Genomic DNA, 114,269 nt, shown 5'->3' on the forward strand with positions numbered 1-114,269 from the left:
AGCATCAAACACCTGCTGACTGGCAAACTGGGCTTTGGCACCGCACCGCTGGGCAATATGTTCCGCAATATCCCGCAAGAAGAAGCGCTGGCAACGGTCGACGCGGCCTGGGACAGCGGCATCCGCTACTTCGACACGGCCCCCTTCTACGGCGCCGGCCTGGCCGAATTGCGCCTGGGCACGGCCCTGAAAAAACAGCGCCGCGACGACTACGTGCTGAGCACCAAGGTCGGCCGCCTGATCCTTGACGAAGTGGAAGACCCGGCCAGCCGCGAGCTGGGCGAAAAAGGCGGCCTGTTCGAATTCGGCCGCCCCAACAAGATGGTCGACGACTATTCGCTTGATGCCACCCTGCGCTCGATCGAAGACAGCCTGAAACGCTTGAACACCGACCGCCTCGACATCGTCTGGGTCCACGATATCGCCCAGGATTTTCATGGCGACAATTGGCTGGCGCAGTTTGAAATCGCCCGTACCGGTGCCTTCCGCGCGCTGACCCGCTTGCGCGAAGAAGGCGTGATCAAGGCCTGGGGCATCGGCGTGAACAAGGTCGAACCGCTGGAACTGACCCTGGGCTTGGCCGAAGCACAGCCGGACGGCTTCCTGCTGGCCGGCCGCTACACCCTGCTCGACCATGAGCGCGCGCTGCAGCGTTTGATGCCGGAGGCGGCGCGGCAGAATGTCGATATCGTCGTCGGCGGCCCCTACAGCTCGGGCATCCTGGCCGGCGGCAGCCATTTCGAATACCAGCAGGCCTCGCCCGAAATCATCGCCAAGGTCGAGCGCATCAAGGCGATTGCCGCGCGCCATGGCGTCAGCGTGAAGGTGGCCGCCCTGCAATTTTCGCTGGCCAACCCGGCCGTGGCCGCCGTGATTCCCGGCGCCAGCCGTCCGGAACGGCTGGCCGAAGACATGGCCGCCCTGAACAGCGTGATTCCCGCCGCCTTCTGGCAGGAAATGCGCGCCGAACAACTGGTGGCCGCCAACGCGCCACTGCCTGGCTGACACAAGTGAACGGTCTGCTTGCACTGCAGCAGACTTTATGACAACAAACTTGTCAAACAACTTAATACGGCGCCTGCCTGCTTCAGGCGCGGGCCGGATTGATACCCGCCAGCTGTGGTGTGCGGCGCAGCATTTTTACCGTGCCTCCTGCAGAGCCGGCCGGTATCCAATACAATAACGCTTGTGGCAACCCGCATCCGGGCGCGCTTCCCCACCCCGTCTCCACCCCTTACCGAACCTTAGAACATGCACGCTTCAGCAGACTCATTCATCCCGCGCGTTAATGCGCCTTTTGGCGCTGGCTATGCCGACCTGGCACTGGCCATCGGCGGCCTGGCGATCGGCACCGGCGAATTCGCCTCCATGAGCATCCTGCCCGTGGTGGCCAACGACCTGGGCACCACCCTGCCGGAAATGAGTCATATGATCAGCGCCTATGCGCTGGGCGTGGTAGTTGGCGCACCGCTGATCACGATCTTCCTGGCACGCATGCCGCGCCGGCTGATGCTGATCTGTCTGATGCTGATGTTCGCTGGTGGCAATCTGCTCAGCGCGATTGCCCCGAATTACGCCTTGCTGGTGATCGCCCGCTTCATCGCCGGCATCCCGCACGGCGCGTTTTTTGGTGTGGCGGCGCTGGTGGCGGCCGCGATGGCCGAACCGGACCGGCGCGGCCAGGCCGTGGCGCGGGTACTGATGGGCCTCACAGTGGCGAATATCTTCGGCGTGCCGCTGGCTACGTATATCGGCCAGACCATGGGCTGGCGCCCGGCCTTTTTGCTGGTCGCCGCGCTGGGCCTGTTGACCATGCTGATGATGCGCATTTTCGTGCCGAAAGTCGCGGCCGGCGATTCCAGCCCGCGCCGTGAACTGGGCGTCTTCCGCCGCCTGCAAGTGTGGCTGACCCTGCTGATGGTGGCGATCGGTTTCGGCGGCATGTTCGCCGTGTACACTTTCATTACCCCCACCCTGACGGAAATCACCAAGGTGTCGCCACTGGTGATCTCGATCCTGCTGGCCGTGATCGGCATCGGCATGACGGTCGGCAACATGGTCGGCGGCTGGCTGGCCGACCGCTCGCGCCTGTGGACCATCTTCGGCGTGCTGGTGTGGAACGTGGTGGCGCTGATCGCCTTCAGCTACACCACCACCAATGTCTGGCTGACGGCGATCAACCTGTTCGCCATCGGCGCCGGCATCGCGGTCGCGCCAGCCGTGCAAACCCGCTTGATGGACGTGGCGGGCGACGCGCAGACCGTGGCCGCCGCCCTGAACCACTCGGCCTTCAATATCGCCAACGCCTTGGGCGCTTATGCTGGCGGCATCGCGATCGCCATGGGCGCGGGCCTGCAGTCGACCGGCTGGGTCGGCGCCCTGCTGGCCTGCGGCGGTATTGTGGTGCTGGGCATTTCGGTGATGGTGGAAAACCGCAGCCGCAACCTGGCGGGCGTGCAGGCGGCTTGATCAATATCGGGACGTCGGATTACGCCTTCGGGGGATCCGGCGTCATGCCTGCCGGCGTCTCAGCTCTTCCGCAACCAGCAGCAACTCCCGATCGTCAAGTTGCCCCAGGTAAGGTTTCACTCTGAAATGATTGCGCGGCTGGCGCGCGATTTTCTCGGGCGAGTCGTCCAGTATCGTGATGTCCTCCACCGCATACCCCTGGCCCTGTACCTTCCGCAAGTCCTTGAGATACACATAGCCATTTGAGCGCACGTCGACGCGCTGCACGCAGTGCTCGACCGACCAGGCAAATTTCAACTCGAACTCACTGCCGAAGACCTGCGCCACCACCGCATCGACATAGGCGCGCGAAGAAGACGACCACACCGCCATATCATACAAGGGCTGCATGGTCATCAATAGTGCGTGCAGATATGGGCGCTGGTAGACAAAGTACGGGCCGCAAATGAAGTCCGCGGCCTGCGCAAGTCGCACCGGGCTGGCATGTACCAGCGTTTCGTCGAGATCAAAAATCAGCAGTTTGCGCGTCATTCAGGCATTGCCTGCAAAGCACCGTGCCAGGCCTATCCCCACCAGCAATCCCAGGCATGGGCCGCCAGCCCAGACCAGCGCCATCCATGGCGTCAGCGTGGCAGGAAGTTGCTCGAAGAAAGTAGTTGCCAGGCTCAGGCCAAGCAGTGCCAGGGCCAGTGCCAGGGGCCTGCCCTTGGCGATCCTGGCGGCGATCACCCCGGCAAGCAACGAGCCAAGAAAGATCGCGGCCTGCTGCGCGTACCAGACGGAAGGACCTCCATCGCCGACACCCACCGCCGCCAGCACGCCCAAGGGCAGTATTGTTTTCAGCACCAGTTGCACCAGCCAGCCGAGCGCCGCGGCCGGCCAGATGGAGGGTTTGAGGGCGGGCATATCTGCGGATTGTTGCGTCATGTGGCTCCTGATTGATCAACGGACACCGCTCATGGTGCGACAGCGTCCATCGCCTGCACCAATTGCCGGTTGAACTGCGCCGGCTCTTCCATCTGCGGCGCATGCCCCATGCCCGGGAACACGATCAGGCGGCTGCCCGGTATCAAGGCGGCGGCCTGCTTGCCCAATACCGCATACTTGCCCAGCCTGGCTTTCACCTCGGGCGGCGCGATATCGCTGCCGATCGCGGTGGTGTCGGCGTCGCCGATCATCAACACGGTAGGCACCGCCAGTTTTGGAAACTCGTAGATGACCGGCTGGGTAAAGATCATGTCGTAGATCAACGCCGAATTCCAGGCCACCAGCTGCTTGCCCGGCCCCGCGTTCAGGCCGGCCAGCATGTCGACCCAGCGCTCGTATTCCGGTTTCCAGCGCCCGCCGTAATAGGTCGCTTTTTCATAGCTGCGCACGCTGTCGGCCGTCAGTTTGAGTTCGCGCTCGTGCCACTGGTTAACCGTACGGTACGGCACGCCCAGCGCTTTCCAGTCTTCCAGCCCGATCGGGTTGACCATCACCAGCTGCGACACCGCTTGTGGATACATCAACGCGTAGCGCGTGGCCAGCATGCCGCCAGTCGAATGGGCCACCAGCACGGCACGCTTCACGCCCGCCTGCTGCAACAGGCCGGCGGTATTCGCGGCCAGTTGCTGGAAGGTGTATTGATAGTGCGCCGGTTTGCTTGAAGCGCAAAAGCCGATCTGGTCGGGCGCGATCACGCGATAGCCGGCGCCGCGCAGGGCCGTGATCTGGCTGTCCCAGGTCGCGCCGCAGAAGTTTTTCCCGTGCATCAGCACGGCTGTCTTGCCATTGGCTGCTGCCGTAGGCGCCACGTCCATATACGCCATCTGCAGCTGCTCGCCCTGCGAAGTGAAGTTGTAATGCCGTATCGGGTGCGGATAGCTGAAGCCTTGCAGCTCCGCCCCGTAAGTGGTGGCGGCCTGGACCGGCGAGAAGGTGGCGGCCAGCAACAGGCCGGCAAGCGTGGAAAGACGAGGCGTCATCGTTGAGTGCTCCCGGAAAATGGCGAACAGCCAGTCTAACCGATGCCAAACGCTGTGTCGCCGCGCAAGGCAAACGGCACAGCCCTGGCCCAGCGGTTGGACGACAGCGAAAACGCGAGCGACCGGACCTGGTGGTACCAGCCGGCCGGCACATACAGCATGTCACCCGCTTCGACCAGGACTACGATCATGGTGGCCTGGCGCGCCAGCGGAAAGCGCTCGTAGTCGGGCGCTTCGGGGTCAAACGGCGAGCCGAACAGAATCGCGTTCGCTTCGCGCGGATACAGGAATTCTTCGTGGTGCGGTGGCGACAGGATGATGCGCTTGCTGCCCCATAGTTGCGCGAACAGATTGTCGTCGTAGTCGCAGTGCAGCGGCGTGACCGTGCCGGCCGGCCCCAGCCAGTAGCGCGGCGGGCCGATCTTGTCGAAATACGCGGGCCAGTGGCACAGGCTGTTCAGTTCGCGCAGCTCCAGGTTGCCCAGATACGGCGGCAAGTCATGCAAGTCGTGCACCTTCTGCGCCACCAGGTCAAGGTATTCCAGCATCGACATATCCTGCATCGCCCGGTCGGGCGCGAACGCGGTATTGATATAGTCGCCCACACGCGCGCGCACCGGCAAATGGCTGTAGCGTTCGCGCAAGGTTTGCGGAGTCAGCTGGCACAAAGGCCAGCGTTTCGCCGCGCCCGCCATCAGGAACGGCAGGCCTTGCGCGGCAAGCGTGCGGAAACGGGCAGCGTCTAGCAACCCCACGCGCGGCACTTCAGTGATGGCTGGCAAGCTGCGCGCGGCGCGCTTGATGGCCTCGCGCATGGCGTCGATTGACGGCACGCCGCGTACCTGTGCGTCTTTCTGTGCGCGCGCCTGTTTTTTGGCGAGCGCCTCTTCTGGCGTCAGGGGAAGCGCAATGCGGGGAGGCAAGCGTTGTTGCAATATGGTTTTTTCTCTCGGCATAGGATAGCAAGGTGGTCGCGCTACGGTGCGGCGTCAGAGATGCAGGCTATCGAGAAAGGCGCGGATCGGCGCATGGCAGGCTTGCGGCGTGCTCATGTGCGGGCAATGGCCCAGGTTGTCGATGACCTGCAAGCTGCTGTGCGGCATCTGCGCGCACAGATAGTCGCCGACCGGCACCGGTGCGATAAAGTCGTCATCGCATTGCACGACCAGCACCGGCGTGGTGTTGCGCGGCAAATCGGCGCGATGGTCTGACAGGAAAGTGGTGCGCGCAAAATGCAGGGCGATGGTTGGGTCGGTGCGGCAAAAGCTGTGCACCAGCTCCTGGCCCAGCGCGGGCTGCCCCGGTGCACCCATGATGGCCGGAGCCATGGCACTGGCCCAGCCCACGTAATTGCTTTCCATGGCGCCCAGCAGCTCGTCGATATCGGCGCGCGAAAAGCCGCCATGGTAGCCATCCACAGGGTCGTCGATATAGCAGGCGGAAGGCGCCAGCATGATTTGTGCGGCAAAGCGCTGCGGTTCGGCAATCGAGGCCAGCAACGCTATCATCGAGCTGACCGAGTGGCCGATGCAGATGACGGGGCCATCACCCACAGCTTTGATCACTGCCAGCAAATCATCAGCGTGCGCATGCAGGCTGGTATAGCGCTCGAAGTCATAGGCGGACAAATCGGAACTGCCGCATCCTGTCAGGTCGAACAGCACGGTGCGATAGCGATCGCGGAACATCGGCTCCAGGTAGCGCCACATGCTCTGGTCGCAGCCAAAGCCATGCGCGAACACGATCGTTGCCACTGCCTCGGTGGCCGGCTCATTGATGCGGATATTATTGCGCTGTTCAATACGCATGCCGGTCTCGCCTTCCATTGACTGTCAAGAATGCCTGTTACTTGACGGGATCTTAACATGGGGCCGCCCGTGAATGGCAATGAGAATCGGCGCGCCGAGCTGCTTGCCAAACCGCATCATGCAGCGGATAATGAGAACGATTCCCATTATTGCAAATCCATCACATCTTACTTTCGCGCGCTGTCACGGACACGCCCGTGTTTCTGAAGACTGCTACCGCATGCGCGCTTTCTGGACCGTTGTACACCGCTGGGCCGGCCTTGCCATCGCCCTGTTCCTGATCATTGCCGGCCTGACCGGCGCCGTCACCTCGTGGGACCACGAGCTTGACGAATGGCTCAACGCCGACATCATGGAAACGCCCGGGCGCGGCGCGCTGCAGCAGCCCTTTGTGCTGGCCGAAAAAGTGGCGGCTGCCGATCCGCGCGTGGAAGTCAATTACATCACCCTGGGCCTCGAAGAAGGCCATGCGGCGCAGTTCATGGTGCGCCCCTTGAACGATACGGCTACCGGCAAGCCTTTCGTGCTCGACTACAACACCGTCTACGTCGACCCCGTCACCGCGCAGATCACCGGCACGCGCGACTCGACCGCCATTTCCCTGTCGCGCCGCAGCCTGATGCCGTTCCTGCGCCATTTGCACTACAGCCTGCACGTGCCGGCCTTCTGGGGCACGGACCGCTGGGGCTACTGGCTGATGGGCACCGTTGCGCTGGTCTGGCTGCTCGACAGCATGGTGGCGTTATACCTGACCACGCCGCGCCGGCTGCGCGCCCGCGCGCCCGATGACAGCGCGCCCCATCGCAGCCCCGCAACCTGGTGGCAGCGCTGGAAACCGTCCTGGCTGCTGCGCTGGGCGGCCGGCGGCTACAAGCTCAATTTCGACCTGCACCGTGCGGGCGGACTGTGGGTCTGGGCCATCATCATCGTGGTGGCGTTCACCTCGTTCTCGCTGAACCTGTACCGCGAAGTGTTTTACCCGGTCATGTCGCTGGTCTCGACAACCACGCCAGGGCCGTATGAAACCCAAACCCCGGCACCGTTCGGCACCTATCTCAAACCGGTGATCGGCTTCGAGCAGGCGGTCGCGATTGCAAAAAAGGCAGCGGTACAGCGCGGCATCACCGCACCGATCGGCGGCATCTATTATGGCGGCGACTATTCCTTCTATAACGTGTCCTTCTTCGACCCGGCCGACGAATTTGGCAGCGCCGGCATGGGCCTGTCGAACCTGTATGTCGACGGCATGAACGGCAGCATCATCGGCCAGCACAAGCCATGGGAAGGCACGGCCGCCGACGTCTTCGTGCAACTGCAATTCCCGCTGCACTCGGGCCGCATCCTCGGCCTGCCGGGACGTATCCTGATGTCGTTTATGGGCGTGATGGTGGCCATGCTGTCGGTGACCGGCATCGTCATCTGGGAGCGCAAGCGGCGCGCGCGCCGGCTGCAGGCGCACAAGCTGAAGGCGACGCGAGCCTAGCTACTACGGTGCAAGTCGGCCGTTGGATACCGCGCTTTGCCGCTGTCAGGCGCCAGCGTGCTCCCTGCTGACCAGCGCAAGCAAGCTCTCTATGCGGTTGCCATCGCAGCACACCGCCACGCCATCGCCAAACTCCGGCACCGTCAAACGCGTCAGCACGCTGCCAGGTGGCATTTCCAGCGCCAGCCGCGCACCGCGCTCCCAGGCCAGGCGTACCGTATCGGCCCAGTGCACGCGCCGCGCCATATTCAGGGCCAGGCTGTCGCAGATGCGAGCCGGGTCGAACAAGGTGCGCGCTGCGCTGCTGCTCAGATAAACCAGTTGCGGCCGGCGCAGCGTCACTTTGTCGAAATCGGCGCGCAGTTGCTGCGCGGCGGCGTCGAACAAAGGGCTGTGCGAGGGCACGCTGACGGCCAGCCGTTCGGCCTTGCTGGCGCCATGCGACAAGGCCAGCGCCATCACGGCCTGCAAACCGGCGTCGCTGCCGGCGATCGCGATCTGGCGCCGTGCGTTCAGATTGGCGACATATACCGGCGTGGCCGCCGTATGGACGCGGGCCACCAGCGCTTCGAGCTGCGCGGTGCCCAGGCCGATAATCGCCGCCATGCCATGGCCGCTCGGGTAGGCTTCCTCCATCAACTGCCCGCGGCGCGCCACCAACTGCACGGCGTCGGCAAAATCGAGGGCGCCAGCGACCACCGCCGCCGGATACTCGCCAATCGAAAATCCGGCCACCATGTCCGGCAGCGCGCCCTGCAACGCCAGCGAACGCGCCATTGCCACGCCGGCGATCAGCAGGCACAGTTGCACTGCCCGTGTCGAAGCCAGCGCCACTGCCGTGTCGAGCAGCAAGGGATCCTGTTTCAGCACCTCGGCCGCTTCCGCCACGGTGGCGGCCACCGCCGCATCGCCGGGCAGCGCACGCAGCATGCCGGCTCGCTGGGCGCCCTGCCCTGGAAAGGTAAACAACACGCTCATGACATCACGCTCATACAAGCTCCCAAGGCGTGGCCGTCAACACCGGCCCCTGGTCGGTTTTCAACAGGATCTTGCTGCGCCCCGCCGCCCATTCCGCATACGCAAGCCCGCCATGGCCGGTATCGATCTGCAGATCGAGCCGGCAGGCGGTCACGGCGGCGGCGATGACGGCCAGCGCTTGCGTTTGCGCCGCGTCGGGTGGCGCATCGATGCGCAGCACCAGGTCCAGGTCACTGTCGGCGCGCAGCACCGGCAGGCTGCTGGCCAGCGCAAAACCGACGCCACCGGTCGGCCCCCAGGCCCAGCCGGTGGCGTCGAGCAGCGGCGCCACGATGCGCAAAGCTGCCAGTGCGGCGCAGTCGTTGCCGTCAACCGGCAAGGCAGACAGCATTTCTGGCGTCACGCAACGCAACACGCTGGAGGCTTCGATCTCGCAGGCATGGCGCTCGCTGCGTACTGTGCCACGCAGTCCCACCGGTATGCGTCCTGGCGCGACCACGGCACGGCGCACTACCACTGGTGCCTGCCGCAGCCAGTCCTGGGTGGCCCACGATGGCGCAGAAGGCACGCTATCGAGCCAAAGCAAATCATGTGCCCGGTAGCCGTGCATCAGGCGACCACCGCCTTGACGGCAAAGAACAGCAGCGATGGTCCCAGCAAACAGCCCAGGCCCGTATGAAACGTCGCCACCAGCGCACCATACGGCACCAGCCGGCGGTCGGTGGCGGCCAGGCCGGCCGACACGCCGGAAACAGTGCCGGCCAGGCCGCCGAACACCATCGCCGAGCGTGGTGTTTTCAGGCGCAGGAACCGCGCCGCGGCGGGCGTGCCGACCATCACCAGGATGGCCTTGATCAGGCCTGCAGCGATGCTGAGCGCCATCACGTCGGAAGTCGCGCCGATGGCCGCACCCGTGACGGGGCCAACGATATAGGTGACGGCGCCGGCGCCGATGGTGGTCATGCTGACGGCGTCCGAGTAACCAAACGCATAGGCGATGCAGGCGCCGACCAGGAACGGCAGCACCACTCCCAGCATCAGCGCCACCACCCCGATCAGGCCCGCCTTGCGCGCCTCGGTGGCCTGCACTTCGAAGGCCGTGGCGACGATGGCGAAGTCGCGCAGCATGGCGCCGCCCATCAGGCCGATACCGCCAAACAGCGACAAATCGGCCAGGCCCTTGTGGCCGCCACTGTGAATGCCGCCCCAGTAGGCCAGCCCCAGGCCGATCACGATGGCGATCGCCGAGCCGTGCACGCGGCCCATGGTCAGGTATTTGGACAGCGCCACCGATAGCAGCATGATCAGGCCGACGAAAGCGAAGGCAGTCACCAGGCCGTTATGGATGGCGGCTTTTTCAAAGATCTCAAGCATGACGGTGCTCCTTTGCCAGCGTTGAGTCGGTTTTCAAACCATCAACTTCGGCGGCGGCAACTGCGGCCGGGCTTTCCATGCGGTTGATCAGCGAGATCACGCCGCCACAGACAATCACGGAACCGACAGCGGCCAGCAGGGCGACCGGCCCACCGCGCAGCGCCGCCACCACATCCTGCTGGGCCGCCATGGCGACCACCACCGGGATATACATGGCGCCCCAGTATTCGACGCCGCGCTCGGTCATTTGCGGCAGCCAGCCGCGCCGCTGCATGTAGAGCCGCGCGCAGATCAGCAGCAGCATGGCAATGCCGACCCCGCCGACATTGGTTTTCACGCCCATCAGCTGCCCGAGCAGGTCGCCCAGGAAGATGCCGAGCAAATGGCACAAGGCCAGTAGTGCGGTTCCGTAAATGATCATGGTATGTCTCCGTTATAGGATAGGAATGACTTGCTTGTCTTCTCTTTTGCTACCAATACGCTTACCACTGCTGCCGTAACACCTCCCTGACTCTGGCCGATGCCTGCCGGTGCGGCGCGCCCAGCCGGCTGGCCAGACCCCGTTCGGGGTCAAGACGGATATCGGCCAGCGCCGCCTGCAGGCTGGCTGCCACCTGCGCCACATCCTCCGGTGATGGCGCATCAGGCTGCGCCACCTTCAAGCTGCGCCACAGCAGGCCCAGGGTCGCGTAATTGCCGATGTCATACGCCATCGGCGGTATCGTCGCCGCCAGCGCTTCAAGCGCTTCCACCGTGCGCAAGGTAATGCGCGCGGCCGAGGCCTTGCCCATGGCATGCACCATCACCTGCGGGTCGTCGAGGGCGATCAGGCGGTTGGCCTGGTAGCCATGCGCCAGGAAAGCGCCCGACATGGCCTTGCCGACGATCAGGCCAATCACCGGATGGCCGGCCAGCCGCGCTTCGGCATACGCCCCGGCCGCGCCGGCCAGCGCCTGGTGGATGCCATAGGCTTCCTCGCGCCGGCCATAGGCCTGGCTGGCGACGTCGATCACGGCGACGATCGGCCGTTTGACCGGCAGCGCGCGGTCCGCCAGCACCACCTGTTGCACCGCACGCGCCAGTTGCCAGCCTTCGACCAGGCCGATTTCACCGGTGCGCGCGCGCGTAAAACGGTTCTCCGGATCGGGCAGCACGGCGATATGGCGCGCCATTTCGCCGCCCAGTGGCGCATCGACGACACGTACCGACGGCGGATAGTCGGGCAGCGCCTGGGCGTGATCCGTCAGGGCCGCCAGCCAGATGGCGCCGCGGCTGGTTTCTGTAGTACTGTTCATGAGGCATCTCCTTTGCTGTAAATGGTGCGTACGGCGTCGGGCGTGGCCTGCACGGTAGCGTCGACTGCAGACAGGCGAGCCAGGAACAGGTCGGCCTGCCCGCTGCGGTGCTGCTGCGGCAAGCCGCGGGCAAACAGCTCCGCTACCGTGGCGCGGATCTGCGCCGTGTCGTCCTCGACATAGGCGTCGGCCAGGCCGGTATCAAAACGCTGCTCGCCGCCCGTCAGGCTCCAGATGAATGGTTTGTTGCGCGAGTCGAATTCCTCCACGCCGGCCTCCTGCTCGATCACGGCCGGGCCATTCAGGCCCAGCCGCGCTTCGCGTGTCACCACCAGGTAGCTGCACAAGCCCGCAGCAACTGACATGCCGCCGTAGCAGCCCACGGTGCCGGCGGTAATGCCGATCACCGGCTGGTAGCGCCGCAGGTCAACGATCGCCGCCTGGATCTCGGCAATCGCGGCCAGGCCCAGGTTGGCCTCCTGCAGGCGCACACCGCCCGTCTCGAACAGAATCACGGCGCGCGTCGGCACGCCCTGGCGGTTGTCGTGCGCCGCCAGTTCCAGCGCGCCGGCGATCTTTGCGCCACCGACTTCGCCCATGCTGCCGCCCTGGTAGCCGCCTTCAATCGCCAGCACCACCGCCGGTTGGCCGTCGAACAGGCCCTTGGCCACCACCACGCCATCGTCCGCCTGGGCAGTAACACCCTGCTGTGGCAGCCACGGCGAAGCTAGGCCGCAGAACGGGTCGAGCAGTTCGCGCATGCTACCGGCGTCCAGCAGGGCCCTGGCCCGGCTGCGCGCGCCGCGTTCGATAAAGCTGTCGCGCTGCAAAAGTTGTTGGATGGTGCTCATGGCTGGCCCTCCGGCTTGATTTCTTCATAGGCCTGCTCGATGCGCATGCGCACCACGCCAGGCGTGGCGCCGCAGTCGTTGATGACGATACTGGCCGCCGGCAGCAGTTCACCGGTAAATACCCGTGCCAGCAGCGCATCCCACACGGTGCCCTTGCCGTCGACCGAGGTGTTGACCACGATGCGGGTCACGCCATCGCTGGCCGGCTGCAGCAGCACTTCCAGGTCGCCCGAGCCGACCACGCCAGCCAGGGCGCGCCCGGCAGCCGGCGGCCCGGCAGGAAAGGTATAGTCACGCTTTTCCATGCTGTTCTCCCATTTCAAGGCTATCGAGGAACAAGGCCGCCGCCAGCAGGTCCGCCGCGCCGCCCGGCGAGACATTCAGATCCAGCATCGCCGCTTCCAGCGCCAGCAGCGCCCGTGTACCCGGCCGTGTGCCAGCGCCACCGTTGGCCAGCACCGCTGCCGCGCCAGCTTGCACTGCCAGCAAGGCGGCCACGCCACCGCGCGACAGTACGCAGGTGTCGTCCAGACTGGCGACAATCGCCAGCAAGGCATTCAGGCGCGCCGTGGTGTCGTTGTCGCCGCGCGCACGCGCAGCACGCAAGGCCGGCAAACCCACATCCAGAACATGCGGAAAACCGGCCAGCGCCTGGCCGCGTGCGCCGCCCACCTGGTACTGGCGGCAGGCCAGCTGGCCCTTGTTGCCGGTATCAAGCGGTGCACTGCGATCCGTCAGCCGCGCCAGGGCGCCGGCCCGCGCCGCCACCGCCGTTGGTACCAAAGAGTCGCCGCGCTCTTGCAACTGTGCCGCCGCCGTCACCAGCAGGCCCAACGCCCAGATCGCGCCGCGGTGGGTATTGACGCCGCCGGTGGCCGCCATCATCACCGCCTCGCCTTGGCGGCCGATGGCGCCGATACGCTGGCGCAGCGCGTCGTCATCGTCGGCTGCTGCCCCGGCCCCGGCCTCGGCCATGGCCTGGAATACCGGCTGCAGCGCGCAGGCCGAATGACACATCAGGGCCCAGTTCAGGTCCTGGTGGGCGCCACGGCTGCGCAAATCGACCAGGCCCGGTTTCGGGGTCAAGGTCACTTCGTCGAGCAGCGCCTGCAGCACCTGGCGCGCCAGCGTCGCGGTTTTATTCCTTATCATCATGGTGTTCATTACCAGCTCCTGAATTTGGCGGGTGGTTGATACAGGCCGTCGGACCATTCGACCAAGTCGGCAATGCTTTTCGCCGCCAACAAGGAACGGCTTGCCTCGCCGCGCTGCACGCCAATATCCTCGGGCAGCGCGATCAGGCCGTCGCTGCGCAGTTTTGCCGTGGTCTTCGGATCGTGGCGCAGGCCGATCGGTGTCACGCCGGCTACCGCCGCCAGCATGGCCTTGCGTTCGTCGAGCGAGCGCGCCTTGTACAGATAGGCGATGCCCTCCTCGGTCAGCACGTGGGTCACGTCGTCGCCATAGATCATCACTGGCGCCAGCGGCATGCCGCTGGCCTTGCCGACCGCGACCGCATCGAGCGACTCGACTATCGTCGGGTGGCCGCCATCCTGGAAGGTTTCCACCATCTGCACCACCAGCTTCTTGCCGCGCGCCAGGGGGTCGTCGGTCTCGATCAGATCCAGCCAGGCGGGGGTCGGGTGGCGCCGGCCGTGCGGGTCGTGGCCCATGTTGGGCGCGCCGCCAAAGCCGGCCAGCCGGCCATTGGTGACGGTGGACGAATTACCCACGCCATCCATCTGCAGGGTGGCGCCGATAAACAGGTCGACCGCATACTGGCCGGCCAGCTGGCACAGCGCGCGGTTCGAGCGCATCGAGCCATCGCGGCCCGTAAAAAACACATCGGGCCGGGCCGCCGCATAGCCTTCCATGCCCAGTTCCGCGCCGAAGCAGTGCACGCTCTCGACCCAGCCCGTCTCGATGGCCGGAATCAGGGTCGGATGCGGGTTCAGCACCCAGTTGCGGCAGATCTTGCCCTTCAGCCCAAGCTTCTCGCCATAGGTCGGCAGTATCAGTTCGATGGCGGCGGTATTGAAGCCGATGCCATGATTGAGCGACTGCACCTGGTGTTTTTCATACACGCCACGGATCGCCATCATCGCCATCAGCACATGTACCGGCTTGATCACGCGCGGGTCGCGGGTAAACAAGGGCTCGATAAAAAACGGTTTGTCCGCTTCGACCACGAAGTCGATCCACGAGCCGGGCACGTCAACCCGCGGCAAATCGCTGACATCGTCAACGATCTGGTTGACCTGGGCGATCACGATGCCGTCGCGAAAAGCCGCCGATTCGACCAGGGTCGGCGTATCTTCCGTGCTCGGCCCCGTGTACAGATTGCCCTGGCGGTCGGCCATATAGCCGGCCACCATGACCACGTTGGGCGTCAGGTCGACGAACAAGCGCGCATACAGTTCGATATAGGTGTGGATGGCGCCCACTTCCAGCAAACCGTCCTGCAGGAACTGGGCGATGCGCAGGCTTTGCGTGCCGGCGAACGAGAAATCGAGCTTGCGGGCGATGCCGCGTTCAAACAGGTCCAGGTGCTCGGGCAGGCTGACGCTCGGCATAATCAGGTGCAAGTGATTGATCTTGTCCGGATTGACGCGGGTCAGCATGCGCGCCAGAAAATCCGCCTGCTTCTGGTTATTGCCTTCCAAAACCACGCGGTCGCCGGGCGCCAGCAGCGCTTCCAGCACGGCCACCATATCGCCCTGTTGCAGCACCGGTCCGTTTGCATACTGGCGTACGGCTTCCAGGCGACGCCGCTTCTCGGTGCGGCGCGTATCCCAGCTTTTGCGTTCCGCTTTGGGCTGCACTGGCGCCCGTGTGGCGGTTGACATATTGCCTCCGTTTTTAGCTATCGAACCTGCACGATAGTGAAAAGGCGGCTTCGCTACAATCAAGCTGCTACCATGTTCATTACTCTCACGTTAATGAACTAACGACAATCACGGTGATCCATGGCCATCAACGAAGAAATCACGCTGAAAAAGCTCGAAGTATTTTTGAGTTTTATGGAATTGAACAACCTGGCGCGGGTAGCCGACGCGCTGGGCCAGAGCGCCGTCAGCGTGCACCGCGCCCTGCATTCGCTTGAAGAGGGCCTGCGCTGCCCCCTGTTCAAGCGCGAGGGCCGCAGCCTGATCCCGCTGCATGCGGCCTACACCTTTGCCGAATCGGCACGCCGCGCGCTGGCCGAATGCGAGGAAGGCGTGCGCAAGGTGCGTGAAATATCGGGCATCAACCCGGTGCGCCTGAAAATCGGCTCGCTCTATTCATTGACCCTGCACTGCATTCCGCAGCTGGTCATCGCCCTGAAACTGCGCCGCCCCGGCCTCGATATCGACCTGACCCTGGGCTCGAACCGTGAACTGCTGCAAAACCTGGCTGATGGCCGGCTGGACGCCATTATTATCGGTGTACAGGAAGACGAACACCATGCCGGGCTGGTATCGGTGCCGCTGTTCCAGGATGACGTCTACCTGGCCGCGCCATTGAACTCACCATATACAGGCAGGGCCTCGATCGATTTGCAGGCACTGCGCGACGAAAAGTTCGTCACATTGAATGAAGGCTTTGTCACCTCGCAAAGCTTCAACCATGCGTTCGAGCTGGCTGGCTTCGCGCCGGACACCGCGATGCGCGTCGGCGATATCTTTTCGCTGATTAACCTCGTCAGCGGCGGTATCGGCTACAGCCTGCTGCCGGGACGCGTGCGCGCCTTCAGCTCACGCATCGAATTGATACCGCTCGACGCACCTTACGGCTCGCACCAGCAAATTACGCTGCTGATGCTGAGTAGCCGCGAGCGCGATGCTAATTTGCTGGCGTTGGCGGCGGAGTGCCGCCTATACGGCAAACGCGGCAGTTTTGCCAGCAATTAATGCAATCGAACATTACTACACGGTAATAATGAGTTCAAGTAGGAAATATTTATTCTGTGTATAATCGGCCCCTTTGGTCATATCTGATCGGCAAGCTAGTTGCCTACCTGTATAGCTGAACCAGCTCTTCTGCGCCCCAGCCTTGCGCCGCCTCACCCTATTCCCGATGCTGCCGCCCTGGTGCCTGCCCGCTTTTTCCGTGCGTCGCCCGCCCTGACTAACCGCATTACCTTTCTGCTCATTTTTGTCAATGACGCGCCAGCGCGAACGATCCCGATTGCCGCGCAGCCGTTGCACGCAAAAGAAAAATATTTGAAGAAGCTTAACGATGAACACGACCCTCAAGTTCCGCATCGCCGCCATTATCGGCGTCATATCCATCATCACGCTCATCATTGGCCTTATCGGCCTGTACGGCATGAGCGCCTCCAACCAGGGATTGAAAACGGTCTATGAAGACCGCACAGTCGCCTTGGAACAGCTATCGAGAGTCGATCGCCTGCTGCTCAGAAACCGCTACACCATCGCCGAATTGCTGGCAACGCCGCGCGACCAGGACATCAAGCCCGCTGCCGACCGCCTGAGCCATGACCTCGACGAGGTCGATCGTGTCTGGAAGCTGTATGCCGCCACCTATCTGACACCGACGGAAACGCAACTGGCCGCCACCTTCGTCGCTGACTTCCAGAAGTATAAAAACGACATTGACTTGCCGATAGCCGCCAGGCTGGCAGCGAACGATATCGAAGGCCTGCGGCCGCTGTTCGCCATGTCGCTGACGCGCAGCGCGCCGATCAGGGATACCATCACCAGCCTGCGCCAGCTGCAGGTCGACGTGGCGAAGCAGGAGTACGACAAGGCGACTGCGACCTATCGGCAAGTCAAGCTGCTCGCCCTCGCACTGATCGTCGGCGGCCTGCTGGCGTCCATCCTGATGGGCTACCGGCTGATACGCCAGGTGTACGCCCAGCTTGGCGGCGAACCGGCTTATACCGTGCAGATCGTGCAGCGCATCGCGGCCGGTGACCTTGGTGGTGATCTGGCACTGCGCGCCGGTGACACCAGCAGCGTGCTGGCAGCAATGAGCAGGATGCGCGGCAATCTGGTCAGTACGGTCGGCGATATCCGCCAGGCCTCCGAAACCATCGCCACCGCCTCGGGCCAGATCGCCGCCGGCAACGCCGACCTGTCTGCACGCACGGAAAGCCAGGCAGGCTCCCTGGAAGAAACGGCATCTTCAATGGAAGAGCTGACCGCCACCGTCAGGCACAACCGCGACAATTCCCTGCACGCCAATCAGCTGGCGCAATCGGCTTCCGCCGTGGCCCGCAAAGGCGGCCAGGAAGTCGCCCAGGTTGTCGATACCATGGCCGCGATCAATCAGTCGGCGAAAAAGATTGTCGACATCATCAGCGTCATCGATGGCATCGCTTTCCAGACCAATATCCTGGCCCTGAACGCGGCCGTCGAAGCGGCGCGCGCCGGGGAACAAGGACGTGGTTTCGCCGTGGTAGCGAGCGAGGTGAGGAATCTGGCGCAACGCTCGGCCAGCGCCGCCAAGGAGATCAAGGTATTGATCGGGGCCTCGGTAGCACAGGTCGAAGCCGGCAGCAAGATTGTCGACCAGGCCGGCGTGACGATCGCCGAAGTGGTCACCAGCATCGCGCGCATGACCGAACTGATGGGTGAAATCAATGTCGCCGCAGGCGAGCAGGACGCCGGCATCAGCCAGATCAATGAAGCCATTACCGATATGGATGGCGTTACACAGCAAAATGCCGCGCTGGTCGAGGAAGCAGCAGCAGCCGCCGGCTCGCTCGAACAGCAGACGGTGCAGCTGACGAAACTGGTCAGCGTGTTTACACTACCGGCCAGGTAACGCAACTGCGCGCGTTCGCAGTAGCCGCTCTCGCACTGGTCGGCGGCGCGGCGCGCTTCGGCGACGATTTTATCCCGCAGGGCCGCATCGGGCTTTTTAGGCTGCGTGGGAAGCAAGTTTCAGGATGGGAGGGAGAAGCCGCCATTTCAGCCTGTATAAAACCACTTCGGTTTGGCGGAGCGGGCAAACGTCATGCCGGCCAACGAAGCAGCCCTGTATTAACTCAAGTTGGAAATGTTCCGCGCAGATAGGTTTTCCAGAGATTATCGATGAAATCGCTCTCGATCTGATGGTCACACGCTTGGGCAATCAAGCCCATATCGTCCGACACGTATGCGGCGAGGTCGGCATTCTGCGCGGCTCGATACACCTTCTTGAACGTGAGCTCCCTGATCTGCTTCACCAGTGCACCCTCGGGTGGGCAGGATGCAGTTACTTTCCCGTAGCTGGCGCACCATGCGCCATCAAACTCTGGCAGGTGCCTGGCGTCCAGCTGAGCATCCCAGTCAGTATCGCTACTGAAAATAATCTCAAGAAAAAGGCCTTGATGTATGGCCTCCAAAATGTCGCTTGCGCTCATCATCTCGCTATCTTGCATTAAGTATTATGGACGCCGTCCGACATCATTGTCGGCCTGGCGCCAAATCCGGCGCAAGCAGGTCAACGCTATCCTTGCAAGGACAGGCATTGCCTGCTCAACGATCATGGTGCGCTGCGATCAAATCGCACTATCCCACGGCGCCGACAACCTGACGGCGCAATTGATCAGCCCCACCATCGAGTAAGTCTGCGGGAAATTGCCCCACATTTCGCCTGTCACCGGATGCGTGTCTTCGGACAGCAGGCCCAGGTGATTGCGCGCCTTCAGCATGGTTTCAAAGATCTGGCGTGCTTCGTCTTTCCTGCCGATGCGGGCCAGGGCGTCGATGCGCCAGAAGGTGCAGATATTGAAGGCCGTTTCAGGCTTGCCGAAGTCGTCCGGTGCTTCGTAGCGGCGCATGTAGGGACCGTCGCACAGCGATGCTTCCAGCGCGTCGACGGTAGCAATAAAGCGCGGGTCCATCGGGTCGATGAAGTTCACTTCCGCCATCAGCAGCACCGACGCGTCAAGGTCGCGCCCGCCCAGGCTTTCGGCGAAGGCCTGGCGCTCTTCGCTCCAGGCTTCGCGCAGCAGGCGTTCTCGGATCAGGGTGGCGCGGCTTTGCCAGTACGCTGCACGCTCGGGCAGTTCCAGCTTGTGGGCGACTTTCGACAGGCGGTCGCAGGCTGCCCAGCTCATCAGCATCGATGAGGTATGGACGCGGGCGCGCGTGCGCAACTCCCACATGCCGGCGTCAGGTTCTGCGTGCAATTTGAACGCTTGCTCGCCCACCGCTTCCAGGGCGGCGAACTCAGCCTTGCCGGCGCGCTGGAACAAACGGTGGTCAAGGAAAGCTTGCGCGGCGCCCAGCACGATATTGCCGTAGACGTCGTGCTGGAAGTGTTCCTGCGCCTGGTTGCCCACGCGCACGGGGCCATTGCCTCGGTAGCCGGGCAGGTGCTCGACCAAGGATTCCGGCAGCATTTCTTCCAGGCCGATGCCGTACAGGGGCTGGATATGGCCGCCCTTGGAGCGGGCGACGATATTGGTCAGCCAGCGCAGGTATTCTTCCATCGTGCCCACTTCGGACAGGCTGTTGAGTGCGCGCACGACAAAAAAGGCGTCGCGCAGCCAGCAATAGCGGTAGTCCCAGTTGCGGCTGCTGCCCGGTGCTTCGGGGATGCTGGTGGTCATGGCGGCGATAATTGCGCCGGTATCCTCGTACAGCGACAGTTTCAGGGTAATCGCGGCGCGTATCACCACGTCCTGCCATTCCAGCGGCACGGCCAGGCGGCGCGTGTAGGTGCGCCAGTAGTTGATGGTGTCTTTTTCAAAGATGCGGGCCGTCTCGTCGATGCCACCGGCCAGGGTTTCGTCCGGACCCAGCAGGAAGTTTGCGGTCTTGTCGAGCACGAAATACGATTCGCTCAGTACATAGTTCAGCGATACATCAGTGTTCAGGCGCAAGGTTTGCGCCGGGCCTACATAGCGGATATGGTGGCTGCCCTGGGTGACCTGCGGTGCCAGCTTGCCCCAGTCGAAACGGGGACGCAAGCGCACGCGGATGCGCACGGCGCGGTCCAGGGGACGCACGCGGCGTATCAGCATCAATGGACGGAACATGCGGTCACGGCTGAGGAAGCGCGGGGCGAAATCGGTGATTTCCACGCCACGGCCTTCCGTGTCGTACAGGCGCGTGCGCAACACGGCCGTGTTCGGCTCATAAAACTGCTCGGTGCGCGCATAGTTTTCAATGTCAATACCCCACACGCTGCCGTTTTCGCTGGCGTCGAGCAAGGTATTGAAGACCGGGTCGCCATCGAAACGCGGCAGGCAGGACCAGACCACTTGGCCGGTCTGGTCGATCAGGGCACTGAAGGCGCAATTGCCCACCACGCCGCAGTTGAGGCTGGCCTGGGCCGGGGTCTGGCCGGCAATTGGCGCGGGCGCAGGGGCGCCACTGGGTGTTTCATAGGCTGTGGTCATCGGCTACTCCTTGAGTTGGGGGGATGCGGCAAGCACGGCCGCGTGCAGCAGCACGACGCGCAAGGCGGCCGGGCTGGCCAGCCTCAGCGACGCCACGCTGGCGCCGCTGCCGACCTTGACTCCTTGCCCGCCTGTCTGTTCGACATAGGCAAAGCCGGCTTCGTCGGTCGTGTCGTCGCCGGCAAATACGGCACGCCGGCCTGCAAACGGTGCTTCCTGCATGAAGGCGGCAATCGCACCTCCTTTATCGGTGGCGGCTGGCTTGGCTTCAAGCACCATTTTGCCATGCAACAGCAAAATACCGGGGCACGCTTGCACAGCGGCACTCATTTCCCGCATACACAACTCTTGCAACTCGGGCGCCAGACGGTAATGCAGGGCCACGGCGCCGCGCTTTTGTTCCACCAGCAAGCCGGGATACAAAGCAGCCAGTGCCTGTGCCCTGGCCAATACCGGCGCCACATCGGGCGTGGCCGCCAGCCGCAATTGGCCATCAGCGCCGCGCCGCTCCACGCCATGCACGCCTGCCACCGGCAACACCAGCGGCGCCAGCATGGCGTCGATCTGCGCCACCGGCCGGCCGGAAATAATCGCCAGCGCGCCATTGTGGCGTTTGGACAGCAGCGCCAGCGCCTCGGCCACGCCCGCTTCCAGGCGCACGCCATCGGGCGTGGGGGCCAGGTCGACCAGGGTACCGTCAAAGTCCAGGAAAATCGCGCAGCCGGAGGTATCAAGCAAGCCTGCCAGCAGCGCGCTGTCGTCGGTCAATCGATCTGTCGTTACCGCCATCAAACCCCCTTGCGCCGGCTCAGGCGGCGGTGAGCGTCGATCTTGGTCATGACTTTGTCACGCTGGCGCAGGCGCGAAGCGTCCAGCAGCATGCGGCCGGCCCAGCGGTACACATTGAAGTGTTTTACGCGCGCGCGCATGCTCTTCATGCGTTCGCGCTGTTCCACCGGCGGCATTACCAAGCCACGGTACAGGGCTTCCGCGCCCTGCTCGATATGGTAAGGATTGATGATCAGCGCTTCATGCAGTTCGCGCGCGGCGCCCGTGAATTGCGACAGCACCAGCACGCCCATCTCGTCTTCGCGTGCGGCGATGAATTCCTTGGCCACCAGGTTCATGCCGTCATGCAGACTGGTCACCATGCAGACCTCGGAGGCGCGGAAGTAACGCTGCAGCGCGTCCTGGCCATGGTGCTCGGCTTTCAGCAGGATAGGCACGTAGTCGCCGCTGCCGAAGCGGCGGTTGATGCGTTCGACCATTTTGCGCACGCGGGTGTCGAAGCTCTGGTATTCGTCCAGCGAAGCGCGGCTCGGTGCGGCAATCTGGATAAAGGTAAAGTGCCCCACCATGCCTGGCTGCTGCTCCAGCATGCGCTCGACCGCCTGGAAGCGCTCGACAATACCCTTGGTGTAATCAAGACGGTCAACGCCGATGCCCAGCAAATGGTCGGCCGGCACGCCCAGGGCGGCACGGATCTCGGCGCGGCAGGTGGCCACGTCGGGCAAGTTCGGGTCTTCGTCGGGCCAGGCGATCGAAATCGGATAATCCTCGACCTGCGTCATCTCGCCACCATAGGAAATGGTCGACGCTTCCGGCTCGATACGGGTTTCCAGGTAGCGGTCGACGGTTTCCAGGAAATTCTTTCGGTGGAATGGCGTATGGAAGCCCAGGATGGTGCTGCCCAGCAGGCCATCGAGAATTTCCTCGCGCCATGGGCAAATACCGAAGGACTCCGAGTTTGGCCAGGGGATATGCCAGAAAGTAATAATAGTGGCTTTCGGCAGCGCTTCACGCACCATGCGCGGCAGCAGTGCAAAGTGATAATCCTGCACCAGTACCACCGGGTTGTCGGTTTTCGCTTCCGCGATCACGGCGTCGGCAAAACGGCGGTTTACTTTCACATACTGATCCCAGTCCGACGAGCGGAACACCGGGCGCACGTGGGCGATATGGCACAGTGGCCACATGCCTTCGTTGGCGAAGCCATAGTAATAGCCCTGCTCTTCTTCTTCCGTCAGCCAGACGCGGCGCAAGGTATAGCTTGGATTGTCCGGCGGTACCGGAACATGGTCGAGCTTGTCCACGGTTTCGCGGTCGGCCGAGCCGGCGCCATGCGCGATCCAGGTACCCGAGCAGGCGCGCATCACCGCTTCCACGGCGGTGACCAGGCCACTGGCCGGGCGCTGCACCTTGATGCTGCCGTCGTCGGTTTTGGTATGAATATATGGCTCGCGATTCGACACCACCAGCACCTGGTCGCCGGCCAAATCCGCTTCGAGCAGGCCGCGCAGTTTTTCAGGGGTCCACTCGGAGGTCCAGCCGCTGTTTTCACCCTGGCGTTCCAAGTGGTATTCCTGCAGCAGTTCGCGCAGGTCGCCGATCAGCGGCTGCATCTCGGCCGGCGGGGGCGCGATGATGGCCGCTGGCGTGGCGTCGGTAGGTGCGGCCACGTTCTTCTTGGACAGCAACTCGCCGCGCAGCACGTCTTTCACGGCGGCCAGCCAGCCACGCCAGCTCAGGTGGGCGACAAACACGGTCATCAGCGAAATAACCACTGCCAGCACGGCCAGGAAGGCAAAAATAAACCGTTTGGTATCGTTATTGCGACGCTCGACAAAGCTCATGTCCTGTACCAGCACCAGGCGGCCCAGTTGCTGGGCATCACTCATCACAGGCGTTTCACTCAGGTGAACCTGGCCTTGTGGCAACTGCGCCAGCGACTTGTACAAGCCCCCGGAGGCAGGCGTGGTCCAGCAGCCGATCGAGGCCGGGTACTGGGCCGTCTTGTACAGCAACTTGCCGGCATTGTCACAAAAACCCAGCGCGACCAGGCGTTCGTCGCGCGTCGCGCCCTGGAACAGTTCATCGATACGGGCGGTGTCATTGGCCGGCAGGTATTCCGTCAGGGAGGGTCGCAAGGTCCCGGCGAGCAATTCGGCGCGGCTGTCGAGGTCGCGCACATACCAGCGCAAGGTAATGTTGTCGAGCAAGGGAACCACGATATACGCGAACAGTCCCAGTACAAGAGCGAGAGGCAGAATGAAACGCAAGGACATTCTGAGCGATCTTAAAATCATCATTTTCCTTTGCAAAAACTAAAAGCATGGCAAGTATGCCAATATTTTCCATGCCGCGTCGTTCTGTTGGTCTTCTTGCAGAGGCAACAATTGCCCGCAGTACGCACGACACGAGATACTTTTAGTATCACCCATGGCAAACGTCTTGTCCGTTAGGCTACGCACGCCCGGCTGCGCCAGCAGGCTTTAAAATATACATTTGCTGCAATTTACTTTACTTGTCATTAGGAGCTTTAGCCCATGGATCTCACCACCTACCATTCCTTGATGGGAGGACGGCTCGCTTCCGCAGTCACCGTTTTACTGAGCGCCATCATCGCCACCCTGATCGCCATGGCCGTGCACAGCGCCAGCATCAGCGTACTCAAACGGCTGGCCAACGGCCGCCCGTACACCACCAATATGTCGCGGTTGGCATTTCGCACCAGCCAGCTTTGCCTGATCATGTTCGGCCTGCGCATCGTGCTGGCCGGCGCCCCCGCAGACACTCCGGGCCTGGTGGGCCTGTCGCACCTGGCCAACGTGGCGCTGATCGTGGCGCTGACAGCGCTGGCCATGAAATGCATCGAATCGCTGAGCCTGACCATCGCCCAGCTGAACCCGGTCGACGTGGCGGACAACCTGCGCGCGCGCCGCCTGATCACGCAAGCGCGCGTGCTCACGCGCAGTGCGCAGGCCATCGTCATTATCCTGGGCTTGTCCTTCATCTTGCTGACCCTGCCCGGGGCGCGCCAGATCGGCGCCAGTTTGCTGGCCTCGGCTGGCGTGGCGGGCCTGGTGGCCGGTATTGCGGCCCGGCCGGTGCTGGGCAACTTTATCGCCGGCCTGCAGATTGCGTTTTCGCAGCCGATCCGCATCGATGACGTACTGATCGTCAATGGCGAATGGGGCCGCGTCGAGGAAATCAAGGGCACTTATGTGGTGGTACGCATCTGGGACGAACGCCGCATGATTGTGCCGCTGACCTGGTTTATCGAAAACCCGTTCGAAAACTGGACCCATACTTCGTCCACTATCCTCGGCACCGTGTTCCTGTGGCTGGACTTCAGCGTGCCGGTCGAGCCGCTGCGCGCCGAACTGGACCGCATCTGCCAGGCTTCCCGGCTGTGGGACCAGCGCGTGTGCAAGGTGCAAGTGACGGATGCCACCGACCGCGCCATGCAGCTGCGCTTTTTGGTCAGCGCCAACAATTCGGGCGACGCCTTCGAACTGCGCTGCGATATCCGCGAAGGCATTCTGGCCTATGTGGCACGGCATTACCCGGAAGGTTTGCCACGGCTGCGCTCTTCGATCGACTCGGTCGAGCTCAATACCACTGCAGCCAAGGTCATCAACCGCCCCGATGCGCTCGATACGATCATCGACGGCGCGCCGACGGCCAAGGTGTAAGCTGTCTTTCAACCATCGCCTGAACGAGAACCGACATGAGCACCACTACCTGGTTTATCCTGATCGGCTGTCTGATGCTGGCGCGCGGCCTGGCCGCCACCAGCATTGCCCGCCTGCCTTTCACCTCCTCGATGGTCTACCTGGGCGTGGGCCTGGTGGTCGGCCCCATGGTGCTGGGCCTGTTTTCGCTCGACCTGGTCAAGCAGGCGCCGTTGCTGGAAACCCTGACCGAAATCGCCGTCCTGATTTCCCTGTTCTCGGCTGGCGTCAAGATGCCGGTGCCTTTCACGCTGGCACGCTGGATGCCCTCGCTGCGCCTGGCCTGGCTGTCGATGGCGCTGTCGGTGGCGCTGGTAACGGCGTTTGCCTGCCTGGTGCTCGACCTGCCGCTGGGCGCGGGGATCCTGATCGGCGCCATCCTGGCCCCGACCGACCCGGTGCTGGCTACCGACGTGCAGGTACGCCACCCCGGCGACAGCGACCATCTGCGTTTTACCCTCACCTGCGAAGCGGGCATGAACGATGGCAGCGGCTTTCCCTTCGTGATGCTGGGCCTGGGCCTGCTCGGTTATCACGAGCTTGGAAACACCGGCTGGACCTGGCTGTGGCACGATCTGTTATGGGCCAGCGCAGCGGCGATTGCGCTGGGTGCAGCAGGTGGCGCCCTGCTGGCCTGGCTGGGCTGGCAGTTGCGCGGCAAGGATCCGAAACATGAAGTGCTGGACGACCTGGTCGGGCTGGGCCTGATCGCCGTCGTGTACGGCGTGACCACCTGGCTGCATGCCTGGGGGTTCCTGGCCGTCTTTTTTGCGGGCGTGGCCTTGCGCCAGACCGAACTGCGGCTGGCCGGCGCCCCCGAAGACAAGCATGGCCTGCTGCAAGCCGAGCAGGTGCATGAGGATTCGGCTGTCAAGCCGGTCAATTCGCCAGCGCCGCTGACGGTGAGTGCCGAATCGCTGGTATTCAAGGAACACCTCGAACACTTGTCGGAACTGACGCTGGTGCTGCTGCTCGGCGGCGCTGTCAGCGCGGCGGCATGGAACTGGCGAACGTTCGGCATGGCGCTGTTCCTGATACTGGTGGCGCGCCCTGTCAGTGTCATGCTGGGCCTGCTGGGTTCGGATACCGGCATGCGCCTGCGCGGCATGGCCGCCTGGTTCGGCGTGCGCGGCATCGGTTCCGTGTTTTATCTGTGCTACGCGATCAATCATGGCCTGCCGGAAGGCCTGGCGCGCGAGCTCAGCAATATGACCATCGTGGTGGTGATGGTCTCCATCGTTGTCCATGGCATCAGCGTTACTCCGCTGCTGAACCGGTATTGGGGCAAATAGGTCGCAGGGCACAATTGCTAGAAAACAATGTTTTGCCAATCGGCACCGCTGTTCCGGAAAATATTGCTAAGATAATCAAAATGCCAGAATGCCGCAAGGCGACATCATCGAAGAAAGAGAACCACATGAAACGACGAAGCGTACTGGGACTGGGTGTTGCATTGGCCCTGCTGCAAACCGGTTGCGCCACCAACCCCGCCGACACAGCCTGGGAAACCGCCTTTGACGCCTTTATGCGCGACGGGCTGGCACGCACCGAAACACCGGCCATGAGCGTGGCCATCGTGCGCGGTGACAAAACCATCTTTGCCCGCGGCTATGGGCTGGCCAATATCGACGAGGCACAGCAGGCGGACGCCGACACTGCGTTTCATATTGCCTCCGTCAGCAAGGTGGTCACCGCCACCGCCATCATGATGCTGCATGAGCAAGGCGTGTTCCAGCTCGACGACAAGGTCGCGCCCCATCTCGATTTTCCACTGATACACCCGAAGTATCCCGATGTGCCGATCACTTTCCGTCACCTGCTGACGCATACCTCGGGCATTTCGGACGCCGTGTACGAGAAAACGCCGGCGTTTTCCGTCGAAGGTGACCCGCGCCTGCCACTGCGCGACTTTTTGAAGGGCTATCTGTCGCGCGGCGGCGGCTGGTATGACGCCGACCTGTCGTTCGCGGGGCGGCCCGGCACCGAATGGCGCTACAGCAATGTCGGCTACGCCCTGCTCGGCTATCTGGTGGGGCGCCTGAACCCGGAAGGACTCGATCTCTATACTCAGGAGCAGTTGTTCGAGCCTTTGGGCATGGATGACACGGCCTGGAAACTGGCCGGCCTGCCCCGCAGCACAGTAGTGGCCCAGCCTTACAAGGACAAGGATCCCGGCGTACAGGTGCTGCCACCGGCCGGCTACCCGGACTGGCCAGCTGGCCTGCTGCGCAGCTCGGCGCACGATTTTGCCCGTTTCCTGGCCATCTTCAGCAATGGCGGCATGGTCAAGGGCCACCGCTACCTGAAGGAAGAGACCGTCAAGGCTTTCCTGGAACCCCAGCCGGTCAGCATGGCGGCCAGCGACCCGCAGGCGCGCCAGGCGCTGGGTTGGGTACTGCGCGACCTTGACGGCATGCCGCTGGTGACTCATAGCGGCGGCGACCCGGGCGCCGCATCGGTGGTCTGCATCGATACGGCCAGCAAGACGGCCGTGCTGGCGTTTTCCAACATCAGCGCCGACCGCGAGTTCCGCAGCTTCCAGAAGGAAGTCGTGCAGCGCCTGCTGGCGCGCGCCAACGAGACGGCCAGGAACTGAGGAGCTTGACGCCATTGTGTGGGCGGCCGCACGGTGGCGGTGCACCAGGCAGGTATGCTTGACGCGTTACATCAGCCCACTTCAGGAGACCAGCATGACCAACCGTATTGGCAACAAAGACATCGCCCAGCAACGCAGCAAAAGCGAAAAAGCCCGCATCAGGGCATCCAATATTGCCAACGAGGCAGTGAAAAAAGCAATCGCGAAAGAAAAATATCGCAATGCCGTCAAAGGGCAGTCCGCTACCCCGGCTTAAACTCAGGCGCCAAACCAGCCTTGCAGCTTTTCCGCAGCGCGCAGTTTGACGTCGGCCGTGATGTAAGTCGCCACCGTTGCGACGGCGGCGGCCAGCACGGCCAGGTCATCCGCGTATCCCACCACCGGCGTGATATCGGGAATCGCATCGATCGGTGAAATGAAATAGCCGAGCGCGCCGTAGATGGCCGTGCTGGCCCACACAGGCGTGTTCGGCTGCTGGGCAGCATAATAGAGCCACAAGGCTTTTTCGATCACTTCGCGCCCGGCGGTTTTGGCGAAGCTGAGCACTTTGTCCCAGAAGCTGTCATCCGTATATTTCTTTTCGTAGGCCTTGGCCCCGGCAGAACGATCCTGATCGTGAGTTTTTCTTTTGCCAAACATCTGCTGCTCCTCCTTGCCGCGCGGCCTTGCTGGTTGAACGCGCACATTATCATAATTAGCCAATCGAGATACCTGGAGTACCGTGCATGAAATCGGAAACACCCGTGGAAACACTCGCCCCAGACCCCACTGCCGCAGATCCCGCGCCCGCGATTGCCAGGGCTGCCGGCCTGCGCTATGTCGGCGACCACCAGGCCGGCATCGCCCGTCGTGGCAAACCTGGCAAGTTTCATTACATGGACGCCGACGGCCAGCGCCTGCGCGACGACGACACATTGAACCGCATCAAGGCGCTGGCGATACCGCCAGCCTGGACCGACGTCTGGATCTGCACGCGCGCCAACGGCCATCTGCAGGCCACCGGACGCGACGCAAAGGGCCGCAAGCAATACCGCTACCACGCGCGCTGGCGCCAGGTGCGCGACGAAGCCAAGTACGAGCGCATGCTGAGCTTTGGCCGCGCCCTGCCCGCCATCAGAAAAGCCGTCGAGGCGGGCATGAAGCTGCCCGGCATGCCGCGCGAAAAAGTACTGGCCACCATCGTCCACCTGCTGGAACTGACGATGATGCGCATCGGTAATGAAGAATATGCGCGCACCAACAAGTCATTCGGCCTGACCACCCTGCGCACGCGCCATGTCAAAGTGGTCGGCAGCGGCGTGGAATTTCATTTCCGGGGCAAGAGTGGCGTGCATCACGACATCAAGCTCAGCGACCGGCGCCTGGCGCGCGTGTTGCAAACGATCCGCGATTTGCCAGGCCAGGAACTGTTCCAGTATCTCGATGAGGACGGCCAGCGCCATGGCGTCGATTCGGGCGATGTCAATGATTACTTGCGCGAAATCACGGGCGAGGACTACACGGCCAAAGATTTCCGTACCTGGTCAGGCACCTTGCTGGCAGCGCTGGCACTGGAAGAGTTTGAAAAAGTCGATTCCGAGGCGCAGGCCAAGAAAAATATCGTGCAGGCCATCGAATCGGTGGCGAAGAAGCTGGGCAATACGCCATCGATCTGCCGCAAATGCTATGTGCACCCGGCGGTACTCGATTCCTACCTGGACGGCAGCTTGCTGGAGGGGTTGAAGGCACGCGCGCAGCAGGAACTGCAGGAAGACCTGCATGCGCTGGCGCCGGAGGAGGCGGCCGTGCTGGCTCTGCTGCAGCGGCGCCTGCAAAGCGAAGAACCGATCAAGCGTCGCCGCTAGGCTGGCACTGGGCCGACAGGCTCAGTTCGCGCATACCGCACAAGGGCAGCGTGCTGCTCTGTTCGCCCGTCATGCGACCTGGCGATGCAGCCGTGGCCACGACTGCTGCGGGTTCTGCGTTCACTTCACCGTTCCACAGTGTGGCGGCCAGCGTCGACACAGTAAACAGGCAAATCAGCAGGAAAGGCTTGTTCACACCGGAGGTTTTGTGCATCGCTGGCTTGTTCATGGCAGTTCTCGTTGATTGATTGCAGAATGGAATCATCTTCTCGTGTTTCCACAATGCATACAATCAGACAGCAACCGCAAGCAAGGTAGGACTATGCTGACAAAATTCGCGCCAGGCTGTCGGCGCGCTGGCCGCTGCTCAGGCCGGCAGGTCGCCCAGTTCCAGCTCGGTGAAACCGGCGCGGCGCCGCGCTTCCAGGTTGAACGGCCCGCGCAGGCTCGGCGCTTCATAGCGCGCCGCCAGCTCGGCATAGGTGGCGCGCAGTTCCAGGCCGCGCTGCTCGCACAGGTAGCCATACCAGCGGTTGCCGATCTCCACATGGCCGACTTCGTCGCGCAGGATAATGTCGAGGATGGCGGCCGCCGCCATATCGCCCGCTTGCGCCAGCTTGGCGCGCAGCGGCGGTATCGCATCCAGGCCGCGCGCTTCCAGGGTGCGCGGCACCAGCGCCATGCGCGCCAGCACGTCGCCGCGCGTTTTGTCGACCATTTCCCACAGGCTGTCGTGGGCCGGAAAGTCGCCGTAGGCATGGCCCAGTACGGCAAGGTGGGCCACCAGCAGCGAATAATGCGTGGCCTCCTCGGCCGCCACACGCAGCCAGTCCGTATAGTATTCACACGGCAGATCCGGAAAGCGCCACAGCGCGTCCAGCGCCAGGTTCATGGCGTTAAATTCGATATGCGCCAGCGCATGGACCAGCATGGCGCGGCCTTCCTGCGTAATCATCGAGCGACGGCCGACCAGGCGCGGTGGCACCAGTTCCGGGCGTTCGGGGCGGCCGGGGATGGCGCCTACAGGCTGCAATGCCGCGGAGGGATCGGGCGCGGGGCATGCCTGGGCCATGGCGGCGACCATCACCACCTTCACCGCCGGGTCGGGTTCGAGCAGGCAGGCCAGCGCGCAGGTGCGCAGTTCCTGAGGCGTTTGTTGAGTCGGGGTCGAATTCATACTGCTTTCTTGGTACGCGATTTTCTTGAGGGCGCAGTCTATCAAATTATGAATGCCGATACGCTGATTGAACCCTACGACAAAGAGCTGGGGTCAGACCCGACGGGTCTGACCCCGGATTTCAGGCACGGGTCAATGTAACCATACTACTCACTCGCCATCAAGCCTTGCCCGCGCGATACATACCCATCCATTTCGGCCTCGGGCACCATGCTGCCACCCGTGCCCCACACCAGATGCGTGGCGTTGCCCAGATTCGGCGCGTACGCGGACTGCTCCAGCACCGGCACTATCCCCGCAAACCCCGCCACGGCCGATGGCTCCAGCCGCCAGCCCTCGGTTTGTTCCAGCAAGGCCAGCAGCCGGAACAGTTCCTCGTCGCTGACGGTGGCGTAGCCGTCGATCAGCCGGCGCATGGCGCGTCCGACAAAGCCGGAAGGCCGGCCCACGGCCAGGCCGTCGGCGGCGGTGATGTTGTCGATGCCGATGTCCTGCACGCTGATCAACTCATGCAAGCCCGTATGCACGCCCAGCAGCATGCACGGCGAATGCGTCGGTTCGACGAAGACGCAGTGCACACGGTCGCCAAAGGCCAGCTTCAGGCCGAAGGCGACGCCACCGGGGCCGCCACCCACGCCGCACGGCAGGTAGACAAACAGCGGATGATCCGCGTCGACCAGCACGCCCTGCGCCTCGAACTGCTGTTTCAGGCGCTCGCCCGCTACCGCATAGCCGAGAAACAGGTCGTGCGAATTTTCATCGTCGACAAAGTGACAGGTGGGGTCATCCTCGGCCTGGCGGCGACCCTGCTCTACCGCCACGCTGTAGTCGGATGCGTATTCGATCACGCTCACGCCGTGTGCGCGCAGCTTGTCCTTCTTCCACTGACGCGCGTCCGCTGACATATGGACCGTGGTGCGAAAGCCCAGGCGCGCGCCCATGATGCCGATCGACAGGCCCAGATTGCCGGTCGAGCCCACCGCGATCGCGTATTGACCGAAAAAGCCGCGCACCGCCTCGCTGGCCAGCAAGGCGTAATCGTCGTGTTCACTGAGCAGGCCGGCGTCCAGCGCCAGCCCTTCCGCATGCTTCACCACCTCGTAGATGCCGCCGCGCGCCTTGATCGAGCCGGAAATCGGCAGGTGGCTGTCCAGCTTGAGCCACAGCCTGCCGGGAATTTCGCGGCACAGGCGCGCCGACAGCGCCGCCTGCATGGCGGGCAAAGGCAACAGCGGCGACTCGATCACGCCGCCGGTGGCCTGCGTTTCGGGAAAGGCGCGCGCCAGAAAAGGCGCAAAACGGGCCAGGCGAGCGCTGGCGGCGGCCACGTCGTCCTTATCCAGCCCGACATCGGCCAGCGCTTCGGCCGCAGGTGCGATGGCGGGATTGAACCAGCTCAGTGGCTGCAAGGCCGTCAGACGCTCAATCAGGGGGAATCGGGCGCGCAGGGCGGCGAGCGATGAGGCTGGCAACATGGGAACTCCTTGGTAAACAATCTAAACAATCCATGATTAAACCGCATCGCGCCGCCGATGGCAAAAATGCACGCGCGCCTGATTAAAACTTCAGCTGCAAGCCCACATCAAACGACCTGCCCTCGGCCGGCAAGGGCTGCAGCGCGCCGCCATTCGCCTCCAAGCCTGACAGATACACTCCTCCGAGCGGATCGGCATAGGCGCGATTGAAGGCATTCGACACGCCAAAATTCAAGCTGGCCATCTTGTTAAGCGCCACCTGGCTGCGCAGGTTGACGATGGCATAGCCGCCTGTTTCCGGCTCCAGCCGGCGCGCATCGACCTTGTCCTTGCGGGCAACCAGCTTGGCTTCGAGGCGGCTGCTCCAGGCGCCGATCGCGTGTTCCACGCCCAGCAATGCGTTGAACGGCATCATGCGGTACAGGTTGCCGCCGCCGTCACTTTCACTGCGCTTGCCGCGCGTGTAGGCCGCATTGCCGGTGGCGATGAATTTTCCCCAGCGCTTGCTGGCCGCCAGCGGCGCCTGCCACGACAGGTTGACGCCATACAGTGTCGCGTCATGATTGGCAAAGCGCAGCAAATTGCCGTTCGCGCCCATCTGCATATAGGGGTTGAACGGCGCCAGCACATCGGCGTCGATATAGTCGCTGACGCGGCTGTAATACGGGTTGAGGCGCACGAACCAGGCGTCGTCGCCCTCACCCCCACCATGCCAGTCGGCAGTGAAAGCTGCCGTGTAGGCGGTTTCCGGTTTCAGGTCGATATTGCCGACATAGCCGTTGCCGTCGCCAAACCAGTTGACCATGGTCATCGCCATCGTTCCCCTGCCCCACGAGTAGCGCTCGTACAGATTCGGCGAGCGCACCTTGCGCGCCAAAGCAAATTCATAGCTGCTGGCCGCGTCGGGCACAAAGCGCGCCAGTGCGCTGGCGTCGATATTGGTGTCGCTTTGGTACCGCGAGCGGGCATTGAAAGCGTTCGCGGCCATGGAGTCGGCCATATTCATCATGCCGCTGCCATACGATTGCACCGCGCCCGTATTCATGCGCACCGATTCGCCGCGCAGGCCCAGCACGCTGCTCCAGCGTGCATCAACCTGGCTTTCCAGTTCGCCGAACAGCACCGCGCGGTCACGCTTGCCGTCATTGATATTGAGGTAGGTGCGCGGCCCCATCATCATCGAGCCGGGCACCGCCGGCCAATAATCGTCAAGGCGAAAAGCGTGGAATTCATGGCCCAGGCGCAGCTCGCCGATGCCGGTCGGCAGGCTGGCGGCAAGCGCGTAGCCGGTGTTTTTGCCATGCGTGATCATCGGCATGGTGCCCGGGCGCTCGCTGCTGAAAAAGCCCATTTCATGGTCGGTCTGCTGCCAGTACAGGCGCGCGTCCAGCAGGCCCCAGCCAAAGCGGCCCTGGTAAGCCAGGTTGGCGAACTGGCCATGGTTGTCCGTCATGTCCATATACTGGTTGGGAAAACCCTGGTAAGGAATATGCTGGAGGCCGGCGCGCAGGGTCAGCTGCTGGCCATCGCCTTTGGCTGCCAGCACGATGGACTGGTTGATGCTCTCGACCATGCTGCCCAGGACTTTGTCGCCGTGGCCGTCGTCATAACTGCGGCTGCGCGTGTAGGCGCCGCTGTAGCCGATGGACAGCGTCTCACTGGCAGCGCTGGCCGTTACATTGGTGGCCACGCTGTTGTTGACGCTGCGGCCAAGCAAGCCGATGCCGACCTGCGTCAGCAGCCCTGCACCCGGTGCGGCGAAGACCGGTGCGTTCGAACTGACTTCGATGGTGCCGCCGATGCTGTCGCCGCCCGCGCTGACTGGCGTTACGCCCGCGATCAGCTTGATGCGCTGCACCTGCGACGGATCGATGGTCGACAGCGGCGCGTTCATGTGGTTGGCGCAGGCCGAGGTGATTTCCATGCCGTCGATACGGATTTTCAGGCGGTCGTCGGCAAAGCCATTGACCACCGGCAGGCCGGACACGCCGCCGCCGGCCGCCACGTTGTAGCCGGGCAGATTGCCCAGCATTTGCGCCGTGTCGCCCGATGCGAGATAGTGCCTGGCCAGCGCACTGACGATGACTTTCTGTTCCGGCAGGACGATATCGCCGTTGTCGGCGTGGGCAAATGCGGGCATGGCCAGCGCAAGGGAAATCAAAAAGGGAGTGTGGTTCATGATGCTGCTTTCTGTTCAATGGTCGTGACGAACGGCCGCCTGCGCACACACTGGGCACGGCAGGCAACAGTTCAGATTGAGCGAGGAATCAGAAAGCGGCAGGCGGGCCGCGCGGCTGGACGGGCGTCCAGGCAAACAGCGGCGTGGGGGAAAGATAAAACAGCTGGGGCAGCAAGCCGGCGATCAGTGCGCCGGTCGCTGGCGCCAGCGCTACTGGCGGCAAGTCCAGCGTGGCCGCGTGCATGCTGCAGCACGGGCAGTCGCCCATCTGCATGGCGTTCTTCGCTGGTGCGGAATCGTCGAGCGACACCTTGAGCGGCACCATGTTCATGCCGCCCGCCACCGAGCAGATTTCCAGGCTGGGCACGGCGCCGCCCTGTACGACGGTCAGCGCGCGCGATAGCGTCGGGGCGAGCGCCGCCAGCAAGATGGCGCAGCACGCGATCCACAGTACGAAACTTGCCCTGGCTTTGCTGATGAACATGGCGCCATTATAGCTGCCGCCATGGTACTTTTACCATCTCCCGGGTCAGGCGCTTCGGCTGTACTGGCCTGATTACAGATCGACCTTCATGCTGAGCTTGACCGCGCGCGGCGCACCGGATGCCAGCCGTGTGCCGGCGCCGGCCCAGTAGCGTTTGTCGGCAGCATTGTCGACATTGAGCTGCCATACCACCGCCTTGTTCATCACCGTGCCCGCATAACGTGCACCGGCGCTGAACAAGGTCACGCCGCCGAGGAAGGCCTGGTTCAGGTCATTGACCGGACGCGCGCTGTAGTAATACGCGCCACCGTTCACCGACAGGCCGGGCATGCCGTCGACGGCATACGAGACAAACGCGCTGCCCGTGCGTTTCGAGGCATTTTCAGGCGCCTTGCCGTTGTACAGCGCATTGATATGCTCGAAGCTAGGGTCGAGAAACTGCGCCGAAGTCTGCCACGACAACTGGCGAGTCAGCTTGCCCTGCGTGGCCAGTTCCAGGCCACGGTAGTGCTGCTCGCCATCGGACGTGAACAGATTGCCGGTGTTGGTGTAATAGCCGGGGCGCACGATATCGAACAGCGCGGCCGAGAGCAAGGTACCGCTTGGTGTCATCCAGCGCGCGCCCAGTTCCTGTTGTTTGCTCACGCCGGGCGCCAGCTTGACGCCCTGGTTGGCGCTGCCGGTCGGCGCGGTCTCGCCCTCTTCCAGGCCGCGCGCCAGCGACGCATAGAACGACACAGCAGGGGTCAGCTTGTAGATCAGCGAGGCCATCGGCGTGGTCTTGCTGACGTCATAGTGGCTGGCGCCCTGGTCGCTGCGGTAGCTGCTGCGGCGCACGCCGACCACGCTTTGCCACTGCGGGCTGAAGACCATGCGGTCGAGCGCGTACAAGCCCGTGTCGCGCGTCTCCAGCGCCGCCGTGGTCGGCGACAATGGTGCCGCGCCGAACACCACATTCGTTATCGGTACCGGGGCATACAGGTTTTGCGAGGCGATCGTGTAATTGCGCTGGTAGATGGCGTCTTGCGACTTGTCGGTGCGCGAAGCACCCAGCGTCAGTTCATGGGCAATAAATCCGGTGTTGAACTGGCCAGCCAGTTCCGCGCGCAGCAGGTCCGAGGTATTCACGCCATGCTGGATATTGCCCGTGATGCGGCCGGCACCGGTGGCCAGTGCGGCCGCATTATTCAGGCGGAAAATCGGCAGGCTGCGGTCGCGCTCGGTCTCCGAGCGGCCCGCTTCCAGCGTCAGCGCCCAGCGGTCACTGAGCGCATAGTCGGCGCGCAGTTGGGCGTTTTTCGTCTGCGCTTCGAACTTGGCCCAGTCCGGGCCAATCAGCTTCGATGGATCGACCGCGCGCGGCAAGCTGATCACGCCATTGACGGCGGTCGGCAGGTTGACGCCCGCCTGTTCGGTGACCTTGCGGCGATCGTATTCCAAGTCGGCTTTGAGCAGCAGTTTGTTCGTCACGCGCCAGTCCAGCGCGGCCGACACAAAGCTGCGATTGCCGTTGCCGACATGGTCCAGATACGAACCCAGAGTGCCGCCGGCCGCATTGATGCGCATGCCGAACTGCTGCTGTTCGCCAAAGCGCCGGCCCACATCGATATTGGCCACCGCGCTGCCACGGTCATCCAGCGACAGGCCCACGCTGGTGACGGGCGTGCTGCCAGCGCGCTTGGTCACGAAATTGACCACGCCGGCCGGCGAAGTAAAGCCATAGTACAGGGCCGACGCGCCCTTCAGCACCTCCACCCGCTCCTTGTTTTCGATTGCCACCTGCGAGAAATTCATGATCGGCATCGAGCCGTTGAGGCGGTAGTTGGTGCGGTTTTCCACCGCGATGCCACGTATCACCAGCTGGTCCCAGGTCTCGCCGCCATTTTGCTGGCGCGTCACGCCGGCCGTATTGCGCACCGCGTCGTACAAGCCGGCGGCGCCTTGCAGCTCCAGCAACTCGCGCGTGATCACGTTCACCGTCGATGGCACGTCCATAATGTTCGAACCGCGAAAACTGCCCGCTTCAGTGCTCAAGGGCACCAGGCCCTGGGCACGGGCGCCGGTGACTTGCACAGCCTGCATCCTCTGATCATCGGCGGCCTGAACCTGTGCATGAACGGGGGTAGCGAAAGCCAGCGACAAGGCGCTGGCCAGCGGAAGCAATCGGAGGGAAAATACGGCGGGCATGGATGGTGTAACCTTCAATGTAACAGTCAGTCGAAACTTGCAGTGACGGGCATGATACTCGTAACGAGAATCATTCGCAAGAAATGCGTTTGAAATGCCGCGGCCGGTTATCGGGCCTTTTCCAGAGCGACGTCAGGACGGCCAGACCACCGCCGGAAAGCTCATGATCCCCATGCAACGCCATCAACGATTTTTGCAATTTCATCATTGCAGTATCAACCATACGACAGGTCACCAGAAGCTGCAAAAAGGCAGCAAAAATTCTCTCGGCGATACTTGTTCTGTGTCAATATATCTTCAGTGCATCTATTGCAATTGAAAATTTATTAAGGGCGACGTCGTGAAAATTCCTTTGAAAAGGCTACTGGCCATTTCGTTCAGCATTCTGGTGCTTCTGGTAGTGCTGGTGTCCGTATTGTCGCTGGCAGCGCTTCGAAGCACGAATCAACGGTTCGGCTCCTACGTGGACGATATCGCTTACCGGCAAGCACTGATGAGCCGCCTTGTCGGCGCGGTGAAAGACACCTCGATCAACACCTACGGCCTGGTGTTGGTGAGCGAACCGCAAGACATCGAGACAGGTAAATCACGCGTGGTTGCCTCGCGCGAAAACACCCAGCAAACTTTGAAGCTGCTCAGGCAGGCGATGGAACTCAGCCCGGAAGTGACGGCCGAAGATCGCGCCGTGGTGGACCGGGTCAATGAACAAGTGCTGGCCTTCGAGAAAGCTGCATGGAGCGTAGTGGGCTTTGCCCTGGAGGACAAAAAAGCCCAGGCCATCGTCTCGATGAACCAGGAGGTCAAGCCCAGGCTGCAGGAAGTGTTCACCTCTGCCCAGGCTTATCTCGACAGCAGTGGCAAGCGCGCCTCCTCCAGCGTTGAGGCGGCAAGATCCCTGTATGGCACATCGCTTGTCATGCTGATTGCCGCCGGCGTCCTGGCCGTGGTCGGCGCTGGTGCACTAGGCTGGTTCATCACCCGATCCGTCTTCACCTCTTTGGGGGCTGAGCCGGCTGATCTCGGCGAAGCAGTGGCACGCGTTGCGGCCGGTGATCTGCGCCGGGTGGCAGGTGCGCACAGCGCGCCGCCAGGCAGCGTGCTGTCGAACATCGGCAAGATGCAAGAGCAACTGCACGGCCTGATCGTCACGGTCGAGCAGTCGGCCGAGTCGATTGTGACGGCAACCTCGGAAATCGCCTCCGGCAACCTCGACCTGAGCGGCCGTACCGAGACGCAGGCGGCGTCGCTGGAGGAAACCGCAGCCACCATGGACGAATTGACAACTGCCGTTCGCAGCAATGCCGAGAATGCGCAGCTGGGGATGCGCCTGTCGGCAGAAGCCAGTGACGTGGCCAAACGCAGCGGTGATACGGTAGAGCGCGTCGTTGAGACCATGCGCCAGATCAGCCGTAGCTCCGACCAGGTCGGACAGATCATTTCGGTGATTGAAAGCATTGCATTCCAGACCAATATTCTGGCCCTTAACGCGGCGGTTGAATCGGCACGGGCTGGCGAGCAAGGCAGGGGTTTTGCCGTCGTGGCCAACGAGGTCAGGAACCTGGCACATCGCAGCGACACAGCGGCCAAGGAGATCAAACAACTGATCAGCTTGTCGATTGAAACCGTGGGTGCAGGAACCACACTGGTGGATGAAGCCGGCCATACGATGAGCGAGGTTGTCACCGTCGTGCGCCGGGTTTCAGACCTGATGACTGAAATTGCCAATGCAGCGGACGAGCAGCGCCGTGGCATTGCCCAGGTAAATGAAGCGGTGACCCACATGGATGGCGCCACGCAGCAAAACGCCGCCCTGGTAGAACAAGGTGCAGCCGCCGCCGAAAGCCTCAAACACCAGGCTCAGTCGCTGCAGAAGGCTGTTGCGGTTTTTGATACCGGCCGGTCAGACGTCAGGAGGCTCTCCCGATGAGACCTCACAAAACACGCATGGCCGCTTGCCTGATGGCAGGCGCCCTGCTGTCTCCATACGTTACGGCAGCACCGATTACCATCGGGCTGATCATCAAAAATGAAACCAATCCGTTTTTCCAGAAGATGAAGGAAGGCGCCGTCCTCGGCGCCACCGTTCACGGCGCCAGGCTGATCACCTCCGCTGGCAAGGCAGATGACGACACTCAAAGCCAGATCGATGCCATCTCCGACATGGTGGCTCAGGGCGTCAAGACTATTTTGATCACCCCCACCGGCGCTGCAGTTTCCCCTGCCATACGCGATGCACGCGCCAAGGGAGTTCAGGTCATCGCGCTCGACTCACCGACTCAACCGCCAGATGCGGCCAATTCCCTGTTCGGCACGAACAACTACCAGGCAGGCATTCTGATTGGCCAGTATGCCAAGCAGGCCATGCAGAAGCGATACCCCGGACAGCCTCTGAAGGTCGCCACGCTGGATCTGCTTCCCGGCAACCCCACTGGCGCCCAGCGGCATAACGGCTTCATGTCCGGGCTGGGCTTGAAAGCCGATGGGGCGGAATCGACCGCGCTGTCGACAGCGCCCGAGATCGTCTGCATGGGAGACAGCTACGGTGACAGGTCCAAAGGACATGACGAGATGGTGAAATGCCTGCAGTCAAACGGCGGCATCAACCTGGTGTACACCATCAACGAGCCGGCGGCGGCAGGTGCCTTTGAAGCGCTGAAAGCGGCGGGCAAGGAGCGCAACGTGCTGATCGTCTCGGTGGACGGCGGCTGTCCCGGCATACGGCTGGTGGAATCGGGGGCAATTGGCGCGACGGCACAGCAATACCCCCTGACCATGGCGGCAATGGGTGTCGATGCCGGCGTGGCATACGCAAAACGCGGTGTCATGACGGCCGGCTATGTCGACACGGGCGTGTCGCTGATCAGCGCAAAAGCCTTGCCTGGCGTGCCCAGCAGGTCTGTGCAAGCAGGCCTGGAGGCTTGTTTCGGACCAAAATAATAATAGACCACTACCCTGCTGACAGTGCCTGCCATTTTAGTTCATGGATGGTTGTGATTATCATAAATAAATGATGAAGTATGGTTCAAAAAATAAAACCTGCCATATTCGGCGCAGGGGGAATTCTGGCGGTAGCTACTGCAATCGGCCAGAAAATCGGACGCTCGCTAGTGCCCCTGCGGCAGCAAGGATGACAAGAGCGTCACAACATGACTATTACAACCACTATGCGCAAAACCTTCCGATATCCGATTTTCGTCTTGCTCTGTACTGCGGCATTGTCTGGCTGCGGTGATGATGTCAAGGCCGGATACTTCCACAAAGATAGAGATGAAGCACTCGCAGGCGTTGAAAAATTCCGTGCTCTCTCGAAAAATCAGGACTACCCAAGCCTGTATAACTTGGGTTCAGCCGCAATGAAGGCGTCAATATCGAAAGACCAGTTCATTTCCGCAGCCCAGGCCTCAAGGGCTCAATATGGAGAATATGAATCTTCTGTTCTCGTCGGGTCGTCTTGCTTTCCGAACGAGGTCCGGTTGGTCTACGACGCAAAATACCAAAAGGCAAACGTGAGAGAACATATGATCTGGTCGGTGCCTGGCATCCAAGTTGAGTTGACCATGTACCAAATCGGAGCCGGGCAAGATCAATTTGACAAGACATCTCAAGTCGGCTGTCCGGTTCTATAGTCAGAAATTCCGCTCTGAGCAGAAAGACCTGTCTCGACAGACCCACAATGGGGCGGGTCCTGTCTTCCGTGGCCGTTCGTGAGTTTTGCAGCCGAACAAGCTGCCTTACCGTGATCATGCTGTGCCGGAAGGCCGGGTTCGGCAAGAAGCGGCGTTTAGACTTTTACATAAAAGGATTCCATGAGCGATTCAACCGAAAAAAGACATGGCAAATTCGTAGGCGTTGGAATTTGTCTTGGAGTTGCGATTGGATGTGGAATTGGCGTCGCGATCGGCAACCTTGCTTTAGGCATTGGCCCGGGAATCGCAATTGGAGTTGTTATAGGCGCCTTGATGTCGAAGTCTCGGCGCTAATTTTTTTTTGCACTTGACCGTCGAAACAAGTTTCTTGTTCAGATCAGGGCTGAAAGGCTGCTTTGGGGCCACAACGGCGTGTCGCCGCGGCCGTAATATTTTTGCAACGGCCACATGCTATGCCGGCCCGACCAGCCGAGAACGGCCAAAAGTGGCCGCATTGATATATCTTGATTTATGCGTTTTCGACAGCTACCGATAACTCCCGTCCAATGACTCCAGATTTCCACTTTACACTTGAACCTGACTGGCGAACGGTACCGTTAGCATTCTGGGTTCATGTACCAGTAGCTGGGTCAGTTACGGAATTTGTCCCATCTGCTCCTGTGGAAGTCTTGCATAAAGGCTACATGGTTCTGCATATTGAAGCTGCCGACGTAGATCTGCAGTTCAGCTCCCTGGCACAGTTGGACCATTTCATTGAAGTGATGGTGGCAAGACCGCTTCCGACCAGTCGCCAGCTATCCAGGAAACGTGAGTTGCCAGTCGGGCCGAATAGTCACTGGTTAAGCCGTTTTCCAGCGAAGTTGAAGGCTCCCAAGGAACGGGCAAAGCTGGTCCGCAAACTGCAGGCTGTGCGGGAGCACTTGTCGCCGTTGGGCGACGCATGGCACAGGCTCCCCGGGCTCACTCCGGCCCGCCATTCCTGATCTTTAAAGCGGCACCGCATTGCGCGGTGCCGCCAGCAAGTCCTATTTGGCTTTTTCAGCCGCTGCCGCCCCTTCCGGCAGCGCAAAGGCAATCAAGGTATCGCCCATCTTGGTCCCCAGCGAACCGTGACCACCGGCCATCACCACCACATACTGCTTGCCGGTCTTGTCGGACACATAGCTCATCGGCGTAGCCTGGCCGCCGAATGGCAGGCGGGCTTTCCACACCACTTTGCCGTTGCGCACATCATAGCCTCGGATATAGTAGTCGAGCGTGCTGCTGAGGAAAGCCACGCCGCCGCCGGTGGTGCTCATGCCGCCCAGGCTGGGTACGCCCAAGGGCAGCGGGATCGGCACGGGGGCGCTGTCCATGGTGGTGCCGTTTTTATGCATCCACACTTTTTTCATGGTGCGCAGGTCGACAGCGGCCACATAACCCCAGGGCGGCGCCTGGCAAGGGAAGCCCAGCGGCGACAAAAACGGCTTGATTTCAACGGCGAACGGCGTGCCGGTCTGCGGCTGCAGGCCCATTTCGGTACCGCTGCCGCCCTTGGCGGTGGCCTGGGCGCGCGGCACCAGACGTTCCAGGAAGCCCATGTAGTCGGGGTTCAGCAGCAGCAACTGGCGTCCCGGATCGACGGCAGCACCACCCCACTCGAAAATGCCCAGCGGGCCAGGCGAGATAATCGCGCCCTTGATCCTGCCCGATGCGACGGTTTGCGGCGTGAATGGCCCTTCGTAGCGGTGCTGGCGGAAAATGATGCGGCAGGCCAGCTGGTCGAACGGCGTGGTGCCCCACATATCGGTTTCGCTGATGTTTTTCTCGGGCAGGAAGGTCAAGGCCGAGAATGGCTGGGTTGGCGAGACGCGGTCGCCGGCGGCCACGTTGCCTGTCGGTACCGGCTTCTCGGGCGCGGGCACCACCAGGCTGCCGTCGCGACGGTCGATCACGTAAATATCGCCGCGCTTGGTGGTGGCGACCAGCGACGGTACCTTGCCCTTGAGCGTGTCGATATCGACCAGGGTGGGCTGGCCGCCGATATCCATGTCCCAGATATCGTGGTGCACGGTCTGGTAGACCCAGCGTACTTTGCCGGTGGCGAGGTCGAGCGCGACGATGGCGCTATTGTATTTTTCGCCGTTCACGTTGCGGTTGCCGCCCCAGGTGTCCGGCGTTTCATTGCCCATCGGCACATACACCATGCCCAGTTTTTCATCGACGCTGGACACGCCCCACGAATTGGGCGAGTTGTTGGTATAGGTCTGGCCGGCCACGATGGGTTCGGTGGCGTCCGGTTTCGACGCATCCCAGTTCCACATCAATTTGCCCGTGACAGGGTCGTAGCCACGGATCACGCCGGATGGCTCTTCGGTCGAATCGTTGTCCGTCACGCTGGCAGCCATCACGATCATCTTTTGCGACAGGGCCGGCGGCGACGTCGGCATCAGGAAACCGCGCTTTTTCATCGCCATGCCGTGGTACAGGCCGATCACACCGTTTTCGCCAAAGCTCTTGCAGGCGGCACCTGTATCGGCGTTGACCGCGATCAGGGTCGCGTCCATGGTAGGCGCAAAGATGCGGCGCGGGCATTCCATGGTGGCCGCTTCCGGCGCGGGATTGTTCTTTGCCCGGCCCGCGTTGACGTCCCAGTAAGACACGCCACGGCAGATCATATGCTGGTAGCTGGCCGCATCGCGGTTGATTTTCGGATCGTGGCGCCAGATTTCCTTGCCCGTATCCGGGTCGAGCGCGATCACGATATTGTGCGGTGTGCACAGGTACAGCATGCCGTTTACTTTCAAGGGCGTGACCTCGTTGGCGATTTCCACCGGATCGGTCGGCCCCTTGAAGTCGCCGGTATGGAATACCCAGGCCTGCTTCAGTTGCGACGCGTTGGCCGGCGTGATCTGCGCGGCCGGCGCATAACGGTCGCCATAGCCGGAACGGCCATAGGCCGACCAGTCGTTGGGGGCGACGCCAGGCGCAAAGTCGCCCTGCGGCGTGGCTGCCATGCTCTCGCTGGACACTTCCCCATGCAGGTTATGGTAATCCTGGAACAGCGCAAATATGCCCACGGCTGCGGTCGCCAGCACCGCCGTCAACAAGGCCTTTTTGCCTGTATCCCGGGGCGCGGCAGCGCCATCGGTGCGTTCCAGGCGGCGGCTAACGAAGGGCAGCAGCAGCCAGACGGCGGCGGCAAACCAGATATCGAGGCGCGGCAGCAGTTGCCACCAGTCAAACCTGACCTCGAAAATCGACCAGATCAGGGTAGCGGCCAGCAAAAAGGACAGGAAGGAGCGTGCCGTGCGGCGGCCTTTGCACACCAGCGCGCCGGCAACCACCATGCCGAGGCCGGCCAGTATGTAATACCAGGAGCCTTTCAGGGTCAGCAGCCAGATGCCGCCGCCGGCCAGTACCAGCCCCAATAATATAAAAATAACACCGGTCACCAGCAATAGTGGGCCGGGCCGCGCGGAGGCAGAAGCAGAGTCGTTCATGACGGTCCTGGTCAGGAATGGATAAGAATATCCATACTATCGCGATAATGATTTTGCCGTCGGAAGTCTGTTTTAGCGTGCGCCAGCCCTACCCTTCACGGCCGTCGACCCTGGGCTGCCACAAGTAGGGCGCGTATGTCACGGCATACAAGATAAACGCAGCAGACCAGCATATGCCTGCCAGCAGCAGGGCTGGCAGCGCCAGCGAGGCCGGACCCACGGCCGCCGCCAGTCGCGCAACCGCGCCCAGCTGCACCATCCAGTACATCAGCGTTTCAGCCCTGCCCGCCTTCAGCGGCCGGCCAGTATGGCCCAGGGTGGTACGCGTCATCATGCCGATGACCAGCCCCGCCATCGACCCCACCGTCAGCGCATGAAACGCCGCGCTGGCCGGCAGCCACTGCAGGCTGGCTGCGGCCAGCAACGCAAAGCCGATGGCAATCCAGCCATATGACAGATGCAGTATCCACAGCAGCGGCACGCGCAAGGTGCGCTGCGGCTGCCAGGCCAGCAGATTGGCCAGCGACATGGCGCCGGCGGCAAGGCACACAGGCGCCGTGACGACACCCGGCGCGCCAGCGATCCACGCGACGCTGGCCGCCGCCATCAGGCCAACGGCCACCAGCGCCCGTTTCGGGCTGGCCACCGGCGTGCTGCCGGGCGCCCCATTGCGGGTAAACATGGGTATCACGCGCGCACCGATCACCGTTTCGATCAGCACGATAACGAAAATCGCCGCCTGCACCGGAATAAAATACGACAACGCCAGCATGCCCATCACCGACGCGTGATACAGGCCATTGGCAAGCGTCAGCAAGGCCAGCAGGCCGACCAGGAACAGGTTGCGGTGATTGCCCGAGCGCTGCAACACCATAAACAAGGGCCATGCCGACAAAGGCAGGAACAGCATGTCGATCACAGCTGCCACGGACGCAGTTGCCGCCAGCATCGCTACCCTGCCCGCCAGCCACACAGCCGCCAGCGCCATCAGATGCCAGCCTTGCGGCGTCGGCAGCCCGGTCCAGTTGCGCCCCGCCGTAAACAGAAAGCCGACCACCACCGCCACCGCAAAACCGAACACCATCTCATGCATATGCCAGCCCATGCTGACCTGCAGCATGCCGGTGTTGACGCCCATATAAGTGGCCAGCCACAGCGGAATACTGACGGCCGCAAACAGCGCCGCCAGCAGGTAGAACGGGCGAAAGCCCAATTGCCAGACAGGGTGGCCAGGCTGCCAGGGCAAGGCACTGCGAACAGGGGCAGGAAGGGAGGGTTCACTGATCGGTGTAATGGCCATAACGCGCTCGCAATTAAAGATATATTTCACATGCTACTTTAAAAGCGCACTTGTCGGTATCGGCAAGAATGACTAGGGCTATAATCCCAGCCTCACCATCATTATTACTTTTATCATGCTGCAGATTGCCTTCGAATCTCCCGACCAGCCCGAGATCATCTCTCTGATCGCCGACCTCGATGCCTATCAGCTGAGTCTGTATCCGCCAGAATCCGTGTATGCGCTCGATTTGCAGACGCTGCTGCAGCCGCATGTAAAGTTTGCGGTGGCGCGCGATGCCGCCAACGCCATCGTCGGCTGCGCGGCTCTGGTGCTGACACCTGCCTACGGCGAAGTCAAACGCATGTATGTAAAGCCCGAAGTGCGCGGCCTGGGCGCCGCAAAGAAACTGATGGCGTTGCTGGAACAGGCAGCTCGCGATGAGGGCTGTCCTTTGATGACACTGGAAACGGGACCGTCGCAGCCGGAGGCGATCGCGCTGTACCAGCGCCAGGGGTTTGAGCGCTGCGGGCCGTTTGGTGATTACCGCGACGATCCGCTCAGCGTGTTCATGCAAAAGTCTCTGCGCTAACGCGAAACTTTATGGGTTTTGCCCATCATAGGCCTCGACGGCAACAGGAACAGCGGCTATTACCACCGCGCCAGCGGCAGGCAAACCCAGCAGGACCGCACTCAGCACCTCCTGCCTTGATGCACCATGCGATTTGGCCGACAGCACATGAAATGGAATGCCCGAGGTATTGCCAGTAGAGGCCAACACGGCGATATAAGCCAGCTCTTCGGTCTTTTTATCGAGCGCGCTGGCGGCATCGAGTGATTTGGCCACTTGCAGCCACGCCGCCGCATGCGCCGGCGCTTCTTGCATGAAACAGGAAAATGCGCTTGAGACGCTCATGATGTCATTCCTTTCCAGAACGGATTGTCATGTGATGTGAAAAGTCCGAACAGCGGCTCATAACGCTGGCCGTCTTCAGCGACTACGTTGCAGTCGCCGGCGTGCACACAGTCATGCAGCAGGCTGACCGGGTCGGCCAGCACAGGAATGGCAAGCTCCCGCATGAGGCGTTGCGTGGCGGCCAGCAATTGTTCGTCGTCGGGGCCGTCCTGTTCCAGCAGGCGGGCGGTCCTGCGCATTTCTTTCAGATTGCCATTGCTCGAAAATTTGAGCACATCCTGCCAGCCTGGCAGCGCCATCATCATGGCAAGCAGCGCTGTCAGGTTCGGTGCAAGAGAGCCGGCCTGGCCTTCCGAACTGGCGTAAAGAATGGGGCGCTGTTCGATCTCGCCGTCTCCATAAGCGAGGAAAACACCACCGCTGCTGTCACCGGCAAGCACGGTAAATGCCTGTTGCGGCGCCAGTTTGATCCAGGAATTGTCGCTGGCAGCGCGGCCCGTATCGAAGTCGAAGTGTCGGGCCAGATCGTGCGAAACCGATACTGAGCTCTGCAGATCGTCCAGAGTAATCATGCCTTTCCCCTTTACAGATGACGCACTTGCGCCGGTGGCGTTTCCCAGTTGTCGTTTTTTCCGTCCATATACGTGATGGGAGCAGCTGACAGTTCTTCCGCCGTCACGTCATCAAGACAGGCAAGGTTGACCGCGTAGAATTTCCCCCAGCGCGGCGACTGGCCGATGCCGAAAGGACGCACGCCGCAATGCCGGCAAAACAGATGCTGCTCGGTCTTGCCCAGGAACTGATACAGACTCAGTTCCGCTTCGCCGGCCAGCAGCCGGAACGCCTCCGGTTGCACGATGGCCGACCATAACCTGAGCTTGGCGCAGATCGAGCAATTGCAGCGGATGGTGAGGGCACTGAGGTCGATATCCGCTGCAAAGCGCACCTGCCCGCAATGGCAACTGCCGTGACTGGTTTTCATCCACCCTCCTTTACCGTTCAATGCACTGACTGTAACAGGCAAGGCAGCTCAACGGCTGGTCAATTGCCGGCTAATGTCCCGTAATAGAAAATATCGGTGTGTGGTGGGGCGCCTTGCGCATGGCTGGATGCAAAGCGCAACACCGCTCCCGTACTGGAAAGCACCAGCACCCAACCACCTTTGACGACGATCTGATCGAAAGGATTGGAGTTATCGGAGACGAAAATCCAGACCGGCTGGCGCTCCTTCACCGACTCCAAGACAACAACGCCTGCCGAACCATGCTCCATCGCCTCGCCACACTTGACAAGGTATTTTCCGCCATGCAGTTCAACTTGCGCCAGGATGGCGACGTTGAGCCAGTTTGTGCCGTCCCAGTGGCCACCGCTCCCACCCAGCCCCTTGTCGCCAATCGTGAACAACGCGCCGTCCACATCAATGAGTCCATTGACGTCTGGAACTTCCTGCTGCTGCCATTTTGCAATGATCACCGGGATGCCTGCGTCGAAGTCAAGAAAGGTGCATGGTAGCGAGAACTGTGGCCGCCGGGACGCAGGTTAGCGGACATCGCACCCTCACTTCCCCTGCCGATGCTCGACCGCATACACGGCCGCCTGCACCCGGCTATTCAGGTTCAATTTTTTCAGCACGTTCTGTACATGGATCTTGACCGTGCTTTCGGCCAGGTCCAGCGTGCGGGCGATGCCCTTGTTGCTCTCGCCGCGCGACAGGCAGTCGATGATTTCCTTTTCGCGCGGGGTCAGCTTGTCCAGTTCCGAGGCCGGTTCCTCGCGCCGCGTGCCGGCCTGCAGCTGGGCCACCAGCTTGCCCGTCATGGCTTCGGCAATCACCACTTCGCCGGCGGCGGCGCGGCGTATCGCGCGCACCAGGTAGTCGGCGTCGATATTCTTGATCAGGTAGCCGCAGGCACCGGCGCGCAGGGCGGTGGCCAGGTCGTCGGCGTCCTCCGAAACGGTCAGCATGACGATGGCGGTTTCCGGGCAATCGTGCTGCATCAGTTGCAGCGCTTCCACGCCCGACATGCCGGCCATGTTCAGGTCCAGCAGCACCACATCGGGCTGCAGGCGGATCGCCAGCTTGATGCCTTCGACGCCGTCGGCCGCCTCGCCCACCACGGAAAAATCGTCGTGGCGCTGCAGCAGCGAGCGTATGCCGCTGCGAAACAGGGCGTGGTCGTCGATCAGCATGACGCTAATGGGTTTGTCGGCGGTAGTCATGGCGTCCTTCTTTTGGTGTTCAGGCGGCCCGGCGCTGTTCGCGCGCCAGGTGCAATTCAATGGTGGTGCCGTGTCCCGGCGCGGCATGCACGTCGAAGGTGGCGTTGATACGCTCCGCCCGTTCGCGCATGATGTGCAGGCCAACGTGGCTTTCACCTTTTTCCAGCACGGCGCAAGCGTCGAAACCGATACCGTTGTCGCTGACGGTCAGAGTGAAGTCCTGGTCGTCGGCCAGCCGCACTTCGACATGGCTGGCCTGCGCGTGCTTGCGGATATTCGACAGCGCTTCCTGCACGATGAATAGTAACTGCAATTGCTGCTCGCGCGGGAATGGCGCGCCATCGACGTCGGCCAGCAGGTCGGCGGCGATGCCGGTCTGGCGGCGAAATTTGTCGAGCGCGGCGCGCAGGGAGCCGATCAGGTCGTCCTCCATCAGGCGGCTGCGAAAGTTCAGCAGCAACTCGCGCACGTCCTCATAGCTCTCCTTGATGCCGGCCTGCAGCGCTGGCACGATGTCTTCCACCTGGTCGTAGCGGGCCTTGCGCACCGAGTCGTCCAGCATCTGCACCTGCAAATTCAAAAAATTCAGGCTTTGCGCGATGCTGTCGTGCAGGCCTTGTGCCACCAGGTTGCGCTCTTCCGACACGGCCATCTCTCGCTCGCGCGCGGCCAGGCGCAGGTTTTCCAGCGCAATGCCCAGCAACTGGCCCAGGGTTTCCAGCAGCGCCAGCTCGCGTTCGGAAAACACGCGCGCATGGCGGAAATGCAGGTTGAAGAAACCCATGTGCTGTTCATGCGCGTGAATCTGAAACACGGAGACAGTGGCAAAGCCTTCGCGGTGGCATTTCAGTTCGTGCGCGCGGTCGATGCGGCGCATGTCGTGGACCCTGGCGACGTTTTCCCGCACGGCGGTGCCGCACAGGCAGTCGCCCACCTTCAGGCAGTGTTCGGACGCCACCAGCTCTTCCGACAAGCCTGTATGCACTACCATGTGCAGGTTGCCCCGCTCTGCGTCCAGCACGCGCACGGTGGAGCCGTCGGCCTCGAAGTACGACACGATGCGCTCCATAAAGCCGCCGCACAGCGCTTCGAGCGGCTGCGGGCGCTGCAAAAAGGCGGCGCTTTCGTACAGCAAGGCCAGTTCGCGGTTGCGGTACTCGAGGGTGGCGGTCTTGCTGCGCACGCCCTCTTCCAGGTTGCCGTACAGGGCCTGCAGGCGGTCAGCCATCTGGTTGAAGCCACTGGCCAGCTGGCCGAATTCGTCGTTGCTGTCGACCGCCAGGCGCACGCTGAAATCGCGCTCCTTCATGCGCTGCATGCCCAGGCGCAGCCGCGTGACGGGCTCGATAATGAGCATGAACATCAGGTAGATCATGCTGACCGTGCCGATGATCGCCATGCCGACCAGGATCAGTTGCGAGCCGCGCAGCCAGAAGGTGCGCTGTTCGCTGTCGCGTTCGATCAGCCGCACCAGCTGGTCGACCTGGCTGGCAAAGCCCTGCGCCTGTTGCTCGAACAGGCGCGCCTGCGCGGCGGAGCCGACTGTCAGCGCGGCCGGGCGCAACTCGCCCTGCCAGGCCTGGACGATGCGTTCAAATTCGGTCTTGATGGCGGCGGATGGCGGCAGGAACAATGGCCGTTGCGGATCGCCCTGGCCAATCTTGGCCAGCATCTCGTCGACCAGCAGCACCTGTGGCTGCACGCCGGCACGATTCTGGCCGCTCACCAGCAGGGTCAGGCGATAGGTCTGCATGCGCAGCCGGCCCGTTTCATTGATGGCGGCCGAACTGCCTTCGAGCTGCCAGGACAGGAACAAGGTGCAGCCAATCGCCGTCAACGCCAGCACCAGCATGCCCAGCAGTGCGCCAACGATCTTGGTCGATAGTTTTTGCCAGGAGGAGATCATTTGATTGAGGCTCATGCTGTTCCCGCTGTTCCTGTTAAGTGCCGGTTTGTTCCTCGATTGCCATCAAGTCAATGAGATTGCTCTAGCTATCAGCAGAAATCCGGGGTCAGACCCGGCGGGTCTGACCCCGGTCGTTTGCTCAGCCGCCGGTTTGCGCCATGAAGCGGATGATCTTGTCCGGCCGCGTATTGAAATCATGCTGCTGCGGCTTGCGTTCGATGGCCAGGCGGATGGCCGCTTCCAGTTCCGCGTCGCTGGCCCCTCCGCGCAGCATGGGGCCGAAGGCGAATTTTTCTTCCTGTCCCAGGCACAGGTACAAGGTGCCGTCAACGGACAGGCGCACCCGGTTGCAGGTTGCGCAGAAGTGCTGCGACATCGGCGTGATAAAGCCGATGCTGGCCTGCCCGTCTGCGGTCGACAGGTAGCGTGCCGGCCCGCCACCGAGTTCTTGCGCCTGCGGCACCAGGCCGAATTTCTCGGCCAGGCGCTCGCGCACGTCACCGAGTGGCATGTACTGCGTGTTGCGGCCGGTGCTGCCCATCGGCATCGCCTCGATCAGGCGCAGCATGAAATGCTGCTCGATGCAAAAAGCCGCCATGGCCTCGATCTGGTCGTCGTTGACACCGCGCATAGCCACCATATTGATCTTGATCGGATCAAAACCTGCCGCCTTGCCCGCCACCAGGCCGTCCAGTATCGGCTGCAGGCTGTCCCGGCCGGTGATTTTCTCCATGCAGGCGCGGTCCAGCGAGTCCAGGCTGACGTTGATGCGACTGACCCCCGCCGCGCGCAACGCCACCGCATGGCGGCCCAGTTGCGTGGCATTGGTCGACAGCGACAGGTCCTGCAGCCCGGGCAGCGCCGACAGGCGCGCCGCCAGTTGCGGCAGGTTGCGCCGCAACAGCGGCTCGCCGCCCGTCAGGCGCACCCGGCGCGTACCGAGGCGCACGAAGACGCCCATCAGGCGCTCGATCTCGTCGAAATTGAGCCAGTCCTTCGGCTCTTCGAAACCGCGAAAGCCCTTGGGCATGCAATAACTGCAGCGCAAGTCGCAGCGGTCGGTCACCGACAACCGTATATAGTCGATGGACCTGCCAAACCTGTCGAGCAACATGGAACTCCCCATCGCCTGCTCCTGTTTCACCATCTGATTGTAAAGCCTGGGGCCGCGCCTGGCTGTACACCAGACGCGCCGCCAGACTAGTTACTCTGGCCTATTGCACCAGAGGACTGTCCGTGCCTTCGAGCTCCACGCCGGCAATTTCGGCGCGCCCCACCAGCAGATGCAGATACTGGTGGACGGCGCGTTGCCAGGCCGCGCGCGACAGCCGGTCGGCGATCTGCGCCTGCACCGCTTCATAGGCTATCGCCTTGCCCTCGATACGGCGCAGCACCTGCACGATGTGATAGCCGAAGCGCGTTTCCAGCAAGCGCCCCGCCAGTTCGCCCTCGTCCAGCCGGAACACCAGCGCGTCGAATTCCGGCACGCTTTGCCCTGGCGACAACTGGCCCAGATTGCCACCGAGGGCACCCGAGGGGCAGTTCGAATACTGGCCCGCCAGTTCGGCAAAGCGCCCGGGCGCAGCCTTCAGGGCTTCCAACACCGCCTGCGCCGTGGTGCGCAGCAGCTCCAAAGGCGCCTCCGGCGTCACCTGGAACAGGATGTGGCGTACTTCCACCAACGCGCCGCTGCGAAACAGCTGTGGGCGCTGCGCGTAAAAAGTGCGGCAGGCGGCGTCGTCGGCCACCGGCACTTTCACTTCCTGGGCAAACAGCGCTTCGACCAGCTCGTCGTCGCTGCCGGCGCGCAAGCCCAGGCGCCGCGCTTCATCGAGCAGCAGCCGGCGCAGCACCAGTTCGTGCACCGCCTGTTTCAAGGGATTGCCTGCGCCCTGGTGATGCGGCAGTTCCTGCTCCACTTCCGTGTCGTCGATTTCGACGCCATTGACCGAAATACCCATGATGACTCTCCTTTGTTAGCGCCGGCGTACCAGCTGCCAGGTGCGACCCAGGTAGGCCACGGCACCAAAGCCGCTCCACACATGTACCAGGCGGGTGAACGGGAAGATGACGAACAGCGACATTCCCATGAACAGGTGCAGCTTGAAGATCCACGGCGCGTCGACGATAAAGCCGGCGGCGTCGCCACGCAAGGTGACCACGTGCTGGGCCCAGGTCATCAACAGCACCATCATGTGCCCATCCATGTGCGAGGCCGAGACAAAGATCGACGACAGGCCCAGCAGCAAGGTCAGCAGTATCCACAGCAGCACCAGCTTGTCCTTGAAGGTGGTGCGGGCGGCCACGCGCTCATTGCTGAAACGGCGCGCCAGCAGCATCAGGATGCCAACCAGGCACAAGGCGCCCATCACGCCGCCGGCAGCCATCGCCACCGCCTGCTTGACGCCATGGGTGACGCCCAGGGTGTCCCAGACCCAGACCGGAGTGAGCAGGCCGGCAGCATGGCCAAAGAACAGGCCCAGTATGCCGACGTGGAACAGCGGGCTGCCCAGGCGCAGCATGCCCGTGTTGAGGACCTGGCTCGATTCCGACTTCCAGGTGTACTGCTCGCGGTCAAAGCGCACCAGGCTGCCGAGCAGGAAGATCGCCAGCGCGATATAGGGATAAATCCCGAAGACAAATTGATGCAGGTAGTTCATGACCTTCTCCTTCAGTGATGCGGTGCTGCCGCCTTGGGATAGAAATTGACCGGTTGGACGCCACCCGCAACGACTCCAGGTTTGAGCAGCGGTTCGATGCCGTCCGCGCCGGGCCCGAAGGTTTCCAGCGCTTCGTCCATGTCGCGCACTGGCGGCTCGGCGAGTTCCTCGGCCTGTACCGGCGTCAATGTCTGCAGCAACTCGAATACGCAGGCGTAGCTGCTGCGATTGGCGCGCAGCTTGCGGCCTATGTACGCCAATACATGGATGGCATCGCCCAGCAATCGCTCGGCCTCGCTTGGGTCCTGCTGCGACAAAAACTCCAGGAACAGCGGCACGTAGTCGGGCAGGTCGTCACCGACCATCTGCAGGCCGTGGCGACTGTATTCGGCCAGCAGGTCGACCATGGCCTGGCCACGGTCGCGCGATTCGCCGTGAATATGCTCGAACAGGTGCAGCGACTGCGACGGATTACGGTCGAACGTCATCACATACTGCTGCTGCAGGTCGATCAGCGCGGTCGCTTGCAGGTGCGCCAGCAGCGGCTGCAAGCTTGCATGCCAGCTTGGCAGCGTCTCGATCAGCAGGCCGTCAAGCGCAGGCAACTCCTGCTGCAATTCCGGCTCCGGGTACAGCAGCAAGGCCGACAGCACCTGGTAACCCTGCATGGTATTCAGTGGATCAGACATCGAGGCTCTCCTTTTTTTTGCGCGACTTCGGCATCGCCATGAAAATCTCCGAACCGTGCTTGCGCTTGCCGAACAGGCTGGCGTCGCTGGTCCCGTCCGAGCAGCCATTGCCAAACGTGAAACCGCAGCTGCCCTTGTCGTTGAAGCTGTCCTCGGCCATTTCCTTGTGGCTGCTGGGAATCACGAAACGGTCTTCGTAGTTGGCGATCGCCATGATGTGGTACATGTCTTCGACGGTGGCTACATCCAGCCCCACCTGCTTCAACACTTCCAGGTCAGGCACGGGCGCCACATGCTTGCTGCGCATATAGGCGCGCATGGCCAGCATGCGGTCCAGTGCGCGTATCACCGGTGGCTGGTCGCCGGCCGTCAGCAGGTTGGCCAGGTATTGCACCGGAATGCGCAGGCTGGCGGTGTCCGGCAGGATGCCGTTCTTGCCCAGCTTGCCCGATTCGGCAGCGGCCTGGATCGGCGACAGCGGCGGGATGTACCACACCATCGGCAAGGTGCGGTATTCCGGGTGCAGCGGGAAAGCCACCTTCCACTCGACGGCCATCTTGTAGACGGGCGAGCGCTTGGCCGATTCCAGCCACGAATCGGGAATGCCCTGGCGGCGCGCCTCGTCGATCACGGCCGGGTCGTGCGGGTCGAGGAACAGGCCCAGTTGCGACGGATACAGGTCGCGCGGGTCGGCTACCGAGGCCGCCGCTTCGATCTTGTCGGCGTCATACAGCAGCACGCCAAGATAGCGGATGCGGCCGACGCAGGTTTCCGAGCACACGGTAGGCTGGCCTGCTTCGATGCGCGGGAAGCAGAACGTGCATTTTTCGGCCTTGCCGGACGACCAGTTGTAGTAAATCTTCTTGTACGGGCAACCGGAGATGCACATGCGCCAGCCACGGCACTTGTCCTGGTCGATCAGCACGATGCCGTCATCCTCGCGCTTGTAGACCGAACCCGATGGGCACGACGCCACGCACGTCGGGTTGAGGCAATGCTCGCACAGGCGCGGCAAATACATCATGAAGGTGTTTTCAAACGTGCCGTACATCTCTTTTTGCATATTGTCGAACAGCGCGTCCTGGCTGCGCTGGGCAAATTCGCCGCCCAGGTCATCCTCCCAGTTCGGGCCCCATTCGATCTTGTCCATCTTCTTGCCGGTCAACACCGAGATGGGCCGCGCCGTCGGCGGCGTTTCCGACAGCGGCGCGTTCTGCAGCCGCTCGTAGTCATAGGTGAACGGCTCGTAGTACTCGTCGATCTGCGGCAGGTTCGGGTTGGCGAAGATGTTGGCGAGGATTTTCAAACGGCTGCCCTGGCGCGGCTCGATCTTGCCCGCTTGCGTGCGGCGCCAGCCGCCGTTCCACTTGTCCTGGTTTTCCCACTGCTTCGGGTAGCCGATGCCGGGCTTGGTTTCCACGTTGTTGAACCATGCGTATTCCACGCCATCGCGGCTGGTCCATACGTTCTTGCAGGTGACCGAACAAGTGTGGCAGCCGATGCACTTGTCCAGGTTCAGCACCATGCCGATTTGCGCTCTGATTTTCATGCCATGCTCCCTTGTTCTTCTTTCAACGGGCCTTCGAGCCAGTCGATCTTGTTCATCTTGCGCACCAACACGAATTCATCACGGTTCGAGCCCACCGTGCCGTAGTAATTGAAGCCCCACGACAGCTGGGCATAACCACCGATCATGTGGGTCGGCTTGGTGACGGCGCGCGTGACCGAGTTGTGGATGCCGCCGCGCTTGCCCGACTGTTCAGAACCCGGCACATTGATGATCTTTTCCTGTGCGTGGTACATCATGGTCATGCCTTCGGGTACGCGCTGGCTGACAACGGCGCGTGCGGTCAACGTGCCGTTGACGTTGAATACTTCGATCCAGTCGTTGTCGACGATGCCGGCATTCCTGGCGTCGATCTCGGACAGCCACACATGCGGGCCGCCGCGCGACAGGGTCAGCATGCGCAGATTGTCCGAATACGTCGAATGGATGCCCCATTTCTGGTGCGGCGTAATGAAGTTCAGCGCCAGTTCCTTGTTGCCGTTCGGACTGGCACCCAGCATTTGCGTGGTCGTCCTGGTATTGATGGCCGGCTTGTAGACGCACAGGCCCTCGCCAAAATCGCGCATCCAGCGGTGATCTTGGTAAAACTGCTGGCGGCCCGTCAGTGTGCGCCAGGGGATCAGTTCATGCACATTCGTGTAGCAAGCGTTGTAGCTGACTTCTTCGGATTCGAGGCCCGACCAGGTCGGCGACGAGATGATCTTGCGCGGCTGCGCCTGCACGTCGCGGAAGCGGATCGTGTCGTGCTCGCGCGGCAGCGCCAGGTGGGTATGGTCGCGCCCGGTGATTTTCGACAGCGCGGCCCAGGCTTTCACGGCCACGTGGCCATTTGTTTCCGGCGCCAGCGACAAAATCATCTCGGCCGCATCGATGGCGGTGTCCAGCCTTGGCTGGCCGTGCGCTACACCCTCGGCCAGCACGGTGCGGTTAATGCCGCGCAACACGTCCACTTCATGGCCGGTCTTCCAGCTGATGCCCTTGCCACCATTGCCTATGTTTTCCAGCAGCGGGCCGATCGAGGTGAACTTCTGCCAGATCTTGGTGTAATCGCGCTCGATGACGGTAAAGTTGGGCATGGTCTTGCCGGGTATCGGCTCGCACTCGCCGGCGCGCCAATCTTTCGGGTCGAAAGGCTGGCCCAGCTCACCGGGGGTGTCGTGCATCAGCGGCGTCAACACGATATCGTGCTGCGTGCCCAGATATGCCCCGCCGATTTCCTCGAATTTTTTTGCAATGCCCTTGTAGATTTCCCAGTCCGACTTCGACTGCCACAGCGGCTGCACGGCTTCCGACAGCGGGTGGATGAACGGATGCATGTCGGAGGTATTCAGGTCATCCTTTTCATACCAGGTGGCCGTCGGCAGCACGATGTCGCCGTACAGGCAGGTGGTCGACATGCGGAAGTCCAGCACCACCAAGAGATCGAGCTTGCCTTCGGCGGCAGTGCGCACTTTCACATCGCGCGGCTTGATGCAGTTGTTTTCGTCGCTCATCAGCGCATTCTGCGTGCCCAGCAAATACTTCAGGAAGTACTCGTGGCCCTTGCCCGAGCTGCCCAGGATATTCGAGCGCCAGACAAACATATTGCGCGGGAAGTTGGCAGGGTTGTCGGGATCGTCGCAGGAGAACTCCAGCTGCTTGTTCCTGATCTGGGCCACCGCATAGTCGACCGGATTGACACCGGCGGCCCTGGCGGCGCGCGTCACTTCCAGCGGATTGGTTTGCAGCTGCGGCGCGGACGGCAGCCAGCCCATGCGCTCGGCCTTGGCGTTGTAGTCCAGGAGGGTCATCGGCGCCACGTCGGGGCCGGCCAATGGCGAAGCGATTTCCTCGGTATGCAGCTTTTCATGGCGCCACTGGCTGGTATGGGCGTAGAAGAACGAAGTACCGTTCATCTGGCGCATCGGGCGGTTCCAGTCCTGGGCAAACGCCAGCGGGGTCCAGCCGGTTTGCGGACGCAGTTTTTCCTGGCCGACGTAATGGGCCCAGCCGCCACCCGACTGGCCCACACAGCCGCACATCATCAGCATATTGATGATGCCGCGGTAGGTCATGTCCATGTGGTACCAGTGATTCAGGGCCGCGCCGACGATAACCATGCTCTTGCCACGCGTCTGGTCGGCGTTTTCGGCGAACTGGCGCGCCACGGTGATCACGTCGGCCGCTTTCACGCCCGTATGCTTGACCTGCCAGGCCGGCGTGTACGGCATATCGTCGTCATAGCTGGTAGCGACATTGCCGCCGCCCAGGCCACGGTCGATGCCATAGTTGGCCAGCGTCAGGTCGAATACGGTAGCGACCAGCACGCTGCTGCCGTCGGCCAGTTGCAGGCGCTTGGCTGGCACATTGCGCATCAACATGTCTGTACTGTCTTTGCCGCCGAAGTAAGGAAAGCCGACAGCCACCACTTCATCGCTCTTGCCCAACAGGGACAGTTGCGGATCGACCGGCGCGCTATTGCCGCCCTCTTTCATCTCCAGGTTCCACTTGCCTGCCTCGCCCCAGCGAAAGCCGATCGAACCGGCCGGCGCCACGATGCGGCCAGACACTTCGTCGATCACCAGCGTTTTCCAGTCCGGGTTGTTGGTCTCATCGAGATTGTTGGCCAGGTGCGAGGCGCGCAAAAAGTATTCGGGCGCCAGGATGCCGTTCTGCTCTTTCAACAGCACCAGCATCGGAAAGTCGGTGTACTGCTTGGCGTAACCCTTGAAGTAGGCCGATTGATGGTCTTTATGGTATTCGTTGAGGATCACATGGCCCATGGCCATCGCCAGGGCGGCGTCGGTGCCCTGCTTTGGTGCCAGCCAGATATCGCCGAACTTGGCCATTTCGCCGAAGTCCGACGACACGGCCACGGTCTTCGTGCCTTTGTAGCGCACTTCCGTGTAAAAGTGGGCATCCGGCGTGCGCGTCATCGGCACGTTCGAGCCCCACACCATCAGGAAGGTGGAGTTGTACCAGTCGGCCGATTCCGGCACGTCGGTCTGTTCGCCCCATACTTGCGGGCTGGCTGGCGGCAAGTCGCAGTACCAGTCGTAAAAACTCAGCGCCACGCCACCGATCAGGGACAAATAGCGCGTGCCGGCCGCGTAGCTGACCATCGACATGGCGGGAATGGGCGAAAACCCGACGATGCGGTCCGGGCCATATTTCTTGATCGTCAGCGCATTGGCCGCCGCGATCATTTCATTCGATTCGTCCCAGGTGGCGCGCACGAAACCGCCCAGGCCACGAATCGATTTGTATTGCTGCGAACGCACAGGGTCCTGGCTGATGTAGTCCCAGGCGGTGACCGGGTCCATGGTCTTGCGCGCTTCGCGCCACATTTCCATCAGCCGGCCGCGCACCATCGGATACTTCACGCGCTGGGCCGAATACACATACCAGGAATAGCTGGCGCCGCGCGGGCAGCCGCGCGGCTCGTGATTGGGGAGGTCCGGGCGGGTGCGCGGATAATCGGTCTGCTGGGTTTCCCAGGTGATCAGGCCATTCTTGACATACACCTTCCAGCTGCAGGAACCGGTGCAATTGACGCCGTGCGTCGAGCGCACGATCTTGTCATGCTGCCAGCGCTGGCGATACGCGTTTTCCCAGGTACGGTCTTCATCGACCACGCTGCCATGGCCGTTCGAAAACGGCTCGGCGCTCTTGTTAAAAAACTTCAGACGGTCCAGAAAGTGACTCATGCTACCTCCACACATGCGCCGAACGGGCGGCGCCGGGTCTTAAAAAACGCTGCAGGCCAAGGCCATGGCGTCGATGTGAGGAGTCTAGCGAGCGGCCACCTTGAGCGGTATTGGCAGGAAGTCGGTTTTCTGCACCAGGAATGCATAGGCAGGTAGTCACTCATCTAGTCACTACTGCGTATGGGCTGGGAACGTGCGCTGCGGTATATCTGTCATCCTTTACCGTGCATACAGGAGTTTGCAACATGAGCATTACCGATTACGCCAGCCTCGTCGCCAGCGCGCGCCAGCAGGAACAGCCACAGCGTCTGCTGTTTACCTTCACTCGCGCCGAAGCGGAACCGGGCGGCCAGGGCAAGTCGCTCACGCCGGTGCTGTGCTCCGACAAGCTGCCCGAGGAATTGGAAAGTTTCGAACAATTGCTGGAGGAGTCAAAACAGATGCCGGCGCACTGGGACGTGGTCTTCGTGGCCGGGCTGGCGGGCAGCGCTGGCCAGGCGCCAGCGTCGCAAGAATGCGAGGCGCCGCTACGGGCGATGGTCAAGGCGATCGAGGAAGGACGAATCGACAGTTTGCTGGCGTTTGACCGCAGCGGAGAACTACTGCGTTTCAGTTGAGTCGGGCCACGGGCGCTCGTGCAGGTGTCGCGCGCGCTCTATCGGACACACCAGCGGCAAAAACTGCTGCTGACGCGCCGAATACGCCATCAGCGCGCCGCTGTCTATATCGAAATACCAGCCGTGTAGCTTCAACAGCCCCTGCTCCACCCGGCGTTTCAGCCACGGGTAGGTCAGCAGATTGTCGAGCGACTGCAGGATGCTGGCCAGTTCGCAGGCATGGCGCTGTTCGTGCGCCGAGCGGTGGCCCAGATCGCGCCGCACGCGCTGCGCCACCGGTTCGGCGATGCGCATCCACTGGCCCACGAAATCGGTTTCCTGGCCTTGCGCACGCGGCTGCGGCTCCAGCAGCGCCCGAATACCGCCGCAGCGCGCATGCCCCAATACGATCACCCGCGCCACTTCCAGCTTGCAAACAGCGAACTCGATGCCCGAGCTGACGCCCGGCGGCGCCTCCGGCGTACATGGCGGCACCAGGTTGGCGATATTACGGATCACGAACATGTCGCCCGGGTCGCTGCCCGTCAGCAGCATCGGGTCGACCCGCGAATCGCAGCAGCCGATCAGCAAGGTCGACGGCCGCTGGCCGTCGCGCAGGCTGTCATACAGGGTTTGCGGCTCGCTGAAATACTGCTGCTGGAACAGGCTGAAGCCGTTGACGAATTTTTCCAGTTCTTCCATGATGGTCTCGCTGGCCTTCAGCAGGGCATGGGCGCATTCTTGCGCGCATAGCACCACCAGGTGATTGCGATGCAACTGATGTAAAAACCGATAAAGCACCACAGCGCCGCGTCCGGACTGCCCGTCAAAGCGATCGACGTGCCATAGCTTTTCGGGATGAAGAAGGCACCATAGGCAGCCACGGCCGACGTGAAGCCCAGCACGGCCGCGCCTTCCTTGTTGGCATCGACGATGGCCTGCTCCTGCACCGCCTTCGGCTTGCCGGCAGCAGCGCGCTGGTGCTCGGTCAGAAAGATCACGGGGATCATGCGGAAGGTCGAGGCATTGCCGATGCCGGTGCCGGCAAACAGCACCATGAACATCCAGAAGAAGCCTGCAAAGTTGCCACCGGCACCGCCCTGCGGCATGAAGTACAGCACGCCCAGCACTGCGGCGATCATCAGCAAGAACGACCACAAGGTGACGCGCGCGCCGCCCAGCTTGTCGGAAATGACGCCACCGGCCACGCGCGACAAGGCGCCGACCAGGGGGCCGAGAAACGCATAATCGAGCGGATTGACGTCCGGGAACTGGATCTTGATCAGCAGCGGAAAGGCCGCCGAATAACCGATGAAGGAACCGAAGGTGCCCGTGTACAGCCAGCACATCAGCCAGTTGTGCTTGCGCCTGAAGATTACGGCCTGTTCGGAAAACGAGGCCTTGGCCGAGGCCAGGTCATTCATGCCGAACCAGGCCAGCAAGGTAGACAACGCAATGAACGGAACCCAGACAAAGCCGGCGTTTTGCAACCACATCTGTTTCGTGGCGCCGGCCTTGGCCCACGTCAGGGACTCGCCGCCCCAGGCGCCGAAGACCGCCATGGTAATCACCAGCGGCACCACGAACTGCACCACCGACACGCCAAGGTTACCCAGGCCCGCATTCATGCCCAGCGCGAAACCCTTGCTCGCCTTCGGGTAAAAGAAGCTGATATTGGCCATCGACGAAGCAAAATTGCCGCCGCCGAAGCCGCACAGCAGCGCCAGCACCAGCATGGTCGGGTAGCCGGTATTGACGTCCTGCACGGCAAAGCCGATGCCGATCGCCGGTATCAGCAGCGAACCGGTGGAAATCGCCGTCCAGCGGCGGCCACCGAAGATCGGCACCATGAACGAGTAAAAGATGCGCAAGGTGGCGCCGGACAGGCCGGGCAAGGCGGTCAGCCAGAACAGCTGGTTGTTACTGTAGGTGAAGCCGATATTGGGCAGGTTCACCACCACCACGCTCCACACCATCCACACGGCAAACGCCAGCAGCAGCGCGGGGATCGAGATCCACAAGTTGCGCCCGGCCGTGGCCTTGCCGGTCTGTTGCCAGAAGCTGGGTGTTTCAGGCTCCCAGGTATTGATCATGTATTTGCTCATGGCTTACGCTCCAGCGAGTTGATTGAGTGGTTGGGCAGGGGCCGCGCGTTGCGGCTTGAAAGAAAAATGCATCCAGACGAGGGACACGCAGACCGTGCCGTACAGCAGCATGAAGGCGCTCGAACGCACGCCGGTCAGGTCCACCAGGGCGCCGAACAGTACCGGCAGCACGAAACCACCGAGGCCACCGGCCAGGCCCACCACGCCGGAGACAGCACCGATATTGTCGGAAAAGTCGTCGCCGATGAATTTGAAGACGGACGCCTTGCCCACCGCCATGGCGATGCCAACCACGAATAGCAGCACGGTAAACAGCACCGGCGACAGGCCGACATGAAAGGCCAGCGGGCCGGTGACCGTCTCGATCACCATCTGGGTTTGCGGATACGACAGCAGGAAGAAGCACACCCAGCACACCCACATCACGGCCCACGTGACTTTCGCCGCACCGTATTTGTCCGAAACCCAGCCGCCAAGCGCGCGCAGCACGCCACCGGGCAGCGAAAAGCAGGCCGCCAGCAGCGCCGCGTGTTTCAAATCAAAACCGTATTCGGCCACGTAGTATTTGGTCATCCACAGCGCCAGCGCCACATAGCCGCCGAACACCACCGAGTAGTACTGGCAGTAGCGCCACACGCGCGGATCTTTCAGCACTTTCATTTGCGCAGCAAAACTCTCGCCGGACGGCGCCAGGTGCGACTTGTCGGTAAAGGAAAACAGCCAGAAGATGATGGCCGTAGCCAGCATGGCCACCGCATACACCTTGGGCAGCATTTGCCAGCCGAAGGCGGCGACAATGCCGGGGGCGACAAACTTGGTCAGCGCCGAGCCCGAGTTCCCCGCGCCGAAAATGCCCATCGCCAGCCCGCGCCGCTCCTTTTCGTACCAGCGCGCCACATACGGCGTGCCGACCGAGAACGAGCCGCCGGCCAGGCCGACGAACATGCCCAGCACCAGGAAATGCCAGTAGGCTGTGGCGTAGGAAATGAGCCAGATCGGCACCACGCTGGCCAGCATCAGCAGGAAAAACACGCGCCGCCCGCCGTATTTGTCGGTCCAGATCCCCAGCGGCACGCGCACCAGGGAGCCGGTCAGCACCGGCATGGCAGCGAGCAGGCCGAATTGCGTTTCGGTGAGGCCCAGGCTGGCCTTGATCGGGATGCCCAGCACGGCAAACATCATCCAGACCGCAAAGCAGATGGTGAAGGCGAAGGTACTGCTGACCAGCACGGACAGCTGCTTGCGCCGCACGCCGGGAATATTGATACTACTGTTATTGTTGGTGCCATCTAAGGTAGCCACGATGCTTCTCCATGAATGCACTGGCCGTCTGGCCAGCCGTCCCGACCAGCTTACGTGGCAGCCGCCTGCGGCACTATCGGCCACAGGGTGATTTTGGCAAGGCAATCTGAATAGACGGGTCGGCAGAAGTGACTAGGCACCCTGACAAGGCAGGCGAGCAGGAAGAAGGAAGACAGGACGGGCGCGCAGAGCGTCACGTCCCGGGGAAAACAATCAGGACGACTGCATCGGCTGCTCGAAGCTCAGTTGTATGAACTCGGCCGGATGGCTCAGCGCCACGGCCACGCTGACGCGCAGGGTGCCCTGCACGATGCCGTCGGCCGTCATGGTGCTGCCCGTGCCGACCTCGACACGGAAGGCGTCGCCCGCGCTCGCGCCCAGCAAGGCGCCGTGTTGCCACTGCACGGTAAGGAAGGCAGTGATCGTGCTGCGCAGGGCGTCGTTGGGCATGAATGCATGGGCGGCCATGGCGGCCTTGATCGTTTTTTCGAGCATGATGGCGGTGCGCCGCACCGGGACATAGCGCCAGTCGCCGCTGTTGCCGTCCAGCGTGCGCGCTCCCCATATCAGCAAGCCGCCGCCTGCAAAGGTGCGGATGGCGTTGATGGCCTTGCCGTCCGGCGGCAGGTTCAGGCCTTCATGGTCCTGCTGCGAGATCTCTTCGGCCGCGGCGACGGCGCCGACAATGCCGGTATTGGCGGGCGCCTGCCACACGCCATGCTGCGCGTCGGTACGCGCGTACACGCCAGCCATCGCGGGGCCCGGCGGCAGCTGGTTGGCCAGTGCCAGCAACAGCGCCGCCAGCCGGTAGTACAGGGGACTGGCATCGATCAGCTTGCGGTGCGTATCGATGACCTGCGCCGCCCGGTTGTCCAGGTCCGCCGGCAGGCGGTGAGCGACACTCCTGAATAACAACGCGAGGGTCTCCGTGGCCGCTGGCGCCGCTGCGGGCGATTGCCCGGCCAGCGCGTGCAGCAACGCCTCGGACAGCAGCGCCAGCGCTGCATCGTCGAGGTTATCCCAGGTAATGGTTGGTGGATCGACCAGATTGAAATGCAGCCACGGATAATAGGCGGCGCCAAAGCCCAGAAAACTGCCGTGCAGCGATGCGCGCAAGCCATGGCGGCTGCCGGAAATGATATCGTCTTGCGGGTGCCTGGTGCGCGGCTGTCCACCACCGTACACATCGACCAGCACCATCCGGTCTCTCATCGCACCGCAATGATCGAGCAGTGCCTGCCACACCGCATAACATGCGTCACTGCTGTCCATCAGCGTGGCATCCGGCGCCACGATCAGGCTGACGCCGGCGACGTTTTCCAGGGCGACGAGTTGGTCAAGAAAATCTTCTTTCCGCTTGCCGCGCGCGATCGCATCCGCATGCGTGCCCGTCGACTGCACAAAGGCCGGGCCGCCGCCATTGTCGAAGTAGGACTGCAGGCCGTGGTAGAGGAAAAAACGTGCCTGGTCGTTGTGTGTCGGCAGCAGCTCCAGCGTGCCTTGTTCGACGTGGAGCGAAAATTGCGGCGCATGCGGGCCACCGAACTGCTGCTCGAACTGCCTGATCGACCCGACCAGCACCGGACCGGCAGCCGTATGCTGGCCCGGCTTTTCCGTATAACCGAGGAACAGCGTCATGCCGGTAGCAGCGCCCAAGAGCGAATCGGGCACGGTATCGTCTGCAACAACATATGCACCCGGCGTCTTCAATTGCATCGCTGCTCCTGTGGCATTCGAAATGAAACGCCATTCTATGCCCGGCGCAGTTTTTTTTCACGATTTATTCAGCGTTTCAAACACTTCCAGCGCCCATGACATATGGCCGCCCAGGACAATTCACGCTATGCTGGCCGCTCGTTCACCACCTTGAAAAACTGCACATGGATTATCTGGGTCTCAAGCATTTCCACATGGCTTGCGCCGCCGCCAGCGGCGCCCTGTTCCTGCTGCGCGGCGCATGGATGCTGCGCGCCTCGCCCGCGCTGCAGCAGCGCTGGGTGAAAATCGCGCCGCACCTGGTCGACACGGCCCTGCTGGCGAGCGCCATTACGCTGGCCGTGTGGAGCGGCCAGTCGCCGGGCAAGCATCCCTGGCTGATGGCCAAATTGTGCGCGCTGGTGGCGTACATCGTGCTGGGCACCATCGCCCTGAAACGCGGCAAGACCCTGGCCGTGCGCGCCACTGCGTTTGTGCTTGCCCTGCTGGTGTTTGCCTACATCGTGGCGGTTGCCGTGACGCGCCAGCCCTGGCCCTGGCCCTGACCCTTCTAACGAGCGGCGTAAGCAATCCGGCAATGATACTATTTTGAACATCAACTGCCGGCCATCCCGGTCCTGCAACCACCTCTGAAAGGCCATCATGCTTTTGTCCGAACTGCTGACCCGAATGACCTGCGGCGATATGGAGGGCGAAGAACTCGACGACGCCGTCGCCGCCATCACCAATGCGCCATCGAATCCCCAGGAGGAATGGGTGGACAGCGATGCGCAGGCCTACGCGCTGGAGCTTATCAACCAGCTCGGCGGCTTTATCGCCAGCAGCGACAAGATCGACGAACTGCATGAGCAGATCCAGGAAATGTTCGACGAATTTCCCGATTTTCCGTACGCGCTGCTGGAGGACCGGGAACGTGGCGTGCTGCCCTACTATGAGTGGCTCGACGACGAACTGGCCAAGCGCGCCGTGGACGAAGGCGGCTACGACCTGATCCAGATCGAAGGCTCAGGCACCGACAACATGGATGCGCTGATCGTGTACCGCCGCGACACCGCCGACATCATCCAGGCGGCCGCCCTGATGGGCGTGACGATACAGCGGCCGCTGACGTATTTTCGCGCGGTGCTGGCACAGGTAGAGGCAAACAAGAGCCGGTGAAGCCGGGCCGTTTTTGACATGGTCGGAGGCAACAGGCATTGAAGAACTTGCTTAAGTAACATGCTTGCGCTTACACTTTAACCCGCAGCCATGGCCAATCCGTGCGCAGGCCTGCATCGACTGCCAAGGTACCCGTGCCGCCCATACTCAAGCCTCATACACGCCTGCTGGCTTGCCTGCTGCTGGCCGCGGCCGCCACCTGTGAAGCCAGCGTGCCAGCGGTCAGCGTCCTGCCCGCACTGGTCGCTGCCGGCGTGCCGCCGCAGCTCGACGGCGACTTGAATGACGACGCCTGGCGCGCTGCGCCCGTATATGACACGTTTTACGAATACCTGCCCGAAAACGGCAGGCCCGCGCCACCGCAGCTGCGCACCACGGTGCAGCTGCTGGTGGTCGACGGCGCGCTGGTGTTCGGCATCCGCGCCTGGGACGACGCACCGCACCGGCGCCAGGGCGCGCTGGCGCGGCGCGACAAGGTCGGCCTTGACCAGGACTTTATCGGCATCTGGCTCGACCCCACCGGCCACGGCCGCGCGGCGCAGTTCGTGCGCATCAATACGGCTGGCGTGATCAGCGACGGCATGTACCGCGCCGACGAAGACCTGTCCGACCTGGGGCCGGACTTTCCGATCGACGCCGCCGTCAAGCTGCTCGACGACGGCTACAGCATGGAAGTGCGCTGGCCCCTGTCCAACCTGCGCTTCCCCTACCAAGGCGGCAAGACCTGGCGCGCCATGGTCGAGCGCAGCGTGCCGCATGCAGGCGGCCTGCTGCTGACCAGTACACCGCTCACCAGCGACGCCCTGAGCCATATCGCCGCGCTGCAGGATATAGCCGGCATGGGCGCCACGGTGGCCGGCGTGCGCGACCGCGCGTTTCTGGAACTCAAGCCCGAAGTGACCCTGCGCGCCACCCGCGACGACGACGCGGATGGCCGGCGCCGCGCCAACCGCGCCAGCCTGGGCCTGGAGGTGAACGCCCGCCCGCGCGCTGACTGGGTCTTCAATGGCATGCTCAATCCCGATTACTCGCAGGTGGAAATCGACGAACCGACGTCGTCGGGCGCCAGCCGGATTGCCCTCAGCCTGCCGGAAAAACGCGGATTTTTCCTGGAAAGCGCCGACGTGCTGGGCCTGCCGCTGGCGGCCTTTTATTCGCGCACGGTGGCCGACCCGGAATGGGGCTTGCGCGCCACCTGGCGCGCCGCGCAGCAGGATGCGACGGCCATGAGCTTGCGCGACCAGCCCGGCGGCGTGGTGCTGCGCGGCGGCCCGTATGAAACAGCATCGCACGACCAGACCACGCGCACCCTGGCCAGCCTGGTGCGCGGGCGCTGGCATGGAGATGGTGTGTTGCTGGGCGCTTTCGCCTCGCAGCGCAGGTACAGTCACGATAATGGCCGCGCCGGCGCCAACACGGTGTTCGGCCTTGACGGCCAGTGGCGCGGCGACGGCCAGCAGGCGGCCTGGCTGCTGATGCAGTCGAACAGCAATGTCGCACTGGCCGATGAGGCAAGGCCCGCCCAGCGCACTACCACCCGGCGCGGCCTTTATGGCTGGGGCAAATACACGCACATCAGCGACGCCTGGTGGAACGACGCGGCCTTTGAGGCCAGCAGCGGCGGCTTTGTCAACGACAACGGCTTCGTGCCGCAAACGGGCGTGCTCAAGTTTGATATCAACCTGAACCGCCGCCTGGGGGCCATGCGCCCGGCGTGGAACGGCCTGGCACTGGACCTGTACGAGACCGAAGCCCACCTGGGCCTGCACGAGATTCGCACCGTCGGCGACAGCGTTTCCGGCCAGGCCGGTGGCCAGGTCGTCGAGCGCAAACTGCAGCCCGGCGTGTGGTTCCGTGGCCCGCGCCAGCTCAATTTCTGGGCCAACCTGGGCTTCGACCAGCAGCGCGCCAACCGCCTGGGCCAGCTGCACGATACGCCTGCCGTGCACTTCGGCTTCGAATCGTCGCCCCTGCCCTGGCTGCCCAAACTGAATGCGGAAGTGACGCTGGGCCGCCAGCTCGACGTCGACGCCGACCGGGTCGGCCGTGGCGGCAACGTCACGCTGGATCTGGGCTGGCGCCGCGCCTTGCCCAACGGCTGGGCGCTGGAACTGGACCAGCGCTGGAACCGCGCCTGGGTACAAGGCACGCTGGGCCAGCCCGCTTTTACCGACACCGGCTGGCGCGTGCTGGCCATGCTGCACTTCACCCCGGCCGATTCGCTGCGCCTGCTGGCGCAAAACACGGCCGGCGAGCGGCGCGACGATGGCGTGAGCACACTGGAACCGTGGGCCGAAAAGCAGCTGCACCGCTCGCTGCTGTACCGCCACCTGTGGCGCCACGGGCGCTCGATGTCGGTCGGCTACTCGCGCGACCGGACCCGCGCGCCACAAGTTACCAACCAGGCGCTGACTGTCAAATTTCAATGGGAAGTATGATAGCGCGTTGCACTTTGATTCCAGCGCGAGGCAGAACCGATGACAACTGAGCATTTCCCTTGCAAGCCCTGGGTGTCGTTTTCCATCGTTTTCGCAACGCTGGGCGCGCTACTCATGCTGATTATCATGACTTACTACAAAGAACAACTGCCCTCGGATATCCGGCTGTTCAACGAAACCGGCGTGGAGCTGCAGGATATTGAAGTCAACGGCAAGAACTATGGCACGCTGGCGGCAGGCGCGTTCACCATGTATCAAAGCCATGCAATGGCCTATCGATACGCCAACGTGAAACTGCAAATGCTCGGCAAGGAGGTTCACATGGACCCCGACTGCTATAGCGGAGAAACCCTGCTGGGCAAAGGACGATTTACCTACAAAATTCAAAAAATGGCGGGTCCTGAAATGGCGGTTGATGTCCAGGCGGTAAAAGATCCGGATTGAACCGTCGCGAGCCTGGCCTGTGAAAGAACAGCGACAGCGAGCCCAAACAGCTATCCGGGGACCAGCCGGTCCCTGTCAGTTCTATCGCAGTTCCGGTATCATGCGGGGATGAACCAGATCCCTTTCCATCCGTTTGTTATTGGTGTCGCTGGCGGAAGCGGCAGCGGCAAATCCACCGTATCCCAGCAAGTGCTGGCCTCTTTCGGCGCCGACATGGTGTCGGTCGTGATGCAGGACGATTACTACTGCGACCAGACCCACCTGGCCCCCGAAGTACGCACCCAGCAAAATTACGACCATCCGCAGGCCTTTGAATGGCCCTTGCTGGTACAGCACGTGCAGGCCTTGCGCAATGGCGAAGTGATCGAAATGCCCGAGTACGACTTCACCCAGCACAACCGCTCCGACAAGACCATTACCGTCAGGCCCGCCCCGGTGATCGTGATCGAAGGCCTGTTTGCCCTGTACGACGAAGATTTGCGCAACATGATGTCGCTGAAGATCTTTGTCGACACCGCCTCCGACGTGCGCTTTATCCGCCGCATGCAACGCGATATCATCGAACGCGGCCGCTCGGTGGAAAGCGTGGTCGAGCAGTACCTGAACACCGTGCGCCCGATGCACAAGCAGTTCATCGAGCCGACCAAGCGCAACGCCGACATCATTTTGCCGCATGGCGCCAACGGCCCTGCCGTCGACATGATTACCACCAAGGTGGCAAGCGTGATCGGCAAGTCGAAACGCCAGTAACGCCACTTCAAGGAAACGCATGAACTTTGCTGCCCGTACCGTATTCGGCCTGGCCCTGCTTGCCGCCAGCCCGGCCTTTGCTGCTGCAAGCGCTGCAGCGACCACAGTCACTACCGCGCCCGATCCTGCACACCTTAAAGCCGTACAGGATTTGCTGGCCGCGATGCAGATTGAAAAAGTCGTCAATGGCGTAGCGGCGCGCAGTCGCTACGCCAACGAAAGCCAGAAACAGGCGGTACTGGCCAAAATCGCAAAAGTTGCACCGGCAGAAATGGCCCAGCGCCTGGCGCCAGCGCTGTCGCGCGTGATTTCCGCCGATACGGCAAGCGAAATGACCCGCTACTACAACACGCCCTACGGCAAACAGGTCATCTACAAAAAATACAACTCCGGCGCCCAGCTGATCATGCCCGGCGCCACCAAGACAGTGCCACCGGAAGAAAAAAAGGAACGCAAGCGCGCCGCCTATGTCAAGGCAAGCAAGGAACTTGACGAGGCAGAACCGGTGATCGAGCATGAGGCGTTCAAGCTGATGCAGCAGATCAGCAAGGAAAAGCAGTAATTCGACGCGCCCTGGAAACTGAGCACCGCGAGAACGAGGGTGCGCAGGCAGGAGCTGCTATTGACACACGAGCGGACACATCAGCGAACGATCCATCGCTATAATCAACAGAATTTAAATCAATAGGGGAACTGAAATGGGTGCATGGTCTCACGAGTCGTTAGGAAACGATGATGCATGCGATTGGGTACTGCAGCTGGAACAAAGTAATGACTTTGATCTAGTCGAATCAACACTCGACGCATTGCTCAGTGTCGGCGGCGAGTATCTGGAAGCACCTGAGGCAAGCGAAGCCATTGCTGCCGCCGAGGTCGTGGCGCGCGCGCAAGGAAACTTTGGCATTGAAAACGGCATTTCAAAAGACGTAGACGCATGGGTGGAACGAGTCAAGATAAACCCGTCAGCAGCTCTGATTGATAAAGCATGCCGTGCCTTGGATCGCATCTTGACCGAACCTTCCGAATTAATGGAGTTATGGGAAGAGTCCGAAGACTCAGAGGCCTGGCAGCATCAGGTGAAAGAACTTAGAGCTCGCGTTAAAGGCCAAGCGTCATAGCGTACTGACGTGCCTGTGCTTCGGCAAACAAACACAGGCTGGCCTGCGCAAGCGCGGATAAATGACAAGTCTGGTGACGACATTGAACCGATTTTTCGCACTGCGTCACGGAAAGAAGATCAGGCTGTCTTCGGCCAGTAGCGGAGCTGGATTTTCGCGACGAGGGTATGCAGTACACCAGGATAAATTGCTGCGAACAACTACAAAACATGCGCATTCGTCCTTTCCCCTGGAAGTCGATTTTGCTGGCGCCGTTCGCCAGCGTTCCCGCATTGACGCTTACCGGATTAGGAAGTTCAGCCGCTGGCATGGGATCTGATTTTGGTTGGGGAATTTTTTTCGGGCTCTTGCTTGCGGTTCCGATTTGCTTTTTATTCGTGCTGCTGGTGGGCGTGCCGGTGTTCCTGATTTTCCGGTCTTATATATATTTATTGCTGGTGACGACATGCGCACTGGGCTTCGCCGTGCCGTTCCTGATGTTGTTTGGCGACGCGCCATTGCGCACAACGCTCGGAGCGGCCTGCTCTGGCGTCTCGGTGGCGATTGCCGCATATTTGCTGCGACCTGAAGATAAAGTTGCGGCTAGCTGAACATGTGAGTGCTATCTTGGGCATTACTGCCAGGCTTAGCCAAAATCGCTATAAAGAGGCAAAACCACAACGGTTCAAGATACTTGGGCGTTGGAAGGACCGGACTATAAAGGAACTGCATGCAAGTCACATTAGAACCGGTCACAGCCGAAAACTTCGAAACGCTGATGGAAATGGAACTGCCTCCAGAACAAGCGCACTTCCTCGCCAGTAACGCCTATTCAATTGCACAATCACATTACTACACCGACTGGCGACCACGCGCGATCTATTGTGACGGCGCTCCCGCAGGTTTCGCGCTGTATGACGTGAAAAGCAACGACGAGCTTGGGCACTATGCAATCTATCGACTCATGGTTGATTATCCGCACCAGGGCCAGGGAATTGGTCGTCGCGCAATGGAACTGCTGCTGTCCCAGATTCGCGCTTACCCGGACGCTCGCCGAATCACGATCTGTTACAAGCCGAGTAACACGACAGCCGCCAGGTTTTACGCTTCGCTCGGCTTTGTTGAGACCAATATTGATGAAGCGGGAGAAATGATCGCGGAAATATTGCTGTGAATTTCGTGAACTGTGTATTCGACGGATTGGAAGATATCTCCGCTGACTGGAACAGTTCAATCTCTACGCTGTGAATGATCGCCAAGTTGACAGCACGCCTGGAAGGCACGCTTTGGGGTCAGTTCATTCGGCCCGCTGTGTTTTAACACTGCACACCATACACAGATTCCCTTCAACAACCCCCTCCCCTGCGCTAGAATCTGCCTTCGCCCGGTCGTCCAAAGGTCAGCCGCGCCAACAAAACCACTATAAAAACACCAGGGAGTGACAGTGAGCTTAACAAGAACCAAAAACCTGGACGACATGATCGCCCACAGCAAAAAACCGGGTGGCCTGGCCAAGGTACTGGGGCCGTTCGACCTGGTGCTGATGGGCATCGGCGCCATCGTCGGCACAGGGATCTTCGTGCTGACCGGTACCGGCGCGCTGACGGCCGGGCCGGCTTTGTCGCTGTCGTTCGTGATTGCCGCCGTGGCCTGCTGCTTTGCCGCCCTGTGCTATGCGGAATTCGCTTCCACCGTGCCGGTAGCCGGTTCCATCTACACCTACACCTACGCCACCATGGGCGAGCTGGCGGCCTGGATGATAGGCTGGGATCTGCTGCTCGAATACGGGCTGGCGGCCGCTGCCGTGTGTGTCGGCTGGTCCGGTTATTTCCAGTCGCTGATCGCCGGCCTCGGCATTGTGCTGCCAGTGGAACTGACGGCTGCGCCCGGCGCGCTGCCCGGGGTCGCTACCTGGATCAACCTGCCGGCGCTGGTCATCATGCTGCTGCTCACCGCCATGCTGGGCTGGGGCGTGCGCGAATCGGCGCGCCTGAACAACTTCATGGTGGCCATCAAGATCGGCGTGGTGCTGCTGTTTATTATTTTTGGCGCGCGCCATGTGCAGCCGGCCAACTGGCAACCCTATATGCCGTTCGGCATGAATGGCGTGATGAGTGCGGCGGCGCTGGTGTTCTTTGCCTTTATCGGCTTTGACGCCGTCACTTCGGCCGCAGAAGAAGTCAAGAAGCCCTCGCGCGACCTGCCGATCGGCATTATCGGTTCGCTGGCCGTGTGCGCCGTGCTGTATGTAGTGGTGTCGGCGATTATGACCGGCATCGTGCCGTATCAAAAATTCTTGGGCGTTGACCACCCGGTCTCGCTGGCGCTGCAATATGCGGGCGAAAACTGGATCGCGGGCTTTGTCGATCTGGGCGCGATCCTGGGCATGACCACCGTGATTCTGGTAATGGCGTTTGGCCAGACCCGCATTATCTTCGCCATGTCGCGCGACGGCCTGCTGCCGGCCCGCCTGTCGAGCGTGCATCCGCGCTTCCAGACGCCGTTTTTTGCCACTTGGCTGGTGGGCATCGTGTTTGGCCTGATCGCTGCCGTGATTCCGCTCAATATCCTGGCGGAACTGATCAATATCGGTACCCTGGCCGCGTTCACGCTGGTGGCGATTGCCGTGGTCGTGCTGCGCAAGAAGCGCCCTGACCTGCCGCGCGCCTTCCGCTGCCCGGCCGTACCGCTGGTGCCGGCGCTGGCCGTGATCTTCTGCGTGGCCCTGATGAGTTATCTGAGCCTGGTAACCTGGATCGCCTTCGGCATCTGGCTGGCAATCGGCCTGGTGGTTTATTTCGGCTATGCCCGCAAACGTTCGCTGCTGCACCCAAAAGCCTGATTTCCTGGCGCACTGCGGCGTGCGCGACAGCCCTTGTTGCCCGCCGCAGTTATGATGGCATTCTCCACATCAAGACGAGTTTCGCCATGCCCCCAGCTCCCGCCCTGCTCGAAGCACACCAGACCGAACAGTTGAAACGCGACCGCCTGCGCACCATGCAGTGGGTGGCCGTCGGCTTGCTGGTGGCTGCCGCCCTGCTGTTTGCGCTGGCGCGCTCGCAACGCGCAAGCCACCCTGCCTGGGGTTATCTGGAAGCGTTTGCCGAAGCATCGATGGTTGGTGCGATTGCAGACTGGTTTGCCGTGGTCGCCCTGTTTCGCCACCCGCTGGGTATACCGATCTGGCACACGGCGATTATTCCGAACAGCAAGGACAGCATAGGCCAGAGCCTGGGCTCCTTCGTGGAAAACCATTTTATTACCGAGCAAGGCATTGCCGAACGCATTGCACAGGCCGACCCGGCCGAACTGCTGGGCGCTTGGCTGCGCAATCCCCTGCACGCGCAGCAACTGGGCCAGTCGAGCGCCGGGATCGCAAAACAGCTGCTGTCCATGCTGAACCACGAGCAACTGCGCGAGCTGGTGCGCAGCAAGGCCACCGATTACCTGGGCCAGCTGAACCTCTCCAGCGTGGCCGCCGACAGCATCGATGCACTGATTGCCGACGGCAAGCCGCAGGAACTGCTCGACTTCGTGCTCGACAAGGGCGCCGACTACCTGGCTGACGAAAGCCACCACGCCGCCATCGGCGACTTTGCACTCAATGCCTTCCATATCGAAAACAGGCTGGTCAAGGCAGGCCTGGTGCTGTACGAAGCACGCATGATCAGGTCGCTGCAGGAATTCGTCGTCGCTGTGCGCGCCGACCCGCAGCATCCGGTGCGCGCGCGCCTGTCGGGCTGGATCGCCGACAGCGCACTGCACCTGAAAAACGATGCTGACTGGCAGGACACCGTCCGGCAATACCAGCGCCAGGCACTGGCCAGCGACAAGGTGCAGGCCATGCTGGGCGAGGCCTGGGATACGCTGGTAGAACGCCTGCAGGCAGACCTGGACAGCGAACAGCCGGTGCTGGCGCGCACGATTGCCAGCATCGCGGCCAATACCGGCAAGGTACTGGGCAGCGACGCAACAGCGAAGGCCTGGCTGAACGACACCATCGTTGCCGGCAGTAGCTCGCTGGTGCGCCGCTACCGGGGCGAAGTGGGCGCCTTTATCGAAAGCCGCCTGGCGCTGTGGAGCAAGGACGAGATGAGCGACCGTATCGAACTGGCCATCGGCCGCGATCTGCAGTTTATCCGCATCAACGGCACCGTGGTGGGCGGCCTGGCCGGGCTGCTGATTTACGCCGTCAGCCACGCCTGGTAGGCCAGCGTTACCAGTTCACGGCGATTTTTGATGGAATACGAGAGCACGTTGGTGGGCGCCATTGCGGCGATGCGCTGGGCGGAATGAACGCGCAAGCAGTCTGGCGCGCGGCAAGCCTGGATACGATGCTTTGATTGAATGACGGCAGGCCATCGCCAGCAACACTGAACCTTGCCGATTTGTAATGATAGAGTGGTTGACGCCACCGCAGCGCCTGCCTAGCATGGATTGCAAATGCGGCAACCCGCCCGCATGTAAACGGAGTTTTCCATGCGCCACTTCCATCTCCCTTGCCTGTTCACCCGGATCGCCGCAGCCGGCCTGTTCATCACGCTTGCCGCCACGACAGCCACCACTGCCAACGCCCAAGCCCAAGTGGGCGTGCAAACGCCAGCCGGCTGGCGGATGATGCCCTTGCTGTCCATCAGGGGGCATATCCAGAATGCCGATAGCGACGATAACGTCCAGTTGATGTACAACGATGAGCAGCAGCTGGTGGGCGTGGTGATGGTCACCTTTACGCCTGGCGGTGGTTACTCCGGCCTGCTGAAATCATTCAAGTACAACGAGGGCGATGCCAATCCGCCGGTCTTGTCGATGATAGCGCCTGGCGACTACCGGCCTGCTTGCCATCCAGGCAGTTCATGCGAGGCGGTACATATCGCCAACCAGGCAATCGGACTGTGCTTCGGTGAAGCATCGTGCCGGATTCTGTATTACGACGGCAAAGAGCTGCGCGACATCGTCATGACGGACTGATGACCGGGCGGCGGCAAAATAAGCCACAAGCCAGGAAGATTTACAGCCACCCTTCCCGCTTCAGCCGCCGGTGCAGAACAAAGCAGCCGGCCACGATCACCGCCATCACCGCCGGATAGCCGCCGCGCCAATTGAGTTCGGGCATGAATTTGAAGTTCATGCCATACAGGCTGAACACCATGGTTGGCACGGCAAGGATGCCGGCCCAGGCGGCCAGGCGCTTGACGACCTCGTTCTGGCGGATCGATATCTGGCCCAGTGCCACCTGCATGGCGGCATTGACCATTTCGCGCATCTGGTTGGCCGTGTGCGTCACGCGTTTGACGTGATCGAGAATGTCGCGATAGTAAATGCGGTTTTCCTTGGGCACGATATCGCCGTGAAAACGGATCAGCTGGGTGCAGATTTCATGCAGCGGGTTCACCGCTGCGTCGAGTTTGAGCAATTCGGTTTTCAACTGGTAGAAATCCTGCAGCTTGTCTTCGTTCAGGCTGGGCTTGAACAGCTGCGCTTCATATTGCTGGAACTTGGACTGCAGCATGTCGATGCAGGGCTGGTACTGGTCGACGATAAAATCGATGATGGAATACAGTACATAGCCGGGGCCGCTGGCCAGTTTTTCGGGCACGGTTTCCTTGCGCTCGCGCAGCTTGGCGTAGCCGGCAGACGGGCCATGGCGCACGGTGATAATGAAGCGGCAGCCGAGAAACACGTGAGTTTCGCCGTAGACGATGGCCTGGCCGTCAAGGCTGGCCGTGTGCATCACCATGAACAGGGTGTCGCCGTACTCTTCCAGCTTGGGCCGCTCGTGCGCGCCTTCGGCGTCTTCCACCGCCAGCTCGTGCAGGCCGAAGGCCGATTGCAGCGCCTGCATGGCGGCACTGTCGGGGCCGGCCAGTCCGATCCACACAAAACAATCAGGATCGCCGAGAAAATCGCCGACCTTGTCGATGTCGAAGTGGGCAAGTTTCTTGCCGTGGCGATAGGCTTCGCAATTGACGACGGTGGCGTGCTGACTCAAGTCCATGGTGTACATACTGGCTGCTGGGGAGGACGGCCAGTATAGCGGAAAAGCAAGCTCTTTCTGTTAATCGTTTCACAAGCCCTGCGCCGGTACACGAGCCATGCGCCGCCAGCACACAATGACGGCGGCAAGGATGGCCGATGGTATCCATATCCACTGGATTTCGGACAGCAATACCCGCACCCCGGCGCCACTGAAAAACCGCCGTATGCTCAAGGGGCTGACCTCGATAACACGCAATGGGAAGAACAGTCGCTCATCTGATATCGGCCAGAACAAGGCGACGCCGAGTCCGCCGTTGGTCAGCATGTCCAGCAGCGGGTGCGAGGCGGTGGCAAACAATATAAAGAAAAATGCATGCTGGCGCGAGGCCCGCAACTGCCGGGCGAATGTCCAGGCCAGCACGCCGAGCAGCAGCGCAAACAGCAGGCTATGCGTAATACCCCGGTGGCCCAGGTAGTGGGCATAGGGCACGCCAAGGTGAAAGCCCAGCACGTCGGCGTCAGGCAGCATGGCCACGGCCATACCCAGCAACAACAGCTGTGGTGGAATGGTTTTGCTGCCCAGGGCAAGCCCGGCGGCCAGGGGAACGACGGCATGCGAAATAATCGATGGCATAAGATGTCCACAGGAGATGGCAATGTCAAAGCTTCCCGGGAGAATGAGCTGTCTCGTCAGCGCTGTCAAATGATCGTATCGATCACCGTAAAAAATAGGCTGAAAACGACCATGGCAATAATGCCAATCAAGCAAAACTAATTTCTTTGATGTAATCATTGCGTCACACTCGGCTGCTACGCTGGCGTCCGTCAGCAATCCGTCCGCAGCCACCTTAAAGTACCCCACACCATGAAATTCACCCAATTGAAAACCGGACCCCGGGTCCTGATCTCGTTCGCCATGGTTCTGTTCGTCATGGCCTGCATTACCGGCATCGCCCTGTGGCGTTTGCATGCCGCCAATGACAACACCGACTACCTGGTCAAGGACAAGTTGGCCAAGCAGCAGCTCGCTTCCGAACTGCTGGGCACGGCCAAACTCAATGGCAATAGCGCACTGTCGATCGCCAAGAGCGACAGCCTGGAAACGGGCGAATACTTCCAGGCGCAACTGAACCTGGGCGACAAGACCGTCGAGCAGTTGATGGCGCAAATGAAAGCCTTGCCAAAAAATAGCACCGAGGCGGCACTGGCAGATGAGGTCGCCAAGAACCAGAAAGCCTATCTTGCCGTACGCAAGGAGGTACTGACCTTCAAGGACCAGGGCCGCACCCAGGAAGTGGAGCAACTGACCGGCACCACCATGAAAACCACCTTCGGCGCATATGCCGCAGCGCTGACCAAGCTGTTGGACTACCAGACCAAAGAAGCCAACGCCCTGGCCGCCGCTTCGGCCAGCCAGTACCAGAGCAGCGTTGCCACCCTGCTTGCCTTTGGCGCACTGGCCCTGATCACGGGCGCCGCGCTGGCATGGGCGATTACCCGCAGCATCGTCGTGCCGCTGCGCCATGCGGTCGATATTGCCGAGCGCGTCGCCAGGGGCGATTTGCGCCATGTTGATGTTCAACCACGCAGCGATGAGGTGGGCCAGTTGCTCAATGCCCTGCACAATATGACGGTACGCCTGGGCGAAACCGTCAAGCTGGTGCACGATGGCGCCATTACCATCGACACCGCCTCGCGCGAACTGTCGACCGGCAACCTGGACCTGTCGCGCCGCACCGAGCACCAGGCGGGCGCGCTGCAGGAAACGGCCTCGTCGATGGAAGAGCTGACGGCGGCTGTCAAAGGCAATACCAGCAATGCGCGCCAGGCCAATGAACTGGTGTTGTCCGCATCGCAGGTGGCAAAAAAGGGCGGCAGCGTGGTCGATGACGTGGTCGACACCATGGATGCGATCAGCGCGGCGGCGAAAAAGATTGTCGATATTATCGGCGTGATCGATGGCATCGCGTTCCAGACCAATATCCTGGCGCTGAACGCCGCCGTCGAAGCGGCGCGTGCCGGCGAGCAAGGGCGCGGCTTTGCGGTGGTGGCCGGTGAAGTGCGCAATCTTGCGCAGCGTTCGGCCACGGCCGCGCGCGAGATCAAGCAGCTGATCAATGCCTCGGTCGACAAGATTGAAACGGGCAGCGTGCTGGCCCATGCGGCCGGCGACACCATGACCGAGATCGTGGCCAGCGTGGAGCGCGTGACGGCCATCATGGCCCAGATCGCCTCGGCCAGCACTGAGCAGGAGTCGGGCATTGCTGAAATCAACGGCGCGATTACCGCCATCGACAATGTCACCCAGCAAAATGCCGCGCTGGTCGAAGAAGCGGCCGCCTCCGCAGAATCAGTCCATAGCGAAGCGACCACCCTGCTGCGCGTGGTGGGCTTCTTTACGGTCGACGATGCGGTGGTGATGGCGCCCGAAGTGGTGCAAGCGGCCGCCAGCGTCGTGCGCCAGCCTCGCCGCAGGCCGGAAACCTTGAGCCTGCCGGCCGGTGGCACACCGGCGCTGGGCTAGGCTACCACCGGGAATTTATTGGGCGGCTGGCCTGGCGTGGCCGAATGCGCGCGCCGTGCAAGCAGCCGGGCCGGATTGCCGCCCCATATTTCGCCGGCGCCGATGTGCACGCCCTTGGTCACCACCGAGTTGGCGGCCACCATGGCGCCGTTGCCTATCGTCACGCCAGGTAACAGAACGACGTGCGCGCCGACAGTGACGCCGTCACCGATGACGATGGGGAAATGCGCCAGCTGGCGCCCTTCGATCTGGTGCGGCACCAGCAGCGAGCCCTCGCCCATGATGCAGTTGGCGCCGATGCGCACGAAGGTGGGGTCGCAGATGAGGCCGGCGCTCCAGGTATTCGCCCCCAGTTGCGCGCCCAGCGCCAGGTAGACCAGGCGCAACAGCGGTATCGGCAGCCAGCCGCCGCGCAGCACGGTGTTGAACAGGATCAGGTAAAACAGCACATACACCTGGTAAATGGCTTCGTGGCGCGAACCCGCCGCGATGACGCCCGGTCGCAGCGGCAGCGCGGCCAGCGCCAGCCGGTGCACCAGCAGCGCATAGAGTTGTATCAGCAGCAATGCCGCCAGCCAGGCGACGACGCCATCGGCCGCCGGGTGCAGCGCGAACAGCGCCAGCACGCGGGTGCCGAGCTGCAGCGTGGCGCCGACCAGCGCGAATACCAGGCACAACAACAGCAGGAAGACCGCGACCGGCACCGCACGCATGCTGCGCATGGCGTGTCAGCCCCGCTCGCCGGCCGGTTCGGCCAGCTCAACCGGATCGGCGTCGCTGGCCTCGATGGCGGCCAGGGTTACGCTGGAAACATTTGCCTCGGCCAAGCCCTGTGGCATGCTGCGCAGGCCCATGTGCGCCAGCACGCCGTCCGTCATGCGTTCGACACTGAAACGGGCCGCCACGGTCTGCGCGTTACCGGCCAGTTCCTCGTACAGCGTGCTGTCGTCGAGCATGCGGCCCAGCTGGCGCGCCAGGTCGCCGCTGTCCCAGGTGCGAAAACGCAGGCCACCTGACAGGCCCTGGTCATGGATGACTTCGGCCACGCCGCCATAATCGGGCACCAGTACCGGCGTGCCGTGGCTCATCGCCTCGGCCACCACCAGCCCGAACGGCTCGCGGTTGATCGACGGGTAAACCACGATATGGCTGTGCGCATACAGCGCGGCGCGCATCTGCGGCGTCACGGTGCCGGCGTGGTGGATCGCCAGGCCCAGGTGTTGGCCCATGTCGTTCAGCACCTGCCGGTACGACTGGCCCTTGGCGGTGGCGCCGCAGACCACCAGTTGCAGCGGCGCCGGTGCGCCCTGCTCGCGCCCGGCCAGCAGGCGCACCGCGTACAACAGCAGGTCGATGCCTTTTTCAGTATCTTGCCGGCCCAGGTACAAGACGATGGGGATACCCTCACGCAACTTGGGAAACAGTACCTTGAGCACGGAAAACGGCGGCCTGGCGCCGCGTTCGGGCAGCTCGACACCGTTATACACCACCTGCAGCCGGCTCGGCGAGACGCCGATGTCGTCGACGATGCGATGTACATAATCTTCGCTGACGGCGATCGCGCGCCATGGCGACTGCAGCAGGGCTGTATTGAGCCGTTCGCCAAAACGCTCACGCAGGCCGATGCGCGCGGCATGCGCGGCGAATTCCTCGTCGCCCTGGAACGTCAGCAGGTAGTCAAAGGCGGCATGGCTTTTCTTTGCCTGCTGCGCCAGCGGCCCCAGGGTGCCGAAGCTGACCAGCAAATGGCTCACGCCGTCGTCCCTGATCATGCCGGCCAGCCGGCGCGCCAGCCTGGCGTCGGCCGTGGCGGAGGCGTACAGCGATCGCACCAGGTTGGCCAGCAAGCGGTCGACATAACCGGCCTTTTTCTGTACCGACGCCACGCGCAACCGCTTGGGCAGCAGGAACAGCAGCTTGCCAAGCACGCGGTCGAGGAACTCGGACGGGCGCTGGAAATGGTAGCGCGTGCCATGGCACAGCATGCGGTGTTCGATGCCGGGATCGGCCAGTTCCTGATTGGTCTCCATCATCCAGTAAATCACCACCTTGAAGCCGCGCCGGTGCAGGGCGTTGGCCAGTGTCAGGTCGCGCACCGTCGAGCCGAGATAGTCGCCGCTGCCCATCGTCAGGATGGCGAAGCCGGGAGCATTGTGCATGGTTGTTTCTCCAGTGTCAGAAAGTATAGGAAGCGCCAAAGAACACGGCGCGCTTGGGCAAGGTGCCGAACTCGCTGCCGGCGCGCCCGCGCGACACGGTCGGTGTCAGGTACAGCTGCCAGTGTTCGCCCAGCTCGTATTCGAGATTGAAGCTGGCCTGCCAGGACTGGTCGTCAAGGTTGCGTATCGCCCGCGCCAGCAGATTGATATTGCCCCTGAGCTTGGTATCGACGTATTGCAGCATGGCGTAGCGGCGCCGCAGCAGCGGCAGTCGCGGCTGCGCCAGCGCAGTGTTGGCGCACTGAATCACCGGCGTCAGCCGGCAGCCGGCCCGGTTGTGGAAATATTCGCCGCTGAGCGTGCCACCGCCTTCCAGCGTGTACGCGGCGCCGGCCAGCAAGCGCGTGTCGCGCGGCGGCCGGCGCAAGCCCGACCCAGGCTGCGGCTGCGCCCACGCCACGCTGCCCTCGCCATACAGCAGCCAGGCGTCGGATGCATTCCAGCCGAAGAAGCCGCCGAAGCGGCTCACACCCTGCTCGCGATGCGACATGATCACCGATGCATAGTGGCCATCGCCCGTGTAATCGAGCTTGGCCGCGTAGGTTTTATGGAACTCGCCGCCTGCCGGCACGCCAGGCCGGGTGGCGGCCGTCGATGCGGCGTCCTTGCCGTAGCGGCCTGCGCCGGTATTGGCGATCAGCGACAGCGTCCAGACCGGCCCGATGACCGCCACCAGCCGCACATAGTCGAGCCCCGGCAACTCGATATTCGGATTGCTCTTGCCATTGTCTGGATTGAAGGGATTCGATGCCGACAGCAACGCCGCCGGCCCCCATTGCAGATTTTCGCGCGCATACATGGCGGTCAGCCGGTCGCTCAGGCGAAAGCGCAGATAGGCTTCATTGATATAGCCCTGGTGCCCGCTGTCACGGCGCAGGCCGCCAGCGGTGTCGGTCTCGCGCCGGCCAAAGCTGAGGCGCGGCTTGAGGCTCAGCTCGATATCTGGCAGGGTCAGGCTGAAATCGGGACGAAATTCAAACTGATACTGCGAGCGGGGTAGGCCGAGCACGTTCTGCTCGCGTTGCGCCCGGCTCAAATCCTGCTGGACGCCATAGCCAAACAGATTGATGCGCGAGTACCAGACCGGCCCCGCTTCCTCGTCGGCGGCCACCACCGACTCCGGCCCGCCAGGCTGCGCCTGGGCGATGGCAGTGCAGCAGCCCAGGGCGAGTGCGGCCAGCCGGCCAGCTGCGGTACGGCCTTGCGATATGTGTGCAGTCATCGGGTTCACCGCATGAACAGATTAAGGTCGAACACATGGTCGGGCAAGGGCGCGATGCGCGGCTGGCGCAGGTTCAGGTAGGTCACCGTGCCGTTCATCAATTCCCCCTGCATCACGATGCGCGACAGGAACGGGCGCTTGTGCCCTTCCAGCTGCACCACGTTGTCGTAATCCATGGTGGCCGACTTGAATTTCTTGCCAGATACCGTGAAGTACTCGGCCCTGATGCCGACCTGGCGCTTTTTCGAGACCCAGTAGCGGATGCTGTCATAGGTCTGCTTGTCGCTGCGTGCCTTCAGGTCGAACACGCGGCACTCCTCGCCGCCGACGAGCTCGTCGGGCAACTCGCTGGCGTCGTAATTGTCGGCATAGTTGGTCGAGGCGATATCGCCATACGACGCGTCGCCCATCAGCTTCTGGCGCTGCGACACCGGCACCGGCTTGCTCAGGCCCTGCTTGTAGAACCACATGCTGGTGTTAAGCATCAACAGCTTGTTGCCCTTGTACTTGGCAGGCGCCTGGCTGATGCCGGCGATATTGAAGCCGCGCGCCTTGATGTCGTACACCAGCGTGTCGGTGACGCGTTGCTGGTCGACCGTCTCGATCGTCACGTTCCACGCGATGCCTTCGACATTGCCGCGCGCCTCGTCGGCCGCGCGCAGCAGGTCCTGGACCGACGCGGCGTTGCGCGTCGCTTCGACGGCAACGTCACCTGCGCCGGCCAGCGGTGCGGCCAGCGCCAGCGCGGTGACAACGGCCAGGGTCCTGACTCGCAAGCGGTAACGGTGCAACATGATTTTCATGGTTTTCTCCTGGCGGCGCTCAGGCAAAGCCGAGCGCATGGGTGATGTCGAGGCGCGCAGCTCTGCGCGCGGGGAAAATGGCGGCAACCAGCGACAGCAGCAGCAGCAGCGCCACGCTGTACAGCCAGTACAGCCAGACCAGGTAAATATGCAGCGGCACCTCGCGCGCAATCTGCGGCGGCACCCAGGTCGGATGCAGCACGCGCACCAGATACAGCAGCAACAGCATCAGCAGCACGCCCAGCAGCGAACCGCAGGCGCCCAGCAGCATGCTTTCCAGCGCAAACAGGGCGACGATGCCGCGCCGCTTGACGCCCAGCGCGCGCAAGGTGCCAATTTCGCGCGTACGCTCCATCACCGCCATGCCGACCGTGTTGACCACGCTCATGACGACGATCAGGAAGACGATCAGGAAGGTCACCAGGAAAATCACGCTGAACATCTTTTTCACTTTGGTATAGAACGGCGCCATCTCCTTCCAGTCCTGCACCTCGACCTTCAGGCCGGCCGCCTTGAAGGCGCGGGCCAGCCGCGCCCTGGCCGCCTGCGTGTCGGCGCCATTGTCGAGCAGCAAGGTGACCCGGTCGACGCCAGCGGTGTCATACAGGCTTTGCGCGAATTCCAGCTGCACTGCAGCGAGCTTGTCTTCCAGCGCTTCCACCGGCGCATCGACCAGCTGCTGCAGTTGCGCGTCGAGCGCGTTGATCTGACCGCCGACGGTGGGCGCCATCGCCACCGCCGTTTGCCCCAGCTGCAAATTGAGCTGCTGCGCCAGGCCACGGCTGACGCCTATGCCGAACGGCAGCGCTGACGACAGGGGCTGGCCGTCGAAGCGCCGCACGCGCGTGTCTTCGTTGGGCGCGCGCTCGCCGATGGCGCGCATGTCGGCCGGCACCCGTCCGGCGGCGACAAAGATGGTCGATACCTGGCCGTTACTGAGCAAACCCGAGATGTACAGCGCCGGCGTGGCCAGCAGCACTTGCCGGTCGGCCGCCGCCACCTTGCGGATGGTCGCCAGTTCGGCCGGCGCCAGCAGGAAGTTCAAGGGCTCGAGCTTGCCTTTGCCGAGAAAACCCGCTTTGAACACCGTCAGGTGGCCATTGCCCTCGCCATAGATATAGCTGTCTTCCAGGCTGCCGAAGATGTAGGCGGTAAAGCCGCCCAGCGTATTGACCGCCAAAAAGCCCAGGCCGATGGCGATGATGGTCACCAGCGAGCGACGCGCGTTGCGAAACAGATTGCGCATCGCCAGCTTGAACCAGGTCATCATGAGTACACCCGCATGCGATAGTCGGCGCGCTCCTGCCGCACATCGTCGGCGATGCAGCCGTCGCGCAGCATCACCTTGCGGTCGACCCGCGCCAGCAGCCGGTCGTCATGGGTGGAAAAGACAAAAGTAGTGCCCTCGCGGCGGCTGATCTCGCGCATCAGGTCGATGATCAGCACGGCGTTGGCCGTATCGAGGTTGGCGGTCGGCTCGTCGGCCACCACCAGCACCGGGCCCGCCACCAGCGCACGGGCGATCGCCACGCGCTGCTGCTGACCGCCGGACAGCTTGGCCGGGCGCTGCGCCATCTGGCCGCCCAGGCCGACTTGCTCCAGACGCAGCCGCGCCGCCGCCTTCGCCGCCTGCGCAGAGGCGCCGCCGATCTGCAGCGGCAGCATGACGTTTTCCAGCGCCGACAGGACCGGTACCAGGTTAAAGCCCTGGAACACGAAGCCGATGCTGCGGTTGCGCATGGTGCTGCGCTGGTCGTCCGACATCAGCGCCGCATCGGCGCCGCGAAAACTGACGCTGCCGGCGCTCGGTGAGTCGATCAGGCCGATCAGGTTGCACAGGGTCGATTTGCCGGAACCCGATGGCCCCCACACGGCGACGAATTCGCCGGCGTCGATGCGTAGGCCGACGTTGTCCAACGCCAGGATACCGGCGCCGCCCAATTGATACTGCTTGGTGGCGCCAGACAATTCGACGAGCGCTTGTTGAACTGGTTGCGGCATGGGTCGCGTCCTTTCAGATGAAGTAATGGCATCAGGGCGCCAGGCACAGCGCACAAATGAACGGGCCGTCGCGCAGCGTCGTCACGCGCGCCAGTGCGCCACCGGGGAGGTGGCGCATCAGCAGGATGGCGCCGTCCGCCTCGCAGGCTTCAAGCACGAAATCGTGAGGCGACGGCCGCACCCCGCTGCCCAGCATTTTCCCCAGGGCCTCCTTGGCGCACCACAGGCGCGTCAGCGACTCCTGCCGCTGCACGTGCGGTCCGGTGGCAGCTTGCGCGGCGTCGCTCCAGCCCGCCAGCAGGGCGCGCTCGGCGGCGCTGCTGAAAGCTGTCACGCAGGGCGCCTCGCGCGGCTCGACCTGTTCGATATCGATGCCGGCCGGCGCGCCGTGCGCGACCGCCAGTGCGCGGCCGGCGCGGTGGCTGATGCTGATGCAGGGCGCGTCTGTAGGTAGTGGCCAGACGGCGAGGAACGGCTGGCCCAGCGCGTCATGGCCGATGGCCATGCTGGCCGGATGCAGCATGTCGGGCCCGCCGTCATCGCCAGCACCATCGTTTGGCGAAGCTGGCGGCCGGGCCCAGGCGCGCGCCGCGTCCTTGGCTGTGATACGCCCCAGCAGCCATTCGAGCTGGCGCGCCGGCTGCGCGGCGCTGGCCTCGAACAACGCCATTTCCTGCTGGTGCAGGTAGTGGCGCGCCAGCAGCGTGCGATCGAAATCGGCGATCAGCGCCGCGTCCATCACACGACACACGACCACGCCGGACAAGGCGTGCGGCTCGCTCAGCAGGTAGCGCGAGGGGAAGCGGCGGAAATCGATCAGACGCGCGTGCCAACGAAACTGCCACGACTTCCAGCCGGCGATGCGCAGCCAGACGCCGCCGGCGCCATCGTCGATTTCCACGTCGGTGCGCAGGAACTTGCCATTGACGGCGGTGTGGATGCGGATGCCGACCACACTGCCCGGCGCCGGCGTGGCAGCGTAATACTCGAGCTTGTCGATACCGATCGGGAAGGTCACGCGCTGCTGGCTCTGCATGGCCCAAATGCCGATCAGTTGCCCGACGCCATCCATCAGCGCCGGATCGGTCAGCAATTGCGGCGTACGCGTCGAGGCGAACAGCGTGTCGGGCGGGCGCACCAGCAAACTGCCGCTGGCGCCCTGCCCTGCCACCACCACGGCGCCTTGCAGGCAGTGCAGCGCCGGCCCATGGAACAATTGCCGGCGCGCGTAGATTTGCTCGGCATCGAGCAGCGCCGTCACTCGTGCCACCGGCGCCACCAACCCTTCCACCACGAGGGTGCCATGGTAGGCGCGGCCGAACACCAGCACCGCGCTGATGGCCGGCTGGGCCTGGCCGGCGACCTCGATCGTGGCCGCGATACGGCAGCTGTCGGTGTTGCCGCCGGCCAGTTGCGCGCTGATTACCAGAGCCAGCTCGGCACTGTCGGCCAGTGCGATCCAGCGGCCGGCGCCCACCTGCTCGATACCGGTCAAGCCCATGTCGGGCGCCAGGCAGGCCGCCACCTCGGCCATGGCCTCCAGGCTGAAGGTCATCGGCAGCACCGGAAAGCAGGCCGACAGCGGCTTGTGCGGTCGCGCCGGCACGAAATGATGGTGCGCCAGATGCAGGTCCTGTTCCAGCGCCAGCACCCGTTCGACGCGTATGCTGTGACCGGGCAGGTAGTCGACGATGGCGCCGATAAACGGCATCGCCGGTTCGGGAGCCGGTTCGGTGGTAGCGTCAATAACGGCTTCCGGCGCCGCCTGCAGCAGTGCGGCGACCTCGTGCCGGCGCGCCACCAGCGGCGCGGCACCGGGTGCGAGCAGCCGGTGCGGATCGGCGGCGCTGCCGGCAGATTCCAGCGGCATGGTCGCGCGCATCAGGTTTTCTCCAGCACCAGGCCGGTCACCGTCAGGCCCGGCCCGAATCCCAGTGCCACGATGCGGGTGCCGGCGGCGATGCCCTTCTCTTCGAGGATGCCTTTCAAAATGTGCGGTACCGTGGCCGACGACATATTGCCGTTCTCGCGGAACACCGTCTTGCTGATCGCCACCTGGTCGTCGCGCAGCGCCAGCTCGGCCTGGATATGCTCGACGATCTTCGGCCCGCCGGGGTGGATCGCGAACATCAGCGTGTGCTTGTCACGTTCGAAGTCGAGGCCGGCGCGGCCCAGCAGCTTGTCGACGAAGCTGCGCACATGGCGCTTGATCACCACCGGCACCATCACCGACAGCGTCATCTGGAACTGATGCGCGGCCGGCACCCAGGTCATGTCGTCGGCCGAATCGGGCAGCAGGTGTTCGTGGAAGGCCAGTACCCGCAAGCCGCGCAAGCCGTGCTGGCGCGCATACTGCGGCGAGGCCATCGAATACTTGATGAAGCCGTCCGCGAACAGGCTCATGGTGATGATGTTCTCGATCCCCGAATCCTCGATATTGTGGTGGCCCGACAGCAGCTCGGTATGCACGATATCGACCCGCTCGCGCGGCGCCACCAGTTCCGACAGTTGCGACGAGGCCAGAAAGCCGTGCGCCATCTTGATCGCCGGGAAGGCGCCGTAGCAGCCCATGTGGTAGCTGTGGGTGACGGTGGTGTCGTACCATTGCTTGCGCGCCACCATGCGCTCGACCGGGCTCGGCGCCAGGTAGCCGGAACAGGTGACGTGGATCAGGTCGTCGGGCGGCGTGCTTTCTTCGGGAAACAGGTCCTCCAGGCAGTCGCCGACGATCTTGCCATAGCTGGCATGGCGCTGCTTCAGGTCGATGCCCTTGGTATCGTCGGCGTCGACGAACATGCGCAGGTGCGCATGCTCGGGTTCCTGCACGATCAGCTCGCCACCGGTAAAACGCACGTCGCGCACGCGCGGAAACAGGACCAGCTGGCGCCGGTTGATCTGATCGGTCGAGACGGCGTAGCGGGCAATCTTTTCACGCATGTGGTCCAGTACAATGCGCATGTCCTGCTTGTTTTCCAGCTGGTGCACCTTGCAATGGCCCTTGGCCAGGCCAAAGGCAGAGATTTCCAGCGCGATGCGCTGGCCTACCGGCTTGACCACCTGGACCGGCTTGAAGTCGAACAAAACGGGATACGCGGCACGCATGGTGTGCTCCTTGATGGTGGATGAAAGTAAAACGGTGGCGTACTGTCAGTGCACCAGCCGCAGTGCGGCGATCTGCTGCATGCTCGAGGTGATCACCAGCTCGGGCTCGCCGCCAGCGCCACGCTCGACTTCCTGCAAAAAGTGGCGCCGGCCGTCGGCCACGGGGATCGGCACGATATCGCGCAGCGCATACAGCTTGCGCAAGCCGTCGTCGACCATGCCGGCGTCCCACGGTCCCCAGTTGATGGACAGCGCATGCACCTTCGGCCAGCGCTGGCCCAGGCTGTCGGCCAGCTTGTTCAACACTTCGTTGGCGGCGCTGTAGTCGCACTGCCCGACGTTGCCGAATCGCCCGGCCACCGACGAGAAGAAGGCGATGAATTTCAGGCTCTCCGGACGCAGCTTGCGCGCCAGCACCAGCGCCGGCAGCACCTTGGTGTCGAACACGGCATCGAACGACTCGAGCGTCTTGTCGGCGATCAGCTTGTCGCCGATCACGCCGGCGCCATGCAGCACGCCATCGATGCGGCCGTGGCGCTGGTAGAGATCGTCCACCAGTGCGCCCAGCCCGGCACCGTCGCGCACGTCCAGGCAGTGGTATTCGACCGTCGCACCGCTGGCGCGCATGGCCGCCAGGTTGGTGCGGATGGCGCGTTCGCGCACGATCCGTTTCAGCGCGGCGTTGACCCGCGCCGGCGTGATGCCGGCGTCACCGGCGCACAACTGGGCGATCAACACCTGCTGCAACGCGAGGCCATCGATGCCGCGCGTTCTGTCATCTTCGTCGCCCGGCAGCGCGCTGCGCCCGACCAGCACCAGCGTGGGGCGGTATTTGGCCGCCAGCGCGCTGGCGATATCGGCGGTGATGCCATACGCGCCGCCGGTCACCAGCAGTACCGCGCCCGGTGCCAGCGCCAGTCCGGCCAGCGCCTGGCGCGGCGGACCATCGGCGCGCAGCGAAATGTTCCAGCGCCCCTGCCCGGTCAGGCCGATCTCGGTGGCCGTATCGGCGTGACCGATTTCGCCCAGGATGCGCAGCGCCAGCGGTGCTGCCTCCAGGCCAGGCTCGGCGTCGACGCACTTGATTTTCACCGTCGGCCATTCGCGCGCCGCCGACTTGGCCACCCCCAGCGTGCCGGCGCTGCCGACCGCCAGCTCGCGTGTATGGCTGAGGCCAAACTGTCCGTCGAGCCGGGTCAGGTTCAGCAGCCAGCCGGCACCGGCGGCCGCGCTGGCCTTCAAATCGGCCTCGAACAGCTTCAACATCAGGAACATCGCGCGAGCGTCGCCCAGATGCGCGTCGTCCGGGCTCTCGTCGGCGCCCATCAGGTTGAGCAGCATGCCGATCGGCGCGCGGCCATGGCCGGCCAGCGCGCGCCAGTCGGCCAGCGCCTGCAGCGACGACAGGTCGATTTCGCAGCGCTGCGCGTCGAGCCGGCGCGTGACGGCGGCCGGTATCAGTTGCAGCACCGTATAGCCAAGCCGTTCCAGCTCCTGCCGCAGCGCTTGTGCCAGTGCCGACTGCGCGCCGGCCAGCAGCACCGGAAAGATACGCGGCAAATCAGGCGGTACGGCCGCGCCAGCGGTGCCGGCGAAGCTGGCATGGACCACGTAACGGCGCACGGGATCGGCGGCATCGGCCGCCACAGGCTCCACTGCCTCAAGCTGCAGAGGCAATGGAGCCGGCGCTTTTTTTGGCGCGATGTCTCCGGGCGCACCGCCTTCCGCCACTGGCGTTTCAAGGGAGCGGGCATACCAGTTGGCGATTTCGTTCAGCGTCTTGTAGCCGGACAGCTCGGCGATGACGGCTTCCTCGTCGCGGCTGCCGATCATGTCGTAGCGGTTGGTCAGACCACTGAGGATTTCAATGCGCTTGATGGAGTCGATGCCCAGGTCGGCTTCCATGTGGGCGTCGAGATCGAGCATCTCGACCGGATAACCGGTGCGCTCCGACACCGCCTTTACCAGTTCGGTCTTGAATTCGGCGGCGCTGGCCACCGCCAGTACCGGCCGGCCCGCTGCCGCCGGCGCAAGCACGGGCGGCGGCGGGGGCGGCGGCGCGGGCACAGGTGCTGGCGCGGGCGCCATCGCCGACAGCTGTTTCGGCAATACCGGAGGCCGCGGTGCGGCGGCGACAGTCTCGGGCTTGCGCTTAGGTTCAGGCATGGGCACGGACGCTGCGGGTGCAGGCGCGGACGGTTCGGCGTATGCCGGCGCGGACGGCGGTTCATGGCCGACGCCCGCCATGCGGGCCTGGAAATCGAGAAAATGGCGCAGGCTCAATTGCTGCTCGCATTGCAGGTCCAGCAAACGCGCCAGTCCGTGCTGGATCAGGCTGAACTCGGAAAGCGGCAACGCCGCGCCCGCGCTGCTGGCGCCAGGCTGCGGTTCGGGCGGATAGTGCGGACGAAATTCTTCAGCGTTCATGTGGCTTCTCCTGTGAAGGGCGGTTGGCAAGGCGTGATGATGGCGGGAAGCAATAGCGCTGCCGGCGTCAGGCAAAGCGGCGGGCAGCAAAACCGGTGACGGCGCGGATGTGGGCACGGCCACGGTTGGCGCCGGGGCAGCTTTGGCAGGCGCCGCTGCATGCCATGGCTGGGCGCGCCCGCCATTGACGCGCCAGGCCAACGGCGCCGGCCGGGTCCTGGCTGCGGCGACGGCAGCCAATTGATCCAGCGTGGCGTGTTCCAGGCCGCGCCCGGCGTACCAGGCGTTCAGGTTGACCGGCAGGCCGAGCGACACGGCCTGCGCCAGCAATTGCCCCAGTTGCAGCCACCCCGGCCGGCCGGGTGCGTCCAGCGCCAGCGTGTCGTGTGGGCGCGGCCCCAGGATGGCACCGACCAGGCCTGCGAGCACCAGCCCCGGTCCGCATTCGATGAAGGTGCGCGCGCCGGCCTGGTACAGCGCTTCGATCTGCTCGACAAAGCGCACCGGTTCAGCGATATGGCGCGCCAGCAGCCGGCGCAGCTCGTCCGCGTCGGCCGCATGCGGCGAAGCCGTGGTATTCGAATACACGGGCAGCGCCGGCGCGCGAAAGCGCACCGCCGCCAGTTCCTGCGCCAGTTCCTGGCTGGCGTGGTCCATATTGCTGCAGTGGAAAGCGGCGCTGACCGGCAGCTTGCGCACCCGCATGCCGTCGGCCGACAACGCAGCGATCGCCGCGTCGATCGCTGCGGCGCCACCGGCGATAATGGTCTGCACCGGCGAATTGAGGTTGGCGATGGCCACTTGCAAACCGTGCCTGCCGATGGCGGCCGCCACCTGTTCGCCATCGCCATCGAGCACCGCCATCGCGCCCGGCGGAGCCGCTTGCGCCAGCCTGCCGCGCACCAGCGACAAGTGCAGCAGCTCGGCGCGGCTGATCGCGCCGGCGGCGCACAGGGCCACGTATTCGCCATAACTGTGGCCGGCCACCATGTCGGGCGCCAGGCCATACGTGGCCAGCAGGTCAAAGCCGGCCATGCCCGCCATGCCCAGCGCCGGCTGCGCCACCTCGGTCGCGTTCAGCGCATGCTGCTGCGCCTCGCGCTGCGCTTCGCCGAACACCGGCGGCGGATAGATCAAGCCGGCGATCCGCTCATCGTTGAAGCAGCCATGCAGCGCCGGCATGCCGAGCACCAGGTCACGCAGCATGTTGACGCGCTGCGATCCCTGGCCCGGAAACAGGAAGCAGACCGCACCCGCCCCGCCGCCAGCACCAGCGTCATCGCGGTAGTACAAGCCTGGCGGCTGGCGTATCTCGGCGTGCCGCGGCATCAGTTCCAGCGCGTGCGCCAGCCGGGCGCGCAATTCGTCGACCGAGCCGGCCAGCAGCGCCAGGCGGCAACTCCGGCCCCCTTCGGCTGGCGCCGCCGCCTGCTGTTCGCGGTACAGCGCCCAGGCCAGCGGCGCCAGGTCGGCCTGCCGTGCATGCTCCAGCAAACCCAGCAACCGGCGCACGTGCAGCGCCACCTGCTCGCCGCTGGCGCCGGCGATGGCAAACAGCTCCACCTCGCGCGGCGCCAGGCCGGGCACGCCGCCAGCGCGGTAGCCATCCTGATATTCGGCCAGCACGGCATGGAAATTGGTGCCACCGAAGCCGAAGGCGCTGACGCCACAATGGCGCTGTGATGGGCCAGCCGCCAGCCATGGCCGCGCTTCAGTGTTCAGGTAGAACGGCGAACTGCTGAAATCGATGGCGTCGGTCGGCTGCTCGATGCCGATGGTGGGCGGCAACACGCGCTGCTCCAGCGCCAGCGCCGCCTTGATCAGCCCGGCCATGCCGGCGGCCACCTTGGCATGGCCGATCATCGACTTCACCGAGCCGAGTGCGCAACTGTGCGGCGCCAGGCCGGCCTCGCCAAACGCCGCTGCCAGCGCGCGCAGTTCCGACTTGTCGCCTAGCGCCGTGCCGGTGCCGTGCGCCTCGATCAGGCCCAGTTGCGACGGCGCCACGCCGGCGTCCTGATACGCGCGCTTGAGCGCCAGCACCTGCCCGGCCGGATGCGGCGCCGTCAGGCTGCGGTTGCGGCCGTCGCTGGAACTGCCGGTGCCCTTGATCAGCGCATAGATGCGGTCGCCATCGCGTTCGGCGTCCGCCAGGCGCTTGAGCACCACCGCGCCGACGCCCTCGCTGATGGCGATGCCATCGGCGCTGCGGTCGAACGGACGGGATCGCCCGCGCGGCGACAGGGCGTGGGTTTGCGAAAAACACATGAAACCGATCGGGCCGTTGGTGCAGTCGGCACCGCCGACCAGCGCTACATCGGCTTGGCCAGCGCGCAATTGCCTGATACCGATATCGACCGCCGCCAGCGAGGCGGCGCAGGCGGCATCGACCGTGAAATTGGTGCCGCCGAGATCGAGCCGGTTGGCGATGCGCCCGGCCACCACATTGCCCAGGATGCCGGGAAACGTATCCTCGCTCCACTGCGGCAGCGCCTCGCGATTCAGCGTGGACAGTATCTGCTCGCGCGTTTCCGGCGCCAGGCCGTCGACCTGCTGCAAGTACAGCGGCAACAAAGTGCGGAAGTTGTACTGGCAACTGAGGTCGGCCATGCCGCCGACGGCAAACACGCAGGAGGTGCGTTCGCGGGCAAACGGCAGCGTATCGAGGCTGGCGTCGGCCATCGCCTGGCGTGCCACCTCCAGCGCCAGCAGCTGCATCGGCTCGATCGACGCCAGGCTGGCCGGCGCGATGCCGTAGCGCTGTGGATCGAAGGCGATATCGTCCAGGAAGCCACCCCACTTGGCATACACCTTGTCCGGCGTGCCGCGCTTCGGATCGAACATCTGCAGCGCGCTCCAGCGCTCGGCATCAACCTCGCGCACCGAGTCGACGCCGCGCACGATGTTTTCCCAATACTCGCGCAAGCTCTGCGCGCCGGGGAACAGGCATGCCATGCCGACGATGGCGATATCTTGCTGTTCGCGTCGCGGTTCAGGCACCGGCTCACTGGCGCGGGCCGATTGCAGCACGCGCACGGCACCCGCCGCCACGTCCTCATGCAGCGCGGCGATGGTGCAGGTATGCGCGCGCAAACGCGCCACGTCACCGAGCATGTACACACCTTCGCGGCGCTGGGTCTCGCTGTCGAGCGCGACATAACGCTGCTGGCCGGCCGTGTGCGGGTCGGTATTGCGGGTCACGCCCTTGGCCGCGATGCGCAGCCGGCCGATATTCATGGTTTCCAGCGCCAGCAAGGTTTCTTCCTCGGAACCGGACGACAACATCATCTGCTGGCGCACCTTGTCGAATTCGGCGCAGAACGGCGTGCGGGCGCAGCGCGTGTACACCCCCACGCCCGACTGCAACAGCGCCGTCTCGCTGCATTCGATTGCCTGGCGCTGGAATTCGGCCACGATGGCGCCGCTGCTGACGATCTCCTCGGTAAATAGATACGCGGTGCCCATCCAGATGCCGATCTGGGCGCCGCGCGCCACCAGCGGCGCGGCCAGTGCGGCCACCATCGCCGCCGACAGGGCGTCGTGGATGCCGCCGGCAAACATGATGCGCAGTGTTTGCGGATCGCTGATATCGGCCGCCATCAGCGTCTCAAGCATCTGCTCCCACAAGGCGAAGCTGCTGCGCGGCCCGGTATGGCCGCCGCACTCGCTGCCTTCGAAGACGAAATGGCGCGCGCCTTCAGTGACGAAATTGTGCAGCAAGCCGGGCGACGGCACGTGCAGGTAGGTGACGATGCCCAGCGCTTCGAGCTCGCGCGCCTGGCTCGGCCGCCCGCCGGCGATCACCGCGAACGGCGGGCGCAGCTCGCGGATCGCCGTCATCTGCTCCTGGCGCATTTCCAGCGGCAGGAAACCGAGCACGCCGACGCCCCATGGCCGCGCGCCAAGCAGGTCGCTGGTCTGGCGCAGCATCGCCTGCACTTGCGGGCCGCGCATCACCGCCAGCGCCAGGAACGGCAAGGCGCCGCCATCGGCCACCGCGCGCGCGAACGCACCGAGGTCGCTGACACGCGTCATCGGCCCCTGTGCGATCGGATAAACAGTGCCGTGCGTGCGCGCCAGTGGCCCGTCGGGCGCCAGCGCCGCCTGCACCTGCGCCAGCGCCAGGCACCCGGACAGCGACGCGCCAACCGCAGCGACCATGCGCCCCACCGTGCCATAGCGCCCGGCCCAGGGCGCCGCCAGGGCAATATCCTGGCCGATCGCCAGCAAGCCGTCAGCATCGCCGGCCGCGCCCGCGATCAAGCCCGCTTCCAGCAGTGGCCGCAGCGGCAAGCCAGCGGCCTGGGCCAGTTCGATGCGCCGCAGCAGCGCGCGGCCGGCACGGCTGAACAAGCGCGTTTGATGGTCGCCACTGCCGGCCAGCATGGTTTCGCTGCCGTCGAGACGGCTCATCGCCTGGCGCTCGGGCTGCGCGCCGTACGGCCCCTCGGCGGCCAGCCACAACTGCTCGCACAGCACGACCCCGGCCGCGCCCGACAGCATGGCGGCGGCCCCGGTATGCAGGCCGATGCCACCCTGTATCCAGTACGGGATGGCAAGCTGGCCGGCCAGTTCCTGCAGCAAGATGAACGAGGTGCGCGGGCTGACCCGCCCACCGGCCTCATGGCCCTTGACGATCAGGCCGTCATAGCCCGCCGCTTCGGCTGCCTGCCCGGCTTCCAGGTCGCGCACTTCGAGCAACACCATGCCGGCCACGGCGCGCGCCTGGCCAAGTACGCCGGCAAGTTGGTCAGCCTCCACGCCGGCCAGCAGCAGCACCGGCAACAGCGGCACGCCGCCGGCCGTGCCATCGGGCGCTTCGGCCAGCAGCGCCACCAGTACGTCCAGCCTCTGTGCCTCGTCCTCCGGGTCGGTGGATACCTCCCAGCGCACGCCCCAGGCTGGCTTGCCGGCGCAAGCGTGCGCCAGGCTGGCCAGCGCGAGGGCCGCACCGGCACGGCGCTGCTGCAGGTTTTCCGAGCCGTCCTGCAAGCCCGGCCCCAAGTCCAGCAGGCCGATGGCGCCGGCGCGCTGTGCGGCGATGGCGATCTCGGGCACCAGGCGGTGCGATGGCGTGACGGCGATGACGGTGGCAGGCGTGGATGTGAAGGACATGAAATCGATCTCCGTAAGATGTCAGTCGTGCAGGGGGATGGCGCAAAACAGGGTGCGCAGCGAATCGAGGTCGGCGTGATCCGGTTCGCGCTCGAGCAGTGCGCGCAGGGCCGGCACAGCATGCATGGCCGCGATGTGTTCGCGCCGTATCAACTGGCGCAGGCAGTTCGGGTCTTCAGTCTCGCCAGGCGCCGCGATCAGCAGCCTGGCGCCATGCGACAGCGCCCAGAGGGCGTCCAGCGGAAAGGCATCCGGTGACGCCGCCGCGCTTTGCAGCACGCAATCGCCTTGCCGGATCGGGCTCAGCTCCTGGATCGCCTGCAACTGGCAGAGGACCGAACGATGGCTGCCAAAGCGCAGCGATACGCCATCTTGCGCATCATGGCAGGCGTAGGCCGGCGACAAACCGTCGAGCGGATACTCGTGCGGCCACGCAAACGGCAATCCGGCGCCGTCTTCTCTGCAACGCAATTGCAGCGTCGCCATGGCCGGCAGCGGCGCGGCATCGGCCGCCGTCAGGAGCACTGCGGCACTCCACGCCGCCAGCGCCGCGCTCAATTGCGCCACAGTCTGCACGGGATCGAGCACCAGGCAGGCGCCGCCAGCCTTGAGCACCGCCAGCACCGCGCGCGCCATGGCCAGCGAAGGGGCCATGCGGATAGCCACCACGCTGCCGGCGCCAATCCCATGCTGCTGCAGCAGCACGGCCAAGCCGTCGGCCTGGTCATCGAGCTCGCCATAAGTGAGCCGGCAAGCGCCGCACTGCACCGCCACCGCACCCGGATTGATTTGCGCCAGTACTTCGAAGCGACGCTGCAAGGCAAGTGCCGCCAGCGCCATATCGTCAGCCGCGCTGCGCGGCGCCCGGCAGCGCGCCTTGCCGACGGCCATGCGGCATACCACGGTATGGGCATCGAGCCAGATACTGTCGCTGCAGTCCTCTGCGCTGGAGGCTTCAAGGTCGATCCGCATAAGCACCTCTCGTACATTCTTAGTTACACATTTATTGGTAATGGGAAACTTAAACAATCAAAAAATATTAGTACCTTTAAAAAACATTAGTATTTTCATGATCTAAAATGGTGCGCCGCATAGCATTATTTGCACGGTTTTGTGCGGTTATTTAATTAAGGAAATTAAATCACCCTTACCATTTTTAATCCGAAGAAAAATATCCATATAGTCTTTTAATAAAATATAAAACCATTTACTTTCTCTTCCACTGCATAATAAATATGCGTTTATGATGCGTCGCACAATTTAATCTAGATCAAACTTCTGACGCGAGTATCAATTGAGCAACGGAAAAAAATAAAAGTGATAAGACACGGTAAATCGTGATTGATATTCAAACTGGAAGTAGTGAAATGTTTTTTTAAAGAAATAATATTTTATTATTAAAAACAAATTTCAAAAAAGACTGTTTCACTGGTGTATGGAATATGTTTTAGTGGCTACAGTGTCGCCATGGACGCACCTTTTCCGCCAGGAACTGGCCGTTGCTGCCAAAGATGGGGGGGATGCGCACGGCATTGCTTGCGTTGCCGCGCGCTTATTGATGGAGAAATAGCGGTATGTCAGTACTGCCACCATGAGGCCATGGCGGCATCAGGGGGATATCGAAGTAGCAACAGCATACAGGAATCGTCCCTGCCATTTGCGCTAGCAAGTGGCAAGGGCGACACTGACAATATCATGCCACGGCCGGCAATTTGTCGAGTAGCTTGTCGAGGGTGATCGGATACTCGCGCACCCTGGCTCCGGTGGCGTTGTAAATGGCGTTGGCAATCGCCGCCGCCACGCCGCAAATACCGAGTTCACCCACACCCTTGGCTTTCATCGGTGACGACATCGGGTCGGTTTCTTCCAGGAAGATCACCTGCTGGTGCGGAATGTCGGCGTGCACCGGTACTTCATAGCCGGCCAGGTCGTGGTTGACAAAAAAACCGCCGCGCTGGTCAACCACCAGTTCTTCCATCAGGGCCGCGCCGGCGCCCATGGTCATGGCGCCGATCACCTGGCTGCGGGCCGATTTCGGATTCAGGATGCGGCCGGCAGCGCAGACGGCCAGCATGCGGCGGATGCGCACTTCGCCCGTGTAGCTGTCCACTCCCACTTCCACAAAATGCGCGCCGAAGGTCGACTGCTGGAATTTCTTGTCGAGGTCGCCGTATTCCATGAAGTCTTCGGCCACCAGCTCGCCATCTTTTGCCGCCTGGCCCAGCGGCACATTGCGCTCGCCCAGGCTGACCTGGCCGTCCGAAAAACGCACTTCATTCATGTCCATCTGCAGCTTGGTGGCCACGGCCTGGCGCAATTTCACACACGCCGCATACACGCCGGCGGTAGAACTGTTGCCGCCCCACTGGCCGCCGGAACCGGCCGACACGGGGAAATCGGAATCGCCGAGCTTGACAACAACCTTGTCGAGTTCGACGCCAAGCATTTCAGCAGCCGTCTGCGCGATGATGGTGTAGCTGCCGGTGCCGATATCGGTCATGTCGGTTTCCACCGTCACCACGCCCTGGGCGTTCAGGCGCACGCGGGCACCGGACTTCATCACCATATTGTTGCGGAAGGCGGCCGCCACGCCCATGCCGACCAGCCAGCGGCCGTCGCGTTTGGCGCCGGGCGTGGCACTGCGATCCTTCCAGCCGAACTCCACTGCACCGGTACGCATGCAGTCGATCAGGCGGCGCTGAGAAAACGGCCGGCTGGGCTTTTCCGGATCAACCTTGGTGTCGTTCAAAATACGCAAGGCAATCGGGTCCATCTTGAGTTTCTCGGCCAGCTCATCCATGGCAATTTCCAGCGCCATCAGGCCCGGCGCTTCGCCAGGTGCGCGCATGGCGTTGCCTTCAGGCAGGTCCAGCACGGCCAGGCGCATGGCCGTCATGCGGTTGGCGCCCGCGTACAGCAGGCGCGTCTGCATCACGGCCGTTTCCGGCTTGCCGCCCTTCAGGTCGCCCGACCAGGATTCGTGTCCGATGGATGTGATCTTGCCGGCGCGCGTCGCACCAATACGCAGGCGCTGGATGGTGGCAGGACGGTGGGTGGTGTTGTTCATGATCTGCGGCCGTGCCAGCGCCACTTTTACCGGGCGCTGCGCAGCACGCGCGCCCAATGCGGCCAGCACGGCTTCCGAACGCACGAACAGCTTGCCGCCAAAGCCACCGCCGATATACGGCGAGATAATGCGTACCTTGTCTTTCCCAATGCCCAGGTTCAAGGCCACGTCGCTACGACCCCAGTCCACCATCTGGTTCGAAGTCCAGACGGTCAGCTGATCACCCTTCCAGCTGGCAATCGAGGCATGCGGCTCCATCATGGCATGCGACTGGTCAGGCGTGGTATAGACGGCATCGACGCGCACGGGGGCGGCGGCAAACGCGCCGGCAAAGTCGCCCACCTTGGTATCGGGCTTGTCGTCCTTGGGCTTGGTAGCCGAACTTTTGGCCGCCGCCAGGTCGAACTTGCCCTTGCTCTCGGTATATTTCACGGCGATCAGCTGCGTGGCGGCGCGTGCCTGTTCGAACGTTTCGGCCACCACCAGCGCAATCGCCTGGTGGTAATGCTCGATTTCGGGGCCGCCCAGCAGCCTGGCGGTATTCATTTTTCCCTTGCCCAGCTTGCCGGCGTTCTCGGCCGTGACGACGGCCAGCACACCCGGTGCGCGCAGCGCGGCGCTGGTATCCATCGAAACGATGCGGCCCTTGGCAATTGCCGCGCCCAGCACCACGCCGTAGGCGGCGTTCGGTGCTGCCTCGTTCTGTTCATAGGCATACGGCGCCGTGCCCGTGGTTTTCAAGGGACCATCGATGCGGTCGGTGGCGCGGCCTACATAGCGCAGCTTGTCGATGGGATTGGTGGTGGCAGGCGTGGTGAATTTCATGATGTCACTTTCTGCGCATTATCGCGCGCTTGCACCAGCACACCAGCCAGGGTGCGCTGTACCAGGGTGGTCTTGAAGGCATTGTCTTCAGTCGGCTTGGCGCCGGCCAGCAACAGTTTGCTGACGGCCGCCGCGCCCTGCCGCATCGCCTGCTCGGCTTGCGGCACGCGCCATGGCTGCGGCGCCACGCCGCCCAATGCCACGCGGCCCGAGCCGTCCTGCATCACCACGGCGGCTACCGATACCAGTGCAAACGCATAGGAAGCGCGGTCGCGCACCTTGGCGTACACATGCGTGCCACCCAGCGGTTTGGGGAGGGTAACGGCGGTGATCAGTTCGCCCGGCTGCAAGGCCGTTTCGATCTGCGGCGTATTGCCCGGCAAGCGGTAAAAATCGGCGATCGGAATGGTGCGCGCGGCGCCGTCCGGGCGCACGGTTTCAATACCGGCGTCGAGCAGGCGCATCGCCACCGCCATGTCGGAAGGATGGGTGGCGATGCAGGCACTGCTGCCGCCGACGATGGCCAGCTGGCGGCTGAAGCCGGCAATCGCCGCACAGCCACTGCCGGGTTTGCGCTTGTTGCAGGCCTGGTTGGTGTCATAGAAATACGGGCAGCGCGTGCGCTGCAGCAGGTTGCCGGCCGTGGTGGCCTTGTTGCGCAACTGCGCCGAAGCACCGGCCAGCAAGGCGCGCGACAGCACGCCGTAGTGGCGCCGCACTCTTTCGTCGGCAGCCAGCGCCGTATTGCGCACCAGCGCACCGATGCGCAGGCCGCCATCTTGCGTCGCGGTAATCTGGTCCAGGCCCAGGCCATTAACGTCGATCAGGTGCGGCGGGGTCTCGATCTCGAGTTTCATCAGGTCAAGCAGATTGGTACCACCGGCAATGAACCTGGCGCCCGGCGTGCGCAGCGCAGCAGCAGCCGCTTCGGCCGGGGTGGTGGCGCGCTGGTAGGTAAAAACCTTCATGCTGGCCTCCCTGCAACATCGCTAATCGCGTCGACAATATTCGAGTACGCGCCGCAGCGGCAGATATTGCCGCTCATGCGTTCGCGCAGTTCTTCGGGCGTCACTTGCGGTTTCGCGTTCAGGTCCGCGCTGACATGGCTGGGTATGCCACGGCGAATTTCACCGAGCGCCGCCACCGCCGAACAGATCTGACCCGGAGTACAGTAGCCGCACTGATAGCCATCATGCGCCACAAACGCCGCCTGCATCGGATGCAGTTTTTCCGGCGTGCCCAGTCCTTCGATGGTGGTAATGCTCGAGCCTTCGTGCATCACGGCCAGGCTCAGACAGGAATTGATGCGCTGGCCGTCAACGATCACGGTGCAGGCGCCGCACTGTCCATGGTCGCAACCCTTCTTGGTGCCCGTCAGGTGCAGGTGCTCGCGCAAGGCGTCAAGCAAGGTGGTGCGCGTGTCGAGTTCGAGCGCATGGGCCTTGCCGTTGATTTCGAACTGCACGCCAGCCATGACCGGCGGTGGCGCTGGCGTGCCGGCCGGCGCAGTGGAAGCCTGGGCCGCAGCCATGCCGGGGATGGTCGCCGCAGTGGCTGACAAGGCGCCTGCTATCAGGACCTCGCGCCGGCCTGTATTAATATCATTCATCTTCTTGTTGACCTTGTCCATCCTTGCGTCCTCTTGGCTGATTGTGTCGCTCGCTGCTGTTGGCTGGGTGGGCACGTGTCGTCCCGTGAATCACTATAGGTGACGTGTGAAAAAAGGTCTGTACGCGAACGTACGTTTTACGAACAGAACATTATTTCGGCTACACTGAGGCACCTTCTTTTGCAGCGTCATCCATGATCGAAAAGAATCTCCCGGAACTGGTCATGCTCAAGCGCCTGATCGATGAAGGCAGCCGCCACCTGGAAGTGGCCGCGCCGTGCAGCATCCCCATCGATGGCCGTGATTTTCCCGTGTATACAATTGCGCTCGGCAATCCCAGCCCCGATGTACCGGTGCTGGGCTTTTTCGGCGGCATCCACGGACTGGAACGCATCGGCACGCAAGTGATCCTCGCCTTTTTGCAGAGCATCCTGGCGCGCCTGCAATGGGACAGCACCCTGCACCAGCAGCTCGAATCGATGCGCCTGGTGTTCATGCCGCTGGTGAATCCCGGTGGCATGTGGCAAGGCACACGCTGCAATCCGCAGGGGGTGGACCTGATGCGCAATGCGCCCTTGTCGGCCAGCGAACCAGTGCCTTTCCTGCTGGGCGGCCAGCGCTACAGCAACAAGCTGCCCTGGTACCGGGGCCACGATGGCGCGCCGATGCAGGTGGAAAGCCAGGCCGTGTGCGAGCTGGTCGAACGCGAATTGCTGTCGCGCCAGTTCAGCATCGCCCTCGATTGCCATTCCGGCTTCGGCCTGCGCGACCGTATCTGGTTTCCGCACGCCCATACGGCCACGCCGATCGCCCACCTGGCCGATATCGGCGCGCTGGAAGAGCTGTACAGCCGCACCTATCCCAACCACAACTATGTATTCGAGCCGCAAAGCCGGCAATATCGCACCCATGGCGACCTGTGGGACTATCTGTACCTGCAAGGGACCAGCGACAGCGAGCGCGTGTTCCTGCCGCTGACGCTGGAAATGGGTTCGTGGCTGTGGGTCAAGAAAAACCCGCGCCAGCTGTTCAACCGCGCCGGCATCTTCAACCCGACCGCCGCGCACCGGCTGCAGCGCGTGCTGCGCCGCCACCTGGTGTGGTTCGACTTCCTGATGCGCGCCGCCAACAGCCATGGCCGCTGGATGCCGGAAGGGCTGGCGCGCAAGGCGCACCGCCGCCGCGCGCTGGCGCAATGGTACGAGTCGTGAGGTGTTGCGTTGAGTAATACCTGGGTTCTGCTGCGCGGGCTGATGCGCGAACAGCGGCACTGGGGCGACTTTCCCGCCACGCTGGGTGCCGCCATGCCCCGCGCCACCATTATTACGCCAGACCTGCCCGGCAATGGCCAGCGCCATGCACTGGACAGCGCTACCCGCGTGAGCGAGATGGTGGCATTCTGCCGCCAGGATTTATTGTCGCGCGGCTTGAAACCACCGTACCGCCTGCTGGCCCTGTCGCTGGGCGGCATGGTGGCCGTCGAATGGGCCAGCAAGCATCCACAGGAAATCGCTTCCTGCGTGCTGATCAATACCAGCATGCGGCCCTACAGTCCGTTCTACCGCCGCCTGCGCTGGCAGAATTATCCGGCCCTGCTGCGCCAGTTGCTGGTGGGCGACCAGGCCAGCCAGGAAGCGCTGATATTGCGGCTGACCAGCTTTAAATACAGCGCGGGCAATGCGGCGCTGGTCGGGCAGTGGCTGGCGTATCAGCGCCAATATCCGGTCAGCCGGCGCAATGCGCTGCGCCAGCTATTGTCTGCGGCCCGCTTTCGCGCACCGGCCAGCCGCCCCTGCATGCCGCTGCTGGTGTTGGCGGGCCGCTGCGATGCCCTGGTCGACCCGGCTTGTTCACGCCAGCTGGCGCAAGCATGGCAAACGGCTTATGCCAGCCACCCCGAGGCAGGCCACGATTTGCCGCTCGACCAGCCGGACTGGGTAGCGCAAACGGTGGCGCGCTGGGTGGCCGCGCTGGCATGACTGTGAATTGAGCCTGAAACGTCTTGTGACATTTCTTACGGGAAAGCCTTATCTGTCAAGACGGAAGCACGGTGTAATGGATTCATCAGATAACTCACCGTGTGGAGAATAACAATGACATCAAAATTACTCGTATCAGCCGTGATTGCAATCAGCATCGCCACCAGCGGCAGCGCCTTTGCCCAGCGTGGCAACGATGGCCATGACCGCAATGATCACAATGACCGCGACGACCATGGCCAGCAATACCAGCAGCACGACAATGACGGTCGCCACGACGATGCGCGCAAGTTCAGGCGCGATGACACGCGCGGCGGCGGCCCAAGGCACGACCTGCGCCGTGGCCAGCGCCTGAGCAAGGAATACCGCGACCAGCGCTACGTGGTGACCGACTGGCGCGCACGCCACCTGAACGCGCCGCCACGTGGCCATCAATGGGTACGCGCCGGCAATGATTATGTGCTGGCGGCGATTGCCACCGGTGTGATTGCGCAGGTACTGCTGTCGAACTGATCTGTTCGCATCAGCGGCAGATGGACAGATGGCCAGATACGCTGCAGTTGAGCCCGGAAGCCCGGCGTGATCTGGAAACGCAGCGATTCCACTCGCTGCGGTAAAACCTCAGCCAAACAGCTGATACGCCTTGTCCTGTAAGGCGATTGCCACATCTTCCAGACGCTGTGCCTGGCTTGCAGTCACGGCACCATCGCCCGGAACGAAGCCAGCGTAGATATCAACAAACGCGGCCGCCAGCGTCCTGGGCACGCTATCGCTATCGCGGTAATGCACGATCAGAAAATCTACCGCCGCCAGCAGTTCGTCAATCTCCGCATCCGTGACCTCGGTCCTTGTCCTGATCTTGACGGGAATTGCCTGCTCGCCGAGCAGGCGCGCCGCGACGATGTCAAGCGCCCTTTCGGGCGTCAATGCGCCCCGATTCATGGCAGGCGGTGGCGAAAAGTCGGCTCGATATTACGGGCATGCAGCCATTGCACGATATCTTCCAGTGTCGCATCCTGCAGCAGCAGGCCACCGCTTGCCGACGCAGCCCTGACAGCCGGAACGGTGGAAGCGACAGCTGCAGCAGCGCTCTCTACACCCGCATGCTGTTGCAGCGCGGCCAGCGCCTTGGCGAACTGCGTCGTCGTCAGGCTGCGCAGGCTTTCCAAGAAACCCAGTTGCGCGTGCAATGGTGGCGGCATGTCAAGGCCTGGCTCGTAGACAAACGAGGCGCCCATGCCCGGGTGGATAAAAGCTGCCCATTTGCCCGAGGGCTGCAGGCATGGCGGCAGTTCGACCGACTCCAGGAAGGCAGCCGGTGCGGCGCTCAGTATGTCGGTGCTGGCAGGCAGGAATACGCTGCGCAGCAATTGCAGGAACTGGCGCGCCTGTGCCAGCGGCACCGGGGTTTCCAGCGACAGCCACAGGTAAAACGAGCTACGACCCGAGATGCTGACGGCGGGCGCCGGCAAGTCGAGTTCATGCTGCAAGGCATTGGCGATCGCACACAAGTCGCTCCAGTGCTTTTCGCCGCCACCCTTGCCGCCAAACTCCAGTACCAGGGTGCGCGTGCGGCCGGCGTCATCGACCAGCCGCGCGCTGATGGCAGGACCGCCCGCCACCTGGCGCGCCAGCATATCGGGCGTGACAGGCTGGCCATCGCTGTCCTGCTGGCCATCGGCCAGGTACAGCCTGGCCAGTTCGGTAATCAATTTGTGCATGCGCGCTTCCATCGTCCATATGCCCCGCCATCGTTGGCAACGCAGGCGCGATTATAGACCAGCACGGTTGCGTTCAGGGCGCACCAGCAGCGCCAGCCTGCTGCGCCCGCCATTCTTCCGGCGTGTACACATAGTTATTCATCCGCATCGAAGACGCGATACCGATGTCATACCCGGACACCAGCGTTACGATCAGTTGATCCTGACTGGCGGCGTCAAGGTAATGTTCCAGCGCGGCCAGCGCAATGCGCCGAGCCAGCACTTGTGGCTCAGGCGTGGCGGCATCGACCACCGCGCTGAGGATCAGGCGATGCGTTTCCTTGTCATCTGACTTGACGGTTTGAAGGCTGACGCCAACCCGGTCGACGCCATGCATCTTGCCGATTGTCTGCTGCAGCGATAACAAGCCGGCCAGCGTGTCGCCGAGCGGGGAGTATTTGAAAAACATCGTGGTGCCAACGCAGACGCACAGTACCGCTGCGCCTATCACCGCCCCATGACCGCGCCAGATTTGCTTGCTGGCTGGCAGTATTTTGCCCGGCCCGGCACTCACCACATAAGCGCCAACAGCCAGGTCATGCAGCGACTGGCCCGTGCGCCGGTTAAACAGCAGCAAATAATAGATGGCGATAGTCAGAGAGGCGACCAGCATGAACATGGCCGTATAAACCCAAGCTTGGCCCGAATCGATGACGGCGCCGTTCAAAAAATAAGCCAGGCAAAAAATGCCTGCACGGATGAACGCTGCCGATAAACCGAGCGGCTCGCCTGTGCGTGTCACCACGCGCACACCCAGCAAGTGCATGCCGATCGACTGGCCGCCGCGCAGATGGCTCTGCAGCAAGCCAAAATACAGCAAGGTGACGACAAATCCCACCAACCGCCCCCACGGGCCCATCGCGGCGAACTGTGCATGCAGCAAAGCGCCGGCTATCGCGCCGCTCACACCCAGCAGTATCATGTCGACGATGAACGCCAGTATCCTGCGCCCCAGAATGGCAGTTGCCGTGGGCTGCGCCTTGCTCACCGCCGGGGTCGCCTCTGCCGCTGGCGCAGAATCGGGCGCTGCAGCCAGTTCCGCCAGCCGAGCTTCGATCTCGGTTACGCGTTCGGGAAAGCGATCTGCGTCGATACGGCCCAATATCTGCCGCAATTGCTCGGCGCTGTACTTGCTGTAATCCGGTGTGTCCATTACTGTCCCGTCTGCGTGCGATATTCGTCAATGTTGCAATATAACAATTAACTGCCAGACGGGGAAGTGCTGGCATTGCCGCTATTGAGCAGTACCGGGCATTGACTGCGTACCAAACACGATCAGCTTGCGATTGCTTTTTTGTTGAGGCACGACCAGCACGCGAGCCTGTTCGACAGCCACGCAGGTTTGCATGGCAAAACCTGCAGGCACTGCTGCTGCATCGCGCGCGAGCGTTGCAGGATCGTTGATGACATAGGCATTTTTCACGTGCTTGAATATCAGGTGCTCGATACCGGCGTCGCCCGCAGGCGCCGGTTTGACAACAATCAGCGACCAATGGCCTTCATCACCGAGAAACTTTTTTCTCGCCAGGAATGCGTTGACGCTCTCGGCGGGCGACTCGGTAGCGCCCAGTTCACTTTGGTACGCTGACATCGGGCACAGCAAGGTTCCCGCTGGCCATCCCAGATCGGGCAGCGCTGTCACTGTATCGGGGCGCAACTGGTCCAGGTAAGTCTCAAGCGGGTGACGTTGCTCGGCACAGGCACAGAGCGCGGCCAGGGTGATAATGCAAAAGGCGTGAAACAGGCGTGTCATTGGCAGGTTCTTTCTTTCGGATGATGGCAGCGGTGTCAATGCGTCGGCCGGCGATCATAGCAAAGCGGGGCCCGACTAGACTCTCCAAAACTCACGCACAGGGTTTCATTCAATCATGTGCTGGCTGCGGCAGAGTCCTCGCTTGCGGCTGGGGGATGCCTTCCGGGCCGTGCGCTGTCATACGACACGGCTGGCAAAATTGACTCATAATAGGCCCATCTTTTTCAAGCAATCATCCTCTCGAGCACAACATCCATGCAAGCCGATACCCTCAGCAGCCTGTCACGTCTCCTCGCCCGCGCCCACAGCGAGACGCTCGCCTTCCCTACCAACGTCAATACGGCCCTGCGCTTGCAACAGGAACTGGGCAAGCCCAACTGCCATGCGGCCGATATCCACCGCCTGCTGCTGTCCGAGCCGGGACTGTCGGCGCGCGCCGTGTCGCTGGCCAACTCGGTGATGTTTGCCCATGGCCACACGCCCACCGTGACCAGCGTGCGTGCCGCCGTCGAACGCCTGGGCTACCGCAACCTGCTGTCGCTGGCCACCGCCGCCGTGCTCCGCCAGATGAACACCGGCATCAAGGACCCTGCACTGCGTGCCATGGCTGCCCAGCTGTGGGCGCACAGCGTGCACGTGGCGGTGCTGGCACAGGAAATCGCCCGCAACATCACCCATGTCGACCCCGACACCGCGCTGTTCGCCGGCATCGTGCACGAAGTGGGTGGCCTGTACCTGCTGGCCGAAGCCGACAAGACACCGGGCCTGTACCAGCAGCTGGAAACGCAGATGGCGCCGGTGCTGGAAATCGTCGGCCGTGCACTGATGCGCCAGTTGATCGTGCCAAACCAGGTGGCCGATGCGGTCGTCAGCCTGCCCGGCACTACCGTGCTGCTGCCACCCGCAGGCTTGCGCGATACCCTGCTGCTGGCCAAGGCCATCGCACCGGTCGCCTCGCCGCTGCCGCAAATGCCGCCGACCGTCAACGAACGGCTGCAGCAGTACCTGGAGCAAGACCCGGTGTTGCAGGAAATACGCAACAATCCGTCAAACGAGGTAAAAGAGCTGATCGCGGTTTTGCTGGCCTGATGTGATCTGCTATGATGGGAAAGTTGCCGGGGACACACCCGGCCAGCCCCCGATTGCCTCACCAGCACTGGATACTGCCTTGACTATTTCACTTCGCATGCTCGGCCTGGCCGCGGCACTGACCGTGGCCTGCAACGCCCACGCCGACAGCTTTGCCTCTTCGGCGTCCAGCGCTGGCTCCGCCTCGAGCGGCAGCGTGTCCGACTCGCTCAGCGGTTCGAGCAACAGCTCGAAAACCGACAAGCGCGTCGACAATGGCCCGTATCGCATCATCGATATTGCCGCCACGCCAGGCCACGCCGGCATGACGCGCTTGACCATGCAGGCAGATGCGGGCCAGCAACCGCTGGTGCTCGACCTCCCGCAAGCGACTTTCGACCAGCAGCAACTGGCACAAGGCGACATGGTGCATGCGCAAAACCGTGCCTATGGCATTGAATTTTCCCGCAACGACACGCGCGCCGCCTTCTTCCTGGTGCTGGCCGACGAGTGGTACGGCGAACTGGGTACGCGTCCGGTCAGCATGTGAAGCTGCGCCGCTTCCTGGCGCCAGCCCTGCTGTTGATTGCCGCAGGTAGCGCCCATGCCGGCGGCTCTTTCTCATCTTCGCGTTTTTGCGACCGCTCGCAGGAGCTGACCGCTTCCGAACAGGATAAACTGCTGCGCTTTGCCGCCGTGGTACGCGAGGAACTGGCCGCCACCGAAGGCAGCGTGGCGCTGATCAGCCGCTCGGGCCTGGACCTGTCGCGCTTCGGCATCCGCTACTCCCACGCCGCACTGGCCTGGCGCCATGAGAGCGACGCCGGCTGGTCCGCGCGCCAGCTGTACTACGCCTGCGACGAAGGCCGCCCGCGCATCTTCGACCAAGGCACGGCCGGCTTTGCGATGGGCACCGACAATCCCCGGCTCGGCTATATCTCCATCGTGCGCCTGCCAGCCGAGACTGTGCCACCGCTGCGCCGCGCCCTGCTCGACCCGGCCCGCGTCCAGCACCTGCTGGCCGGCAGCTACAGCGCCAACGCCTACGCCTACGGCCTGCAATTCCAGAACTGCAATCAATGGGTGGTCGAACTCTTGGGCGCCGCGTGGGGCGAACTGCCGGACGGCGCCGACCTGCGCGAACGCGCCCAGGCCTGGCTGCGCACCGCCCCCTACAGTCCCGAACCGGTAGCCATTCCCTCGCGCTGGCTGATGCTCGGTTCGATTTTCGTGCCACTGGTGCATTTGTCCGACCATCCGCAGGAAGCCGTCAACGCGATGCAGCTGCAAGTGAGCCTGCCGTCCACCCTGGAAACCCTGGTGCGCCAGCGCCTGCCCGCCAGCGAACGCGTGGAAATCTGCCATGACGGCAGGCAGGTGGTGGTGCACAAGGGGTGGGAGCCGGTGGCCGAGGGCTGTGTGGCGGGCGAAAATGACCGTGTGATTGTGCTGGATTGAAAGGCAACTGGCGCTATAAACGCCAGAACCGCGAAACTGCCGGGGTCGGAACCTCAGGGTCCGCCCCGGAGCCTGTTTCCGGGTCTACAAGGCTTGACTTGGTCGCATGCCAGTCAATCAAGCCCGGACTAGCCCTGCCACCCTGCCCCGCGCCACATGCAGCTTTTTGAGGCTGTCGATCAGCCGCTGATGCCGCTCCAGTCCTTCCAGTTTCATGCTGGTCGGCGTCAGGCCATGGAAACGCACGCTGCCATCCATGGAGCCGAGCACCGTATCCATGCGCGCGTCGCCAAACATGCGGCGGAAATTGACCACGTAATCGTCCAGTTCCAGCTCGTCGTCCAGCTCCACTTCCAGCACCACGTTCAGCGCCTGGTAGAACAGGCGGCGCTCGACGGTGTTGTCGTTGTATTGCAGGAAGGCTTCGACCAGTTCCTGCGCTTCGTCGAAGTTCTGCAAGGCCAAGTGGATCAGCAATTTCAGTTCCAGCGTCGTCAGCTGGCCCCAGACCGTGTTTTCATCGAATTCGACGCCGATCAGGGTGGCGATGTCGCCGTATTCGTCCAGCTCGCTGTTTTCCAGGCGCTCGAGCAGCGCTTCCAGGCTGGCGTTGTCGAGGCGGTGCAGGTTCAGGATGTCCTCGCGGAACAGCAGCGCCTTGTTGGTGTTGTCCCAGACCAGGTCTTCCACCGGATACACTTCCGAATAACCGGGCACCAGAATGCGGCAGGCGGCGGCGCCCAGGTTGTCGTAGACGGCCATATAGGCTTCCTTGCCCATGTCGGCCAGGATGCCGAACAGGGTGGCCGCTTCTTCGGCGTTGGAATTTTCACCGTGGCCGGAAAAATCCCATTCGACGAAATCGTAATCGGCCTTGGCGCTGAAGAAGCGCCAGGAAACGATGCCGCTCGAATCGATAAAGTGCTCGACAAAGTTGTTCGGCTCGGTCACGGCATTGCTGGCGAAGGTCGGGCGCGGCAGGTCGTTCAGGCCTTCGAAGCTGCGGCCCTGCAGCAATTCCGTCAAGCTGCGCTCGAGCGCCACTTCCAGGCTCGGGTGCGCGCCGAAGGACGCAAACACGCCGCCGGTGCGCGGGTTCATCAAGGTCACGCACATCACCGGATACACGCCACCGAGCGAGGCATCCTTGACCAGCACCGGAAAGCCCTGCTCTTCCAGGCCACGGATGCCAGCCACGATGCCCGGGTATTTCGCCAGCACTTCTTGCGGCACGTCGGGCAAGGCCATTTCGCCTTCGAGGATTTCACGCTTGACGGCGCGCTCGAAAATCTCGGACAGGCATTGCACCTGCGCCTCGGCCAGCGTATTGCCGGCACTCATGCCATTGCTGACGTACAGGTTTTCGATCAGGTTGGACGGGAAATACACCACCTTGCCATCGGACTGGCGCACATACGGCAGCGAGCAGATGCCGCGCTCGGCATTGCCGGAATTGGTGTCGACCAGGTGCGAGGCGCGCAATTCGCCATCAGGGTTGTAGATGGCGAGGCTGTACTTGTCGAGTATCTCTTTCGGCAGCTTGTCGTTACGGCCGGGCTTGAACCAGCGCTCGTCCGGATAATGGACGAAGGGCGCGTTGGCGATCTCTTCGCCCCAATAAGCGCCGCCATAGAAATGGTTGAAATTCATGCGTTCGATAAACTCACCAAGGGCCGACGCCAGCGCGCTTTCCTTGGTGGCGCCCTTGCCGTTGGTAAAACACATCGGCGAATGCGCGTCGCGGATATGCAGCGACCACACATTGGGCACGATATTGCGCCACGAGGCGATCTCGATCTTCATGCCCAGGCCGGCCAGGATGGACGACATATTGGCGATGGTCTGCTCCAGCGGCAGGTCCTTGCCGGCGATATAGGTGCTTGCCTGCGCATCCGCATTGAGCATCAGCAACCCTTGCGCATCGGCGTCCAGGTTCTCCACTTCCTCGATCACGAACTCGGGGCCGGTCTGCACCACTTTCTTGACCGTGCAGCGATCGATCGAGCGCAGGATGCCCTGGCGGTCCTTGGCCGAGATATCGGCCGGCAGCTCGACCTGAATCTTGAATATCTGCTGGTAGCGGTTTTCCGGATCGACGATATTATTTTGCGACAGGCGAATGTTTTCAGTCGGAATATTGCGCGTATCGCAGTACAACTTAACGAAGTAAGCTGCGCACAAGGCCGACGAAGCGAGAAAATAGTCGAACGGACCAGGCGCCGAACCATCGCCCTTGTAGCGGATGGGCTGGTCGGCGATGACCGTGAAATCATCGAACTTGGCTTCGAGACGCAGCTTGTCGAGAAAGTTGACTTTAATTTCCATGAGGTATTCCAATATTTGCTTGAAAAGAGTTAGGCGCTATTATCCTTTCTTTCCCGGAATACCGCATGGGTGATTGACTTTTGGCGCACTTACACCGTCAGCGACTCGCCGATCGCATAAAACTGGCCACCGGCAATATAGTGCAGGCTGCGCAGCGACGGATCGGCATCCTGGAAGTGCCAGTGTCCGTCGCGAAACACGCGCGTATCGGCCCAGGCACCCACCACTTCGCCGATAAACAGGTCATAGGTATGCTGGTTGTGCGGTTCGGGCACCAGCCGGCAGGCCAGCCACGCGGCGCAGCCGGCAACGAACGGCAAGTCATGGCCGTCGACATCGAACAGTTCAACACCAGCGCGCGCCAGCTTGTCGGGCATGTCGGCCAGGCTGTGCGTGCCGACCAAGTGGGTCAACTGCAACTGCGCTGCGGTAGGCACCTGGATCAGAAAGATGCCGCTGCCTTCGACCAGCGGCCGCGTGCGCGTGGCCTTGTCCAGCACCACGGTCAGCTTGGGCGGTGCAAAATCGAGGGCACAGGCCCAGGATGCGGCCATGACATCGTCGACGCCATCATGGCGTGCAGAGACCAGCACGGCCGGGCCGTGGTTGATCAGGCGGTAGGCTTTTTCCAGCGGGACTTCCTTGATATGGCTTTGCATGGTGTTCCTGTTTTCAAGATAAATGGTCGGAGGTCACGACGTGTACGCCGGGCGCAGCGGCGATTGCCGCCTCCAGCAGCGCCTGCGCGATGCGCTGCGCCGGATTAATGCGCCAGCGCCTGGGCAGTACGGGCGCCAGCGTGCCCAGCACCAGGGCCAGCGCCGCCTCGCCGGCGCGCACCGTCTCGCGCTCGCCACCGATCAGGCCGGGGCGCACATGCGTGAGCGAGGCAAAACCCAGCGTTGCCAGTTCGCGTTCCAGTTCGCCCTTGACCCGGTTGTAGAAAAAGCGCGAAGCCGGATTGGCGCCGGCCGCCGAATTGAGCACGTACGCTGGCGTGCCGGCCGCCCGGGCCAGGCGGGCCAGCACCAGCGGATAGTCACAATCGACCTTGCGAAACGCTGCTTGTGAACCGGCCACCTTCATGGTCGTGCCCAGCGCACAGATGACAGCGTCGCTGCGCCACCAGGTCGCATCGGGCGCCAGCGCGTCAAAGTCGATAAATGGTGCGATCAGTTTCGGGTGCGCCGGCAAGGGTTTGCGCGCCAGCGCCACCACGGTACTCACGCGCGCATCTTCCAGCGCCAGGCGCAGCACGTGCCCACCCACCAGGCCGGTAACACCAGCGAGCAGCAATTTCATGGCAATCCCTTTTCATATGGAAGCCATACGATACAGCATCGCCACGCGCTGCTACAAGCGATGGCCGTGCGGCTATTTTATGGCGATCGCCAGGTCGCTCAAGCCAAGCTGCCCGTTACCGACCAGTGAAGTGGCCGGCGTGGCGGCGCCGCCAGCCAGGATCGCCGCGCCCGTCGCCAGGTCGACGCGGTACAGGGAGCTGGGGCCAGTTGGCGTGGTACGCAGCGCCGCCAGCGCCAGGCCATTGGCGCCACCGGCGATGTCGAAGCCCGCGTCGCCGGCCGGCAGCACGCCCAGCAAACCCACATTGACCAGGGTGCCGTCGTTCGGCGGATTTTGCAGCGCCAGGCTGGCGCTGGCCGTATCGATATCGTACAAGGCGGTGGTGGTGGCGCCGGCATAGCTGTTGCTATAGGCGCCGGCCGTGATGACCGGCAGCGCGCCGGCGCGGTTAATGGCGCCATCGGTGGTGGTGGCGCCCGTGTCGACATTGATGCGCAGGCTCTGGCCCGTATTGCCAATCACGCGCAGGCGATCGGCCACCGGATTGAAATCGACGCCGAAGGCGCTGCCGGCGATTGCCGTGTACGGCGCGCTGGCGTCTGCCGCATCGGCCGACAGGGTTGCCTTGACAGTCGCCACGCCAGTGGCAGGATCGATGGTCACGATGCGCGCGTTCGACGAAATGCCATACAGCAGGCCATCCTTGGGCCGCACGTCAAAACCCAGCAAGCGCTCGCCCGCAGCCAGGCCGCTGACGGCCACGTTGACATCGAGGGTGTTCGGCGTGGCCGTCTTGAAGGTGACGATGCGGCTGTCGTCCGTCAAGCCGTAGGCAACCGGTGCGGCAGGCGTCCTGAGGGCGATGCCGCGCAGCTCTTCGCCGCCGGCCACGGGCACGACAAAAGTGGCGGGCATGGTGGTGGCTGACAGGTTGAGTGCGTACAGATTGCGCACGCCGCCCACCGTCATGATGGCGTAGCCCGTATTGGTGCGCGCATCGATATCGAAGCCCGTCACGGCGGTGGCGGTGACGCCCAGCGGCACCGGGCTGGCCAGG

102 protein-coding genes (2 of these 102 cut by a window edge) are annotated in these 114,269 nt (G+C 62.8%); 35 read left to right on the plus strand and 67 right to left on the minus strand.

The features are described from left to right. Positions 1-1,005, plus strand: partial view of an aldo/keto reductase gene (locus ACQ4WM_RS00770; RefSeq protein ID WP_436544812.1) — the 3' portion only. The gene continues 3 nt to the left of window position 1, outside the view; only the last 1,005 of its 1,008 coding nucleotides appear in the window; its start codon lies beyond the left edge, outside the window; it ends in the stop codon at positions 1,003-1,005. A 246-nt stretch (positions 1,006-1,251) separates the two neighbouring features. Further along, positions 1,252-2,469 carry an MFS transporter gene (locus ACQ4WM_RS00775; protein ID WP_436544813.1) on the plus strand — a complete coding sequence of 406 codons (1,218 nt, stop codon included), beginning with the start codon at positions 1,252-1,254 and terminating at the stop codon, positions 2,467-2,469. A gap of 42 nt (positions 2,470-2,511) precedes the next feature. On the opposite strand, the gene ACQ4WM_RS00780 is transcribed toward ACQ4WM_RS00775, so the two are convergent. Genes ACQ4WM_RS00780 through ACQ4WM_RS00800 form a run of 5 tightly spaced genes read right to left on the minus strand, consistent with a single transcriptional unit; the run spans position 2,512 to position 6,244 of the window. After that, complete coding sequence (locus ACQ4WM_RS00780) at positions 2,512-3,000, minus strand: HAD family hydrolase (protein WP_436544814.1); 489 nt, start codon at positions 2,998-3,000, stop codon at positions 2,512-2,514. Continuing rightward, the gene (locus tag ACQ4WM_RS00785) at positions 3,001-3,396 is read right to left on the minus strand and encodes a hypothetical protein (RefSeq protein WP_436544815.1); all 396 of its coding nucleotides are present in this window, start codon (positions 3,394-3,396) and stop codon (positions 3,001-3,003) included. It abuts the gene before it with no gap. A 29-nt stretch (positions 3,397-3,425) separates the two neighbouring features. Continuing rightward, positions 3,426-4,436, minus strand: a complete 1,011-nt coding sequence (locus ACQ4WM_RS00790; RefSeq protein ID WP_436544816.1) for an alpha/beta fold hydrolase — start codon at positions 4,434-4,436, stop codon at positions 3,426-3,428. Between the two features lie 35 nt (positions 4,437-4,471). Beyond that, the gene (locus tag ACQ4WM_RS00795; protein WP_436544817.1) at positions 4,472-5,392 is read right to left on the minus strand and encodes a cupin-like domain-containing protein; all 921 of its coding nucleotides are present in this window, start codon (positions 5,390-5,392) and stop codon (positions 4,472-4,474) included. 33 nt (positions 5,393-5,425) lie between these two features. After that, positions 5,426-6,244 (minus strand): alpha/beta fold hydrolase, encoded by an 819-nt coding sequence (locus tag ACQ4WM_RS00800; RefSeq protein WP_436544818.1) that lies wholly within the window; start codon positions 6,242-6,244, stop codon positions 5,426-5,428. 220 nt (positions 6,245-6,464) lie between these two features. On the opposite strand from ACQ4WM_RS00800, the gene ACQ4WM_RS00805 reads away from it, so the two are divergent. Then, positions 6,465-7,727, plus strand: a complete 1,263-nt coding sequence (locus ACQ4WM_RS00805) for a PepSY-associated TM helix domain-containing protein (protein ID WP_436544819.1) — start codon at positions 6,465-6,467, stop codon at positions 7,725-7,727. A gap of 45 nt (positions 7,728-7,772) precedes the next feature. Here the strand turns inward: ACQ4WM_RS00805 and mdcH are convergent, their stop codons facing one another. The 9 genes from mdcH to mdcA form a co-directional block, all read right to left on the minus strand. After that, on the minus strand, positions 7,773-8,705 hold the full coding sequence (gene mdcH / locus ACQ4WM_RS00810) for a malonate decarboxylase subunit epsilon (RefSeq protein WP_436544820.1): 933 nt from the start codon (positions 8,703-8,705) through the stop codon (positions 7,773-7,775). Between the two features lie 10 nt (positions 8,706-8,715). Beyond that, on the minus strand, positions 8,716-9,315 hold the full coding sequence (locus tag ACQ4WM_RS00815; RefSeq protein ID WP_436544821.1) for a malonate decarboxylase holo-ACP synthase: 600 nt from the start codon (positions 9,313-9,315) through the stop codon (positions 8,716-8,718). After that, positions 9,315-10,079: a malonate transporter subunit MadM gene (madM, locus tag ACQ4WM_RS00820; RefSeq protein ID WP_436544822.1), complete on the minus strand. Its 765-nt coding sequence runs from the start codon at positions 10,077-10,079 to the stop codon at positions 9,315-9,317. Before madM ends, ACQ4WM_RS00815 begins: the two co-directional genes overlap by 1 nt. After that, a complete protein-coding gene (madL, locus tag ACQ4WM_RS00825) occupies positions 10,072-10,500 on the minus strand; it encodes a malonate transporter subunit MadL (RefSeq protein ID WP_436544823.1) in 429 nt (142 codons plus the stop codon). Before madL ends, madM begins: the two co-directional genes overlap by 8 nt. A 61-nt stretch (positions 10,501-10,561) precedes the next feature. Continuing rightward, positions 10,562-11,374, minus strand: coding sequence for a biotin-independent malonate decarboxylase subunit gamma (gene mdcE, locus ACQ4WM_RS00830; RefSeq protein WP_436544824.1), 813 nt, complete (start codon positions 11,372-11,374; stop codon positions 10,562-10,564). Continuing rightward, the gene (locus ACQ4WM_RS00835; RefSeq protein WP_436544825.1) at positions 11,371-12,225 is read right to left on the minus strand and encodes a biotin-independent malonate decarboxylase subunit beta; all 855 of its coding nucleotides are present in this window, start codon (positions 12,223-12,225) and stop codon (positions 11,371-11,373) included. Before ACQ4WM_RS00835 ends, mdcE begins: the two co-directional genes overlap by 4 nt. Further along, positions 12,222-12,530: a malonate decarboxylase subunit delta gene (locus ACQ4WM_RS00840; RefSeq protein WP_436544826.1), complete on the minus strand. Its 309-nt coding sequence runs from the start codon at positions 12,528-12,530 to the stop codon at positions 12,222-12,224. Before ACQ4WM_RS00840 ends, ACQ4WM_RS00835 begins: the two co-directional genes overlap by 4 nt. After that, positions 12,517-13,389, minus strand: coding sequence for a triphosphoribosyl-dephospho-CoA synthase (locus ACQ4WM_RS00845; protein WP_436544827.1), 873 nt, complete (start codon positions 13,387-13,389; stop codon positions 12,517-12,519). Before ACQ4WM_RS00845 ends, ACQ4WM_RS00840 begins: the two co-directional genes overlap by 14 nt. Next, the gene (mdcA, locus tag ACQ4WM_RS00850; protein ID WP_436544828.1) at positions 13,389-15,071 is read right to left on the minus strand and encodes a malonate decarboxylase subunit alpha; all 1,683 of its coding nucleotides are present in this window, start codon (positions 15,069-15,071) and stop codon (positions 13,389-13,391) included. Before mdcA ends, ACQ4WM_RS00845 begins: the two co-directional genes overlap by 1 nt. Before the next feature lie 120 nt (positions 15,072-15,191). Between mdcA and ACQ4WM_RS00855 the strand changes: the two genes are divergently transcribed. Next, a complete protein-coding gene (locus tag ACQ4WM_RS00855; RefSeq protein WP_436544829.1) occupies positions 15,192-16,115 on the plus strand; it encodes a LysR family transcriptional regulator in 924 nt (307 codons plus the stop codon). A 15-nt stretch (positions 16,116-16,130) separates the two neighbouring features. On the opposite strand, the gene ACQ4WM_RS00860 is transcribed toward ACQ4WM_RS00855, so the two are convergent. Then, positions 16,131-16,451 carry a hypothetical protein gene (locus ACQ4WM_RS00860; RefSeq protein ID WP_436544830.1) on the minus strand — a complete coding sequence of 107 codons (321 nt, stop codon included), beginning with the start codon at positions 16,449-16,451 and terminating at the stop codon, positions 16,131-16,133. Between ACQ4WM_RS00860 and ACQ4WM_RS00865 the strand changes: the two genes are divergently transcribed. Next, positions 16,444-17,994 carry a methyl-accepting chemotaxis protein gene (locus tag ACQ4WM_RS00865; RefSeq protein WP_436544831.1) on the plus strand — a complete coding sequence of 517 codons (1,551 nt, stop codon included), beginning with the start codon at positions 16,444-16,446 and terminating at the stop codon, positions 17,992-17,994. The genes ACQ4WM_RS00860 and ACQ4WM_RS00865 overlap by 8 nt on opposite strands. 223 nt (positions 17,995-18,217) lie before the next feature. On the opposite strand, the gene ACQ4WM_RS00870 is transcribed toward ACQ4WM_RS00865, so the two are convergent. The 4 genes from ACQ4WM_RS00870 to ACQ4WM_RS00885 all read right to left on the minus strand — a co-directional run bounded on the left by ACQ4WM_RS00870 (position 18,218) and on the right by ACQ4WM_RS00885 (position 23,625). Beyond that, positions 18,218-18,577: an immunity protein PIM1 family protein gene (locus ACQ4WM_RS00870; protein ID WP_436544832.1), complete on the minus strand. Its 360-nt coding sequence runs from the start codon at positions 18,575-18,577 to the stop codon at positions 18,218-18,220. A 135-nt stretch (positions 18,578-18,712) separates the two neighbouring features. Continuing rightward, positions 18,713-20,560, minus strand: a complete 1,848-nt coding sequence (locus ACQ4WM_RS00875) for a glycoside hydrolase family 15 protein (protein WP_436544833.1) — start codon at positions 20,558-20,560, stop codon at positions 18,713-18,715. 3 nt (positions 20,561-20,563) lie between these two features. Continuing rightward, on the minus strand, positions 20,564-21,349 hold the full coding sequence (gene otsB / locus ACQ4WM_RS00880) for a trehalose-phosphatase (RefSeq protein ID WP_436544834.1): 786 nt from the start codon (positions 21,347-21,349) through the stop codon (positions 20,564-20,566). Continuing rightward, a complete protein-coding gene (locus ACQ4WM_RS00885) occupies positions 21,349-23,625 on the minus strand; it encodes an alpha,alpha-trehalose-phosphate synthase (UDP-forming) (protein WP_436544835.1) in 2,277 nt (758 codons plus the stop codon). Before ACQ4WM_RS00885 ends, otsB begins: the two co-directional genes overlap by 1 nt. Before the next feature lie 261 nt (positions 23,626-23,886). On the opposite strand from ACQ4WM_RS00885, the gene ACQ4WM_RS00890 reads away from it, so the two are divergent. From ACQ4WM_RS00890 to ACQ4WM_RS00905, 4 genes are all read left to right on the plus strand, one after another. Then, on the plus strand, positions 23,887-25,035 hold the full coding sequence (locus ACQ4WM_RS00890) for a mechanosensitive ion channel family protein (protein WP_436544836.1): 1,149 nt from the start codon (positions 23,887-23,889) through the stop codon (positions 25,033-25,035). Between the two features lie 35 nt (positions 25,036-25,070). Continuing rightward, positions 25,071-26,366: a cation:proton antiporter gene (locus ACQ4WM_RS00895; RefSeq protein WP_436544837.1), complete on the plus strand. Its 1,296-nt coding sequence runs from the start codon at positions 25,071-25,073 to the stop codon at positions 26,364-26,366. 125 nt (positions 26,367-26,491) lie between these two features. Then, complete coding sequence (locus tag ACQ4WM_RS00900; protein WP_436544838.1) at positions 26,492-27,670, plus strand: serine hydrolase domain-containing protein; 1,179 nt, start codon at positions 26,492-26,494, stop codon at positions 27,668-27,670. A gap of 94 nt (positions 27,671-27,764) precedes the next feature. Beyond that, positions 27,765-27,926: a hypothetical protein gene (locus ACQ4WM_RS00905; protein ID WP_436544839.1), complete on the plus strand. Its 162-nt coding sequence runs from the start codon at positions 27,765-27,767 to the stop codon at positions 27,924-27,926. Between the two features lie 2 nt (positions 27,927-27,928). On the opposite strand, the gene ACQ4WM_RS00910 is transcribed toward ACQ4WM_RS00905, so the two are convergent. Then, positions 27,929-28,309, minus strand: a complete 381-nt coding sequence (locus tag ACQ4WM_RS00910) for a YkvA family protein (RefSeq protein WP_436544840.1) — start codon at positions 28,307-28,309, stop codon at positions 27,929-27,931. An 86-nt stretch (positions 28,310-28,395) separates the two neighbouring features. Between ACQ4WM_RS00910 and ACQ4WM_RS00915 the strand changes: the two genes are divergently transcribed. Next, positions 28,396-29,514, plus strand: coding sequence for a DNA topoisomerase IB (locus ACQ4WM_RS00915; protein WP_436544841.1), 1,119 nt, complete (start codon positions 28,396-28,398; stop codon positions 29,512-29,514). On the opposite strand, the gene ACQ4WM_RS00920 is transcribed toward ACQ4WM_RS00915, so the two are convergent. The 6 genes from ACQ4WM_RS00920 to ACQ4WM_RS00945 all read right to left on the minus strand — a co-directional run bounded on the left by ACQ4WM_RS00920 (position 29,498) and on the right by ACQ4WM_RS00945 (position 37,016). Next, positions 29,498-29,743: a hypothetical protein gene (locus ACQ4WM_RS00920; RefSeq protein ID WP_436544842.1), complete on the minus strand. Its 246-nt coding sequence runs from the start codon at positions 29,741-29,743 to the stop codon at positions 29,498-29,500. The two genes, ACQ4WM_RS00915 and ACQ4WM_RS00920, sit on opposite strands and share 17 nt — an antisense overlap. Before the next feature lie 138 nt (positions 29,744-29,881). Further along, positions 29,882-30,691 carry a ferritin-like domain-containing protein gene (locus tag ACQ4WM_RS00925; RefSeq protein ID WP_436544843.1) on the minus strand — a complete coding sequence of 270 codons (810 nt, stop codon included), beginning with the start codon at positions 30,689-30,691 and terminating at the stop codon, positions 29,882-29,884. Positions 30,692-30,837: 146 nt separating this feature from the next. Then, a complete protein-coding gene (gene dsdA / locus ACQ4WM_RS00930; RefSeq protein WP_436544844.1) occupies positions 30,838-32,166 on the minus strand; it encodes a D-serine ammonia-lyase in 1,329 nt (442 codons plus the stop codon). A gap of 82 nt (positions 32,167-32,248) precedes the next feature. Next, the gene (locus ACQ4WM_RS00935) at positions 32,249-34,345 is read right to left on the minus strand and encodes a TonB-dependent receptor (RefSeq protein ID WP_436544845.1); all 2,097 of its coding nucleotides are present in this window, start codon (positions 34,343-34,345) and stop codon (positions 32,249-32,251) included. Between the two features lie 88 nt (positions 34,346-34,433). Further along, the gene (locus ACQ4WM_RS00940) at positions 34,434-34,829 is read right to left on the minus strand and encodes a DUF2946 domain-containing protein (protein ID WP_436544846.1); all 396 of its coding nucleotides are present in this window, start codon (positions 34,827-34,829) and stop codon (positions 34,434-34,436) included. Positions 34,830-34,901: 72 nt separating this feature from the next. Beyond that, positions 34,902-37,016, minus strand: coding sequence for a TonB-dependent siderophore receptor (locus ACQ4WM_RS00945; protein ID WP_436544847.1), 2,115 nt, complete (start codon positions 37,014-37,016; stop codon positions 34,902-34,904). A 340-nt stretch (positions 37,017-37,356) separates the two neighbouring features. Here ACQ4WM_RS00945 and ACQ4WM_RS00950 point away from each other — a divergent pair, with 340 nt between their 5' ends. From ACQ4WM_RS00950 to ACQ4WM_RS24680, 4 genes are all read left to right on the plus strand, one after another. After that, entirely contained in the window at positions 37,357-38,943 is a 1,587-nt protein-coding gene (locus tag ACQ4WM_RS00950) for a methyl-accepting chemotaxis protein (RefSeq protein WP_436544848.1), read from the plus strand. Positions 38,944-38,975: 32 nt separating this feature from the next. Then, positions 38,976-39,953, plus strand: a complete 978-nt coding sequence (locus ACQ4WM_RS00955; RefSeq protein ID WP_436544849.1) for a substrate-binding domain-containing protein — start codon at positions 38,976-38,978, stop codon at positions 39,951-39,953. Between the two features lie 209 nt (positions 39,954-40,162). Continuing rightward, positions 40,163-40,642 (plus strand): hypothetical protein, encoded by a 480-nt coding sequence (locus ACQ4WM_RS00960; protein WP_436544850.1) that lies wholly within the window; start codon positions 40,163-40,165, stop codon positions 40,640-40,642. 180 nt (positions 40,643-40,822) lie between these two features. Further along, positions 40,823-40,996 (plus strand): glycine zipper domain-containing protein, encoded by a 174-nt coding sequence (locus ACQ4WM_RS24680; RefSeq protein WP_495542696.1) that lies wholly within the window; start codon positions 40,823-40,825, stop codon positions 40,994-40,996. A 692-nt stretch (positions 40,997-41,688) separates the two neighbouring features. Here ACQ4WM_RS24680 and ACQ4WM_RS00965 read toward each other — a convergent pair. Both ACQ4WM_RS00965 and ACQ4WM_RS00970 read right to left on the minus strand, forming a co-directional pair. Then, positions 41,689-44,145: a membrane-bound PQQ-dependent dehydrogenase, glucose/quinate/shikimate family gene (locus ACQ4WM_RS00965; RefSeq protein WP_436544851.1), complete on the minus strand. Its 2,457-nt coding sequence runs from the start codon at positions 44,143-44,145 to the stop codon at positions 41,689-41,691. 88 nt (positions 44,146-44,233) lie between these two features. Further along, entirely contained in the window at positions 44,234-45,391 is a 1,158-nt protein-coding gene (locus ACQ4WM_RS00970) for an NnrS family protein (protein WP_436544852.1), read from the minus strand. A gap of 169 nt (positions 45,392-45,560) precedes the next feature. On the opposite strand from ACQ4WM_RS00970, the gene ACQ4WM_RS00975 reads away from it, so the two are divergent. Continuing rightward, positions 45,561-46,016 carry a GNAT family N-acetyltransferase gene (locus tag ACQ4WM_RS00975; protein ID WP_436544853.1) on the plus strand — a complete coding sequence of 152 codons (456 nt, stop codon included), beginning with the start codon at positions 45,561-45,563 and terminating at the stop codon, positions 46,014-46,016. 9 nt (positions 46,017-46,025) lie between these two features. On the opposite strand, the gene ACQ4WM_RS00980 is transcribed toward ACQ4WM_RS00975, so the two are convergent. The 12 genes from ACQ4WM_RS00980 to ACQ4WM_RS01035 form a co-directional block, all read right to left on the minus strand. Next, the gene (locus ACQ4WM_RS00980; protein WP_436544854.1) at positions 46,026-46,340 is read right to left on the minus strand and encodes a carboxymuconolactone decarboxylase family protein; all 315 of its coding nucleotides are present in this window, start codon (positions 46,338-46,340) and stop codon (positions 46,026-46,028) included. After that, positions 46,337-46,912 (minus strand): hypothetical protein, encoded by a 576-nt coding sequence (locus ACQ4WM_RS00985; RefSeq protein ID WP_436544855.1) that lies wholly within the window; start codon positions 46,910-46,912, stop codon positions 46,337-46,339. Before ACQ4WM_RS00985 ends, ACQ4WM_RS00980 begins: the two co-directional genes overlap by 4 nt. An 11-nt stretch (positions 46,913-46,923) precedes the next feature. After that, positions 46,924-47,322: a GFA family protein gene (locus ACQ4WM_RS00990; RefSeq protein WP_436544856.1), complete on the minus strand. Its 399-nt coding sequence runs from the start codon at positions 47,320-47,322 to the stop codon at positions 46,924-46,926. A 59-nt stretch (positions 47,323-47,381) separates the two neighbouring features. Next, positions 47,382-47,813 carry a hypothetical protein gene (locus tag ACQ4WM_RS00995; protein ID WP_436544857.1) on the minus strand — a complete coding sequence of 144 codons (432 nt, stop codon included), beginning with the start codon at positions 47,811-47,813 and terminating at the stop codon, positions 47,382-47,384. 84 nt (positions 47,814-47,897) lie between these two features. Then, positions 47,898-48,560, minus strand: coding sequence for a response regulator (locus ACQ4WM_RS01000; protein ID WP_436544858.1), 663 nt, complete (start codon positions 48,558-48,560; stop codon positions 47,898-47,900). 19 nt (positions 48,561-48,579) lie between these two features. Beyond that, positions 48,580-50,481, minus strand: a complete 1,902-nt coding sequence (locus ACQ4WM_RS01005; protein ID WP_436544859.1) for a type IV pili methyl-accepting chemotaxis transducer N-terminal domain-containing protein — start codon at positions 50,479-50,481, stop codon at positions 48,580-48,582. A gap of 124 nt (positions 50,482-50,605) precedes the next feature. Then, complete coding sequence (gene moaA, locus ACQ4WM_RS01010) at positions 50,606-51,592, minus strand: GTP 3',8-cyclase MoaA (RefSeq protein ID WP_436544860.1); 987 nt, start codon at positions 51,590-51,592, stop codon at positions 50,606-50,608. Positions 51,593-51,680: 88 nt separating this feature from the next. Then, positions 51,681-52,427, minus strand: a complete 747-nt coding sequence (locus ACQ4WM_RS01015) for a peptidylprolyl isomerase (RefSeq protein WP_436544861.1) — start codon at positions 52,425-52,427, stop codon at positions 51,681-51,683. 15 nt (positions 52,428-52,442) lie between these two features. Next, entirely contained in the window at positions 52,443-53,126 is a 684-nt protein-coding gene (gene narI, locus ACQ4WM_RS01020; protein ID WP_436544862.1) for a respiratory nitrate reductase subunit gamma, read from the minus strand. An 11-nt stretch (positions 53,127-53,137) separates the two neighbouring features. Further along, positions 53,138-53,815: a nitrate reductase molybdenum cofactor assembly chaperone gene (narJ, locus tag ACQ4WM_RS01025; RefSeq protein ID WP_436544863.1), complete on the minus strand. Its 678-nt coding sequence runs from the start codon at positions 53,813-53,815 to the stop codon at positions 53,138-53,140. Beyond that, the gene (gene narH / locus ACQ4WM_RS01030) at positions 53,808-55,364 is read right to left on the minus strand and encodes a nitrate reductase subunit beta (protein ID WP_436544864.1); all 1,557 of its coding nucleotides are present in this window, start codon (positions 55,362-55,364) and stop codon (positions 53,808-53,810) included. Before narH ends, narJ begins: the two co-directional genes overlap by 8 nt. Then, positions 55,361-59,068, minus strand: coding sequence for a nitrate reductase subunit alpha (locus tag ACQ4WM_RS01035; RefSeq protein WP_436544865.1), 3,708 nt, complete (start codon positions 59,066-59,068; stop codon positions 55,361-55,363). The genes narH and ACQ4WM_RS01035 overlap by 4 nt, the downstream gene beginning before the upstream one ends. Before the next feature lie 245 nt (positions 59,069-59,313). On the opposite strand from ACQ4WM_RS01035, the gene ACQ4WM_RS01040 reads away from it, so the two are divergent. After that, a complete protein-coding gene (locus ACQ4WM_RS01040; RefSeq protein WP_436544866.1) occupies positions 59,314-59,685 on the plus strand; it encodes a ribonucleotide reductase subunit alpha in 372 nt (123 codons plus the stop codon). On the opposite strand, the gene ACQ4WM_RS01045 is transcribed toward ACQ4WM_RS01040, so the two are convergent. From ACQ4WM_RS01045 to ACQ4WM_RS01060, 4 genes are all read right to left on the minus strand, one after another. Continuing rightward, a complete protein-coding gene (locus tag ACQ4WM_RS01045) occupies positions 59,668-60,366 on the minus strand; it encodes a carbonic anhydrase (RefSeq protein WP_436544867.1) in 699 nt (232 codons plus the stop codon). The two genes, ACQ4WM_RS01040 and ACQ4WM_RS01045, sit on opposite strands and share 18 nt — an antisense overlap. A gap of 17 nt (positions 60,367-60,383) precedes the next feature. Continuing rightward, complete coding sequence (locus tag ACQ4WM_RS01050) at positions 60,384-61,769, minus strand: NarK family nitrate/nitrite MFS transporter (RefSeq protein ID WP_436544868.1); 1,386 nt, start codon at positions 61,767-61,769, stop codon at positions 60,384-60,386. 3 nt (positions 61,770-61,772) lie between these two features. After that, positions 61,773-63,020: an MFS transporter gene (locus ACQ4WM_RS01055; RefSeq protein WP_436546178.1), complete on the minus strand. Its 1,248-nt coding sequence runs from the start codon at positions 63,018-63,020 to the stop codon at positions 61,773-61,775. 264 nt (positions 63,021-63,284) lie between these two features. Next, positions 63,285-64,787, minus strand: coding sequence for a phage tail sheath family protein (locus ACQ4WM_RS01060; protein ID WP_436544869.1), 1,503 nt, complete (start codon positions 64,785-64,787; stop codon positions 63,285-63,287). A 164-nt stretch (positions 64,788-64,951) separates the two neighbouring features. Here ACQ4WM_RS01060 and ACQ4WM_RS01065 point away from each other — a divergent pair, with 164 nt between their 5' ends. The 12 genes from ACQ4WM_RS01065 to ACQ4WM_RS01120 all read left to right on the plus strand — a co-directional run bounded on the left by ACQ4WM_RS01065 (position 64,952) and on the right by ACQ4WM_RS01120 (position 75,642). Beyond that, positions 64,952-65,332 carry a SirB2 family protein gene (locus tag ACQ4WM_RS01065; protein WP_436544870.1) on the plus strand — a complete coding sequence of 127 codons (381 nt, stop codon included), beginning with the start codon at positions 64,952-64,954 and terminating at the stop codon, positions 65,330-65,332. Between the two features lie 97 nt (positions 65,333-65,429). Next, entirely contained in the window at positions 65,430-65,945 is a 516-nt protein-coding gene (locus ACQ4WM_RS01070) for a hypothetical protein (RefSeq protein ID WP_436544871.1), read from the plus strand. A 101-nt stretch (positions 65,946-66,046) separates the two neighbouring features. Next, entirely contained in the window at positions 66,047-68,383 is a 2,337-nt protein-coding gene (locus tag ACQ4WM_RS01075) for a DOMON domain-containing protein (RefSeq protein WP_436544872.1), read from the plus strand. 39 nt (positions 68,384-68,422) lie between these two features. Beyond that, positions 68,423-68,827, plus strand: a complete 405-nt coding sequence (locus tag ACQ4WM_RS01080; RefSeq protein ID WP_436544873.1) for a hypothetical protein — start codon at positions 68,423-68,425, stop codon at positions 68,825-68,827. A 108-nt stretch (positions 68,828-68,935) separates the two neighbouring features. After that, positions 68,936-69,577 carry a uridine kinase gene (udk, locus tag ACQ4WM_RS01085; protein ID WP_436544874.1) on the plus strand — a complete coding sequence of 214 codons (642 nt, stop codon included), beginning with the start codon at positions 68,936-68,938 and terminating at the stop codon, positions 69,575-69,577. A gap of 19 nt (positions 69,578-69,596) precedes the next feature. Then, positions 69,597-70,139 (plus strand): hypothetical protein, encoded by a 543-nt coding sequence (locus tag ACQ4WM_RS01090; RefSeq protein ID WP_436544875.1) that lies wholly within the window; start codon positions 69,597-69,599, stop codon positions 70,137-70,139. 136 nt (positions 70,140-70,275) lie between these two features. Continuing rightward, the gene (locus ACQ4WM_RS01095) at positions 70,276-70,695 is read left to right on the plus strand and encodes a DUF4259 domain-containing protein (protein WP_436544876.1); all 420 of its coding nucleotides are present in this window, start codon (positions 70,276-70,278) and stop codon (positions 70,693-70,695) included. A gap of 167 nt (positions 70,696-70,862) precedes the next feature. Then, a complete protein-coding gene (locus ACQ4WM_RS01100) occupies positions 70,863-71,285 on the plus strand; it encodes a hypothetical protein (RefSeq protein WP_436544877.1) in 423 nt (140 codons plus the stop codon). A gap of 119 nt (positions 71,286-71,404) precedes the next feature. Further along, complete coding sequence (locus ACQ4WM_RS01105; RefSeq protein ID WP_436544878.1) at positions 71,405-71,848, plus strand: GNAT family N-acetyltransferase; 444 nt, start codon at positions 71,405-71,407, stop codon at positions 71,846-71,848. Positions 71,849-72,118: 270 nt separating this feature from the next. After that, positions 72,119-73,516, plus strand: coding sequence for a branched-chain amino acid transporter BcaP (gene bcaP / locus ACQ4WM_RS01110; RefSeq protein WP_436544879.1), 1,398 nt, complete (start codon positions 72,119-72,121; stop codon positions 73,514-73,516). Positions 73,517-73,602: 86 nt separating this feature from the next. After that, the gene (locus ACQ4WM_RS01115; RefSeq protein ID WP_436544880.1) at positions 73,603-74,883 is read left to right on the plus strand and encodes a DUF445 domain-containing protein; all 1,281 of its coding nucleotides are present in this window, start codon (positions 73,603-73,605) and stop codon (positions 74,881-74,883) included. Positions 74,884-75,153: 270 nt separating this feature from the next. Beyond that, complete coding sequence (locus ACQ4WM_RS01120; protein WP_436544881.1) at positions 75,154-75,642, plus strand: hypothetical protein; 489 nt, start codon at positions 75,154-75,156, stop codon at positions 75,640-75,642. Positions 75,643-75,682: 40 nt separating this feature from the next. Here the strand turns inward: ACQ4WM_RS01120 and corA are convergent, their stop codons facing one another. After that, a complete protein-coding gene (corA, locus tag ACQ4WM_RS01125) occupies positions 75,683-76,669 on the minus strand; it encodes a magnesium/cobalt transporter CorA (RefSeq protein ID WP_436544882.1) in 987 nt (328 codons plus the stop codon). 69 nt (positions 76,670-76,738) lie between these two features. After that, a complete protein-coding gene (locus ACQ4WM_RS01130; protein ID WP_436544883.1) occupies positions 76,739-77,620 on the minus strand; it encodes a metal-dependent hydrolase in 882 nt (293 codons plus the stop codon). Here ACQ4WM_RS01130 and ACQ4WM_RS01135 point away from each other — a divergent pair. After that, the gene (locus tag ACQ4WM_RS01135) at positions 77,582-79,174 is read left to right on the plus strand and encodes a methyl-accepting chemotaxis protein (protein ID WP_436544884.1); all 1,593 of its coding nucleotides are present in this window, start codon (positions 77,582-77,584) and stop codon (positions 79,172-79,174) included. The two genes, ACQ4WM_RS01130 and ACQ4WM_RS01135, sit on opposite strands and share 39 nt — an antisense overlap. On the opposite strand, the gene ACQ4WM_RS01140 is transcribed toward ACQ4WM_RS01135, so the two are convergent. From ACQ4WM_RS01140 to paoA, 13 genes are all read right to left on the minus strand, one after another. Further along, entirely contained in the window at positions 79,171-79,896 is a 726-nt protein-coding gene (locus ACQ4WM_RS01140; protein WP_436544885.1) for an acyltransferase, read from the minus strand. The two genes, ACQ4WM_RS01135 and ACQ4WM_RS01140, sit on opposite strands and share 4 nt — an antisense overlap. A 6-nt stretch (positions 79,897-79,902) precedes the next feature. Beyond that, a complete protein-coding gene (locus ACQ4WM_RS01145) occupies positions 79,903-81,333 on the minus strand; it encodes a glycosyltransferase family 4 protein (protein WP_436544886.1) in 1,431 nt (476 codons plus the stop codon). Positions 81,334-81,349: 16 nt separating this feature from the next. Next, on the minus strand, positions 81,350-82,615 hold the full coding sequence (locus ACQ4WM_RS01150) for a hypothetical protein (protein ID WP_436544887.1): 1,266 nt from the start codon (positions 82,613-82,615) through the stop codon (positions 81,350-81,352). 5 nt (positions 82,616-82,620) lie between these two features. Next, positions 82,621-83,418 carry an outer membrane lipoprotein-sorting protein gene (locus tag ACQ4WM_RS01155; RefSeq protein ID WP_436544888.1) on the minus strand — a complete coding sequence of 266 codons (798 nt, stop codon included), beginning with the start codon at positions 83,416-83,418 and terminating at the stop codon, positions 82,621-82,623. Positions 83,419-83,437: 19 nt separating this feature from the next. Beyond that, positions 83,438-84,688, minus strand: coding sequence for an ABC transporter permease (locus ACQ4WM_RS01160; protein WP_436544889.1), 1,251 nt, complete (start codon positions 84,686-84,688; stop codon positions 83,438-83,440). Beyond that, the gene (locus ACQ4WM_RS01165) at positions 84,685-85,419 is read right to left on the minus strand and encodes an ABC transporter ATP-binding protein (protein WP_436544890.1); all 735 of its coding nucleotides are present in this window, start codon (positions 85,417-85,419) and stop codon (positions 84,685-84,687) included. The genes ACQ4WM_RS01160 and ACQ4WM_RS01165 overlap by 4 nt, the downstream gene beginning before the upstream one ends. A 31-nt stretch (positions 85,420-85,450) precedes the next feature. After that, the gene (locus tag ACQ4WM_RS01170) at positions 85,451-87,301 is read right to left on the minus strand and encodes a 4'-phosphopantetheinyl transferase superfamily protein (protein WP_436544891.1); all 1,851 of its coding nucleotides are present in this window, start codon (positions 87,299-87,301) and stop codon (positions 85,451-85,453) included. Beyond that, positions 87,301-88,521, minus strand: a complete 1,221-nt coding sequence (locus ACQ4WM_RS01175) for a 3-oxoacyl-[acyl-carrier-protein] synthase III C-terminal domain-containing protein (protein WP_436544892.1) — start codon at positions 88,519-88,521, stop codon at positions 87,301-87,303. The genes ACQ4WM_RS01170 and ACQ4WM_RS01175 overlap by 1 nt, the downstream gene beginning before the upstream one ends. Positions 88,522-88,566: 45 nt before the next feature. Next, a complete protein-coding gene (locus tag ACQ4WM_RS01180) occupies positions 88,567-96,063 on the minus strand; it encodes an SDR family NAD(P)-dependent oxidoreductase (RefSeq protein WP_436544893.1) in 7,497 nt (2,498 codons plus the stop codon). A 21-nt stretch (positions 96,064-96,084) separates the two neighbouring features. Then, positions 96,085-97,035: an AMP-binding protein gene (locus ACQ4WM_RS01185; RefSeq protein WP_436544894.1), complete on the minus strand. Its 951-nt coding sequence runs from the start codon at positions 97,033-97,035 to the stop codon at positions 96,085-96,087. A gap of 721 nt (positions 97,036-97,756) precedes the next feature. Beyond that, positions 97,757-99,955 carry an aldehyde oxidoreductase molybdenum-binding subunit PaoC gene (gene paoC / locus ACQ4WM_RS01190; protein WP_436544895.1) on the minus strand — a complete coding sequence of 733 codons (2,199 nt, stop codon included), beginning with the start codon at positions 99,953-99,955 and terminating at the stop codon, positions 97,757-97,759. Then, complete coding sequence (locus tag ACQ4WM_RS01195; protein ID WP_436544896.1) at positions 99,952-100,923, minus strand: FAD binding domain-containing protein; 972 nt, start codon at positions 100,921-100,923, stop codon at positions 99,952-99,954. The genes paoC and ACQ4WM_RS01195 overlap by 4 nt, the downstream gene beginning before the upstream one ends. Continuing rightward, a complete protein-coding gene (paoA, locus tag ACQ4WM_RS01200; protein WP_436544897.1) occupies positions 100,920-101,564 on the minus strand; it encodes an aldehyde dehydrogenase iron-sulfur subunit PaoA in 645 nt (214 codons plus the stop codon). The genes ACQ4WM_RS01195 and paoA overlap by 4 nt, the downstream gene beginning before the upstream one ends. A gap of 194 nt (positions 101,565-101,758) precedes the next feature. Here paoA and ACQ4WM_RS01205 point away from each other — a divergent pair, with 194 nt between their 5' ends. The 3 genes from ACQ4WM_RS01205 (at position 101,759) to ACQ4WM_RS01215 (ending at position 104,056) form a co-directional block, all read left to right on the plus strand. Then, a complete protein-coding gene (locus ACQ4WM_RS01205) occupies positions 101,759-102,775 on the plus strand; it encodes a M14 family zinc carboxypeptidase (RefSeq protein WP_436544898.1) in 1,017 nt (338 codons plus the stop codon). A gap of 42 nt (positions 102,776-102,817) precedes the next feature. Beyond that, a complete protein-coding gene (locus tag ACQ4WM_RS01210; RefSeq protein ID WP_436546179.1) occupies positions 102,818-103,543 on the plus strand; it encodes an alpha/beta fold hydrolase in 726 nt (241 codons plus the stop codon). 114 nt (positions 103,544-103,657) lie between these two features. Further along, entirely contained in the window at positions 103,658-104,056 is a 399-nt protein-coding gene (locus ACQ4WM_RS01215; protein ID WP_436544899.1) for an RcnB family protein, read from the plus strand. 108 nt (positions 104,057-104,164) lie between these two features. Here the strand turns inward: ACQ4WM_RS01215 and ACQ4WM_RS01220 are convergent, their stop codons facing one another. The 4 genes from ACQ4WM_RS01220 to ACQ4WM_RS01235 form a co-directional block, all read right to left on the minus strand. Further along, positions 104,165-104,470, minus strand: coding sequence for a hypothetical protein (locus tag ACQ4WM_RS01220; protein ID WP_436544900.1), 306 nt, complete (start codon positions 104,468-104,470; stop codon positions 104,165-104,167). Positions 104,471-104,481: 11 nt separating this feature from the next. After that, a complete protein-coding gene (locus tag ACQ4WM_RS01225; RefSeq protein WP_436544901.1) occupies positions 104,482-105,264 on the minus strand; it encodes a hypothetical protein in 783 nt (260 codons plus the stop codon). A gap of 73 nt (positions 105,265-105,337) precedes the next feature. After that, positions 105,338-106,456, minus strand: a complete 1,119-nt coding sequence (locus tag ACQ4WM_RS01230; RefSeq protein ID WP_436544902.1) for an RDD family protein — start codon at positions 106,454-106,456, stop codon at positions 105,338-105,340. Positions 106,457-106,537: 81 nt separating this feature from the next. Then, positions 106,538-107,056, minus strand: coding sequence for a hypothetical protein (locus ACQ4WM_RS01235; RefSeq protein ID WP_436544903.1), 519 nt, complete (start codon positions 107,054-107,056; stop codon positions 106,538-106,540). 255 nt (positions 107,057-107,311) lie between these two features. On the opposite strand from ACQ4WM_RS01235, the gene ACQ4WM_RS01240 reads away from it, so the two are divergent. The 3 genes from ACQ4WM_RS01240 to ACQ4WM_RS01250 all read left to right on the plus strand — a co-directional run bounded on the left by ACQ4WM_RS01240 (position 107,312) and on the right by ACQ4WM_RS01250 (position 109,582). Next, positions 107,312-108,145 (plus strand): HDOD domain-containing protein, encoded by an 834-nt coding sequence (locus ACQ4WM_RS01240; protein ID WP_436544904.1) that lies wholly within the window; start codon positions 107,312-107,314, stop codon positions 108,143-108,145. A 97-nt stretch (positions 108,146-108,242) separates the two neighbouring features. Next, entirely contained in the window at positions 108,243-108,674 is a 432-nt protein-coding gene (locus ACQ4WM_RS01245; protein WP_436546180.1) for a hypothetical protein, read from the plus strand. After that, entirely contained in the window at positions 108,671-109,582 is a 912-nt protein-coding gene (locus ACQ4WM_RS01250) for a DUF2145 domain-containing protein (RefSeq protein WP_436544905.1), read from the plus strand. The genes ACQ4WM_RS01245 and ACQ4WM_RS01250 overlap by 4 nt, the downstream gene beginning before the upstream one ends. Before the next feature lie 117 nt (positions 109,583-109,699). On the opposite strand, the gene ACQ4WM_RS01255 is transcribed toward ACQ4WM_RS01250, so the two are convergent. The 4 genes from ACQ4WM_RS01255 to ACQ4WM_RS01270 all read right to left on the minus strand — a co-directional run. Beyond that, positions 109,700-111,907 (minus strand): OsmC domain/YcaO domain-containing protein, encoded by a 2,208-nt coding sequence (locus tag ACQ4WM_RS01255; protein ID WP_436544906.1) that lies wholly within the window; start codon positions 111,905-111,907, stop codon positions 109,700-109,702. A gap of 89 nt (positions 111,908-111,996) precedes the next feature. After that, complete coding sequence (locus tag ACQ4WM_RS01260; RefSeq protein ID WP_436544907.1) at positions 111,997-112,566, minus strand: flavin reductase family protein; 570 nt, start codon at positions 112,564-112,566, stop codon at positions 111,997-111,999. Positions 112,567-112,579: 13 nt separating this feature from the next. After that, complete coding sequence (locus ACQ4WM_RS01265) at positions 112,580-113,209, minus strand: Rossmann-fold NAD(P)-binding domain-containing protein (protein WP_436544908.1); 630 nt, start codon at positions 113,207-113,209, stop codon at positions 112,580-112,582. A 72-nt stretch (positions 113,210-113,281) separates the two neighbouring features. Next, positions 113,282-114,269, minus strand: partial view of a DUF4394 domain-containing protein gene (locus ACQ4WM_RS01270; RefSeq protein WP_436544909.1) — the 3' portion only. The gene runs 668 nt beyond the window's last position; only the last 988 of its 1,656 coding nucleotides appear in the window; its start codon lies beyond the right edge, outside the window; its stop codon occupies positions 113,282-113,284.

The sequence above is a fragment of the Janthinobacterium longum genome (genome assembly GCF_051380735.1).
In the GTDB taxonomy this organism is placed as follows: Bacteria; Pseudomonadota; Gammaproteobacteria; order Burkholderiales; family Burkholderiaceae_D; genus Janthinobacterium.

Excerpts from the sequence above, each read along its gene's own strand:
- ACQ4WM_RS00815 (WP_436544821.1), bottom strand. The coding sequence starts at position 9,315 with ATGCACGGCTACCGGGCACATGATTTGCTTTGGCTCGATAGCGTGCCT.
- mdcH (WP_436544820.1), bottom strand. The coding sequence starts at position 8,705 with ATGAGCGTGTTGTTTACCTTTCCAGGGCAGGGCGCCCAGCGAGCCGGC.
- ACQ4WM_RS00800 (WP_436544818.1), bottom strand. The coding sequence starts at position 6,244 with ATGCGTATTGAACAGCGCAATAATATCCGCATCAATGAGCCGGCCACC.
- moaA (WP_436544860.1), bottom strand. The coding sequence starts at position 51,592 with ATGGGGAGTTCCATGTTGCTCGACAGGTTTGGCAGGTCCATCGACTAT.
- ACQ4WM_RS00805 (WP_436544819.1), top strand. The coding sequence starts at position 6,465 with ATGCGCGCTTTCTGGACCGTTGTACACCGCTGGGCCGGCCTTGCCATC.
- ACQ4WM_RS00925 (WP_436544843.1), bottom strand. The coding sequence starts at position 30,691 with ATGAATTCGACCCCGACTCAACAAACGCCTCAGGAACTGCGCACCTGC.
- ACQ4WM_RS00945 (WP_436544847.1), bottom strand. The coding sequence starts at position 37,016 with ATGCCCGCCGTATTTTCCCTCCGATTGCTTCCGCTGGCCAGCGCCTTG.
- ACQ4WM_RS01210 (WP_436546179.1), top strand. The coding sequence starts at position 102,818 with ATGCGCGAACAGCGGCACTGGGGCGACTTTCCCGCCACGCTGGGTGCC.
- ACQ4WM_RS00795 (WP_436544817.1), bottom strand. The coding sequence starts at position 5,392 with ATGCCGAGAGAAAAAACCATATTGCAACAACGCTTGCCTCCCCGCATT.
- ACQ4WM_RS01165 (WP_436544890.1), bottom strand. The coding sequence starts at position 85,419 with ATGCCGCAACCAGTTCAACAAGCGCTCGTCGAATTGTCTGGCGCCACC.
- ACQ4WM_RS00910 (WP_436544840.1), bottom strand. The coding sequence starts at position 28,309 with ATGTTTGGCAAAAGAAAAACTCACGATCAGGATCGTTCTGCCGGGGCC.
- ACQ4WM_RS01175 (WP_436544892.1), bottom strand. The coding sequence starts at position 88,521 with ATGCGTGCCGCGTATCCCGTTTTGTTCGACTTCAAGCCGGTCCAGGTG.
- ACQ4WM_RS01015 (WP_436544861.1), bottom strand. The coding sequence starts at position 52,427 with ATGGGTATTTCGGTCAATGGCGTCGAAATCGACGACACGGAAGTGGAG.
- ACQ4WM_RS00965 (WP_436544851.1), bottom strand. The coding sequence starts at position 44,145 with ATGAACGACTCTGCTTCTGCCTCCGCGCGGCCCGGCCCACTATTGCTG.
- ACQ4WM_RS01060 (WP_436544869.1), bottom strand. The coding sequence starts at position 64,787 with ATGCAATTGAAGACGCCGGGTGCATATGTTGTTGCAGACGATACCGTG.
- ACQ4WM_RS01105 (WP_436544878.1), top strand. The coding sequence starts at position 71,405 with ATGCAAGTCACATTAGAACCGGTCACAGCCGAAAACTTCGAAACGCTG.
- ACQ4WM_RS00840 (WP_436544826.1), bottom strand. The coding sequence starts at position 12,530 with ATGGAAAAGCGTGACTATACCTTTCCTGCCGGGCCGCCGGCTGCCGGG.
- ACQ4WM_RS01245 (WP_436546180.1), top strand. The coding sequence starts at position 108,243 with ATGCTCGGCCTGGCCGCGGCACTGACCGTGGCCTGCAACGCCCACGCC.
- paoC (WP_436544895.1), bottom strand. The coding sequence starts at position 99,955 with ATGAAATTCACCACGCCTGCCACCACCAATCCCATCGACAAGCTGCGC.
- ACQ4WM_RS01225 (WP_436544901.1), bottom strand. The coding sequence starts at position 105,264 with ATGCACAAATTGATTACCGAACTGGCCAGGCTGTACCTGGCCGATGGC.
- ACQ4WM_RS00885 (WP_436544835.1), bottom strand. The coding sequence starts at position 23,625 with ATGTCCTTGCGTTTCATTCTGCCTCTCGCTCTTGTACTGGGACTGTTC.
- mdcA (WP_436544828.1), bottom strand. The coding sequence starts at position 15,071 with ATGTCAACCGCCACACGGGCGCCAGTGCAGCCCAAAGCGGAACGCAAA.
- ACQ4WM_RS00960 (WP_436544850.1), top strand. The coding sequence starts at position 40,163 with ATGACTATTACAACCACTATGCGCAAAACCTTCCGATATCCGATTTTC.
- otsB (WP_436544834.1), bottom strand. The coding sequence starts at position 21,349 with ATGGCGGTAACGACAGATCGATTGACCGACGACAGCGCGCTGCTGGCA.
- mdcE (WP_436544824.1), bottom strand. The coding sequence starts at position 11,374 with ATGAACAGTACTACAGAAACCAGCCGCGGCGCCATCTGGCTGGCGGCC.
- ACQ4WM_RS01140 (WP_436544885.1), bottom strand. The coding sequence starts at position 79,896 with ATGCGCAGCATGCGTGCGGTGCCGGTCGCGGTCTTCCTGCTGTTGTTG.
- ACQ4WM_RS01090 (WP_436544875.1), top strand. The coding sequence starts at position 69,597 with ATGAACTTTGCTGCCCGTACCGTATTCGGCCTGGCCCTGCTTGCCGCC.
- ACQ4WM_RS01045 (WP_436544867.1), bottom strand. The coding sequence starts at position 60,366 with ATGGAAGAACTGGAAAAATTCGTCAACGGCTTCAGCCTGTTCCAGCAG.
- ACQ4WM_RS00865 (WP_436544831.1), top strand. The coding sequence starts at position 16,444 with ATGAACACGACCCTCAAGTTCCGCATCGCCGCCATTATCGGCGTCATA.
- ACQ4WM_RS01185 (WP_436544894.1), bottom strand. The coding sequence starts at position 97,035 with ATGCGGATCGACCTTGAAGCCTCCAGCGCAGAGGACTGCAGCGACAGT.
- ACQ4WM_RS01215 (WP_436544899.1), top strand. The coding sequence starts at position 103,658 with ATGACATCAAAATTACTCGTATCAGCCGTGATTGCAATCAGCATCGCC.
- ACQ4WM_RS00990 (WP_436544856.1), bottom strand. The coding sequence starts at position 47,322 with ATGAAAACCAGTCACGGCAGTTGCCATTGCGGGCAGGTGCGCTTTGCA.
- ACQ4WM_RS01035 (WP_436544865.1), bottom strand. The coding sequence starts at position 59,068 with ATGAGTCACTTTCTGGACCGTCTGAAGTTTTTTAACAAGAGCGCCGAG.
- corA (WP_436544882.1), bottom strand. The coding sequence starts at position 76,669 with ATGGACTTGAGTCAGCACGCCACCGTCGTCAATTGCGAAGCCTATCGC.
- ACQ4WM_RS01040 (WP_436544866.1), top strand. The coding sequence starts at position 59,314 with ATGAGCATTACCGATTACGCCAGCCTCGTCGCCAGCGCGCGCCAGCAG.
- ACQ4WM_RS00905 (WP_436544839.1), top strand. The coding sequence starts at position 27,765 with ATGACCAACCGTATTGGCAACAAAGACATCGCCCAGCAACGCAGCAAA.
- dsdA (WP_436544844.1), bottom strand. The coding sequence starts at position 32,166 with ATGTTGCCAGCCTCATCGCTCGCCGCCCTGCGCGCCCGATTCCCCCTG.
- ACQ4WM_RS00870 (WP_436544832.1), bottom strand. The coding sequence starts at position 18,577 with ATGATGAGCGCAAGCGACATTTTGGAGGCCATACATCAAGGCCTTTTT.
- ACQ4WM_RS00940 (WP_436544846.1), bottom strand. The coding sequence starts at position 34,829 with ATGTTCATCAGCAAAGCCAGGGCAAGTTTCGTACTGTGGATCGCGTGC.
- ACQ4WM_RS01100 (WP_436544877.1), top strand. The coding sequence starts at position 70,863 with ATGCAGTACACCAGGATAAATTGCTGCGAACAACTACAAAACATGCGC.
- narI (WP_436544862.1), bottom strand. The coding sequence starts at position 53,126 with ATGAACTACCTGCATCAATTTGTCTTCGGGATTTATCCCTATATCGCG.
- ACQ4WM_RS00790 (WP_436544816.1), bottom strand. The coding sequence starts at position 4,436 with ATGACGCCTCGTCTTTCCACGCTTGCCGGCCTGTTGCTGGCCGCCACC.
- ACQ4WM_RS00785 (WP_436544815.1), bottom strand. The coding sequence starts at position 3,396 with ATGACGCAACAATCCGCAGATATGCCCGCCCTCAAACCCTCCATCTGG.
- ACQ4WM_RS00855 (WP_436544829.1), top strand. The coding sequence starts at position 15,192 with ATGGCCATCAACGAAGAAATCACGCTGAAAAAGCTCGAAGTATTTTTG.
- ACQ4WM_RS01260 (WP_436544907.1), bottom strand. The coding sequence starts at position 112,566 with ATGCAAAGCCATATCAAGGAAGTCCCGCTGGAAAAAGCCTACCGCCTG.
- ACQ4WM_RS01115 (WP_436544880.1), top strand. The coding sequence starts at position 73,603 with ATGCCCCCAGCTCCCGCCCTGCTCGAAGCACACCAGACCGAACAGTTG.
- ACQ4WM_RS00920 (WP_436544842.1), bottom strand. The coding sequence starts at position 29,743 with ATGAACAAGCCAGCGATGCACAAAACCTCCGGTGTGAACAAGCCTTTC.
- ACQ4WM_RS00935 (WP_436544845.1), bottom strand. The coding sequence starts at position 34,345 with ATGAACCACACTCCCTTTTTGATTTCCCTTGCGCTGGCCATGCCCGCA.
- ACQ4WM_RS01065 (WP_436544870.1), top strand. The coding sequence starts at position 64,952 with ATGGATTATCTGGGTCTCAAGCATTTCCACATGGCTTGCGCCGCCGCC.
- ACQ4WM_RS01170 (WP_436544891.1), bottom strand. The coding sequence starts at position 87,301 with ATGCGCGCGACCATGCCGCTGGAATCTGCCGGCAGCGCCGCCGATCCG.
- udk (WP_436544874.1), top strand. The coding sequence starts at position 68,936 with ATGAACCAGATCCCTTTCCATCCGTTTGTTATTGGTGTCGCTGGCGGA.
- ACQ4WM_RS00955 (WP_436544849.1), top strand. The coding sequence starts at position 38,976 with ATGGCAGGCGCCCTGCTGTCTCCATACGTTACGGCAGCACCGATTACC.
- ACQ4WM_RS00915 (WP_436544841.1), top strand. The coding sequence starts at position 28,396 with ATGAAATCGGAAACACCCGTGGAAACACTCGCCCCAGACCCCACTGCC.
- ACQ4WM_RS00980 (WP_436544854.1), bottom strand. The coding sequence starts at position 46,340 with ATGAGCGTCTCAAGCGCATTTTCCTGTTTCATGCAAGAAGCGCCGGCG.
- ACQ4WM_RS01195 (WP_436544896.1), bottom strand. The coding sequence starts at position 100,923 with ATGAAGGTTTTTACCTACCAGCGCGCCACCACCCCGGCCGAAGCGGCT.
- ACQ4WM_RS01155 (WP_436544888.1), bottom strand. The coding sequence starts at position 83,418 with ATGAAAATCATGTTGCACCGTTACCGCTTGCGAGTCAGGACCCTGGCC.
- ACQ4WM_RS01265 (WP_436544908.1), bottom strand. The coding sequence starts at position 113,209 with ATGAAATTGCTGCTCGCTGGTGTTACCGGCCTGGTGGGTGGGCACGTG.
- ACQ4WM_RS00890 (WP_436544836.1), top strand. The coding sequence starts at position 23,887 with ATGGATCTCACCACCTACCATTCCTTGATGGGAGGACGGCTCGCTTCC.
- ACQ4WM_RS00895 (WP_436544837.1), top strand. The coding sequence starts at position 25,071 with ATGAGCACCACTACCTGGTTTATCCTGATCGGCTGTCTGATGCTGGCG.
- ACQ4WM_RS00775 (WP_436544813.1), top strand. The coding sequence starts at position 1,252 with ATGCACGCTTCAGCAGACTCATTCATCCCGCGCGTTAATGCGCCTTTT.
- ACQ4WM_RS01160 (WP_436544889.1), bottom strand. The coding sequence starts at position 84,688 with ATGATGACCTGGTTCAAGCTGGCGATGCGCAATCTGTTTCGCAACGCG.
- ACQ4WM_RS00975 (WP_436544853.1), top strand. The coding sequence starts at position 45,561 with ATGCTGCAGATTGCCTTCGAATCTCCCGACCAGCCCGAGATCATCTCT.
- ACQ4WM_RS01145 (WP_436544886.1), bottom strand. The coding sequence starts at position 81,333 with ATGCACAATGCTCCCGGCTTCGCCATCCTGACGATGGGCAGCGGCGAC.
- ACQ4WM_RS00875 (WP_436544833.1), bottom strand. The coding sequence starts at position 20,560 with ATGACCACAGCCTATGAAACACCCAGTGGCGCCCCTGCGCCCGCGCCA.
- ACQ4WM_RS00845 (WP_436544827.1), bottom strand. The coding sequence starts at position 13,389 with ATGAACACCATGATGATAAGGAATAAAACCGCGACGCTGGCGCGCCAG.
- ACQ4WM_RS01205 (WP_436544898.1), top strand. The coding sequence starts at position 101,759 with ATGATCGAAAAGAATCTCCCGGAACTGGTCATGCTCAAGCGCCTGATC.
- madL (WP_436544823.1), bottom strand. The coding sequence starts at position 10,500 with ATGATCATTTACGGAACCGCACTACTGGCCTTGTGCCATTTGCTCGGC.
- ACQ4WM_RS01255 (WP_436544906.1), bottom strand. The coding sequence starts at position 111,907 with ATGGAAATTAAAGTCAACTTTCTCGACAAGCTGCGTCTCGAAGCCAAG.
- narJ (WP_436544863.1), bottom strand. The coding sequence starts at position 53,815 with ATGTCTGATCCACTGAATACCATGCAGGGTTACCAGGTGCTGTCGGCC.
- ACQ4WM_RS01240 (WP_436544904.1), top strand. The coding sequence starts at position 107,312 with ATGCAAGCCGATACCCTCAGCAGCCTGTCACGTCTCCTCGCCCGCGCC.
- ACQ4WM_RS00835 (WP_436544825.1), bottom strand. The coding sequence starts at position 12,225 with ATGAGCACCATCCAACAACTTTTGCAGCGCGACAGCTTTATCGAACGC.
- ACQ4WM_RS01095 (WP_436544876.1), top strand. The coding sequence starts at position 70,276 with ATGGGTGCATGGTCTCACGAGTCGTTAGGAAACGATGATGCATGCGAT.
- ACQ4WM_RS01235 (WP_436544903.1), bottom strand. The coding sequence starts at position 107,056 with ATGACACGCCTGTTTCACGCCTTTTGCATTATCACCCTGGCCGCGCTC.
- ACQ4WM_RS00985 (WP_436544855.1), bottom strand. The coding sequence starts at position 46,912 with ATGATTACTCTGGACGATCTGCAGAGCTCAGTATCGGTTTCGCACGAT.
- ACQ4WM_RS01080 (WP_436544873.1), top strand. The coding sequence starts at position 68,423 with ATGACAACTGAGCATTTCCCTTGCAAGCCCTGGGTGTCGTTTTCCATC.
- ACQ4WM_RS01180 (WP_436544893.1), bottom strand. The coding sequence starts at position 96,063 with ATGTCCTTCACATCCACGCCTGCCACCGTCATCGCCGTCACGCCATCG.
- paoA (WP_436544897.1), bottom strand. The coding sequence starts at position 101,564 with ATGAATGATATTAATACAGGCCGGCGCGAGGTCCTGATAGCAGGCGCC.
- ACQ4WM_RS00900 (WP_436544838.1), top strand. The coding sequence starts at position 26,492 with ATGAAACGACGAAGCGTACTGGGACTGGGTGTTGCATTGGCCCTGCTG.
- ACQ4WM_RS01000 (WP_436544858.1), bottom strand. The coding sequence starts at position 48,560 with ATGACTACCGCCGACAAACCCATTAGCGTCATGCTGATCGACGACCAC.
- ACQ4WM_RS00780 (WP_436544814.1), bottom strand. The coding sequence starts at position 3,000 with ATGACGCGCAAACTGCTGATTTTTGATCTCGACGAAACGCTGGTACAT.
- ACQ4WM_RS01005 (WP_436544859.1), bottom strand. The coding sequence starts at position 50,481 with ATGAGCCTCAATCAAATGATCTCCTCCTGGCAAAAACTATCGACCAAG.
- ACQ4WM_RS01130 (WP_436544883.1), bottom strand. The coding sequence starts at position 77,620 with ATGCAAACGCCACAGGGCGATGCCGGTAATGCAGGCCATGACGAACAG.
- narH (WP_436544864.1), bottom strand. The coding sequence starts at position 55,364 with ATGAAAATCAGAGCGCAAATCGGCATGGTGCTGAACCTGGACAAGTGC.
- ACQ4WM_RS01230 (WP_436544902.1), bottom strand. The coding sequence starts at position 106,456 with ATGGACACACCGGATTACAGCAAGTACAGCGCCGAGCAATTGCGGCAG.
- madM (WP_436544822.1), bottom strand. The coding sequence starts at position 10,079 with ATGCTTGAGATCTTTGAAAAAGCCGCCATCCATAACGGCCTGGTGACT.
- ACQ4WM_RS01135 (WP_436544884.1), top strand. The coding sequence starts at position 77,582 with ATGGCCTGCATTACCGGCATCGCCCTGTGGCGTTTGCATGCCGCCAAT.
- ACQ4WM_RS01150 (WP_436544887.1), bottom strand. The coding sequence starts at position 82,615 with ATGACTGCACACATATCGCAAGGCCGTACCGCAGCTGGCCGGCTGGCC.
- ACQ4WM_RS01120 (WP_436544881.1), top strand. The coding sequence starts at position 75,154 with ATGCGCCACTTCCATCTCCCTTGCCTGTTCACCCGGATCGCCGCAGCC.
- ACQ4WM_RS24680 (WP_495542696.1), top strand. The coding sequence starts at position 40,823 with ATGAGCGATTCAACCGAAAAAAGACATGGCAAATTCGTAGGCGTTGGA.
- ACQ4WM_RS01070 (WP_436544871.1), top strand. The coding sequence starts at position 65,430 with ATGCTTTTGTCCGAACTGCTGACCCGAATGACCTGCGGCGATATGGAG.
- ACQ4WM_RS01050 (WP_436544868.1), bottom strand. The coding sequence starts at position 61,769 with ATGAGCAAATACATGATCAATACCTGGGAGCCTGAAACACCCAGCTTC.